General features: G+C 66.9%; 93 protein-coding genes and 3 pseudogenes (1 of these 96 running past the window's edge). 23 read left to right on the top strand and 73 right to left on the bottom strand.

Features of this window, described 5'->3' with window-relative positions:
* Positions 1 to 2,854 carry the 5' portion of an efflux RND transporter permease subunit gene (locus IB225_RS09280; RefSeq protein WP_192310991.1) on the bottom strand. Its footprint begins 317 nt before the window's first position, so the window shows 2,854 of its 3,171 coding nt (coding positions 1-2,854); its start codon is at positions 2,852 to 2,854; the stop codon falls past the left edge of the window.
* A gap of 4 nt (positions 2,855 to 2,858) precedes the next feature.
* A complete protein-coding gene (locus IB225_RS09275) occupies positions 2,859 to 3,998 on the bottom strand; it encodes an efflux RND transporter periplasmic adaptor subunit (protein ID WP_192310990.1) in 1,140 nt (379 codons plus the stop codon).
* Between the two features lie 78 nt (positions 3,999 to 4,076).
* On the opposite strand from IB225_RS09275, the gene IB225_RS09270 reads away from it, so the two are divergent.
* The 3 genes from IB225_RS09270 (at position 4,077) to IB225_RS09260 (ending at position 6,921) form a co-directional block, all read left to right on the top strand.
* Entirely contained in the window at positions 4,077 to 4,748 is a 672-nt protein-coding gene (locus tag IB225_RS09270; RefSeq protein ID WP_192310989.1) for a TetR/AcrR family transcriptional regulator, read from the top strand.
* A gap of 147 nt (positions 4,749 to 4,895) precedes the next feature.
* Entirely contained in the window at positions 4,896 to 5,552 is a 657-nt protein-coding gene (locus tag IB225_RS09265; RefSeq protein ID WP_192310988.1) for a protein-L-isoaspartate O-methyltransferase, read from the top strand.
* Between the two features lie 22 nt (positions 5,553 to 5,574).
* Complete coding sequence (locus tag IB225_RS09260) at positions 5,575 to 6,921, top strand: TolC family outer membrane protein (RefSeq protein WP_192310987.1); 1,347 nt, start codon at positions 5,575 to 5,577, stop codon at positions 6,919 to 6,921.
* A gap of 159 nt (positions 6,922 to 7,080) precedes the next feature.
* Here the strand turns inward: IB225_RS09260 and IB225_RS09255 are convergent, their stop codons facing one another.
* Positions 7,081 to 8,301, bottom strand: a complete 1,221-nt coding sequence (locus tag IB225_RS09255) for a CaiB/BaiF CoA-transferase family protein (protein WP_192310986.1) — start codon at positions 8,299 to 8,301, stop codon at positions 7,081 to 7,083.
* Complete coding sequence (gene waaA / locus IB225_RS09250; RefSeq protein ID WP_192310985.1) at positions 8,298 to 9,599, bottom strand: lipid IV(A) 3-deoxy-D-manno-octulosonic acid transferase; 1,302 nt, start codon at positions 9,597 to 9,599, stop codon at positions 8,298 to 8,300. Before waaA ends, IB225_RS09255 begins: the two co-directional genes overlap by 4 nt.
* Positions 9,600 to 9,638: 39 nt before the next feature.
* Here waaA and lpxL point away from each other — a divergent pair, with 39 nt between their 5' ends.
* Entirely contained in the window at positions 9,639 to 10,571 is a 933-nt protein-coding gene (gene lpxL / locus IB225_RS09245) for an LpxL/LpxP family Kdo(2)-lipid IV(A) lauroyl/palmitoleoyl acyltransferase (protein WP_192310984.1), read from the top strand.
* Here the strand turns inward: lpxL and IB225_RS09240 are convergent.
* The 6 genes from IB225_RS09240 to IB225_RS09215 all read right to left on the bottom strand — a co-directional run bounded on the left by IB225_RS09240 (position 10,562) and on the right by IB225_RS09215 (position 15,472).
* Positions 10,562 to 11,491: a lysophospholipid acyltransferase family protein gene (locus tag IB225_RS09240; protein ID WP_192310983.1), complete on the bottom strand. Its 930-nt coding sequence runs from the start codon at positions 11,489 to 11,491 to the stop codon at positions 10,562 to 10,564. The two genes, lpxL and IB225_RS09240, sit on opposite strands and share 10 nt — an antisense overlap.
* Positions 11,457 to 12,779 (bottom strand): O-antigen ligase family protein, encoded by a 1,323-nt coding sequence (locus tag IB225_RS09235; protein WP_192310982.1) that lies wholly within the window; start codon positions 12,777 to 12,779, stop codon positions 11,457 to 11,459. Before IB225_RS09235 ends, IB225_RS09240 begins: the two co-directional genes overlap by 35 nt.
* Positions 12,751 to 13,890 carry a glycosyltransferase gene (locus IB225_RS09230; protein WP_192310981.1) on the bottom strand — a complete coding sequence of 380 codons (1,140 nt, stop codon included), beginning with the start codon at positions 13,888 to 13,890 and terminating at the stop codon, positions 12,751 to 12,753. The genes IB225_RS09235 and IB225_RS09230 overlap by 29 nt, the downstream gene beginning before the upstream one ends.
* Before the next feature lie 36 nt (positions 13,891 to 13,926).
* A complete protein-coding gene (locus tag IB225_RS09225) occupies positions 13,927 to 14,124 on the bottom strand; it encodes a zinc-finger domain-containing protein (RefSeq protein ID WP_062357310.1) in 198 nt (65 codons plus the stop codon).
* Positions 14,125 to 14,284: 160 nt separating this feature from the next.
* Positions 14,285 to 14,857 carry a YceI family protein gene (locus tag IB225_RS09220; protein WP_192310980.1) on the bottom strand — a complete coding sequence of 191 codons (573 nt, stop codon included), beginning with the start codon at positions 14,855 to 14,857 and terminating at the stop codon, positions 14,285 to 14,287.
* A 27-nt stretch (positions 14,858 to 14,884) separates the two neighbouring features.
* The gene (locus tag IB225_RS09215) at positions 14,885 to 15,472 is read right to left on the bottom strand and encodes a malonic semialdehyde reductase (RefSeq protein WP_192310979.1); all 588 of its coding nucleotides are present in this window, start codon (positions 15,470 to 15,472) and stop codon (positions 14,885 to 14,887) included.
* A 123-nt stretch (positions 15,473 to 15,595) separates the two neighbouring features.
* On the opposite strand from IB225_RS09215, the gene IB225_RS09210 reads away from it, so the two are divergent.
* Positions 15,596 to 16,567: a mitochondrial fission ELM1 family protein gene (locus IB225_RS09210; protein WP_345776602.1), complete on the top strand. Its 972-nt coding sequence runs from the start codon at positions 15,596 to 15,598 to the stop codon at positions 16,565 to 16,567.
* A gap of 18 nt (positions 16,568 to 16,585) precedes the next feature.
* Here IB225_RS09210 and glnE read toward each other — a convergent pair whose 3' ends face one another.
* The 4 genes from glnE to IB225_RS09190 form a co-directional block, all read right to left on the bottom strand.
* Positions 16,586 to 19,402, bottom strand: a complete 2,817-nt coding sequence (gene glnE / locus IB225_RS09205; protein WP_192310978.1) for a bifunctional [glutamate--ammonia ligase]-adenylyl-L-tyrosine phosphorylase/[glutamate--ammonia-ligase] adenylyltransferase — start codon at positions 19,400 to 19,402, stop codon at positions 16,586 to 16,588.
* A 198-nt stretch (positions 19,403 to 19,600) separates the two neighbouring features.
* Positions 19,601 to 20,260: a lipoyl(octanoyl) transferase LipB gene (lipB, locus tag IB225_RS09200; RefSeq protein WP_345776601.1), complete on the bottom strand. Its 660-nt coding sequence runs from the start codon at positions 20,258 to 20,260 to the stop codon at positions 19,601 to 19,603.
* Positions 20,257 to 20,535, bottom strand: coding sequence for a DUF493 family protein (locus IB225_RS09195; protein WP_192310976.1), 279 nt, complete (start codon positions 20,533 to 20,535; stop codon positions 20,257 to 20,259). The genes lipB and IB225_RS09195 overlap by 4 nt, the downstream gene beginning before the upstream one ends.
* A 100-nt stretch (positions 20,536 to 20,635) precedes the next feature.
* The gene (locus tag IB225_RS09190) at positions 20,636 to 21,568 is read right to left on the bottom strand and encodes a CsgG/HfaB family protein (RefSeq protein WP_192311840.1); all 933 of its coding nucleotides are present in this window, start codon (positions 21,566 to 21,568) and stop codon (positions 20,636 to 20,638) included.
* A 244-nt stretch (positions 21,569 to 21,812) separates the two neighbouring features.
* On the opposite strand from IB225_RS09190, the gene IB225_RS09185 reads away from it, so the two are divergent.
* The 3 genes from IB225_RS09185 (at position 21,813) to IB225_RS09175 (ending at position 24,067) form a co-directional block, all read left to right on the top strand.
* The gene (locus IB225_RS09185) at positions 21,813 to 22,685 is read left to right on the top strand and encodes an EamA family transporter (RefSeq protein WP_192311839.1); all 873 of its coding nucleotides are present in this window, start codon (positions 21,813 to 21,815) and stop codon (positions 22,683 to 22,685) included.
* A gap of 159 nt (positions 22,686 to 22,844) precedes the next feature.
* Positions 22,845 to 23,375 (top strand): hypothetical protein, encoded by a 531-nt coding sequence (locus tag IB225_RS09180; RefSeq protein ID WP_192310975.1) that lies wholly within the window; start codon positions 22,845 to 22,847, stop codon positions 23,373 to 23,375.
* Positions 23,376 to 23,452: 77 nt separating this feature from the next.
* On the top strand, positions 23,453 to 24,067 hold the full coding sequence (locus tag IB225_RS09175; RefSeq protein ID WP_192310974.1) for a hypothetical protein: 615 nt from the start codon (positions 23,453 to 23,455) through the stop codon (positions 24,065 to 24,067).
* Between the two features lie 31 nt (positions 24,068 to 24,098).
* Here IB225_RS09175 and IB225_RS09170 read toward each other — a convergent pair whose 3' ends face one another.
* From IB225_RS09170 to IB225_RS09135, 8 genes and pseudogenes are all read right to left on the bottom strand, one after another.
* Positions 24,099 to 25,298 carry a D-alanyl-D-alanine carboxypeptidase family protein gene (locus tag IB225_RS09170; RefSeq protein ID WP_192310973.1) on the bottom strand — a complete coding sequence of 400 codons (1,200 nt, stop codon included), beginning with the start codon at positions 25,296 to 25,298 and terminating at the stop codon, positions 24,099 to 24,101.
* 116 nt (positions 25,299 to 25,414) lie between these two features.
* Entirely contained in the window at positions 25,415 to 26,590 is a 1,176-nt protein-coding gene (locus IB225_RS09165) for a septal ring lytic transglycosylase RlpA family protein (RefSeq protein ID WP_192310972.1), read from the bottom strand.
* A complete protein-coding gene (gene mltB, locus IB225_RS09160; protein ID WP_192310971.1) occupies positions 26,587 to 27,732 on the bottom strand; it encodes a lytic murein transglycosylase B in 1,146 nt (381 codons plus the stop codon). Before mltB ends, IB225_RS09165 begins: the two co-directional genes overlap by 4 nt.
* 75 nt (positions 27,733 to 27,807) lie before the next feature.
* Complete coding sequence (rodA, locus tag IB225_RS09155) at positions 27,808 to 28,944, bottom strand: rod shape-determining protein RodA (protein WP_192310970.1); 1,137 nt, start codon at positions 28,942 to 28,944, stop codon at positions 27,808 to 27,810.
* A 314-nt stretch (positions 28,945 to 29,258) separates the two neighbouring features.
* Positions 29,259 to 31,094: pseudogene (gene mrdA, locus IB225_RS09150) on the bottom strand (penicillin-binding protein 2); the annotation flags it as partial.
* Between the two features lie 3 nt (positions 31,095 to 31,097).
* Positions 31,098 to 31,583 (bottom strand): rod shape-determining protein MreD, encoded by a 486-nt coding sequence (mreD, locus tag IB225_RS09145; RefSeq protein WP_192310968.1) that lies wholly within the window; start codon positions 31,581 to 31,583, stop codon positions 31,098 to 31,100.
* A 104-nt stretch (positions 31,584 to 31,687) separates the two neighbouring features.
* A pseudogene (mreC, locus tag IB225_RS09140) lies at positions 31,688 to 32,740 on the bottom strand (rod shape-determining protein MreC); the annotation flags it as partial.
* Between the two features lie 138 nt (positions 32,741 to 32,878).
* A complete protein-coding gene (locus tag IB225_RS09135) occupies positions 32,879 to 33,925 on the bottom strand; it encodes a rod shape-determining protein (RefSeq protein WP_192270868.1) in 1,047 nt (348 codons plus the stop codon).
* Positions 33,926 to 34,243: 318 nt separating this feature from the next.
* Between IB225_RS09135 and IB225_RS09130 the strand changes: the two genes are divergently transcribed.
* Complete coding sequence (locus IB225_RS09130; RefSeq protein WP_192310966.1) at positions 34,244 to 35,176, top strand: carbohydrate kinase family protein; 933 nt, start codon at positions 34,244 to 34,246, stop codon at positions 35,174 to 35,176.
* Here the strand turns inward: IB225_RS09130 and IB225_RS09125 are convergent, their stop codons facing one another.
* The 9 genes from IB225_RS09125 to IB225_RS09085 form a co-directional block, all read right to left on the bottom strand.
* The gene (locus tag IB225_RS09125) at positions 35,177 to 35,803 is read right to left on the bottom strand and encodes an HAD family hydrolase (RefSeq protein WP_192310965.1); all 627 of its coding nucleotides are present in this window, start codon (positions 35,801 to 35,803) and stop codon (positions 35,177 to 35,179) included. It abuts the gene before it with no gap.
* 5 nt (positions 35,804 to 35,808) lie between these two features.
* Positions 35,809 to 36,549 (bottom strand): hypothetical protein, encoded by a 741-nt coding sequence (locus IB225_RS09120; RefSeq protein ID WP_192310964.1) that lies wholly within the window; start codon positions 36,547 to 36,549, stop codon positions 35,809 to 35,811.
* The gene (locus IB225_RS09115; protein ID WP_192310963.1) at positions 36,546 to 37,526 is read right to left on the bottom strand and encodes an alpha/beta hydrolase; all 981 of its coding nucleotides are present in this window, start codon (positions 37,524 to 37,526) and stop codon (positions 36,546 to 36,548) included. Before IB225_RS09115 ends, IB225_RS09120 begins: the two co-directional genes overlap by 4 nt.
* A gap of 3 nt (positions 37,527 to 37,529) precedes the next feature.
* Positions 37,530 to 39,443: a M1 family metallopeptidase gene (locus IB225_RS09110; RefSeq protein WP_192310962.1), complete on the bottom strand. Its 1,914-nt coding sequence runs from the start codon at positions 39,441 to 39,443 to the stop codon at positions 37,530 to 37,532.
* A 62-nt stretch (positions 39,444 to 39,505) separates the two neighbouring features.
* Positions 39,506 to 40,267 (bottom strand): bifunctional demethylmenaquinone methyltransferase/2-methoxy-6-polyprenyl-1,4-benzoquinol methylase UbiE, encoded by a 762-nt coding sequence (gene ubiE / locus IB225_RS09105; RefSeq protein WP_192310961.1) that lies wholly within the window; start codon positions 40,265 to 40,267, stop codon positions 39,506 to 39,508.
* A 37-nt stretch (positions 40,268 to 40,304) separates the two neighbouring features.
* Positions 40,305 to 41,939 (bottom strand): hypothetical protein, encoded by a 1,635-nt coding sequence (locus IB225_RS09100; RefSeq protein ID WP_192310960.1) that lies wholly within the window; start codon positions 41,937 to 41,939, stop codon positions 40,305 to 40,307.
* A gap of 168 nt (positions 41,940 to 42,107) precedes the next feature.
* Complete coding sequence (locus IB225_RS09095) at positions 42,108 to 43,730, bottom strand: hypothetical protein (protein WP_192310959.1); 1,623 nt, start codon at positions 43,728 to 43,730, stop codon at positions 42,108 to 42,110.
* Positions 43,731 to 44,036: 306 nt separating this feature from the next.
* Positions 44,037 to 45,737 (bottom strand): hypothetical protein, encoded by a 1,701-nt coding sequence (locus IB225_RS09090; protein WP_192310958.1) that lies wholly within the window; start codon positions 45,735 to 45,737, stop codon positions 44,037 to 44,039.
* 215 nt (positions 45,738 to 45,952) lie between these two features.
* Complete coding sequence (locus IB225_RS09085; RefSeq protein ID WP_192310957.1) at positions 45,953 to 47,401, bottom strand: hypothetical protein; 1,449 nt, start codon at positions 47,399 to 47,401, stop codon at positions 45,953 to 45,955.
* Positions 47,402 to 47,734: 333 nt separating this feature from the next.
* Between IB225_RS09085 and IB225_RS09080 the strand changes: the two genes are divergently transcribed.
* On the top strand, positions 47,735 to 48,190 hold the full coding sequence (locus IB225_RS09080; RefSeq protein ID WP_192310956.1) for a nucleoside deaminase: 456 nt from the start codon (positions 47,735 to 47,737) through the stop codon (positions 48,188 to 48,190).
* A 16-nt stretch (positions 48,191 to 48,206) separates the two neighbouring features.
* Here the strand turns inward: IB225_RS09080 and IB225_RS09075 are convergent, their stop codons facing one another.
* The 13 genes from IB225_RS09075 to IB225_RS09015 all read right to left on the bottom strand — a co-directional run bounded on the left by IB225_RS09075 (position 48,207) and on the right by IB225_RS09015 (position 60,803).
* Positions 48,207 to 48,671 (bottom strand): DUF2269 domain-containing protein, encoded by a 465-nt coding sequence (locus tag IB225_RS09075; protein ID WP_192310955.1) that lies wholly within the window; start codon positions 48,669 to 48,671, stop codon positions 48,207 to 48,209.
* Positions 48,671 to 49,882 (bottom strand): SDR family oxidoreductase, encoded by a 1,212-nt coding sequence (locus tag IB225_RS09070; protein ID WP_192310954.1) that lies wholly within the window; start codon positions 49,880 to 49,882, stop codon positions 48,671 to 48,673. Before IB225_RS09070 ends, IB225_RS09075 begins: the two co-directional genes overlap by 1 nt.
* Before the next feature lie 147 nt (positions 49,883 to 50,029).
* Positions 50,030 to 50,368, bottom strand: coding sequence for a zinc ribbon domain-containing protein YjdM (locus IB225_RS09065; RefSeq protein WP_192310953.1), 339 nt, complete (start codon positions 50,366 to 50,368; stop codon positions 50,030 to 50,032).
* Between the two features lie 100 nt (positions 50,369 to 50,468).
* On the bottom strand, positions 50,469 to 51,872 hold the full coding sequence (hslU, locus tag IB225_RS09060; RefSeq protein WP_192310952.1) for an ATP-dependent protease ATPase subunit HslU: 1,404 nt from the start codon (positions 51,870 to 51,872) through the stop codon (positions 50,469 to 50,471).
* 60 nt (positions 51,873 to 51,932) lie between these two features.
* Positions 51,933 to 52,484 carry an ATP-dependent protease subunit HslV gene (gene hslV, locus IB225_RS09055; RefSeq protein WP_192310951.1) on the bottom strand — a complete coding sequence of 184 codons (552 nt, stop codon included), beginning with the start codon at positions 52,482 to 52,484 and terminating at the stop codon, positions 51,933 to 51,935.
* 74 nt (positions 52,485 to 52,558) lie between these two features.
* On the bottom strand, positions 52,559 to 53,440 hold the full coding sequence (gene xerC, locus IB225_RS09050; RefSeq protein WP_225583660.1) for a tyrosine recombinase XerC: 882 nt from the start codon (positions 53,438 to 53,440) through the stop codon (positions 52,559 to 52,561).
* A gap of 122 nt (positions 53,441 to 53,562) precedes the next feature.
* Positions 53,563 to 54,237: a DUF484 family protein gene (locus IB225_RS09045; protein WP_192310949.1), complete on the bottom strand. Its 675-nt coding sequence runs from the start codon at positions 54,235 to 54,237 to the stop codon at positions 53,563 to 53,565.
* Entirely contained in the window at positions 54,234 to 55,097 is an 864-nt protein-coding gene (dapF, locus tag IB225_RS09040; protein WP_192310948.1) for a diaminopimelate epimerase, read from the bottom strand. The genes IB225_RS09045 and dapF overlap by 4 nt, the downstream gene beginning before the upstream one ends.
* A complete protein-coding gene (locus IB225_RS09035; protein WP_192310947.1) occupies positions 55,090 to 55,299 on the bottom strand; it encodes a lipoprotein in 210 nt (69 codons plus the stop codon). The genes dapF and IB225_RS09035 overlap by 8 nt, the downstream gene beginning before the upstream one ends.
* 40 nt (positions 55,300 to 55,339) lie before the next feature.
* Positions 55,340 to 55,801: a YbaN family protein gene (locus IB225_RS09030; protein WP_192310946.1), complete on the bottom strand. Its 462-nt coding sequence runs from the start codon at positions 55,799 to 55,801 to the stop codon at positions 55,340 to 55,342.
* 192 nt (positions 55,802 to 55,993) lie between these two features.
* Entirely contained in the window at positions 55,994 to 58,165 is a 2,172-nt protein-coding gene (locus tag IB225_RS09025; protein ID WP_192310945.1) for a S9 family peptidase, read from the bottom strand.
* Positions 58,166 to 58,321: 156 nt separating this feature from the next.
* Positions 58,322 to 60,427: a prolyl oligopeptidase family serine peptidase gene (locus tag IB225_RS09020; RefSeq protein WP_192310944.1), complete on the bottom strand. Its 2,106-nt coding sequence runs from the start codon at positions 60,425 to 60,427 to the stop codon at positions 58,322 to 58,324.
* A gap of 76 nt (positions 60,428 to 60,503) precedes the next feature.
* On the bottom strand, positions 60,504 to 60,803 hold the full coding sequence (locus IB225_RS09015) for a hypothetical protein (protein WP_192311838.1): 300 nt from the start codon (positions 60,801 to 60,803) through the stop codon (positions 60,504 to 60,506).
* A gap of 157 nt (positions 60,804 to 60,960) precedes the next feature.
* Here IB225_RS09015 and IB225_RS09010 point away from each other — a divergent pair, with 157 nt between their 5' ends.
* Positions 60,961 to 61,545, top strand: coding sequence for a lipocalin family protein (locus IB225_RS09010; protein WP_225583659.1), 585 nt, complete (start codon positions 60,961 to 60,963; stop codon positions 61,543 to 61,545).
* A complete protein-coding gene (locus tag IB225_RS09005) occupies positions 61,542 to 62,060 on the top strand; it encodes a hypothetical protein (protein WP_192310943.1) in 519 nt (172 codons plus the stop codon). Before IB225_RS09010 ends, IB225_RS09005 begins: the two co-directional genes overlap by 4 nt.
* A gap of 4 nt (positions 62,061 to 62,064) precedes the next feature.
* On the opposite strand, the gene IB225_RS09000 is transcribed toward IB225_RS09005, so the two are convergent.
* Complete coding sequence (locus IB225_RS09000) at positions 62,065 to 63,036, bottom strand: YafY family protein (protein ID WP_192310942.1); 972 nt, start codon at positions 63,034 to 63,036, stop codon at positions 62,065 to 62,067.
* A gap of 668 nt (positions 63,037 to 63,704) precedes the next feature.
* On the opposite strand from IB225_RS09000, the gene IB225_RS08995 reads away from it, so the two are divergent.
* Positions 63,705 to 64,451 carry a DUF481 domain-containing protein gene (locus IB225_RS08995; protein ID WP_192311836.1) on the top strand — a complete coding sequence of 249 codons (747 nt, stop codon included), beginning with the start codon at positions 63,705 to 63,707 and terminating at the stop codon, positions 64,449 to 64,451.
* Positions 64,452 to 64,481: 30 nt separating this feature from the next.
* Here the strand turns inward: IB225_RS08995 and hemC are convergent, their stop codons facing one another.
* The 4 genes from hemC to IB225_RS08975 all read right to left on the bottom strand — a co-directional run bounded on the left by hemC (position 64,482) and on the right by IB225_RS08975 (position 67,727).
* Positions 64,482 to 65,390, bottom strand: a complete 909-nt coding sequence (gene hemC, locus IB225_RS08990) for a hydroxymethylbilane synthase (RefSeq protein WP_192310941.1) — start codon at positions 65,388 to 65,390, stop codon at positions 64,482 to 64,484.
* 37 nt (positions 65,391 to 65,427) lie between these two features.
* Complete coding sequence (locus IB225_RS08985) at positions 65,428 to 66,159, bottom strand: LytTR family DNA-binding domain-containing protein (RefSeq protein WP_192310940.1); 732 nt, start codon at positions 66,157 to 66,159, stop codon at positions 65,428 to 65,430.
* 95 nt (positions 66,160 to 66,254) lie between these two features.
* Positions 66,255 to 66,941, bottom strand: a complete 687-nt coding sequence (locus IB225_RS08980; protein ID WP_192310939.1) for an alpha/beta hydrolase — start codon at positions 66,939 to 66,941, stop codon at positions 66,255 to 66,257.
* Between the two features lie 36 nt (positions 66,942 to 66,977).
* Positions 66,978 to 67,727, bottom strand: a complete 750-nt coding sequence (locus IB225_RS08975; RefSeq protein WP_192310938.1) for an energy transducer TonB — start codon at positions 67,725 to 67,727, stop codon at positions 66,978 to 66,980.
* Positions 67,728 to 68,249: 522 nt separating this feature from the next.
* On the opposite strand from IB225_RS08975, the gene IB225_RS08970 reads away from it, so the two are divergent.
* Positions 68,250 to 70,454 (top strand): EAL domain-containing protein, encoded by a 2,205-nt coding sequence (locus tag IB225_RS08970; RefSeq protein ID WP_345776600.1) that lies wholly within the window; start codon positions 68,250 to 68,252, stop codon positions 70,452 to 70,454.
* Here IB225_RS08970 and IB225_RS08965 read toward each other — a convergent pair.
* The 7 genes from IB225_RS08965 to IB225_RS08935 all read right to left on the bottom strand — a co-directional run bounded on the left by IB225_RS08965 (position 70,429) and on the right by IB225_RS08935 (position 80,650).
* Positions 70,429 to 71,280 (bottom strand): NAD-dependent protein deacetylase, encoded by an 852-nt coding sequence (locus IB225_RS08965; RefSeq protein WP_192310937.1) that lies wholly within the window; start codon positions 71,278 to 71,280, stop codon positions 70,429 to 70,431. The two genes, IB225_RS08970 and IB225_RS08965, sit on opposite strands and share 26 nt — an antisense overlap.
* Before the next feature lie 35 nt (positions 71,281 to 71,315).
* Positions 71,316 to 72,824, bottom strand: a complete 1,509-nt coding sequence (locus IB225_RS08960) for a tryptophan halogenase family protein (RefSeq protein WP_345776599.1) — start codon at positions 72,822 to 72,824, stop codon at positions 71,316 to 71,318.
* Positions 72,825 to 72,845: 21 nt separating this feature from the next.
* Complete coding sequence (locus IB225_RS08955) at positions 72,846 to 73,844, bottom strand: cupin-like domain-containing protein (protein ID WP_345776619.1); 999 nt, start codon at positions 73,842 to 73,844, stop codon at positions 72,846 to 72,848.
* A gap of 4 nt (positions 73,845 to 73,848) precedes the next feature.
* Positions 73,849 to 74,556 carry a SapC family protein gene (locus tag IB225_RS08950; protein WP_192310935.1) on the bottom strand — a complete coding sequence of 236 codons (708 nt, stop codon included), beginning with the start codon at positions 74,554 to 74,556 and terminating at the stop codon, positions 73,849 to 73,851.
* 12 nt (positions 74,557 to 74,568) lie between these two features.
* On the bottom strand, positions 74,569 to 76,122 hold the full coding sequence (locus tag IB225_RS08945; RefSeq protein WP_192310934.1) for a tryptophan halogenase family protein: 1,554 nt from the start codon (positions 76,120 to 76,122) through the stop codon (positions 74,569 to 74,571).
* Between the two features lie 129 nt (positions 76,123 to 76,251).
* Entirely contained in the window at positions 76,252 to 79,299 is a 3,048-nt protein-coding gene (locus IB225_RS08940; RefSeq protein WP_192310933.1) for a TonB-dependent receptor, read from the bottom strand.
* A gap of 340 nt (positions 79,300 to 79,639) precedes the next feature.
* Positions 79,640 to 80,650 (bottom strand): LacI family DNA-binding transcriptional regulator, encoded by a 1,011-nt coding sequence (locus IB225_RS08935; protein ID WP_192310932.1) that lies wholly within the window; start codon positions 80,648 to 80,650, stop codon positions 79,640 to 79,642.
* 355 nt (positions 80,651 to 81,005) lie between these two features.
* Here IB225_RS08935 and IB225_RS08930 point away from each other — a divergent pair, with 355 nt between their 5' ends.
* Together IB225_RS08930 and IB225_RS08925 are read left to right on the top strand one after the other, a co-directional pair.
* On the top strand, positions 81,006 to 82,406 hold the full coding sequence (locus IB225_RS08930; RefSeq protein ID WP_225583765.1) for a glycoside hydrolase family 30 protein: 1,401 nt from the start codon (positions 81,006 to 81,008) through the stop codon (positions 82,404 to 82,406).
* A 2-nt stretch (positions 82,407 to 82,408) separates the two neighbouring features.
* The gene (locus IB225_RS08925) at positions 82,409 to 83,227 is read left to right on the top strand and encodes a polysaccharide deacetylase family protein (protein ID WP_192310930.1); all 819 of its coding nucleotides are present in this window, start codon (positions 82,409 to 82,411) and stop codon (positions 83,225 to 83,227) included.
* 14 nt (positions 83,228 to 83,241) lie between these two features.
* On the opposite strand, the gene IB225_RS08920 is transcribed toward IB225_RS08925, so the two are convergent.
* The 9 genes from IB225_RS08920 to IB225_RS08880 all read right to left on the bottom strand — a co-directional run bounded on the left by IB225_RS08920 (position 83,242) and on the right by IB225_RS08880 (position 97,857).
* Positions 83,242 to 85,326, bottom strand: a complete 2,085-nt coding sequence (locus IB225_RS08920; protein WP_225583763.1) for a TonB-dependent receptor — start codon at positions 85,324 to 85,326, stop codon at positions 83,242 to 83,244.
* Positions 85,327 to 85,451: 125 nt separating this feature from the next.
* Positions 85,452 to 87,041, bottom strand: coding sequence for a serine hydrolase (locus IB225_RS08915; protein WP_225583652.1), 1,590 nt, complete (start codon positions 87,039 to 87,041; stop codon positions 85,452 to 85,454).
* A complete protein-coding gene (locus tag IB225_RS08910) occupies positions 87,038 to 88,171 on the bottom strand; it encodes a hypothetical protein (protein WP_345776598.1) in 1,134 nt (377 codons plus the stop codon). The genes IB225_RS08915 and IB225_RS08910 overlap by 4 nt, the downstream gene beginning before the upstream one ends.
* 10 nt (positions 88,172 to 88,181) lie before the next feature.
* The gene (locus IB225_RS08905) at positions 88,182 to 89,234 is read right to left on the bottom strand and encodes a DUF1611 domain-containing protein (protein ID WP_192310928.1); all 1,053 of its coding nucleotides are present in this window, start codon (positions 89,232 to 89,234) and stop codon (positions 88,182 to 88,184) included.
* Between the two features lie 58 nt (positions 89,235 to 89,292).
* Positions 89,293 to 91,629, bottom strand: coding sequence for a TonB-dependent receptor (locus IB225_RS08900; protein ID WP_192310927.1), 2,337 nt, complete (start codon positions 91,627 to 91,629; stop codon positions 89,293 to 89,295).
* A 145-nt stretch (positions 91,630 to 91,774) separates the two neighbouring features.
* A complete protein-coding gene (locus tag IB225_RS08895; protein ID WP_192310926.1) occupies positions 91,775 to 93,472 on the bottom strand; it encodes a D-aminoacylase in 1,698 nt (565 codons plus the stop codon).
* A gap of 18 nt (positions 93,473 to 93,490) precedes the next feature.
* Entirely contained in the window at positions 93,491 to 94,768 is a 1,278-nt protein-coding gene (locus IB225_RS08890) for a peptide MFS transporter (protein WP_192310925.1), read from the bottom strand.
* Positions 94,765 to 95,766: a dipeptide epimerase gene (locus IB225_RS08885; protein ID WP_192310924.1), complete on the bottom strand. Its 1,002-nt coding sequence runs from the start codon at positions 95,764 to 95,766 to the stop codon at positions 94,765 to 94,767. Before IB225_RS08885 ends, IB225_RS08890 begins: the two co-directional genes overlap by 4 nt.
* A 69-nt stretch (positions 95,767 to 95,835) precedes the next feature.
* The gene (locus IB225_RS08880; RefSeq protein WP_192310923.1) at positions 95,836 to 97,857 is read right to left on the bottom strand and encodes a serine hydrolase domain-containing protein; all 2,022 of its coding nucleotides are present in this window, start codon (positions 97,855 to 97,857) and stop codon (positions 95,836 to 95,838) included.
* 242 nt (positions 97,858 to 98,099) lie between these two features.
* Between IB225_RS08880 and IB225_RS08875 the strand changes: the two genes are divergently transcribed.
* Positions 98,100 to 98,819, top strand: a complete 720-nt coding sequence (locus tag IB225_RS08875; RefSeq protein WP_192310922.1) for an XRE family transcriptional regulator — start codon at positions 98,100 to 98,102, stop codon at positions 98,817 to 98,819.
* A 51-nt stretch (positions 98,820 to 98,870) separates the two neighbouring features.
* Here IB225_RS08875 and IB225_RS08870 read toward each other — a convergent pair whose 3' ends face one another.
* The gene (locus tag IB225_RS08870) at positions 98,871 to 101,765 is read right to left on the bottom strand and encodes a TonB-dependent receptor (protein WP_192310921.1); all 2,895 of its coding nucleotides are present in this window, start codon (positions 101,763 to 101,765) and stop codon (positions 98,871 to 98,873) included.
* 132 nt (positions 101,766 to 101,897) lie between these two features.
* On the opposite strand from IB225_RS08870, the gene IB225_RS08865 reads away from it, so the two are divergent.
* Entirely contained in the window at positions 101,898 to 102,692 is a 795-nt protein-coding gene (locus tag IB225_RS08865; RefSeq protein WP_192310920.1) for a DeoR/GlpR family DNA-binding transcription regulator, read from the top strand.
* On the opposite strand, the gene IB225_RS08860 is transcribed toward IB225_RS08865, so the two are convergent.
* Positions 102,689 to 103,828: an amidohydrolase family protein gene (locus tag IB225_RS08860; protein ID WP_225583651.1), complete on the bottom strand. Its 1,140-nt coding sequence runs from the start codon at positions 103,826 to 103,828 to the stop codon at positions 102,689 to 102,691. The two genes, IB225_RS08865 and IB225_RS08860, sit on opposite strands and share 4 nt — an antisense overlap.
* A 100-nt stretch (positions 103,829 to 103,928) precedes the next feature.
* On the opposite strand from IB225_RS08860, the gene IB225_RS08855 reads away from it, so the two are divergent.
* The 5 genes from IB225_RS08855 to IB225_RS08835 are packed head-to-tail and all read left to right on the top strand — an operon-like array spanning position 103,929 to position 110,273.
* On the top strand, positions 103,929 to 105,986 hold the full coding sequence (locus tag IB225_RS08855; RefSeq protein WP_225583650.1) for a glycoside hydrolase family 36 protein: 2,058 nt from the start codon (positions 103,929 to 103,931) through the stop codon (positions 105,984 to 105,986).
* Complete coding sequence (locus tag IB225_RS08850) at positions 105,983 to 106,891, top strand: DMT family transporter (protein ID WP_192310918.1); 909 nt, start codon at positions 105,983 to 105,985, stop codon at positions 106,889 to 106,891. Before IB225_RS08855 ends, IB225_RS08850 begins: the two co-directional genes overlap by 4 nt.
* A gap of 13 nt (positions 106,892 to 106,904) precedes the next feature.
* Entirely contained in the window at positions 106,905 to 108,194 is a 1,290-nt protein-coding gene (locus tag IB225_RS08845) for a D-tagatose-bisphosphate aldolase, class II, non-catalytic subunit (RefSeq protein ID WP_192310917.1), read from the top strand.
* On the top strand, positions 108,181 to 109,338 hold the full coding sequence (locus IB225_RS08840) for an SIS domain-containing protein (RefSeq protein ID WP_225583648.1): 1,158 nt from the start codon (positions 108,181 to 108,183) through the stop codon (positions 109,336 to 109,338). Before IB225_RS08845 ends, IB225_RS08840 begins: the two co-directional genes overlap by 14 nt.
* The gene (locus IB225_RS08835; RefSeq protein ID WP_192310915.1) at positions 109,335 to 110,273 is read left to right on the top strand and encodes a BadF/BadG/BcrA/BcrD ATPase family protein; all 939 of its coding nucleotides are present in this window, start codon (positions 109,335 to 109,337) and stop codon (positions 110,271 to 110,273) included. Before IB225_RS08840 ends, IB225_RS08835 begins: the two co-directional genes overlap by 4 nt.
* Positions 110,274 to 110,774: 501 nt before the next feature.
* Here the strand turns inward: IB225_RS08835 and IB225_RS08830 are convergent.
* From IB225_RS08830 to IB225_RS08805, 6 genes and pseudogenes are all read right to left on the bottom strand, one after another.
* Positions 110,775 to 112,058: a serine hydrolase domain-containing protein gene (locus IB225_RS08830; RefSeq protein WP_192310914.1), complete on the bottom strand. Its 1,284-nt coding sequence runs from the start codon at positions 112,056 to 112,058 to the stop codon at positions 110,775 to 110,777.
* 5 nt (positions 112,059 to 112,063) lie between these two features.
* A complete protein-coding gene (locus tag IB225_RS08825) occupies positions 112,064 to 112,411 on the bottom strand; it encodes a DUF6794 domain-containing protein (RefSeq protein ID WP_192310913.1) in 348 nt (115 codons plus the stop codon).
* Positions 112,412 to 112,475: 64 nt separating this feature from the next.
* Positions 112,476 to 112,877: a hypothetical protein gene (locus tag IB225_RS08820; RefSeq protein WP_192310912.1), complete on the bottom strand. Its 402-nt coding sequence runs from the start codon at positions 112,875 to 112,877 to the stop codon at positions 112,476 to 112,478.
* Between the two features lie 55 nt (positions 112,878 to 112,932).
* Positions 112,933 to 113,271, bottom strand: a complete 339-nt coding sequence (locus IB225_RS08815; RefSeq protein ID WP_192310911.1) for a hypothetical protein — start codon at positions 113,269 to 113,271, stop codon at positions 112,933 to 112,935.
* A 500-nt stretch (positions 113,272 to 113,771) separates the two neighbouring features.
* A complete protein-coding gene (locus tag IB225_RS08810; protein ID WP_192310910.1) occupies positions 113,772 to 114,464 on the bottom strand; it encodes a DUF4386 family protein in 693 nt (230 codons plus the stop codon).
* 763 nt (positions 114,465 to 115,227) lie between these two features.
* Positions 115,228 to 115,343, bottom strand: a pseudogene (locus tag IB225_RS08805) (IS30 family transposase); the annotation flags it as partial.

The raw sequence follows: 115,343 nt of genomic DNA, 5'->3' as shown, positions 1-115,343 counted from the left end.
CCAGCATGGCGACGAAACCGAACGGCACGCGGAACACCAGCAGCGCCAGCGTCACGCCGATCAGGCCCAGCGGCGCGGTCAGCAGCACCAGCGCCATCCGCGAGAAGCTGCGCAGCTGCAGCATCAGCAGCGTGGTCACCGCGAGCAGGAACAGCGGCATGCCGGCGGCGATCGACTTCTGCCCGCGCGCCGAATCCTCGACGGTACCGCCGGTCTCCAGCAGATAGCCCTGCGGCAGCGTGTCGCGGATGTCGTCGAGCGTGGGCGAGATCTGCGCCACGACCGTCGGCGCCGTCACGGCATCAGTGTTCAGGTCGGCGCGAACGGTGACGGTCGGCAGGCGGTCGCGATGCCAGATGATGCCGTCCTCGAACGCGTACTCAAGGTTGGCGATCTGCGACAGCGGCACGCTGCCACCATTGCTGGTCGGCACTGCCAGGCTGCCCAGCAGGTCAAGCCGCGTGCGCTCTTCTTCAGGCCCGCGCAACAGGATCTCCACCAGTTCGTTGCCTTCGCGGTAGGTACTGACGCTCAGCCCCGACAGCGAACCGGATAGGAAGTGCGATACCTGCGACGTGCTGACGCCCAGCGCGCGCGCGCGGTCCTGGTCGATCTGCAGGCGCACGATCTTGCTCGGCTCGCTCCAGTCCAGGTTGACGTTGGTGACGTGCGGGTTGGCGCGCACCTTCTCCGCCATCTGCTGCGCGATGGCCTGCACGCGATCGATGTGTTCGCCGGACACGCGGAACTGGATCGGATAACCCACCGGCGGACCGTTCTCCAGGCGCGTCACGCGGAACTGCAGCTCCGGGAACTGCGGCGCCACTTCGTCGATCAGCCAGCGGCGGGTCGATTCGCGCGCCTCGATGTCGTCGGTCAGCACCACGAACTGCGAGAAGTTGGACTGCGGCAACTGCTGGTCCAGCGGCAGGTAGAAGCGCGGCGAACCGGTGCCGACGTAGGCGACGTAGTTGAGAATGCCGTCGCGCTTGGCCAGCATCTTTTCCAGCTTCTGCGCCTGGGCGTCGGTGGACTTCAGCGAACTGCCTTCGGCCAGTTCCAGGTCCACCATCAGCTCGGGGCGCACGGAGTCCGGGAAGAACTGCTGCGGCACGAAGCGGAACAGCGCGATCGACGCCACGAACGCCGCCGCAGTCACGCCGATCACCAGCCAGCGATGGCGCAGGCAGAACGCCAGCCACGCACGGAACCTTCCGTAGAACGGCGTGTGGTACGGATTGTGGTCGTGCGCATCGTGCGACTTCGGCGCCAGCATGCCGGCGTACCGCGGCCAGCGATCCGCCAGCCCCGCGCGAAATCCGTGCCAGCGCGCGGCGAGCGATCCCGGCTTGGGCGGCTGCGGATTGCCGAGGTCGGGCAGCATCTTGTCGCCCAGGTACGGGATGAACAGCACCGCCGCCACCCACGACACCACCAGCGCGATGGTCACCACCTGGAACAGCGAGCGCGTGTACTCGCCCGTGCTGGACGCCGCGGTAGCGATCGGCAGGAAGCCCGCCGCCGTCACCAGCGTGCCGGTCAGCATCGGGAACGCCGTCGATTCATAGGCAAAGCTCGCCGCCTTCAACCGATCGAAGCCCTGCTCCATCTTGATGGCCATCATCTCGACCGCGATGATCGCGTCGTCGACCAGCAGGCCGAGCGCCAGCACCAGCGCGCCCAGCGATATCTTGTGCAGGCCGATGCCGAAGTAATGCATCACCGCGAACGTCATCGCCAGCACCAGCGGGATCGATACCGCCACCACCAAGCCGGTGCGCATGCCCAGCGAGAAGAAGCTGACCAGCAGCACGATGATCACGGCCTCGGCCAGCACGCGGACGAATTCTCCCACCGAGTCCTCGACCGCCGCCGGCTGGTCGGACACCTTGCGCAGTTCCATGCCCGTGGGCAGCGTCTTCTGCAGTCGCTTGAACTCGGACTCCAGCGTCGCGCCCAGCTTGAGGATGTCGCCGCCGTCCTTCATCGCCACCGCGATGCCGATGCCGGGCTGGCCCATGAAGCGCATGCGCGGTGCAGCCGGATCGGCGAAGCCGCGCTCGATCTCGGCGATGTCGCCCAGCTTGACCGTACGGTCGCCGGCGCGGATCGGGAATTCGCGGATCTCGTCGACCGAGCCGAACTCGCCGCTCACGCGCAACTGCACGCGATCGCTGGGCGTCTCGAAGAAGCCAGCCGGCGTCATCGCGTTCTGTTCCTCCAGCGCCTGCTGCACCGCGCTCAAGGGAATGCCCAGCGTGGCCAGCTTGGTGTTGGAGAGTTCGACCCAGATCTTCTCGTCCTGCAGGCCGACCAGTTCGACCTTGCCGACGTCGTCCACGCGCTGCAGTTCCAGCTGGATGCGGTCGGCGTAGTCCTTCATCACCGCGTAGTCGAAGCCCTCGCCGGTGAGCGCGTAGATGTTGCCGAAGGTATCGCCGAACTCGTCGTTGAAGAACGGGCCGATCACGCCGCTGGGCAGCGTGGCGCGGATGTCGCCGACTTTCTTGCGTACCTGGTACCAGAGTTCGGGCACGTCCTTGGACTTCATGGAATCGCGCGCCATGAAGATCACCTGCGACTCGCCCGGGCGCGAGTACGAGCGAATGAACTCGTATTCACCGGTCGTCATCAGCGCCTTCTCGACGCGCTCGGTGACCTGCTTCGAGACCTCTTCAGCGGTCGCGCCCGGCCACACCGTGCGCACCACCATCGCCTTGAAGGTGAAGGGCGGATCTTCGGACTGGCCCAGGTGCTTGTACGACCACGCACCGATGATGCCCAGCAGGATCATCATGAACAGCACGAGGCTGCGGTTGGTCAGCGCCCACTCGGAGAGATTGAAGCGGCGCATGCCATTACTCCGAGCGCGAGGCGACGTTGGCGGTGCCGCCGGCGGCGGGCGCCTTCAGCGGACGATTGTCGCGGTCGACGGGCGCGACGACCTGCCCCTCGCGCAACAGGTGGCCACCCGCCGCGACCACCCAGTCGCCGGCCTTCACGCCGCCCAGCACCGGCACCGACGCTTCGCCATAGGGACCGAGCTGCACGACCTGCGCGCGTACCTTGCCGTTCGCCGGATCCACGACCCAGACCGTGGTCTTGCCATCCTCACCGCGCTGGATGGCCGACAGCGGCAGCTTCAACGCCGCCTTGGTGCCGTTCTCCTGCACGTAGACGCGCGCGCTCTGCCCCAGCTCGACCTGCTGCTGTGCCTCGCCCACCAGACTGACGCGCGCCGCATAGGTCCGTGTCTGCGCGTCCGCGGCGGGCGCGATCTCGCGGATGGCGCCGGGCAGGCGTTGGCCGGGGGCGTTCCACAACTCGATCACCACCGGCTGGCCTACGCTGAAATCGCGGATGCGGTTTTCCGGCAGGCCAATAGCCACTTCGCGACCGCCATCGGCGGCCAGCGTGAAGACGGTCTGGCCGGCGGCCACCACCTGACCTGCTTCGGCCTGACGGCTGGCGATCACACCGTCGCGCGGTGCGCGCAGCTGCGAATAGCCTTCCTGGTTGCGCATCACGTCCATCTGCGCGCGCGCGGCACGCGCCTGGCCTTCGGCCGCCTTGTACGCCGCGACCTGCGCGTCGTACGCGGACTGGCTGATCAGCTTGTCGCCCACGAGCTTGGCGTAGCGGTCACGGTCGCCGCGCGCACGGACGAGGTCGGCTTCGGCCGCCGCAAGCTGCGCCTGCGCCGCCTGTGCCTGCAGGGCGAAATCGCCGGGATCGAGCAGCGCGAGCACTTCACCCTTCTGCACGCGGGCACCCGCATCCACGTTGCGGCGGACGAGGTTGCCGCCGACGCGGAACGACAGCGGACTCTCTTCCCGCGCACGCACCTCGCCGGCGTATGCCGACAGCGCAGCGTCGGCGCCACCGCCGGGCTGCACGACGAGCGCAGGCTGTGGCGTCTCCGCCGGCTGCTCCGCACTGCAGGCGGCCAGGCCGACCAGGACGATTCCGAACACTCCGTTCCAGCGCGACTGGCGCATGACCGCTCCGTTGAGGCTTCAATTAGTGGACTTGGCGGTATAGTATAAATATCGAACCGAGTAGTCTAGTATTACGACATGGTCAGCCCACGCCCCTCCGCCAGCCGCTCCAAGTCCCCCGCCAAGCCCGCCTCCAGCGGCCCAGGCCGCCCCAAGGACCTGGGCAAGCGCGCCGCCATCCTCGAAGCCGCCAAGCAATTGTTCGCGCGCGAGGGTTTCAACGGCGTCAGCATGGACCAGATCGCCGCCGAGGCAGGCGTCTCCAAGCTCACGGTGTACAGCCACTTCGGCGACAAGGACGCCCTGTTCGCGGCGGCCGTGCAGGCCAAGTGCGAGGAAATGCTGCCGGACGCCCTGTTCGAGATCGAACTGACCGGCAGCCTCCGCGACCAGCTCAAGGCCATCGCGCAGGCTTTCTTCGCGCTGATCACCAGCGAGGAGGCCATCAGCACGCACCGCATGATGATGGTCCCGGGCAACATCGACGACAAACTCAAGCAGACGTTCTGGGAAGCCGGTCCGCAGCGCACCCACGATGCCTTCGCGGCGATGCTGCAGGCCCTGGTGGCGAAGGGCGAGTTGGACGTGCCCGATGTCGGCACCGCGTCGGTGCAGTTCTTCACCCTGATCAAGGGCGAAGTGCATGCGCGCATGACCTGCGGCCTGTGCAGCCAGCCCGGCCCGCTGGACACCCGCCGACACATCGATGCGACGGTGGACATGTTCCTGAGGGCCTATGGCAAGCGCTGAAGCTGAAGCCCAACCCCGGGAGACGGAGGTTGCGGTGACTTCCGGCACTGCGTCCGTTGCGGCGGCTGCCCCGATCCTTGCCCAGCGCGGACGGAGCCAGCCCGGTAAAATGCCCGGCCCAGCCCTCCGCGTCGGATGACCACCCCCATGACGATCAACTACACCCAGGCCCGCGAAAACATGGTCGAGCAGCAGGTACGTCCGTGGGACGTGCTGGATGCGCGCGTGCTCGAGACGCTGGCCACGCTGCCGCGCGAAGCCTTCGTGGCCGAATCGCACCGCGCGCTGGCTTACGCGGACCTGGAACTGCCGCTCGGCCACGGCCAGACGATGGCCAAGCCCGTCATCGAAGGCCGTACCCTGCAGGCGCTGAAGCCGCAGGCCGACGAGGACGTACTGGAAATCGGCACCGGCAGCGGCTATCTGACCGCGTGCCTTGCACACCTCGCCCGCGAGGTCGTCAGCCTGGAGATCCAGCCCGAACTCGCCGACGCCGCGCGCGCGCGCCTCGACGCCACCGGCCTGGGCAACAACGTGCGCATCGAGTCCGTCGACGCCCTGACCTGGGAAACCGACCGTCGCTTCGACGTGGTCTGCGTGACCGGGGCCGTGTCCGCCGTGCCTTCCCGTTTCCTGCAATGGCTGCGTCCGGGTGGCCGCCTGTTCGTCGTGCAGGGCGTGTCGCCGGTGATGGAAGCCGTGCTGCACGTCAACGATGTCAACGGCACCCGCATCGAATCGTTGTTCGAAACCGACCTCCCCTATCTGGTCGGCGCCGCACCGGCGCCCCAGTTCGTCTTCTGAAGATACAAAAAGGAACCCCCGCATGAGCCGTCGCCCCCTCGTACTCGCGCTCGCACTGGCCTTGCCGGCCGCGGCCAACGCCACCGACCTGATGCAGACCTATGAGCTGGCGCGCACTGGCGACCCTCAGCTGTCCATCGCCGAATCCACCCGCCTGTTCGACAAGGAAGGCGCGGTGCAGGCACGCGCAGCGCTGCTGCCGCAGGTCAACGGCAGTGCGGGCTACACCCTCACGCACAGCAGCCGCCCGGGCCGTCCCACCGGCGACGCCAAGGGCCGTGACTACGGCGTGGAAGTCAGCCAGACCATCTTCGACTGGAGCCGCATCGCCAACCTGCGTGGCCAGCGCGCCATCAGCCAGGCTGCCGACTACGACCTGGCGTCGGCGAACAACCTGCTGATCACGCGGACCTCCGCCGCGTACTTCAACGTGCTGATCGGCATCGAGTCGCTGGCGGCCGCCGAGACCAACGAAGCCGCGTCGAAGAAGCAGTTCGACTACGCGCAGAAGCGCCTGGACGTGGGTCTGGCGCCGATCACCGACGTGCACGAAGCCCGTGCGCAGTACGACAGCGCGCGCGCCAACACCATCCTGGCCCGCAACGCGCTGGACGACAGCTACCGCGCCTTGGCCGAGATCACCGGCCAGCCGATCAGCGGCCTGAAGGGCCTGCCGGACGACTTCCGCCCGGAACTGCCGCCGGAGCAGAACGCACAGGCGTGGGTGGATCGCGCGCTCGAGCAGAACCCCGATTTGAAGTCGGCGCAGTATTCGCTGGAGTCCGCGCAGCATGGCGTGTCCAGTGCGCGTGCCGGCCACTACCCGACGCTGAACTTCCGCGGCGGTTACTCCAATGGCACTGATTGGGATTCCGTCGCCGGCACCCTGTCCTCGGATGTGGAAGGCTACAACTGGGGCATCACGCTGACCGTACCGATCTTCTCCGGCGGCGCCACCCAGTCGGGCGTGCGCCAGGCGTTGGCCCAGCGCGACCGCGCCGCCGATGGTCTTGAGCAGACCCGCCGCGCGCTGGTCCGCAATACCAGCAACGCCTACCAGGCGCTGGTCGCCGGCGTGACCGAAGTGGAAGCGCGCCGCCTGGCGGTCGTGTCCGCGCAGAGCGCACTGGATGCTTCGCAGGTCGGCCTGGAAGTCGGTACCCGCACCGTGCTGGACGTGCTGCAGAACCAGCGCACGCTGTTCCAGGCGCAGGTCGAGTACGCGCAGGCGCGCTACAACTTCCTGCAGAACCGCCTGCTGCTGGAACAGGCCGCCGGCACGCTGGACGGCGCCGACGTGCAGGACGTAAACCGCCTGTTGACCGCCGACGCCGAAGCGCGCCTGTCGTCGCAGCCGGTCACGCAGTAACTCCTCGCGTCCTTCGCGATCACGACGGCGGGCTTCGGCCCGCCGTTGTCGTTTGTGGCACCCGGATTCTTGTGGGAGCGACGACAGTCGCGAAGCAGGAATACATCAACTGTCAGGAAAGCTCGCGACTCACGTCGCTCCCACAGCACGCCTTGCGGATCAGATCACGCCGCAGCTCCGCATCGCTGCAATCTCGTCATCGATGTAGCCAACCTCACGTAACACCTCGTCGGTATGCTGCCCTAGCAACGGCGGTGCACGCGGCGTATCGACCGGTGTCACCGACAGTTTCAAGGGACTTCCGATCAGCGGAAGGCTCGCAGACTGCGGATGCGCGACGCGCGCGACCATGCCTCGCGCCTGCACCTGCGGGTCAGCGAACACGTCGGCGATGTCGTTGACTGGTCCACACGGAATGCCTGCAGCCTCCAGCAACGGCAGCCATACACTCCTGTCGCGCAGCCGCAACGCTTCCTGCAGCCGCGGCGCCAGCACGTCGCGATGGCGCACGCGTCCCGCATTCGTCGCAAAGCGCTCGTCGCTGGCCAGCGCGGATTCGTCCAACACACCACACAACCGCGCGAACTGCCGGTCGTTGCCCACCGCCACGATGATGTGCCCATCGGCCACGGCGAAGACCTGGTAGGGAACGATGTTGGCGTGCGCATTCCCCTGCCGTGGTGGCGCTTGCCCACCGACCAGGTAATGACTGCCGAGATTGGCCAGCATCGCGACCTGCGCATCCAGCAGCGCCATGTCGATGACCTGCCCTTCGCCCGTCGCATCGCGGTGGCGCAAGGCGGCAAGAATGGCCACCGAGGCGTACATGCCGGTGAACAGGTCGGCGACGGCGACGCCGACTTTCTGCGGTTCACCATCGGCCGCACCGGTGACGCTCATCAGGCCACCGAGCCCCTGTACGGCAAAGTCGTAGCCGCCGCGCTGCGCGTACGGACCATCCTGTCCGAAGCCGGTGATCGAGCAGTACACCAGGCGCGGATTGATCGCCCGCAGCGTCGCGGCGTCCAGCCCATGGCGCGCCATGTCGCCGACCTTGAAGTTCTCGACCAGCACATCGCTCTTCATGGCCAAGCGGCGGATGACGGCCCGTCCTTCGTCGGTCGCGATGTCGACCGTCAGCGACCGCTTGTTGCGGTTCGCGCACAGGTAGTACGCAGACTCCGACGTTTCGTTGCCATCGGCATCACGCAGGAACGGTGGACCCCAGCCGCGCGTGTCGTCGCCGCTGCCGGGACGCTCCACCTTGATGACCTCGGCCCCCAGGTCCGCCAGCACCTGCGTGCACCACGGACCGGCGAGCACGCGTGTCAGGTCCAGCACGCGCACACCCTCCAGCGCGCGCGGCATCGGCGTATTCATGCCTGTGGTGCCGGCAGATGCGGCGCGATCATCGTCAGCGTGCGGCCGAGTGCGCCACGGCCATGCTCCACCAAGGCGCGCCCGCGGTCCGCCATCTCGCGTCGACGCGCATCATCGGCGAGCAACGCCTCAAGCGCGTTACCCACGCCGGCCACATCCTGCGCGATCACCAGTGCGTCGGCTTCCTTGAGGCGCCGGGAGATCTCGCTGAAGTTGTGCAGATGCGGCCCCGTGACGGCAGGCGTGCCGACCGCGGCGGGCTCCAGCATGTTGTGCCCGCCGATCGCCTGCAGGCTGCCGCCGACGAAGGCCACGTCCGCACAGGCGTAGAACGCCATCAGCTCGCCCAGCGTGTCGAGCACGAAGACATCGTTGCCCGCAGAGGGCCAGCCATCGACGCGACGCGTGCCGACATTCCATCCCGCTGTGCGCGCCGCCTCGGCCACGCGCGGGAACCGCTCGGGGTGCCGCGGCGCCCACAGCAACAGCAGGTCAGGCCAGCGCTGGCGCAGGCGCGCGTGGAGCGCAAGCACCGGCGCTTCTTCGTCTTCGTGCGTACTGGCGGCAATCCAGACCGGGCGGCCACCGGACAGATGCTGGCGGAAACCGGCCACTACGTCGCCGACGTTGTCCGGCACCGGAATGTCGAACTTGAGATTGCCGACATCGCGTACCTGCTCCGGCAGCGCGCCCAGTTGGACGAAGCGCGATGCGTCGTCACGGGATTGCGCGGCCACCTTGCGCACCGTGCGCAACGTACGCGTGATCAACGGACGCAGCACGCTGTACCCGCGCAGCGAACGTGCGGACAGGCGCGCATTGAGGATGTACAGCGGCACCTGTCGATCGTGGCAGCCGAACAACAGGCTGGGCCACAACTCGGTCTCCATGATCAGCGCCAGACGCGGCTGGAACTGCCGCAGGAAGCGCGACACGGCACCCGGCAAGTCGTAGGGTGAGTAGACGTGCAGCACGCGCTCGCCCCAGAGCGCCTGCACCCGCTGCGAACCGGTCGGCGTGATCGTCGTAATGAGCAGGCGCAGGCCGGGGTGCCGTTGCAGCAACGCGTCGACCACGGGCGCGGCGGCGTTCACCTCGCCCACCGACACCGCGTGCAGCCAGACATCGACCGGAGTGACTGCCGTGTCGTAGCTGCCGTAGCGCTCGTTCCAGCGCTGGAAGTACTCGGGATAGCGGAAGCCGCGCCAGATCAGGTGGTAGACCGTGACCGGCGTCAGCACGTACAGCACCACCGAGTAGAGGGCGCGCAGCAGGCGTTCGGCGGTACGGTTCGACATTGGCGACAAGGATACCCGGGGGCGCCGCTACAATGGGTCATGGCCGAACCCGAGAAGCGATCCTCCGACGCCGGCGAGCGTGCACCGATGGGCCCGCGGCAATGGCCGTCCTGGCTGGGCATCGGCCTGGCCTGCCTGGCCGCCCGCATACCGTGGTCCCTGCAACGCCCGATCGGCCGCGCCGTGGGTGCGCTGCTCTACCGTGTGTTGCGCGACCGCAGGCATGTGGCCCAACGGAACATCGCCCTGTGCTTTCCCGAACTGGACGGTGCGCGCCAGGACGCGCTCGCCCGCGCCAGCTTTGGCGAGCTCGGCATCGGCCTGTTCGAATTCGCGCGCGCGTGGTGGGGCAGCGTCGACCCGATGCGGAAAGGCCTGCAGGTCGAAGGCCTGGAACACCTTGCGGCCGCGCGCGCCGGGGGCCGCGGGGTGATCGTAGTCTCCGGCCACTTCACCACGCTGGAAATCTCGGCGCGCCTGATGTGCGACTACGCGCCGCTGGCCGGCATGTACCGTCCGCACAACCAGGGCGCGATGGAATGGGCGGTCAAACGCGGCCGGCTGCGTTACGCCGCCGCGATGTTCACGCGCGAGGAACTGCGCCCCGCGCTGAAGCACCTCAAGCAGGGCGGCCTGCTGTGGTTCGCGCCCGACCAGGATACCCGCCGCGGCGACAGCGTGTTCGTGCCGTTCTTCGGCCACCCCGCCTACAGCCTGACCTCGACGCACCAGTTGGCGCGGCTCTCCGGTGCGGCGGTGATCGCGTTCTCGCATGTCCGTCGCGAAGACGGCGGCTACACGTTGCGGCTGTCGCCCGCGTTCGAGGAGTTCCCCTCGACCGATGCCACCGCCGACACCGCACGCGTGATCGCGTCGATCGAAGCGATGGTGCGGCAGGCGCCCACGCAGTACCTGTGGATCCATCGGCGCTTCAAACGCCAGCCCGACGGGCGCGGCGAACTCTACCGGTAGAGATCCGGCTCGCCGGGCGGGCGCGTCTTGAACCGGCGGTGCACCCACAGGTATTGCTCGGGATGCTGGCGGACAACGGCTTCCAGCTCGGCCATGTAGCGCGCCGCGTCCTGCGCCGGATCACCACTCGGCCAACCCTCCCAGGTCGGCTCCACGCGCAGCTGGTAGCGTCCGTCCGCATCGCGATGGAACCAGAACGGCAACACCACCGCATTGCCGCGTCGCGCAAGATCCGGGGTGGCCGTCAGGGTCGCCGCCGGCACGCCGAAGAACGGCACGAACGCATTCTGGTAGTTGAAGTCCTGGTCGGCCGAGTAGGCGACGATGCCCCCGCGCGAGAGCGTGCGCAGCAGGCCGCGCACGTCCTTCTTGCCGATCACGTCGGCGAACACGCGGCGACGCGCGCCATCCATCAGCCGCTCGATGCACGGATGGTTGTTGCGGCGCGCGACGATGTTGATGCGTTCGCCGAGCGCATCGCCCAACAGGCGCGCACAGAGTTCCGAATGCGGGATGTGCCCGCCGAACAGCAGCACGCCACGTCCCTGCGACCGCGCGGCATGGACGTGTTCCAGACCCTGCACGTCGGCGCATCCCCGCAGCGCGCGCGCAGGCGCATACCAGCCGCGGACAAGTTCCAGCGTACCGGTCACCGTGGCACGCACGGTGTCGCGTAACAGGCGCGCACGTGCAGGTTCATCCAGTTCGGGAAAGCAGAGCGCCAGGTTGGTCGCGGCATGACGCCTGCGCTTGGCCAGCAAGGGCCACAGCAGCGATGTGGCGACTTTCCCCATGGCCAGCAGCCAGGACTGTGGCAGCCGCGCGATACCCGAAGCCAGCAGGTTGGCGGGCGCTACGAACCAGCAGCGCACGCCCGAGGCGCGCTCACTCGCCATCGCGCGCCAGCAGGCTGCCCGCATACAGGGCCGCCAGCATCAGGGTAAGTCCGCCCCAGAAGGTGGAATAGAACGCGAGGTGCGTATTCAGCGGGAACACCGTGACGGCGAGCGCAAGCATCGCAGGGCGCGCACGGTCCTTCGCCTGAGGGGTGGCATAGCGCCATGCGCGCCAGGCCAGCGCAGCGCCTGCCAGCCACAGCAGCAGGCCGATGACGCCGGTCTCGCTGAGTATTTCCAGGACGATCTGGTGGGCGTGCAATGCAGGACCTTCGCCCCACGCCGGCCGCTGCTGCGGCGTCGCATCGCAGTCCGGATAGGCTTCGCGGAAGCCACGCGCGCCCACGCCATTGATCGGACGCTCCAGCACCATGCAGGTCGCGGCGGACCAGATCTGCGCGCGGCCCGAAAGCGCCGTATCCACACCCGATCCATCGGCCGTCAGCGCCTGCGTGGTACGCACGACGCGCTCGCGCACCTGCGGCGAGACGACGGCCAGCAACGCCAGCAACAACGCGCCGAAACCGAACACCGCCAGCAACCGCTTCCAGCCCAGCAGGCGCCAGCCCGAGAACACCAGCACCAGCGCATACGTGATCCAGGCCGCGCGTGCACCCGCCAGCAGGACCACGATGCCCACCAGGGTCGCCGCCAGCAGCCATCCTGCGACCTCCATGCGTCGTGCGGCCACGAACAGCAGGAACGGCGACAGGCTGGCCATGACCATGCCCAGCTTGAGGTTGCACGGCCCGAGGAAGCCGCTCAGACGATCCACCGCCAGCGTGGCGTCCTCCGTGCACATCGGCCGGCCGCTGATCAGCTGCTTCAGCTGGTCCAGTCCCCAGAACATCGGGCTGCTGCCGAACACCACCTGTGCCAGTGCATCCATCGTCCAGATCGCCACGATGATCGCCAGGCCGTTGAACGTGGTGCGCCTGGCCGACGCGTTCGCCACCGCGGCCGCCACCAGCCACAGGAACGGCAGGTAGCGCAGGTCGACCGCGGCCTCGCGCAGGGCGCGTGGCGTGTCGACCGCATCGATCGCGGAAATCGCCTCCGGCAGCCAATAGGCCGCGAACAGCGCGCTGGTCAGCGCCCATGCGCCTCCACTCAGCAGCTTGGTGCCACCGCGGAAGCGGTCCAGCAGCAGGCGCACGATGGCCGCCAGCGCGCCCAACACCATGATCGCTTCGGCATAGCCAGGCGCCGGCCACAACGCGACAAACGTCAGGACCCAGGCAGGCGCCCAGCGCCAGCCGTGCGGATCGCGTCGCGCGGAGGTGTCAGGGAGCGTGGGCGAGGGAACGTTCATCGGCGAGATCGTGGTAGAGGGCGAGCGTGGCGTCCTGCATCGCACGCAACGTGTAGGCATGCATCGTAGCCAATGGCGGCGATGGATGGGTGAGCATCGCCATCGCAGCATCGAACAACCGATCCTCATCGAAGGCAGGAACGGCGCCGCGCGGCTGCAGGTCCGCCAACAGCTCCCCGACGCCGCCGTGCGCCCAGCCCACCACCGGGCGTCCCACCGACAGGCTTTCGATGACGGTGCGGCCGAAGGCTTCCGGCTTGCGCGACAGCTGCAGCACCAGATCGCAGGCGGCGTAGGCGCGTGCGATCTCCGTGGTCGGCGGCGTGATGGCGAGCGCGTCGGCACAGCCCACACGGCGGGCCTCTGCTTCCAGGTCCAGCACGTACTGCTCGCGCCCCGCTTCGCGCGCACCCGGCATCCACAGGCGGGCATCGATGTCCGCTGTGCGCAGCCGCGCCAACAGCGCGATGGCGTCGCCATGCCCCTTCAGGCGCGTGCCGCGTCCGGGAAGCAGCAGCAACGGCCCGTCACCGGCCAGTGCGGGATGCTGCGCCGCCGCCCATGCGCGCGCTTCGCGATCGGGGTGCGGTGCGCGCGGAAACTGTGCCGGATCGATACCTCTCGGGATCACGGCCAGCTTGCCGGGATCGGCTTGCGGGTAGTGCTGCAGCAGATAACGGCGCACGCAGTCGGACACACAGATCACCCGCTCGCCGCGCGTCATCACCGCGCTGTAGCGACCGGGCGAATTGAGCCCGTGCATGGTGGTGACGAAGCGCGGACGCGAGGCAGCGGGCATGCCGCGCACGGCCCACAAGCCGATCCATGCAGGCAGCCGCGAGCGCGCATGCACGATGTCGGCGCCGATATCGGCGAACAGCCGCCGCAAGGCGCCGACATGGCGCAGCGTCAGCAATGACTTGCGCCCGATGTCGAGGGTGATGTGCTCGGCCCCGGCGGCACGCAACGCGGATTCGAGGCGACCTCCCGCCGACACGACCACGGCACGATGCCCGGCACGCACCAGCGCATCGGCGATCTCAAGCGTGGAACGTTCGACGCCACCGGACTCCAGCGCCGGCAGCAGCTGGACGACGGTCAGGCGGCGCATGGGCGGTGAGCCACGCGCGGGGCCCGCATCATCCGGTCAGTCGGCCAGGACGAAGTGCGAACCGCAATACGGGCACTGCACTTCCCCACCCGCCGCATCCTCGATGGCCAGGTACACGCGCGGGTGCGAATTCCACAGCGCCATCGACGGCAGCGGACAGCTCAGCGGCAGGTCGGCGCGCGACACGGTGTAGCGCTTCTCGGCGTTGGCGGGCGCGGTGGCGGTCTGGCTCATGGCGGTGCGAGGGGTGATGGAACGAGGCGGCCAGTCTACCAGCCAGCGCCCCGCGGGCGTGCCCACGGATACGGCATCCGCAACGCAAAACGCCGCCCCGCGCGAGCGGGACGGCGTTTGCGGGGTATCCGGCCGGGGGAGGAAGGCCGGATCGCGGGACTTACTTCGCGGCCGTGGCTTCGGTCGTGATCTTCAGCGTGACCTCGTCGCTGACCATCGGCGCGTACGCGCCCACGTCGAAATCGCTGCGCTTCACGGTGGCGGTGGCGTCGAAGCCGATCGCCGGCACCTTCTTCATCGGGTGCTCGCCGGCCTTGTTCAGGGTCACGTCCAGCACGACCGGCTTGGTGATGCCCTTGATGGTCAGGTCGCCGGTGACCTTCAGCTTGCCTTCGCCCGCGGCCTCGACCTTGGTGCTCTTGAAGGTGGCGGACGGGTACTTGGCGGCGTCGAACCACTTGTCGCTGGTCAGGTGGTCATAGAACTGGTCGGCCAGCGCGCTCAGGCCGGTCAGCGGCAGCGTGACCTGCACGCTCGACTTGGACACGTCGGCGGCGTCGTACACCAGGGTGCCATCGGCCTGGCCGAAGTTGGCGCTCGGGTTGGAGAAGCCGAAATGGTTCCAGCTGGCCAGCACGTTGGTGTGGCCGGGGTCGAGCTTGTAGGTCACCGGCGCTGCGAAGGCCGAACCGGCGAACGCGAACAGGACGGCAACGAGCAGGGTCTTGCGCATGGGGGAAGTCTCCGGGTGGTGGGGGTGTCAGAGGATGCGCGCGGCTTCGTCGAAGCCCAGGCGCGGGGAACGCGGGAAGATGCTGGCGGGATCGCCGTGGCCCAGGTTGACCAGGATGTCGGACTTGATGGCGGTGCCGGCGAAGAAGGCCTCGTCGACCTTGGCGGCGTTGAAGCCGGTCATCGGGCCGGCGTCGAGACCCAGCGCGCGCGCAGCGACGATCAGGTAGCCGGCCTGCAGGCTGGCGTTGCGCAGCGCGGGCTTGAAGCGGTTCTCGCGCGGGCCGTCGAACCAGGCCTTGGCATCGGTGTGCGGGAACAGGAACGGCAGCTTCTCGTGGAAGTCTTCATCGCGACCGATGATCACCGTGACCGGTGCCGCCATGGTCTTGGCGTAGTTGCCCTCGTCCAGCGCCGGACCCAGCTTCGCCTTGGCCTCGGCCGACTTCACGAACACGAAGCGCGCCGGCGTGGTGTTGGCCTGGGTGGGCCCGAACTTCAGCAGGTCGTACAGCTGGCGCAGGGTGTCGTCGCTCACTTCGCCGCTGAAGGCGTTGTAGCTGCGGGCGGTGCGGAACAGCTGGTCGAGCGAAGCGGCGTCGAGAGCGTGGGACATGGGTTACCTGTCGCAAGGAAGGGAATCACGTCGCGGCGGCACGGGCCGGCGCATCGGAGGGGCAGTGTAGAGTGTCCTGACTATGGCAACATCCAATCGACCCGGAACGGATTGTTTTAACCAGTGGAACAAAAACCGCCCGTCGATGCCGATTCGCACGACCTCTGCACGCTGACGGACGGCCGCGCCGGCAACGTACGCCAGGCGCAGTCGCTGGCGCGTGCACTCGGTGACGATGAGCGGGACGTGGTCCTTGAACCGCGTGCTCCGTGGCGCTGGATGGCACCGCGACGGCTGCCTGGTGCGACCCGGTCGTTCGGACCGGCCTTCGATGAGCTGCTGCAGCGTCCGCCCGCACTGGCGATCGGCTGCGGTCGCCAGGCGGCGCTCGCCACACGCCTGCTGCGTGCACGCGGCAGCCACGCGGTCCAGATTCTCGATCCGCGCCTCGACCCGTCGCACTGGGATCTTGTCATCGCGCCGGAGCACGACGGACTTGCCGGTCCGAACGTCCTGACCCTGCTCGGCAGCCTGAATCCGGTCGACGATGCCTGGCTGGCCGATGCCCGCACGGCGTTTCCCGCGTTCGCCGCCCTGCCCTCGCCCCGCACGGCGGTGCTGCTCGGCGGCGACAGTGCGCACTACCGCTTCGATGCCGACGCCTTCGCGCGGCTCGCGGCATTGATCGAGGACTCGACGGCGGAAGGCGGCAGCCTGATGGTCACCACCTCGCGGCGCACGCCTGCAGGAGTGATCGATGCCGTGCGCCGGCGATGGGCGAACCGTCCGCACGCCGTCCTGTGGTGTGGTCCCTCCGACGGTCCCAATCCTTATGCCGGGCTGCTGGCGTGGGCCGACCGCATCGTCTGCACGCCGGAGTCGGTGAACATGGTGTCGGAAGCCTGCGGCACGCGCGTGCCGGTACAGGTGTTCGAGCCGGATCGCGTCACCGGGCGTCCACGTCACTTCCTCGACGCGTTGCTGGGGCTAGGACGGATCCGCCCGCTCGCCGACGGACCCGCGCCGTTCGCTGGCGATCCCTTGCGCGAGACCGCACGCGTCGCGGCTGAAGTACGGGCCCGCCTGGGCCCCTGAGTCGAAGAAGGACGCCGCTCAGCCCGCTGCGTCGAAGTCGAGCCCATGCGCCGCCGTGGTCCGCATGACGACGGCGCGTGCCATGGCCAGCGCCGCGTTCTCGACAACCAGCCTGGGGCGCCGGTCCAGCGTGCAGGCCAGTCCCTCGGCGACAAAGGTCGCGTGCACCGCATCCAGCGCGCTGGCTTCCTCCATGGATACCGCACCTTCCTTCGTCAGTGCGGCGATCAATCCCGGCGTGTCGCGCGGCGACAACAGGGCGGGCTGCGCCGCCGCATCGCGCAGGATCAGGTACTGCAGCAGGAATTCCAGATCGACCAGTCCGCCCGCGCCCTGCTTCAGGTCGAAGCGCGCGACGTCGCTGCGGTCAAGTTCGCCCCGCATGCGCACACGCATCTTCACCACGTCGTCCCGCAGCACGTCGACCTCGCGTGGTCGCGCCAGCGTCGCCGTGCGGATGTCTTCGAACGCCTGCAGCAGCGTGGCATCGCCGGCCACGCCGCGCGCGCGCACCAGTGCCTGGTGCTCCCACGTCCACGCGCGGTCGCGCTGGTACTCGGTGAAGCTCGCCAGCGACGACACCAGCAGGCCCTTTGCGCCGTCCGGACGCAGACGCACGTCCACGTCGTAGAGCCGACCCGCGGCAGTCACCGCACCCAGCAGCGCGACGATCTTCTGCGCCAGGCGTGCATACCAGCGGCCGGCTTCCATCGGGCGTGCACCGTCCGACTCCGCCTCCGCCGGTGCATCGAACAGGAACACCAGGTCGAGATCCGAACCGAACCCCAGCTCCTCGCCCCCCAGGCTGCCATAGCCGATCACCGCGAACCGGCCTGCGGCGACGATCCCGTGTGACGTGGCGACGTCGCGCGTGGCGATCTGCACGACGACGCGGACCACCTCGTCCGCCAGCCACGCCAGCTGGCGCACACTGTCGCGCGCGGACTGACGGCCATCGAGCGCAGCCAGCGCAACGCGGAAGCTCAGCGCGAGCCGGCGTTCGTTCAACACGCGGAGACAGGTCTCCGGATCGTCCTCGACCAGGGCGGCTTCGCATTCGGTGCGCAGTTCGTCGCGGTCCGGCATCGGGCCGGAGACGCGCGTGTCGAGCAGTTCGTCCAGCAGCAGCGGGTATTGCGCCAGCCGCTCCGACAGCAGCGCACTGCGCGCCAGCACGTCGACCAGCCTGCCCAGCGCGCTGGGCTGCTCATCCAGCAGCGCCAGATAGCTCGCGCGGCGCAGGATGGCCTGCAACAGCGACAGCACGCGACGCAGCGCGGCATCAGGCTGCGACGAACGCGCGCAGGCGTCGAGCAATGCGGGAACCACGCGATCCAGCCGCGCGCGCGACGCATCCGACAACGCACGCACGCCACTGAACTGCGCGAACTCGCGCAGCGCACCATCGGCGCTGCCCGCATCCGCGAAGCCTGACGACGCCAGTGTCTCCGCCTCGCCACCATCCGGCAGCGCGCGCCAGTACATCGCCAATGCACCAGGCGCCGCATCGCGCTGGCGCGGCGCCAGCAGTTCGGCGAACTCGGCGGACACCCGCGCACGCTGCACGTCCAGCGCGGCACGCAGGCTGTCCCAGTCCGGATAATCAAGGCCGCGTGCGATGCGGTGACGGTCCAACGGATCCTCGGGCAGCGCATGCGTCTGCGCATCGCGCAGCATCTGCAACCGGTTTTCCAGCCGACGCAGGAACCGGTAGGCCTGCATCAGCGCCTCGCCCTCCTCGACCGACACCTGTCGCGTGGCGACCAGCGCCGGCAACGCCACGCGCAGGCGACGTTCGCGCAACGCGGCTTCGCGACCGCCGCGGATCAGTTGCAGCGCCTGCACCAGGAATTCGATCTCGCGGATGCCACCCGGCCCGCGCTTGATGTCGTCCGCCAGCTCGCGGCGCGCGACTTCGGCCGTGATCGCCGCCTTCATCTCGCGCAGGCCGTCGAGTGCGGTGTAGTCCAGGTAGCGGCGGTAGACGAAGGGGCGCAGCGATTCCAGCCAGCGTTCACCCGCCTCGATGTCGCCGGCCACGGCGCGGGCTTTCAACCAGGCATAGCGTTCCCAGTCGCGTCCTTCGCGCTGGAAATACTGGTCCATGCCCGCGAACGACAACGCGACGCGACCGGCGTTGCCGAACGGCCGCAGGCGCAGGTCGACGCGATGGCAGAACCCGTCGACGGTCGGCTCATCCAGCAGCTTCGCCAGCCGCTGGCCCAGCCGCATGAAATAGTCCTCGGCGGCGAGCGATCGCGCACCATCGGATTCGCCGCCTTGCGGATAGGCGTAGACCAGGTCGATGTCGGACGAGAAGTTCAGCTCGCCGCCGCCCAGCTTGCCCAGGCCGAACACCACCAGCCGCTGCACGCTGCCGTCGGCGGCCCGCACCACGCCATGACGCTGCGCGAACTCCGCTTCCAGCGCCTCCAGCGCGGTCTGCAGGCAGACCTCGGCCAGGCGCGTGGTGCCAGCCAGCGTATCGTCGACGGTATCCAGACCGTGCACGTCGCGCCAGACCAGCCGCGTCGATTCGGCGATGCGGTAGCGGCGCAACAGCTCGGGCCATTGCGCGGTGTTGTCGGTGGTCAGGTCGGGCACTGGCCACGGTGCCGCGCCATCGTCGCGAAACAGTGCGGTCAGCAGATCGGGCTGACGGCGCAGGGTTTCGAGCGCCAGGTCGCTCGTCGCGATGACACACGACACGCGGTCAACGTGGCCTGCATCGGCGAGCAGTGCCTCCACGTCGGCGGACACGGCACGCAGTCGCGCCAGGCCGCGTTCGGTCAATGCGCGGCGTTCGGTGTCGAGTGTCGTGGTCGCGTCATTCATGGCGACCGATTGTGGCACGCGGCCGGCTCGACGCACGCGGTCAGCTTCGATGTGGGAGCGACGTGAGTCGCGATGCGATCGCGTGCGAAGGCATCCGTTCGCGCTACACCTCGTCCCACGACGGACCCGTATCCCGTACGGTTGCGGAATCCCCGGGAAAGCCATCGCGACTTACGTCGCTCCCACAACCTGCCTGCGCTATGCAGCTTCGGAGAGATCCGGCAACGCAGTTTCGCGTTGCAGCGACAGGCCGAACTGGTCCGCCATGTGCTTCAGTAGCACCGGCTTCACCTCGTCCATGCCGGATGGGCCGCCGAGATCGGCCAGCGACACGACCTGCAGGCCCTGGTAGCCGCAGGGATTGATGCGATGGAACGGCTCCAGGTCCATCGCAATGTTGAACGCGAGGCCGTGGAACGTGCAGCCATGGCGCACGCGGATGCCAAGTGCGCCGATCTTGGCGCCAGCGACATAGACGCCGGGCGCCCCGTCCTTGCGTTCGGCGTGGACGTTCCATTCGGCCAGCGTGTCGATCATCGCCTGCTCGATCTTGCAGACGTACTCGCGCACGCCGACTTTCAGGCGCTTCAGGTCGAACAGCGGATACGCCACGATCTGGCCGGGGCCGTGGTACGTGACCTGGCCACCGCGATCGACATGGATCACCGGAATGTCGCCTGCCGCGAGCACGTGCTCCGGCTTGCCGGCCTGGCCGAGGGTGAACACCGGATCATGCTCGACCAGCCACAACTCGTCGGCCGTGGCATCGGTGCGGGCATCGGTGAAGCGCTGCATCGCGCGCCAGACCGGCTCATACGGCTGCCGGCCGAGTTCGCGGACGATGCAGGTCGCCGTCACAGGGTCCACTTCACTTCAGGATGGTCGCGCAAGGCTTCATGGGCGGCGTCGTACTGCGCGCGGTCATTGGCCTGGAAGCGGATGCGCACGGACACATACTTGCCGTTGGCCGAATGCTTCCAGCTGATGTCTTCGTGGACGACTTCCACGCCCTTCGATTCCAGCAGGCGCGGCAGTTCGGTTTCCAGGCCGGTACCGGCCGTACCCATGGCGCTGAGCTCGAAGGTGCCGGGGAACTGGAAGCCGTGTTCGGGGTTGTCGGATTTGATTTCCATGCCCGGATTATTGGGACGGCGGGGACGAAAGCCAAGCCACGTGGCTCCCGGAACGACGAAGGGCCGCTCGCGCGGCCCTTCGTTCATGCAACCGCGCGGTTCAGCGCGCCAGCTGCACCAGGCTGGACGAGACCCAACCCTTGTTGCCGAGTTCGTCCTCGACTTCCCACATCATGCCGTCCTTGTTGCCGGTCGGGTACAGCATCATGCCCGGGTCCAGGTCACGCACCGGCTTGCCAGTGCCCTTCGGATTGGCGAAGAGGCGGCCCGGCTTGGTCATTTCGACCGCCTGCTGCGCGTTGGAGGCCGACGCATTGCCGGACAGGCCACCCAGTTCGCTCACCAGGTTGGTGTACGCCTGCAGGTAGGCCAGCGTGATGACCTGGCCGATCTCGGTGTTCGCGTAACCGCTGGCACCGCCTCCGCCCCAATGGCTGCCGGTGAACAGGCTGCCGCCCGCGCCCCAGCCGATGTCGGTCTTCTTGGCGCTGCCCTCGGCCATCGCGACCTGCTCGGACGAACGCACATCGGTGACCGTCAGCACCACGTCGGCGGTCTTCTTCTTGAAGTCCAACCCGCCGACCATGCGGCCGACGTTGCCGCCGACCAGACCACCCAGCAGACCGCTGATCGCGTTGCCACCGGCGTTGCTGTTCTGCGAGATCAGGTCCGGCACCAGCACGTAGTCGGCGGCACGGATCTGGCCCTTGCCGATGTTGGAGCGGTTGCGCAGTTCGCCACTGGCGGCGAGGTCACGCTCGGCCATCGCTGCGCCCATGCCCACGCCGCGATCCACCAGCGTGAAGCAACGCGACTTGTTGACGAACACCTTGATCAGCTTGGACGGCGCAGGCAGCTGCTGGCCGCTCCACCAGTTCACGCCATCCTCCGGCTCGATCACCGAGATCGTACCCAGCGGCTTGGCGCAGACCGGAATCTCGGCAGTCTGCTGCTTGCGCTGGTCCTGCGCGCTCTGGCGCTGCGCCCACGCGGGCGCCGTTGCGGCAGCGGCCATCAGCACGCATGCCGTCATCGTTACCGTCTTGCCAATTCCCCTGTTCACTCGTGCATCTCCTTGAGAATGATGGTGCCCGCACCCCGCGGACCTTCCGTTGCGGGCGTGGCCTGCCTTCGCGTGCCGGATCACCCGGCCCCGATGATAGGCGAAGAATGCGGTGTCGATGGCTACATACGAAAAGAGTGACAGCCAAAGGCCATCCCATGGGAGCGGCTGCGCCGAAGCGGCGATAATGCCCGCCCCGTCCGTGAGGTCCACCGTGCCCTACCTGCTCTCCAGCGTCGTCTGCAGCGTGCTCGTCTCGGTCCTGCTGAAGCTCATGCAGCGGCGCGGTATCGACACCGCCCAGGGGATCACCTGGAACTATCTCGCGGCGTCGCTGCTGTGTTTCTCGCTGCTGGATCCGCCGCTGGCGTCGCTCGCCTCACCGCACGCGCCCTGGCCGGCACTCGCGCTGCTGGCGGTGCTGCTGCCCGGCATCTTCCTCGCGTTGTCGGCGTCGGTGCGGGCAGCGGGCATCGTGCGCACCGACATCGCGCAGCGCATGTCGCTGGTGCTGTCGCTGCTGGCCGCGTTCCTGTGGTTCGGCGAACAGGCCAATGCGCAGCGCCTGACCGGCCTCGCGCTGGGCCTGCTGGCGATCGTGCTGCTGGTGCTGCGTCCGCGTGACGCCTCTGCCAAGGCCGAACGCGGCTGGACCGGTTGGGCGCTGCCCCTGCTGGTGCTGATCGGCTATGCCAGCGTGGACGTGTTGTTGAAGCACATCGCTGCGGCCGGCACGCCGTTTGCCGCGTCGCTGCAGGTCGCCTTCGTCGCAGCATTCGTCGTGATGATGGGCGTACAACTCGTGCGACATGCGCGCGGCGGCCCGGCCCTCACGCTTCCGGCGCTCGGCACCGGTTTACTGCTCGGGGCACTGAACTTCTGCAACATCCTCTTCTATGTGAAGGCCCATCGCGCGTTGCCGGACAACCCGGCCGTGGTGTTCTCCACGATGAACATCGGCGTGGTGCTACTAGGTACGCTTGCCGGAACACTGCTGTTCCGCGAACGACTCAGCCGCATGAACATGCTGGCCATTCCGCTGGCGATCATGGCCATATCACTCATTGCAGGCGCCATGCCGCGATAGGTGATTCGCGCATACTTGCCACTCGGAACGTCCCACTCACATAAGTGAATGCCTGGATTCGGAAGATATCGTGGCCGGTCCTCCAATCATGCGGCGTTGGTATCGACAAGCCCACGGTGGCACCGTCGGCCGACATCCCTCGACTGGAGACACATGCAAATGAAATCGCCGTACGTTGGAATAACCACACTCGTCGCGATCGCCGCCGGCGTCTTACTGTCGCTCGTCCATGTTCCTGGCCATGCGACCGACGACAAGCGCTGGAGCGGTGCGCTCTGCACGCCTTATGGAGGAACCAAGCAGGAGGATTACATCATTCGTGGCGATGGCATCCAGAATGCATCGACGACCGCCAACAAGTCGGTCGTGTGCGCGATCACCAAGGATGCAGACGAGGCCTACAGCGACGCGAACGGCCATGCGGCCCTGTTCGTGTACGGAACGCGCACGATCAAGGGCAGCGTGCAGTGCGTGCTCAACAAGGGCAACGCATCCTTTGGGCCCGTCGTGACCGTCACCCGCGATATCGCGTCGGCCACGACCGATTGGACTGCCACCTTCGATGCCGCCGACTTTTCGGGCGCCGGCTCGACCGCGACGATCACGGTCGTCTGCAGGCTGCCTCCCCGCGCCAAGCTCGCGCACATCCTCTGGTACGAGAACAACACGACCAACACCGCGCCGCTCTGAAGGGCTCAACCGCCACGCTCCCTCACGGGGGCGTGGTTCCTGTTGCCGACGGATGACCTGGACTTCCGGAAAACCCTATGGATACACGCAAGCTTCTTGCCCTCGCGATCGCGGTGGCCGCCGCTGCTGGCTACTTCGCTGGCCACATCATGGACCGGCAGGCCGGCGACGCGATGCCCGGGCATGCAGACGAGGGCATCGCGACCAATGCGGACCTCCTCCGGCTCTCGCGCAAGGTCGATGAACTGAACGCACGACTCTCGGCCCTCCGCACGACGGAAGCAGGAGGAATGCGCAGTTCCACCGGCAGCGGTGCGCGGGTCGCCGATCGCGAAGGCCCCTCACGCGAAGATATCGCCGCCACGCACGCCAGGATCGAGCGAGTCTTCGCCGAGGAGAAGAACAATGCGCAATGGTCGCTCGCGTCGACACGGTTGATCGAGCAGGCGCTATCGGCGGAGAAGTTCCGCGAATTCGGGGCCTTGCCACCGCTCTCTTCTGACATCGAATGCCGCAGCCGTACCTGCCGCATCCGGATGACCTATACCGACAGCGGCGAAGCAACCGATGCCGGCACACTGCTCAACTTCGAGCTGGCCAAGCAGCTTCCGTACGCGGTCGCCATGTCGAGGACGCGCGCGGACGGTAGCATTGATCACTTCATCTACGCGACGCGCGACCGACCGTTGTGAGGATGCCTCCGGCCGGAACGATGCATCGAGATCACTCCGACTCCCACCACATCCAGAACGCGTCCCACAGGCGCTTGAAGAAGCCGGCCTCTTCGATCGGGCTGATCGCCACCAGCGGCGATTGCGCCACCACCTTGCCGTCCAGCGTGACCTTCACCATGCCGATTTCCTGGCCCGCGGTGATCGGCGCCACCAGCGTCTTCGGCACGTCCATGGTCGGCTTCAGGGCGTCGTAGCGGCCGCGCGGCACGCTGACCAGCATCGGCTGTGCCACGCCCAGCTGCACTTCCTTGGCCTGGCCCTTCCACACGCGCTGCGTGGCGATGGCCTTGCCCGGCTCGTACAGGCGGTGCGTCTCGTAGAAGCGGAAACCCCAGTTCAACAGCGCCAGGCTGTCGTCGGCGCGCTGCTTCTCGGAGGTCGAACCCATCACCACGGCGACCAGACGCTGGTCACCGCGCTTGGCCGAACTCATCAGGCAGTAGCCCGCAGCGGAGTGGTGGCCGGTCTTGATGCCGTCCACGCTCGCATCACGCCACAGCAGCAGGTTGCGGTTCGGCTGGGTGATCTGCCCGACCGTGAATTCCTTGATCTTGTTGAACGCGTACTGCTCGGGGTAGTCACGGATGAAAGCGCGGCCCAGCAGCGCCAGGTCGTACGCCGTCGAGTAGTGCTCCGGCGCCGACAGGCCGTGTGCGTTGACGAAGTGCGAGCCCTTCATGCCGATCTGCGCGGCGTAGTTGTTCATCAGCGAAGCGAAGGCTTCCTGGCTGCCGGCCGCATGTTCGGCCAGCGCGATGGCGGCGTCGTTGCCCGACTGCACCGCCATGCCCTTTTCCATGTCCAGCAACGGGGCGGTCTTGTTGACCGCGAAACCGCTGTAGCTGCCGTCGGTGGCGGCGCCACCTTCGCGCCAGGCGCGCTCGCTCATCATCACCTGGTCGTCGGGCTTGATCTTGCCGTTCTTCTGCTCGGCCGCCAGCACGTACGACGTCATGACCTTGGTGATGCTGGCCGGTTCGACGCGCTCGTTGTAGTTCTCGCCCGCCAGCACCTGGCCGGTGATGTAGTCCACCAGGACCCACGCGGTGGCGGTCGGCTTGGGCGGCGGCGGAATCTCGACCGCGGCGGCGGCCGGTGCAGCGGGGGCCGGCGTCGGCGCGGGGGTCTGGGCGATGGCCAGGCCCATGGCGGTGGTCGCGAGCGCGGCGAGGGCGAAACGGAACTTCATCGGCGGAAAACTCCTGGCAAGGCCGTGGGCCTGACGGTTCAAGGCGAATATTGTAGGGAGGCCGACCGCGGGTTGGGTTGGAAAGACGTAAAAATCCGACGAATCGGCGTGCGTCACTACTCGCGGACTATCTGCGGCCGACCGAATCCCAGGCTGGCGATCCTGCCGGCCAGCACCTCTGCCGATGCGGCATCCGCCGCGCCGACACGCAAGCGCCACAACGGACGGTCCGCCCCCGGCACGTCACTGAGCCGTGCGTCGGCGATACCGGCTGCGGTCAGGCGGGCGAGCGCGCGGTCGGCATTGTCGCGGCTGGAAAAGCTGGCGACCTGCAGTTGCAGGGCGGCCGGCAAGGTCGCCGCCGGTGCAACGACCGCTGCAGGCGGAGCGGCAGGCGTCACCGATGCAGAGGCAGCCGCCGTGGCCGCCACCGGCGCGCCCGGCTTGCCAGAGGCCACGCGCACGCCATTGGCCTTCATCCAGGCCTCGAAACCTGCGGCGCTGGGCGCGTCGCCCGGTTTGGCGGGTACGTGGTAGCGCGCGGCGTCCTTCGGCAACTGCCCGACCAGCTGGTCCATCGCCGACGACGAAGGCGCGGGCGCGGGCGCGGGCGCGGCGGCGAGCGTGCTGCCGTCCGGGGTCAGCGCGCGCACTTCGACGCGCCCTGTGCCGCGCTGGGTGATGCCCAGGCGGACCGCAGCGGCGTAGCTAAGGTCAATCACGCGCCCTTCGTGGAAGGGGCCGCGATCGTTCACGCGGACGACCACCGACTTGCCGTTGTCCAGGTTGGTAACCCGCGCGAAGCTCGGCAGCGGCAGCGACTTGTGCGCAGCGCTGTAGGCATACATGTCGTACACCTCCTGGTTGGAGGTGCGGCGGCCGTGGAACTTGTTGCCGTAGTACGACGCGGTGCCCTGCTCGACGTAGCCATCGACGCGGTCGAGCACCTTGTACTGCTTGCCCAGCACCGAATACGGCGACTTGTTGCCCACGCGTGAGCGCGGCTCGGCGGTGACCAGCGGTTCTCGGATGCAGTCCAGGTCGGGCACATGGTCCGGCGTGGTGTCCGACACCCCGGGCTTGTAAAGACCGCCAGCGGTGTAGTCGCCGCGCGTGGACAGGTCTTCCTGTGCGGGCGCGTAGCGCGAGCAGTCCTTGCCGGCGATGGTCGGCGACGGCGTGGCAGGCGATGGTCGCGATGCGCTGCCGCCCAACGGCGACGGCGACTTCTTCGGTGCCGTGCTGCACGCGGCCAGGGCCACCGCCAGCAGCGGCAGGGCCAGCCACTTCATGCCGGCGGGATCTCGCGACCGGCAATGGCCTGCGACAGCTGGTGCACGGCCATCGCGTACATCTTGGAGTTGTTGTAGCGGGTGATCGCGTAGTAGTTCTGGAAGCCCAGCCAGTACTGCTTGCCGTCGGCGCCATCCAACTGCACCAGCGTGGCGGTGGCATCGGGTGCGACGGGCTCGATCGGGCGGTAGCCCTTCTCGGCCAGCTGTGCCAGCGTGTAGTCCGGCGTCCACGTCTCGGGATTGAACTCGGCGAACCCATCCTGCAGCTGCGCGCGCGCCACCACCGCGCCACCCGGCACCCAGCCGCCGCGCTCGCCGCCCTTCTTGCGGAAGTAGTTGGCGATCGAGGCGAAGATGTCCGGGTAGGTGGTGAACAGGTCGCGTCGACCGTCGCCGTTGCCGTCCACGGCGAACTCGCGATAGCTGGACGGCATGAACTGGCCCAGCCCCATCGCGCCGGCATAGCTGCCGGTCAGCGACGCGATGTCGAGTTTCTCTTCGCGGCCCAGCGCGAACAGCTGCGCCAGTTCGTCGCGGAAGAACTGCTCCCGCCGGTGCTCGTAGGCGGCTCGCGCCGGATCACCGCTCCGCGGATAGCGGAACGCCAGCGTGTACAGCGCGTCCAGTACCTTGTGGCGACCAGTGAACCCGCCGTAATTGGTCTCCACGCCGATGATCGACACGATCACCTCGGCGGGCACGCCGTACTGCTGTTCGACACGGGTCAGTTCGTCACGGTGCGCCGCGATGAACTTGCGGCCGCCGTCGATGCGCGTCTGGGTCAGGAAGCCGACGCGGTACTCGCTCCAGGGCTTCACCCGTTCGGCCGGTCGCGACATCGCCGCAACCACGCTGTCGAGGAACTGCGCCTTGGCCAGCGTGGCTTCGATCTCGGCCGGCGCGATGCCGTATTTCGCCGCCGTGTCGCGCACGAAGTTCGCTCTCGCGGTCGCGAAGTCGACCGGCTTCAAGGCATCGGCGGAGACCTCGGCCACGCGTTCGACCGAGGTTTCGGCCGGCGTTGCCGCGGCGGGAGTTGAGGGAGCATCGGTCGCCGTGGAAGCCGGCGCCGGCGGTTGCGGTGTGGCGCAAGCCGCGAGGCCCAGCACCAGCAGACAGGGAAGAGCGCGTCGCATCATCGGCGCGAGCGTAGCACGCACCTTTCAGGACAGGGTGAACAGCGCACGCTGCACAGACGTGCACTGATGGCGTCGTCAGTACCCGTGCACCGGGCGATGCGCACGCACTGCCATCACCAGGCCCAGCCCCGCGAGCAGCGACACCGCCGAGGTACCGCCGTAACTGAGCAACGGCATCGGCACGCCGACCACGGGCAACAGGCCGGACACCATGCCGCCGTTGACGATGACGTACACGAACAACGCCATGCCCAGCGTGCCGGCGAGCAGGCGCGAATAGGTGTCGCGCGCGTCCATCGCGATCCACAGGCAACGGCCCACGACGAACAGATACAGCGACAGTGCCACCGCCACGCCGACCCAGCCGAATTCCTCCGACAGCACCGAGAAGATGAAGTCCGTGGTGTGCTCGGGCAGGTAATCCAGGTGCGACTGCGAGCCCTGCCCCCAGCCCTTGCCGGTCCAGCCGCCGCCGCCGATGGCGATCTTCGACTGCAGGATGTTCCAGCCGGCGCCCAGCGGATCGTTCTCCGGATCACGGAAGGTCAGGATGCGGTTCTGCTGGTACTCGCGCAGGAACGAGAACCACGAGATCGGCGCGAACATCACCAGACCCACCGCCGTACCGCCAAACACGCCGGCAGTGATGAACCACCACCACGACAGCCCGGCGAGGTACAGGCCGAACACGCCACTGGCCGCCACCAGCATCGCCGTGCCGAAGTCCGGCTGCAGCAGGATCAGTCCGGTCGGCAGGCCGATCAGCAGCGCCGACACGATCGTCGTGCGCCAGCCGGGCGGCAGCGGCTCGCGATGCAGGTACCACGCCAGCATCATCGGCAGCGCGATCTTCAGCAGCTCCGACGGCTGCAGGTAGAAGAACTTCAGGTCGATCCAGTGCGCGCCGTGCTTGCCGGTACCGATGAACAGCACCAGCACCAGCGGCACCAGCGCCACCGCGAACACGCCCGGCGTCCATGCGCGCAATCGCACCGGCGTGACACGCGACAGCGCCCACATCGCTACCAGACCCACGCCGAAGCGGACGCCCTGCGCGACTACGAGCCGCGAACCCAGTGCTTCACCGCCGGCGCTGTACAACACCGCCAGACCGATCGCCATCAGCGCCAGCAGGGCGCCCAGCAGCAGCCAGTCCAGCGTGCGCAGCAGATGGCGCAGCAGGTCGAAGCCCCAGCGCAGCAGGTCGGTCATGCCGATACCCTCCGCCCGGACGCCGCCTCAAGCCCCTCTCCCGCCGGGAGAGGGGTTGGGGAGAGGGTCGGGACAGGCGCGATGCTGGACAGACCTGAAGCAGTCGGTGCGAACGCGGCGACGCCATGCGCGCTTCCACCCACACGACCTTCGTTGCCCCTCACCCCAACCCCTCTACCGGGGGGAGAGGGGCTCGTGCCCTGGCTTGGATTCGTGCCCGGCGTCGGATTCGCGGGCGGTGCCGTTGTGGGCGATGCCGGCGGTGTCGCGGGCGCCGTCCCTGCGGGAACTGCTTCTTCGCCCTCCTTCTCCGGCATCTTGCCCAGCAGGTAGGCATCGAAGATCTTGCGTGCCATCGGGCCTGCGGTGCTGCCGCCGTAGCCGCCACCTTCCACCGCGATGGCGATGGCGATGGTCGGGTTGTCGGCCGGGGCGAAGCCGACGAACAGCGAGCGGTGGCGCAGGTGCATCGGCAGGCTGCGCGGATCGACGGCTGCGGTGCCGCGACGGCTGATCACCTGCGCGGTACCCGTCTTGCCCGCCATCAGATAGGGCGCGCCCAGCGCGGTGCGCCAGCCGGTGCCGCCTGGCTGCATGGTGTCCTGCATACCCAGCCGCACCACCTCGACATTCGCGGGGTTGGGACTGATCGCAACGGGCGCGGGTTGCGGCATCGGCTCCCAGGGACGATCGAAGCCTACGCGCGCCTCACTGACCAGGTGCGGACGACGCATCTGTCCGTTGGCGATGCCCGCCGTCGCACGCACGAGCTGGAGCGGCGTGACCTTCCAGTCGCCCTGGCCGATGGCGACGTTGACGGTGTCGCCGGGATACCAGCGCTCCTTGCGTGTCTTCAGCTTGGCTGCCGGCGACGGCAGGATGCCGCCGATCTCGCCCCGCAGGTCCACGCCGGTCGGCTGGCCGAAGCCGTAGTGCTCCATGTAGTCGTCGAACTGCGCGATGCCCAGATCCAGCGCCAGCCGGTAGTAGTACGTATTGACCGACTGCGAGATCGACTTGCGCAGGTTGGTGACGCCATGGCCGCGGCGGCTGGCATCGCCCCAGCCACGGCTGGTGCCGGGCAGGTAGAACATACCGGTGGAGACCACCGTGTCCTCGGGCTTGCGCTTGCCGCTGTCCAGCCCGGCCAGCGCGATCAGCGGCTTCAGCGTCGAGCCCGGCGCCACGCCGCCCAGCACCAGCCGGTTGAACTGCGGTCGCGACGGGTTGTCGTTGAGCAGCTTGAAGTCCTTGCTGGAAATGCCGTTGACGAACAGATTGGGGTCGTAGCTCGGCAGGCTGACCATCGCGAGGATTTCGCCGGTGCGCGGATCGACCGCGATCGCCGAGCCTTCGAGCTCACCAAACGAATCGACGATGGCCTGCTGCAGCTTCGCATCGACGCTCAACCGCAGGTCGGTACCCGCCTGTGCCGGCACGCGTCCGACCACGCGCAGCGCGCGGCCTTCCACGTTGGTCTCCACCTTCTCGTAGCCGATCCGGCCGCGCAGTTGCTCGTCGTAATAGCGCTCCAGGCCGGTCTTGCCGATATGGGTCAACGCCGAATTGATTTCGCCCAGCGTTTCCAAGTCCTTCTCGTCGACGCGGCCGACGTAGCCGACGATGTGCGCGAACAGCTCGCCATACGGGTAGCGGCGGGTGAGGTACGGCACCAGTTCGACACCAGGATAGCGCCAGCGGTCCACCGCGAAGCGCGCCATTTCCTCTTCGCTGACGCGCAGCTTCAGCGTGATCGGGCGGAACCCGCGCGTGGCCTTGCGCGTGGCTTCGAAACGCTCGATGTCCTCGGGCGAGAGGTCGATGATTTTCGCCAGGTCGCCTATCAGCTTCGCCGGCTCCTTGACCTTGTCGGGCGTGACGTCGAGGCGGAATGCCGGCACGTTTTCCGCCAGCAGCAGCCCGTTGCGGTCATAGATGGTGCCGCGCCCGGGCACGACCGGCCGCGGACGGATGCGGTTGGCTTCCGAGCGCGTGGCGTAGTCGTCGTGGTCGATGACCTGCAGCTTGAAGTACCACGCACCCAGGCCCAGCAGGCACAGCGCCACCACCACGAAACCCGTGACCGCGCGGCGGCGGAACTGGTCGGCTTCGGCATGCGGATTCTTGCCGCGCCGGCGTGGCCCGACCATCGCTCAACCCCGCCTGCGGCGACCGAGCCGCAACGCGTCCATCAGCACGAACAGCGGCGGCCAGAACAGCATGCCCAGCAGCGGCGCCCACCAGTACTGCCAGGGCAGCGTGGGCTCGCCGAGCGCCAGGTGCACGACCGTGGTGACGATGCGGTCGTTGAGCAGCAGGCCGCCGATGGCCAGCGCCTGCTGCGACATCGGGAAGAAGCGCAGCCGCGCGCGGAAGCGCTGCAGGATGAAGGCCATGATCAGCAGGCGCAGGGCCTGCTCGCCCAGCAACGTGCCGAACATCAGATCGGCGATCAGACCGATGATGACGGCGAATCCGAGGCCGGCACTGTCCGGCGCCTCGATCACCCAGTACGCCACTATCAGCGCCAGCCAGTACGGGCGCAGCGGTTGCAGCAGGTCCGGCAGCGGCAGCAGGCCCAGCAGCAGGGCGACAAGGATGCTCAGCGGCATCAGCCAGCCGGTACGCGCGCGACTCATCGCTGCGGCTCCTGCGGGGGCGAGGCCGGACGGGTCGAAGCCGGCGCTTTCTGCCCCTGTCCCGCCGGGAGAGGGGTTGGGGTGAGGGTCGGGGCGTTCGCGGTGCGGGGGGCTCGCGAAGAAGCCGTCCCCGGCGCGGAAACATTCTGGTCGCCCGCAGCATTCCCGGCTTCGTTGCCCCTCTCCCCTACCCCGCTCCCGCCGGGAGAGGGGCTTTGGGTCGTCGGCGCGGCAGGTGCTTGTACGCCGCCCGCCTGCGCGGGATCAGTCGCCTCCGGCAGGAACCGGCTCGGATCCGCCGGCGGCAACGGCAGCGGCGGGGCGGACTTCAGCAACAGCACGTCGCGGCCGCGGTCCAGGCGCGCCGCCGGCGTGACGTCGCCGACCAGGAAGGCATGGCTGTCGTCCGGGCGCAGCGCGGCGATCGTGCCGACCGGGAAGCCGGCCGGAAAACGCCCGCCCAGCCCCGAGGTCACCAGTACGTCGCCCACTTCCACGCCACTGTTGAGCGGCACGTCGGCCAGTTCCAGCAGATCGCTGCGGCCACGGCCGTAGACGATCAGGCGCACGCCGTTGCGTGCGACCACGACCGGCACCGCGTGGTCGGGATCGGTCAGCAGCAGCACCGTCGCGTGCGCCGAGGTGGTCTCGATGATCTGGCCCATCAGGCCGCCGGCATCGATGACCGACTGGCCGACGGTCGCACCGGCGCGGCTGCCGGCGTCCAGCACCAGCCGCTGGCGGCCAGGGGCGAGGTCGATGTCGAGGATCGGCGCCAACTGCACGTCCAGGCCACGCGAGGTCTTCACGCCCAGCAGGGCACGCAGCTGCGCGTTGTCGGCGGCGGCCGTCTGCAGCCGGGCGAGCCGGGCGTTGGCCACCAGCAGGTCGTTGCGCAGTCGGCCGTTCTCTTCGATCAGGCCGGTGCGGGTGGCCGCATCGTCCTGCACGCGGGTGGTCACGCGTCCGGGCAGGCCCGCCACCCACCACAACGGCTGGGTGACCACGTTGGCGTGCGCGCGCAGCTGCGAGAGCCAGCCGCCGCGGTGGTCCAGGATCACCAGGGCAATGGTCAGCGCCAGGTAGCCCAGCAGCCGCAGCGTGCTGGCGACATCACCGGGACGGGAAGCGACGGGAGGGCCGGCGTAGGAGGGCACGTCAGGGCCGAAGGGAGGGAGATCGGAGGGGGCCGCCCGGCAGATGCGCGGTGCGGAGGAACGTCAGCGTGCCCGGGGCGGCATCGGGGCGTCGGAGCGGCGTTGCCGCTCCCGTTCGCCGATGCCGTGTGACCGGCCTCATTCCGGCGCGAAGAACTCGTTGCCGTGCATGTCGACCAGTTCCAGCGCACGGCCACCGCCACGCGCCACGCAGGTCAGCGGATCGTCCGCCACCTGCACGTGCAGGCCGGTCTCCTCGCTGATCAGGCGATCCAGGTCGCGCAGCAGGGCGCCGCCACCGGTCAGCACGATGCCGCGCTCGGCGACGTCGGCACACAGTTCCGGCGGGGTCTGCTCCAGCGCCAGCTTGACCGCGCTGACGATGCCGGACAGCGGCTCGTGCAGCGCTTCCAGCACTTCGTTGGAGTTGATCTTGATCATCTTCGGCACGCCCTCGGCGAGGTTGCGGCCGGAAATCTCCATTTCCTGCACGTCCGCCTGCGGGTAGGCGCAGCCGATTTCCAGCTTGATGCGCTCGGCCGTGGCTTCACCGATCAGCATGCCGTGGTTGCGACGCACGTAGTTGGTGATGAACTCGTCGAAGCGGTCGCCACCGATGCGGACCGACTGCGAGTAGACGATGCCGTTCAGCGAGATGACGGCCACCTCGGTGGTACCGCCGCCGATGTCGATGACCATCGAGCCGCGCGCTTCGGTCACCGGCATGCCGGCACCGATCGCGGCCGCCATCGGCTCCTCGATCAGGTAGACGTCGCGCGCGCCGGCCTCTTCGGCCGATTCCTTGATCGCGCGGCGCTCGACCTGGGTGCTGCCGGCCGGCACGCAGACCAGCACGCGGGGGCTGGGGCGCAGGAAGCGCGACTTGTGCACCTTCTTGATGAAGTACTTCAGCATCGCCTCGGTGTAGGTGAAGTCGGCGATCACGCCGTCCTTCATCGGGCGGATGGTGGTGATGTGGCCCGGGGTACGGCCCAGCATCTGCTTGGCCTCGGCACCGACCGCCGCGACCGAACGCGAACCGCCGATGGCGCGGTCCTGGCGGACGGCCACGACCGAGGGTTCGTTGAGCACGATGCCCTGCCCGCGCACGTAGATCAGGGTGTTGGCCGTGCCCAGATCGATGGACAGGTCGTTGGAGAACATGCCGCGGAGCTTCTTGAACATCGGGGGACGGGTTCCTGCTGGGGGCTGGAAAATCGCGCGGGGCTGGCGATTTTTTGGGCAAAAAACAAGTCGGCTAGCCTAACAATCCGGCATGGAGCGGGCAAGGAAAAATCTCGTGAATCCGCGGGGAAAACCGTCGTTCGCACCTCGCGTACGTGTCGCTCGACAGTGCCGCCACGCGAGCCGGCGCCGCCGATCAAGACTGGCCGCAGGCCGGCCCAGCCGGTAACCTTCGCACCGGCGCGCCGGGAATGGGGCGCACGTCCCGCTTTTCCAGCGGCCCGGGACGGCCGCACCCGCTTCCAGTCGAGCCTGCCGATGTCCGCACTGATCTGTGGTTCCCTTGCCTACGACACCATCATGGTGTTCCCGGACCAGTTCAAGAACCACATCCTGCCGGACAAGGTGCACATCCTGAACGTGTCGTTCCTGGTGCCGCGCATGCGCCGCGAGTTCGGCGGCTGCGCCGGCAACATCGCCTACAACCTGAAGCTGTTGGGCGGCGATCCGATCCCGATGGCCACGGTGGGCCAGGACTTCGGCCCCTACCGCGCCCACATGGAAGCCTGTGGCATCCGCCTGGACTGCGTGCGCGTGTTCGAGGAACAGTTCACCCCGCAGTGCTTCATCACCACCGACCTGGACAACAACCAGATCACCGCGTTCCACCCGGGCGCGATGTCGGACTCGCACAGCAACCACGTGCGCGACGTCGCCGGCGTGAGCTTCGGCATCGTGGCGCCGGACGGCCGCGAAGGCATGATGCAGAACTCCAGGGAATTCAACGAGCTGGGCATCCCCTTCATCTTCGACCCGGGCCAGGCGATGCCGTTGTTCAACGGCGAGGAACTGCGCACGTTCATCGAACAGGCCGACTACGTCGTCGTCAACGATTACGAGTCCAATCTGCTGCAGACCCGCACCGGCTGGGACGAGAAGCAGATCGTCTCCCGCGTGAAGGCCTACATCACCACCCTCGGCCCGCGCGGCGCGGTGGTGCATACGCCGGAGAAGACCTACGAGATTCCGCCGGCGCACGAGCGCCGCGTGGTCGACCCGACCGGCTGCGGCGATGCCTTCCGCGCCGGCCTGATCTTCGGCATCGAGAAGGGCTTCGACTGGCTGACCATCGGCCGCATGGGCAACCTGATGGGCGCCCTGAAGGTCGAGCATCCCGGCACGCAGAACCAGCGCTTCGACTTCGACGAATTCAACGCGCAGTTCAAGCAGCAGTTCGGTTACGCGCTGTAATCAGCCGGCGTCGAGGCCGGCCAGGATCGCAGCGCAGTCGGGTGTCCGCCACGTTGCCAGCGCCGGCCAGCCCTCACCCGCGCAGTTGACCAGCAGCGTGTGCGTGCCAGCGGCACGGCCGCATTCCAGGTCGAACAGGTAGTCGCCAACCATCACCATCTGCGCTGGCGGCACGGCCCAGCGGTCCGCGAAGTACAGCAGGCCATCCGGCGCAGGCTTGGGCACCGTCTCGTCGCGTCCGATGATGTCCGCCTCGTCGAAGACGTCTCCCAGGCCGATCGCCTCCAGCGTCACCCTGGCCAGCGCGCGCGCGTTGCGGGTGAGGATGCCCAGGCGGCAACCCCTGCCCTGCAGGGCGCGCACCAGTGCGACCGCACCGGTCGCGGCCGTCGCTGCCTCGGCCAGCGCACGTTCGTGCTGCATCAGCCAGTCGCGCTTGCGCTGCGCCTCGTCCGCCGGCAGTACCGCCAGATGGCCCAGGATGTCGGCCGCGGGCGGGATGTCCAGCGCGCGCCGGATTAGCGCGAAATCGTGCACGGCCTCCGTCAGCGTGCCGTCCAGGTCGAACACCCAGTGGCGCAGCGCCGCGAGCGCGGGCGTCGTTGCCCCGCCCACTTCGACCGGCACCCGTGTCAGTCCCAGCCTGGCATCTGGCTTCCGTCCAGCCCACCGGTCTCGAACACGGCCTTGCGGGTGCTGCCGTCCTTTACCTGGAACTCGACTTCCAGTTCCTTCGTCTTGCGCACGAGGCGCCACAAGGCCTTGTTGTCGTCGATGAACATCGCCGTGGCTTCGTCGGTGTCCGGACGATGGGCGGCCATGCGCTTCGCTGCTGCGCCATCGGCCACCACGGTCACCTGGCACCGGCTGTAGCAGGCCTTGGCGAAGTCGCTGGCCTGCAGCACCAGATAGCTGCTGCGCTTCCATTCCGGATGGTCGCGGAACACCAGCTGCACCGGCTTGGCGCCGCTGCCGTCCACGTCCACGGGTTCCTTGCTGTAGATCATCGCGGAGCGCTGGGTGCCCTTGCCGGCCGGCACCTGTGCGTAGGCCCACAACGCTTCCATCCGGCGCTGGTCGCGCGCGGCCTCGGCCTTGCCCTTCACTTCGTCGAGCGACGGGCCGATGCGCGTGGCCGCCGTGCTCTGCGGGTACTGGTCGAGCAGCGCGACGCCGTGGATGCGCGCCATGTCCCAGTCATGGGAAGCGACGGCGCTGTCGTACTTCTTTGCCAGCTCATCGGCCTGCTGCTCGGTGGCCGCGGCCTGCGCCGCGGCAGCGGCGGCGCGTTCGGCCTCGCGGTCGCCACAGGCGGACAGTGCCATCGCGCAGGCGATCGCGAACAGGAGGGGTTTGATTGCGTGGTTCTTCATCGGGGTGTGCCTTGTTGGATCAACTGGGCGACCGCGGCCGCCACCTCGTCGGGTTTTTCCATGATGGACATGTGGCCGCAACCGTCCAGTGAAACCTGGATCGCCTGCGGCATCTTCGCGGCATACAGCGCCATCGCGCTGGCATCGATCACGCGGTCCTGCTTGCACCAGAGCAGCAAGGCCGGCTGGCGGATCGACGCGGCCAGCTCACCGGGCAGGAACCGCTCTTCACTGCGGCCGATGCGGTCCAGCACCTGCTGCTCGAACGGCGCCTGCGCGATGCGCCAGTCGATCACCGCCTTCGAGGCGGGCCACGGAATGGCCGGCTGCGCCGCACGGTCGTGGAAGACCGTGTCGAGGTAGCGCTGCAGCGATTCGACATCGTGGACGGCGAACGGATTCTCACCGGCCAGCACCGCGATGCCGAAGGCGTTGTCGTTGAAGCGTACGCCCGCCGCATCGATCAGGGCCACACGTGCGACCAGTTCGGGGTGCTCCGCGGCGGTGATCGCGGCGATGCCGCCGCCCATCGAATGCCCCAGCAGCACGATCGGACTGCCGTCGTGACGAATTGCGCGCAGGAACTCCGCCAGCCTCGCCGCCTGCGCCTTGAAACCATAGTCGGCGCCCGCGATGCGCTGGCTTTCACCCCAGCCGGGCAGGTCCGGGATCACCAGCCGATAGCGATCGCTCAGGCGCGCCGCCAGCGGATACCAGTTCTCCTTGCTGCCGGTGAAGCCGTGCACCATCACCACCGTCGGCGCCGCAGGATCCTGAGTCTCGCGTTCGTCATAGGCCCAGCGATGGTCGTCGATGACGATGCGCCGCTCCTCCAGCCCCGCCCACCATCCCTGCAGCGCCATGCCGTTGCGCAACGGCGCCATCGGATCGCGCCAGGCCCATACGGCCACGGCCGCGCAAACAAGAACGGCCGCCACCAGGGCGACCGTCCGTGTGCGGGTGAGGCGCAACGCCATCCCTTAAGGGCCTGCCGGCGCCTTCGCGAGCAGCGCTTCGACCGAACCGGTCGTGATCGGGTGATAGCCCGGCTTGGCACGCGCGAAGCTTTCCTTCGCCAGCGCCAGGCCTTCCGGCGTCTTCACCAGTTCCTCGTAGATCGGCATGATCAGCTTGCGACGGCCGACGCGCTCGATGAACTTGGCGATCTCCGGGCGCGCCTCCACGTAGCCGCTGCGGATGGTCAGCGGATACCAACGCATCGCGATCTCGCCGTTGGCGGTGCCGGTAAAGTGGTAGGCGTCATCCAGCTGCTTGAGCTGCTCGACCGTCAGCGTCTGGCCCATGCCTTCCAGGAAATGCACCCACTGCTGGGTCACCCAGGCGCTGGTCAGCTGCGGATTCGGCAGCTGGCCACTGCCCTGCCACGCGATGCGCGCGGTGTCGGTATTGGAGAAGCCACGCGACTGCACCTGCGGCGCGTTGGCCGGGATGCCCGTGCCATATACCCATGCCTGGATCTCGGCGTCGGTGACCAGGTTGGGATGCTTGTCGAACAGGTTCTTCTTCGCGTAGTCGAGGAACTGCTCGGTGGTGATGCTCTGGAACGCGAAGTGGTCGAAGTAGCCGCGCAGGAAGGCGTCGAACTCCTGCCGGCCGAAACGCTCTTCCAGGAACTGCAGGAACCACGCGCCCTTGTCGTACGACACTGCGCTCAGCGCGTCATCGGCATCCAGCTGCGTGCCCGGCTTGACCGCCAGCGACTGGGTCGCCTCCGGCATCGTGCCGATTTCCTTCTTCAGGCTGTTGCGGGCGATGGAGTACTCCATGCTGGAGGTCTCCTTGCCGTACAGCGCTTCGACGATGCGGTTCTCGACATAGCTGGTGAACCCCTCGTTCAACCAGCCGTGCTTGGCGCTGGAGAAGGTCACCAGGTTGCCCGACCAGCTGTGCGCCAGCTCGTGCGCGATCAGCGAGACCAGCGTCTTGTCGCCGACGATGACCGTGGGCGTGATGAAGCTCAGGCGCGGATTCTCCATGCCGCCGTACGGGAACGACGGCGGCAGCACCAGCATGTCGTAGCGGTCCCAGCGGTAGGGGCCGTATAGCTGCTCGGTGGCGGCGATCATCTTCTCGGTGTCTTCGAACTCCTTGGTGGCCCTATCGACCATCGCCGGCTCGGCCCACACGCCGCTGCGCGCGGAGATAGGCTTGAACACCAGGTCGCCGGCAGCAATCGCCATCAGGTACGACGGGATCTTCTGCGGCATCTTGAACGTGTAGTCGCCGTCGCGCGCGGCGGCCGGATCGTTGTCGGCGCTCATCAGCACCATCACGTCCGGACGCGAGGTCACGTGCGCGCTGTAGGTGTAGCGCACCTGCGGCGTGTCCTGCAGCGGCACCCAGCTGCGCGCATGGATCTGCTGCGACTGGCTGAACATGAAGGGCAGTTGCTTGCCTTCGGTCATCTCCGGCGTCAGCCACTGCAGGCCGGAGGCCTCCGGCGAGCTGGTGTAGGTGACCCTGACCTTGGCGTTGCGGGCAGGCGTCTCGATGGTCAGCTTGCTGCCCAGCACCGGGTCTTTGGCGGCCAGTGCGTACTGCAGCGGCGCCCAGGCGCCATTGGCCTCGCCCTCCACCTTCGAGATGGTCAGGTCGCGCGTGTCCAGTACCAGCTGGGTGGCGGCCTTGTCCTTCCAGTCGAGGGTGTAGGTGGCGGTGCCGCCGATGGTCTTGGCGTCGAAATCGACCGCGATGTCCAGCGCCAGGTCGTCGATGGCGACCTTCCGCGGTTCGGCGTAGGAATGCTCGTCCTGGTCGACGGGCGCTTCAACGGCGGGCTTGGGCGTGGCGGCCACGGGGGCGGGTTCGGGTTCCTTGGAACAACCGGCCGCCAGCACGGCGGCACAGGACAACAGCAAAGCCAGAGAACGCATCAGGGGACTTCCAGCGCTACGGGGGGAAGTGCCCAGTTTACCGCGCCGGGGCCCGGCCGCCCTCAGACCTTGTAGCCGGTATGGATCGCGACGATGCCGGCGGACAGGTTCTTGAAGCTGGTCCGCGCAAAGCCGGCCGCATCCATCATGCCCTGCAGCTCGGCCTGCGGCGGGTGTTTGCGGATGCTCTCGGCCAGGTACTGGTAGCTGCCGGCGTCCTGGGCGAACAGCTGGCCCAGCTTCGGCAGCACCTTGAAGGAGTGGAAGTCGTAGACCGGCTTGAACCAGTCCACGGTGACCTCGGAGAACTCCAGCACGCGCGCCTGGCCACCGACCTTCAACACGCGGTACATGTCGCGCAGCGCGGCTTCCTTGTCGGTGACATTGCGGAGGCCGAAGGCGATCGTCACCAGATCGAAACTCGCGTCCGGGAACGGCAGCGCCTCGGCGTTGCACTGCACGTATTCCAGGCCCTGCACCACGCCGCGGTCGGTCATGCGGTCGCGGCCCACCGACAGCATGCCGGCGTTGATGTCGCCCAGCACGATCTGGCCGGTGTCGCCCACGCGGTCCTTCAGCAGCGCGGCGATGTCGCCGGTGCCGCCCGCAAGGTCGAGCACACGGTCGCCGCGCTTCACCTGGCAGGTACCCACGAAATAGCGCTTCCAGACCCGATGGATGCCGAGGCTCATCAGGTCGTTCATCAGGTCGTATTTGCCGGCCACCGAGGTGAAGACCTCGCCGACCAGCTTCTGCTTGTCCTTGGCGGCGACGTCGCGGAAGCCGAAATGGGTGGTGCCGCGTTCGTAGGGGGATTCGCTCATGGCCGGATTATCGCACTACCCGCCGGCCGAGGTCCGCTCATCGCTCGAACAGCAGGCAGGCTGCGAAGGCCTGCCATCGACGCGTCAGCCTGCCGCAGGCGAGCGCGGCGCGCGGGCGCCTGTCCGTCGGCCCATCTCGATCTGTCGGACGCGCTTCTGCGGCACTCGCCGCCCGCGCAGGGGGACTGCCCTCGCGGGCGGGCACCGGGGCGCTCATCACGCGCGGCCGCGGCCCGACCCGTATCCGGAAGCCGCTGGATGTGGATGCGACGACCGAGACCCAGTGCCTGCCATCCGGCGTGCCCCACTGCTCGCCCACCTTCAACATCGAGCCTTCATTGCCGGACAGGTCGGCGGGCGGCAGATCGGTATCGAGACTGTAGGCAATGCCGTTCTCCGCCACCCGGTGCAGGATCACGGCATCGCCCGCCAGCCCTGCCTCGTAGGTGCCGCCGCGGCGCCGGGCTTCCACGGTGTAGGACACGGTCCGGTAAGGATCGGGCTGTGCCTCTCCCGCCAGCACCACCAGTTGGACATGGCGTGACTGCAGCACGCTGCCCGCGTCCAGCACGATCTCGTGAACCGCATTGTTGTCGGCGGGCACGACGACTTTGCGTGCCGGGGATATCCAGCCCAGGCGGTCGCGGTGATGCATGTTGAGGTGCTTGGGCAACAGTCCCAGCACCGGGTCGCTGCCCGCATGGCGCCAGGCATCGCTCATCAGGTCCCACGGATTGTCGTGGGGATCGGCATCGCCGTCCGAGTTGTCCGCATGCGGCAGTCCGTAGCCGTGCCCCATCTCGTGCGCCAGGCTGGCCACGTTGTCCGAGCCCCACGGCGGACTCCAGGTCGCGCGCGTGCAGGCATGGGCACCGTCCAGAACCGCGCAGGCACCACCGCCCCACGCGCGACCGTCGAGTTCGCCGTTGAACACCAGGTTGATGCCCTGCACGTTGCGGAAATCGACCTCCGCGTCGGCCTGCGCGGTGCAGTCGCTGAACAGTCGCGACAGATCCGCGCGCGGGCGTCCGCTGGCGCTCGTGATGTAGTCGGCGCGGGGTGCGGGCAGCGTGTACCACCCATGCGCGGTGCTGCCCGCCAGCGTGATGGCGCCGTAGGACACTTCCGACCAATAGTGACCCAACTGCCCCGGCGCCTCGCCGTACTGTGCCTGGAAGAAGGCGCGCGGCCTTGGCTCAGCCGTTACGTCAGCAAACTTGCACATCACCGTGACCCAGCGGGTGTTGCCGATCATCGGTGCCGCCATCGCGATGCGGCCACCAGCCTCCTGCGCGACAGCACGCGACGGCAGTCGACCGGCGGGAACAATGGTTTCGATTGATGGTCCCGCTCCCGCGTTCCTACGCGCGCCGTACGACACGGCGACACGCCGGTTCGACAAGGCGGAAAGATCACCGGCTGCCCGCATGGCCTCGGCCACGTCCAGCCGATGGCGCAGGCCCGGCCCCTGATCCAGCCACGCTTCCAGCAACGAGGGTGTCGGTGCGTGGCCGTTCGTTGCAGGGCGCGCATCTCCCCAACGGAGTTGCAACGTACCCTGCACCGGGCCATCCGCCCTTGCCTGCGGCAGCAGGCAAGCCCCGGCCAGCAGCACGGCGCACAGGCGTGCATGGCGGATGAATTTTCTTCCTGCTTCCCGTTGCGATTCCACGTCGGCCTCCCCGTCGTGACATCACGTGCACGACACACGACTCATCGCGGTAAGGGGCTTGAGGAGGAAACAGAGACGGGCGATCTCCACGGCTCTCCGCGCATTCCGTGGCGAAGCGCACACTCCGGGCGTCGCCTGTTGACCAAGCCACGCCCGCTCCCAGACCCGTCAACGCGACAGCAGTGCACACACAGCTGGCAGTCGCAGCACGCGCGGCATGGCCTCACACCCACGCGATCGCGGCGACGAGGGTCTCGCCCGATGCAACGTGGCGGACGAAGGCGGCGACGAGGGTGTCTTCGTCGCGGCCAACTGCATCTGCGTTGGCGCATCGCTTCGCAACAACGCGGGCGTCGGCGCACTCATCGCACGCGGACGCGATCCTACGCGTACCACGAAGCCCTCCGCTGTTTCCGAATGCACCTGGACCCAGTGGCGCCCGTCGGGCGTGCTCCACTGCTCGCCGACCTTCAACATCGAACCTTCGTTACCGGACAGTGTGGCCGGCGGTGCGTCGGCATCCACGCTGCGCGCGATCCCTCCGTCCTCGATCCGATGGATGATCACTGCATCGCCCGCCAACGCAGTCTCGTACACACCCTGGCGACGACGCGCCTCCAGGACGTAAATGGCGGTCCTGTACGGGTCGGGTTGCGCGGGCATGGCGAGCACAAGCATCTGTACGCCGCTGCCACCACGCAGGCTCGCGATGTCGAGCCTCACTTCATGCGTCTCGTGGTTGTCCGCGGTGACGACGCGCTTGCGGCCAGTGGCCACCCATCCCAGACGCTCGCGCTGATACATGTTCAAATGCTTCGGAAGCAAGCCATGACCGAGATCGGTCACGGCCCGGCGCCATGCATCGCTCATCAAGTCCCATGGATTGTCGTAGGTGTCGTCATCGCCATCCGAATTATCCGAGTGCGGCAGGCCATAGCCGTGGCCCATCTCGTGCGCGAGCGGCGCCAGATTGCTGAAGGACCAGGGCGGATTCCACGTCGCGCGCGTGCAGGTGTGACTGCCATCCAGCAAGGCGCAGGCGCCACCGCCCCATGCGCGACCATCGAGTTCGGCATTGAACATCAGGTTGATGCCCTGCACCCCACCGAAGTCGACGTCGGCTTCAGCCTGCGCCGTGCAGTCGGCGAACAGTCTGGACAGGTCGACTTTCTGTCGACCGTCCGTCATGGCGACGTAGGAAGACCTCGGCTTCGGCAGCGTGTACCAGCCATGCGCACTGCTTCCTTCCAGCGTGATGGCGCCGTAGGACACCTCGGACCAGTAGTGGCCGAGCTGTCCCGGTGCATTGCCGTACTGGGACTGGAAATAGGCGCGCGGCTTCTGTTCAGTAGTGACGTCGGAAAACTTGCACATCAACGTGATCCAACGGGTGCTGCCGATCATCGGTGCGGACGCCATCACACGGCCGTCCGTACCCACTGCCATCGCGCGCGTCGGGACGCGATCCGCCGCAACGATGGCAGTGATGACGGGCGTCGCCGCCGATGAGGACGCTGCCTTGCCTGACACGGCCTTCGCGCGCGTAGCGTAGGACACAGCTACGCGGCGGTTCGACAATGCATACAGGTCGCCCGCAGCGTTCCTGGCCTGTGCGACGTCCAGGCGGTGGCGCAGGCCGGGACCCACATCGAGCCATGCCTCGAACTGTACCTGCACGCGTTGATCATGCGTCCTAGGTGTGTCACCCCACCGCAGTTGCAGTACGCCCTGCACGATGTCGTCCGCGCGTGCGTCGAACGTCACCACGCAGCAAGCGATGCCCACCAGCAACACACATGACCGCGCAACCACGGAGGATGCGAACGACTTCCCTGAAACCATGAGGCGCTCCGAGCATGCGCAGATTCGCGCGACACCCGGGACATCGCCAAGTGACGCTCAACCCGGCAAGCGAATCAGAGCATCCGAGAACGACTTTTCGATTCTGGAATGCGTGTCCGCATTCGCTTGCGCCGCATTGCGCATTCCGCAACGGCGAACGAGGCTCCAGCCGAGCGCGGCCTTCGTCGCAACGTCACGCAGGAATGCGATTACATCTGCAGTTCCAGCTGTGCGGTCGTTCGCACTGGAGCGCGCTCACCGCTCCGGATCCAGCAGCGCACAAATGGAGGACAGCCTCAGCATCGACGGCAAGACGTCGCAGGTTCGTTTGCGCTCCACAGTGACGCTGGCAGTGGCTACCGGACGAGCCGGTGTCGATGGCCGCGGCGCGGGCGACGAAGACGCCACCACGTTCGCAGGCCGCTCCAGTGCCGGCGCGGGTGAACTCATGGAGCGAGGCCGCGGCCCGATCCGCACAACGAAGCCCTGCGCCGTCGCCGATACCACTTCGACCCAGTGCAGTTCATCGGGCGTATTCCACCGACCGCCAACTTTCAGCATCGAACCTTCGTTGCTCGAGAGCGTGGCCGGAGGTGTATCACGATCCACGCTGTAAGCGATCCCATAGTCCTCCAGCTTGTGGATGATCACCGCGTCACCAGCAAGATTGGCTTCGTAGGTGCCTGTCCGGCGGCGCGCCTCCAACGTATAGATGACGGTCTTGTAAGGGTCGGGTTGCGCAGGAAGGGCCAGCACCACCAGCTGTGTGTTGGCCGTTTTCAGAACGCTGCCGGCATCCAGCACGATCTCGTGCGTCGCGCGGTTGTCCGCCGCGATCACGCGCTTGCGTGAAGCGGGCAACCAGCCGAGTCGCTCGCGCTGATACATGTTCGGATGCTTCGGAAGCAGTCCGTAGGTTGCATCGCTGGTGGCGTTCCGCCACGCGTCGCTCATCACGTCCCACGGATTGTCGTACGTGTCGCTGTCTCCATCGGAGTTATTGGAGTGCGGCAGGCCGTAGCCATGCCCCATTTCGTGCGCGAGCGGGGCGAGATTGGCGAACGACCACGGCGGGCTCCACGTCACGCGCGTGCAGGTATAGATGCCATCGAGCGTGGTACATGCACCACCGCCCCAGGCATTGCCGTCCAACTCGCCGTTGAACATCAGGTTGACACCCTGGATACCGCTGAAGTCGACATCGGCATCGGCGGCCGCTGCACAATCGGAGAACAGCTCGGAAAGTTGCGCCTTCTGCTTTCCGTTCACGTCGGCCAGGTACGCCGCTCGCGGCTTGGGCAACGTGTACCAGCCATGCGCGGAACTGCCGGCCAGGTTGATCTGGCCGTAGGATACTTCGGACCAGTAGTGTCCCAGTTGACCCGGTGCATTGCCGTACTGCGCCTGGAAATAGCTGCGCGGCTTCTGTTCGGCAGCGATGTCCGCGAACTTGCACATCACGGTGACCCACCGCGTAGCGCCGAGTACAGGCGCCGAGGCCATCACACGTCCATCCGCCCCGGTCGCCTTCGCGCGCTGCGGCAGACGGTCGGTAGGCACGATCGCGCTGATCGTGGCGGTGGCGGCGGACGCGGACATGACCTTCGACGAGGCCGCGATGTTTGCGTGCGTCGCATAGGAAACCGCCACGCGTCGGTTCGCGAGCGCATACAGGTCGCCTGCCGCGCGCTTGGCCTGTGTCACGTCCAACGGCACGCGTTGTCCAGGCCCCATGTCCAGCCACGCATCCAGCTGTGGCGCTGCCTGCGCACGGCCGGACAACGAGCGCGGCGGATCCGCCCACTGCAGTTGCAAGGTTCCCTGCACCACCGTCTCCGCCCGTAGGGGAAGACTAAAGAAGATGCATGCCATGGCCGACATTCCCGTGGCGAAGAGCACCCGCATGCTCCCGCGACGCGTGTCGGCTGATCGGTGTTTGACCACGCGCGACCCCATTCACGACGGCGGGTCGGAATGACGCCGCCATGGTCGGGGTGTCGGCAGGGGAGGCGGTGTCTTGAGGGCGGAAATGCGAGGTTTGGTGCGTTTTCCGCGCGAGTGTCACGAACTGCGATGCGGGTCAGGATTTGCCTGCGAACGCGATCAGGTCGAGCCCCTACAGCGTGCGATTTTGCCCTGTAGGGGCCATACGGAGCATGTAGGAGAAACCCCTACCGGTCACCGCTGCGAACGGCGCAGATCGAGACCTTCGTACCCTGACTTCCGCCGCATCGCGATGGCGATGCATCGCGCGCAGCTGCGCCCGTTGCAACTGACGAAACTGGTGCGCCCACCGCACGTGTAGAGCCCGATGCGGATGCCATGCCCGCCAACGCCGGCAGCGGACTGCTCATCACGCGTCGCGGTCCGACCGTCAGCACGAAGCCCGTGGCTGTCTGCGACTTGATCGTCACGATATGCGACGCCTCCGGCGTGACCCAGCGTTCGCCCACCTTGAACATGGATCCTTCGTTGTTCGAGCGATCAGACGGCGGCACGTCGGTGTCGATGCTGTACGCCGTACCCGATCGCTCGACCTTGTGGATGATCACGGCATCGCCTGCAAGGTTGCCCTCGTACGTACCTTCGCGCTTGCGAGCCTCCAGCGTGTAAACGACGGTCGCATAGGGGTCGGCCTGGGGCGACAACGAAAGGACAAGCATCTGCACGTTCTGGGAGCTCGCCAGATGCGCGTAGTCGAGCGCGATATCGTGTGTCCCCAGATCGCCTTGCGCGATGATCCGTTGGCGCGGCACATCCATCCAGCTCAGCCGGTGACGCTGGAAGATGTTGATGTGCTTGGGACGCACGCCATAGGTCGCATCTCCCATTGCATTGGACCAGCTGTCGCTCATCACATCCCAGGGGTTGTCGTAGGTATCGTCGTCGCCATCGGAGTTGTCCGAATGGGGCAGTCCATAGCCATGCCCCATTTCGTGGGCCAGCGGCGCGAGGTTGCCGAACGACCACGGCGGGTTCCAGGTCACCCGCTTGCACAAACGCGCGCCACGCACAGTGGCACAGCTCTGGCCACCCCAGGCGTAGCCATCCAGGTTGCCGTTGAACATCATGTTGATGCCGACCGGTGCATTCAGGTCGACGGTCTCCGGGGCGGCCGAGGCACAGTCTGCAAACAGTTTGTTGAGGTCCGCCTTCTCCTTGCCATCCTCCGTCGTGACGTAAGCAGAACGTGGGCTCGGCAAGGAGTACCAACCGTGCGCCGTGCTGCCCGCCAGATTTATCTTGTTGTACGACACTTCGCGCCAGTAATGGCCGAGCTGCCCGACCGCTTCGCCATACTGGGACTGGAAGAACGCCTGGTTCTTCTGTTCCTCCATCGCATCGCTGAACTTGCACATCAGCGTCACCCAACGGGTGGTGCCGCTGATCGGTGCAGCCGCCATGACGCGCGCGTTGGCGGGATGCACCTGAGCTGGTTGTGCGGCGCGGTCGGCCGGCACGATGGCCTGGATCATTGGCGCAGATGATTTCACGCGTCCCCGTGGCGCGAACGCCACGGCGACACGACGGTTGGCCAAGACGTAAAGATCGCCGGCGGCGAGCTTGGCCTGGGCGGGATCGAGGGGGATGCGCTTTCCGTCGTCCTTCAGCAGCGACACGTGGAAGCGCGGCGCCAGGCGTGGTTGCCCTGCCAAGGCGCGCGGCGGATCGCCCCATTCCAACTGCAGCAGTCCCTGCTCGATGGTCTGCGGCTGCGCCGCCATTGCGGGCGACGGCACCCACGCGGCCAGCACCACCGCCCACCATGCGCCGCGCAGAGCGGCAGTGGTTCCCTTCATCATCACGATCTCCGACTCCCCATGGTTCGGGTGCAGTTTCTGCACCGCGTCTCGCGTTCTAACGGGTATGCGGCAGCAGCGCCGTGAGTGGCATCACACTCTCCAGTGTGTGATCCTGCTTGCCCGTTCATCAGACTTCGATTCCGATTCGCCATGAGCACCGCTCCCGACTACCGCGCCCTGCTTGAAACCGCCATCGCCGAGGCCCGCCAGGGTCTGGCGGAAGGCGGCATCCCGATCGGCGCGGCGCTGTACCACCAGGATGGACGCATGCTGGGTTGCGGCCACAATCGCCGCGTGCAGGAAGGCGATCCCTCCGTACATGGAGAAACGGATGCTTTCCGCAAAGCCGGCCGCCAGCGTCGCTACCGCGACACGATCATGGTCACCACGCTGGCGCCCTGCTGGTACTGCAGCGGGCTGGTGCGCCAGTTCAACATCGGCACCGTGGTGGTGGGCGAATCGGTGACCTTCCAGGGTGGCATCGATTGGCTGCGCGAGTCCGGCGTCAATGTCATCGACCTGCACGACCAGGAATGCATCGACATGCTCGGCAGCTATATCAGCGCCAATCCGGAGGTCTGGAACGAGGACATCGGCGAGGACTGAGTCCGCCCGACCGTTCTCATGACGGCTTCATCACCATCAGCCAGAAGATGGCGATCACGCTGATGAAGGCCGGCCAGCCCAGCCAGAACCACCAGCGCATGGCGCGGTGGTAGGCCGGCGGCAACGGTTGCGATGTCGCCACCGCCTGCACCGCGAGATCGCGGGCCCGCACCTGCAGCCACAGCACGGGCAACCAGCAGACGCCCACGACAAAGAACAGCACCAGTGCCGTCTTCACCCAGAACACGTCCAGCGGCAGTCCCAGCAGGTGCGTGAGCCAGAGGCCCGTGCCCAGTTGGACCACCACCGCCGGCGCGGTAAAGCAGGCATCGGCGATGACGACCGTACGCGCCGTCGCCGCGATCACGCGGGGATCGCCACGCAGGTGCGCCAGCCACATGAAGAAGGCGATGCCCAGGCCCGTGCCCATCAGCAGGGTGGAGGCCAGGATGTGGATCCACTTCACCCACAGGTACGTCATCAGCGTCGCTCCGTCAGCACCCACAGCATGGCAAGTGCAGGCAACAGCACCAGATTCTTGGCCAGCCCGCCCAGCGGATCCCACCACAGTGCAGGCACCAGACTACCGAGCAGCAGCGTATAGCCCAGCAGCATCAACAGCATCGCGGCTACCGCGGCGCGCGGACGCCAACCGGATGCCAGCCACAGGCCCAGCAGCAGATCCGCGATGCCACCGCCGCGTGCGAGCAGTACGGGATTGCATGCTTCCAGCGGCGTACTCGCCGACATCTCCAGAATGTCGGTCGCGGGCGTAACGAAGCCCGCGACCGCCGACAGCAGCCACAGCACCACCACCGACCATTTCAAGACAGGCGCGAGGAAATAGAGCTGCGCATGCCACCGGTCCTGCACCTGGCTGGGCGCCTGTCGCAGCGCTTCCGGCAGCGAGCGCGGCCTCAGGCCGAAGTCCGCTTGCAGGCGGTCGGCCGCATCCACCGTCGTGATGTTGCCGCGCTGGAGCATGCGCCACATCGTGCGACCCACCGGACCGCGCCCCAACCACTCCATCACCGATACGGCCAGTGACACGCAGGCCTCGGGCACAGCGGCGACGTGTCCGCCAGGGGCACGCAACCAGCGCCGCCATTGCGACTGGTAGTCGCGCAGCGACAGCGGTGCGGGGCCACCGACCTCGTACGTCCCCGTCATCGCGCCGCCCACTGCGCGCGCCACCAGTTCCCCCAGGTCTTCCGCCGCCAGTGGCTGCACCTGCCAACGGCCATCGCCGGGAAGCCACTGCATCCCGGGAAATCCCGCCAGCGCGCGCAACAACGAAGTGCCACCGTAGGAGCCGCTGACCGAATACACCACCGAGGGTCGAAGCACGACGGACGACAGTGGGAGATCACCGAGTTGCTCGTCGAAGCGGTGCTTGGACGCGATGAACGGGCCATCTTCGGGAAGACCGAGCGCCGACACCTGCACGAAGCGTCCGACGTCGCGCGCGACGCAGGCGTGCGCGAGCGCGAGCGGCGCGGCGACGTGGATCGCCTCGAATGTCTGTCCCTTTTCCTCACGCAGGATGCCGGCAGCGTTGACGACGGCATCCACGCCATCCAGCAGCGGCACCCAGTCTTCCGCGCGCAGCATCTTCCCCAGATCACAGGCGCGCTCGTCGTCCGCAAGCGGGCGTCCTTTCTGCCGCACGGCACGCAGCGTTGCGCCATCCATGACGCCGCAACGCTGCGACCAGATAGCCGCCGATGAAGCCCGCCCCACCCACTACAAGCACGGTCCGACCCGCATTGTTCGGAGATGCTTGCGGGACGTCATCCATGCGGTCGTTCCATGTCCGTTGAGGAGTAAAGAAACGCGGGATCAGGCTTTCCTGACGAACTCCGACTTCAGCTTCATCGCACCGATGCCATCGATCTTGCAATCGATGTCGTGGTCACCATCGACCAGGCGGATGTTCTTGACCTTGGTGCCGACCTTCACCACCAGCGACGAGCCCTTGACCTTCAGGTCCTTGATGACGGTGACGGTGTCGCCGTCTTGCAAAAGGTTGCCGTTGGCGTCCTTGATGACGCGTTCGTCATCGCCGACGGTCGCGGTATCGGCCGACCACTCATGGCCGCACTCCGGGCATGTCAGCTGCATGCCATCCTCGTAGGTGTACTCGGATCCGCATTGCGGACAGGGCGGCAGCGTGCTCATGGAGGAAAGTGGTGTCGTGCGAAGGGATGCGTGATTGTAACCGACGCTTCAGATGCGGCCTCCGGAAACGAAGAACCCGCCTTGCGGCGGGTCCTTGTCATCACAGGATGTAGCGGCTCAGGTCCGGATCCTGCACCAGCTCGCCCAGATGCCCATCGACGTAGGCACGGTCGATGATGATGCTCTGGCCATCGCGATCGGGCGCTTCGTAGCTCAACGTATCCAGCAGGCGCTCCAGCACCGTATGCAGGCGACGTGCGCCGATGTTCTCCTGGCGCTCGTTGACCAGCGCGGCGATCTCGGCGAGGCGGTCCACCGCGTCATCGGTGAAGCGCAGCGCCACGCCCTCGGTCTTCATCAGCTCCACGTACTGCCGGGTCAGCGCCGCCTTGGGCTCGGTGAGGATGCGGATGAAATCCTCCTTGCTCAGCGCCGACAGCTCCACGCGGATCGGGAATCGACCTTGCAGTTCCGGGATCAGGTCGCTGGGCTTGGCCAGGTGGAACGCACCCGACGCAATGAACAGGATGTGGTCGGTCTTCACCGTGCCGTACTTGGTCGACACGTTGCTGCCTTCGACCAGCGGCAGCAGGTCGCGCTGCACGCCCTCGCGACTGACGTCGGCGCCGCTCATGTTGCCGCTGCGCTTGGCGACCTTGTCGATCTCGTCGATGAAGACGATGCCGTGCTGTTCGCAGGCCTCGATGGCGGCGGCACGGATGTCGTCCTCGTTGACCAGCTTGGCGGCCTCTTCCTCGACCAGCTGCGGACGCGCGGCCTTGATGGTCACCGTGCGCTTGTGGGTCTTGGCGCCGCCCAGGTTCGAGAACATCTGCCGCAGCTGCTGGCCCATTTCCTCCATGCCCGGCGGCGTCATGATGTCGACGCCGACGTTGGCCGCCAGTTCCAGCTCGATCTCGCGATCGTCCAGGTCGCCATTGCGCAACTGGCGGCGCAGCTTCTGCCGCGTCTCTGATTCCCTGGACGACGGGTCAGCCCCGATATCCACGGTGGTCGTGTTGGCGGCGGCACCGAAACCGAAGCCGTTGCCACCGGCCGCGTCACGGCGCGGCAGCAGCGCATCCAGGATGCGGTCTTCGGCACGCTCTTCGGCCTGCGTACGCATGCGCGCCTTGGCCTGCTCGCGGTACATCTTCACTGCAGTGTCGGCCAGGTCGCGGACGATCTGTTCGACGTCCTTGCCCACGTAGCCGACTTCGGTGAAGCGCGTGGCTTCCACCTTCACGAACGGCGCGTTGGCCAGCGTGGCGAGGCGGCGCGCGATCTCGGTCTTGCCGACGCCGGTGGGGCCGATCAGCAGGATGTTCTTCGGCATCACCTCGTTGCGCAGCCCGTCGTCGAGCTGCATGCGGCGCCAGCGATTGCGCAGTGCAATGGCGACGGCACGCTTGGCCGCCTGCTGGCCGACGATGTGGCGGTCGAGTTCCTGCACGATCTCGCGCGGGGTCATGGTGGAGGACGTTGTATCAGTCATGGCGATCATTCTTGTAAGAGGGGCTTCAGCCCCGACCACAATGGCCGGAGCGAGGCAGCAGCCGGAGCATCAGAGCTCTTCGACCACCACGTTGCGGTTGGTGTAGATGCAGATATCGCCGGCGATGTTCAGCGACTCGACGGCGATGGACCTGGCATCCAGTTCGGTGTGCGCGAGCAGCGCGCGCGCGGCGGATAGCGCGTAGGAACCGCCGGAACCGATGGCGATGATGCCGTCCTCGGGCTCGATGACGTCGCCCGTGCCGCTGATGATCAGCGAGGTTTCCTTGTCGGCCACCGCGAGCAGCGCTTCGAGCTTGCCGAGGCGACGCTCGGTGCGCCAGTCCTTCGCGAGTTCGACGGCGGCACGCGTCAGCTGACCGTGCTTTTCCAGTTTTGCTTCGAACAGCTCGAACAGCGTGAACGCATCGGCAGCCGCGCCGGCGAAGCCCGCCAGCACCTGGCCATCACGGCCAAGGCGTCGCACCTTGCGCGCGTTGCCTTTCATCACGGTGTGGCCCAGCGTCACCTGGCCATCGCCGGCGACGGCGACATGGCCGTTGCGACGCACGGACAGGATGGTGGTGGCGTGGAACACGTTGGGATTCTGGCTGGGGTCCATGGAGGCCTCCGGGGTGTTCACCCAGAGGTGGGGACGGCCATTCCCGGTTCAAGCGTGACCTTCGGCGGGACGGTTCAGCCCTTCTTCCGCTTCGCCCGTGGGTGCGCCGCGTCGTACACCTTCGCCAGATGTTGGAAGTCCAGGTGCGTGTAGATCTGCGTGGTGGCGATGTCCGCATGGCCCAGCAGTTCCTGCACGCCGCGCAGGTCGCCGGACGATTCCAGGATATGGCTGGCGAAACTGTGCCGCAGCATGTGCGGATGCACGTGCTTGAACAGGCCCTGCCGCTGCGCAAGCTGCTTGATGCGGATCTGCACGGCGCGCTGCGAGATGGGTCCGTCGCCGCGACCAGGGAAGACGAAGGCTTCGTTCGCCGCCGGTCGCTCCTGGCGCCATTCCGTCAACGCATTGCGCGCATGCGAGCCGACCGGCACCTTGCGTTCCTTGCTGCCCTTGCCCAGCACCGTGACCATGCCGCCCGCCATGTCGAGGTCGCGCCAGCGCAGCGCGCACAGCTCGCTCAGGCGCAGGCCGGAGGAATAGAAAAGTTCGAGCAGCGCGCGATCGCGCTTGCCCAGCGGCGCGTCGGTCGGCACCTCGACCAGCCTGACGGCTTCATCGGCGTCGAGTACCTGCGGCAGCTTGCGTGGCGCCTTGGGAGCGCGCAACGCGGCCGCAGGACTTGCGGCCACACGTCCATGCTTGAGCAGCCACTGGTAGTAGCTACGGCACGCAGAGAGACGGCGCTGCAGGCTCTTCGGCGACAGTCCGCGACGGTGTTCGCTGGCGACGAAGCCGCGCAGCTGTTCCGCGTGCACATCCGCCAGATCGGCGATGCCCTCCGTCTCCGCCCAGCCAGTCAGCGCGGTGAGATCGCGACGATAGGCATCCAGCGTATGCGCGGATACTCGGCGTTCGACCTCGAGATGCGCAAGGAAGTCGGCGACTGCGTACATTCCGTCATTCCGGCGGAAACCGGATTCCATCCTGTTGCTGTCGTTGCCGCGACATCGAGCGGGCAAGGGCTACGTGGATTCCGGCTTTCGCCGGAATGACGAGAGGAGGCGCGAGCCTCCGCTCAGCCATCGAACCGCTTCAGCGCCGTCGCCAGCGTGTCGCCCATCATGCGCAGGAACAGCGTGCCCATACCGGGATAGAAGCGATTGCCATCGCGACTGCCAACCGCGACCAGACCGATGCCGGGAAGCGGCAACAGCGCGGACGACGCGACCTCCTCCGCGCGCGCGCCGTACAGCAGCACGTGCTTCTCGGGCTGCAGCCGACCGCAGATCGGTTCACCATCCCGCAGGCAGTCGCGGAACGGCGCCATGTGTGGATTATCGGCAGAGATGACCTGCAGCCACTCGTTCTCCTCCAGCCCAGCCACCGGCTGCAGCAGCACGATGCTGACGCGGTCGCCGTTGAAGTCCTCGGCCAGCGAAGCCGCCATCGCGCGGACGGTATCCGCGGCGGAATTCTGCTTCATCAGCGTCAGCGCCAGCTGGTGGGTGCGCACCGCCAGACGTTCATTTTCCTGCGCATTGGCGAACAGGTCGTTGAGGCGCCGGGACAGTTCACGGTTCTTGTCGCGCAGCACTTCCAGCTGGTAGCTGGCCAGCGATGCGGTGGGACCGTCGTCGCGCGGAACGACCATGCTCAGGGCCAGGTCCGGGAACTGCTTCAGGAAGGTCGGGTGCCGGCGCAGCCAAGCCGCGACATCGTGGGCGCCCAGTTTTTCCAGTGTCTCGCTCATGCTTTCCATTCCCCTTCGAATACGAATGCCGCCGGCCCCGACATGATGACCGGCGCGTCGTCGGACGGCCAGCGGATGCGCAGCTCGCCGCCGGGCAGCGCAATGACCACGTCGCGATCCACCCGGCCCCGGCGCATCAGCACCGCCGCCGCCGCGCAGGCGCCGCTGCCGCAGGCCAGCGTCTCGCCGACGCCGCGCTCGTAGACGCGCAGGCGCACGCGGTCGCGTGCGACCACCTCGGCGAAGCCGACGTTGACCGATTCCGGGAAATGCCGCGAACGCTGCAGCAGCGGGCCGTAGTGATGCACGGGGGCGTCGTCGACGGACGGCACTTCGATCACGGCATGCGGATTGCCCATCGACACTGCACCGAAGCGCAGGCGCAGGCCCTCGTCCACGTCGGCGTCGTACTCCGGTCGCGGCTGATCGAAGCCCTGCAGCGGAATGCGGGCGGGCACGAACTCCGGCACACCCATCGCGATGGCATAGCGGTCGTCGCCGATGCGCTCGACGGCATGCGTCGCCAGCGGGCTGTCGACATCGAACGTAGCGCCCCGGGCGGCACCGTCCCGCACCAGCCACGCCGCCACGCAGCGCGCGCCGTTGCCGCACTGCTGCGACGGTGAGCCGTCGGAATTCCAGATGCGGTACGCCGCCACCGAACCCGCGCTACGCGGCGGCTCGATGGTCAGGATCTGGTCGCAGCCCACGCCGCGATGACGGTCGGCCAGCGCGGCGGCCAGCCCCGCATCGGGTGGCGACAGGCCATCGCGCAGGTCCAGCACGACGAAATCGTTGCCGGCCCCGTGCATCTTGGTAAAACGCATTGCCCTGGACCGCGCGAGCGAGGGATCAGCCATTCCCGTCGGTGGCGGGCACCGTGGCGGGATCGATCGGCGGTTCCGTCGGCAGGGGTTCGGTGCTCGCCGGCGCGCTCTCGGCGGGTGCCACCGGCGCCTCTTCGATCGGCTTTTCCGGCATGAACAGCGGACCCTTGGCACCGCAGGCGGACAGGACCGCCATCAAGGCGGCAGCGAGGACAAGGCGGGCGTTCCGATTCATGCCGCGAGTATAGCCACAGCGCGATGAACGCGATGGTCGCTCACCCGGTGCGCGGCGGCTCGGGACGCAGCCACAGCCAAGTGGCGACCACCGCCATGCAGGCGATGGGCAGGGCGACCATCCACCAGCGGTGCGAGCCTGTCCACAGCATCACGGCCAGCAGAATCACGGCACATGCCAGCATCGTCCACGTGGCGGCCCATTTGGCCCGGCGCGACACGGCGCGGTGCCGCTGCCAGTCGTGGATCATCGGGCCGAAGCGCGGGTGCGTGAGCAGGTAGCGGTGCAGCCGCTCGGAACCCCGCGACGCCGCGTAGGCCGCGATCAGGATGAAGACCGTCGTCGGCAGCCCGGGCACGAACACGCCCAGGATGCCCATGCCCAGGCTGGCATAGGCCAGCAGCCACCAGGCCCAGCGGAAGCGCACCGGACGCGCATCGGGCAGGTCTCGCGGCGGCGGGGAGGAGTTCTCGTGCACGGCGACCTTGTACCCCAAATCCATGGCGGACGGCGCAAATACGATCCGCGCGGACCGGATGACCGTGCCCCACCCTGCCATGACCCACCACCCGACGACGAAGATTCCCCCGGGTTATCGGCGAAGCCGTGGCCGTCCTGAAGCCCTCCGAGCGGTGCGACCCGGAAACGGAAAGAGCCGGGTTTCCCCGGCCCTCTGTCTTCCAGCATTACGCGGTTACTTCGACGCCACGCCCAGCTGGTCCAGCATGAAGGCGTACATCTCCGCACGCTCGCGGTACTGGCGGAAGCGGCCCGACTTGCCGCCGTGGCCGGCTTCCATGTTGGTGCGGAACACGACGGTGTTCTTGCTCGTGTTCAGGTCACGCAGGCGGGCGACGTACTTGGCCGGCTCCCAGTACTGCACCTGCGAATCCCACAGGCCGGTGCCGACGAACATCGCCGGATAGGCCTTGGCCTGCAGGTTGTCGTACGGCGAGTACTTCAGGATGTAGTCGTAGTAGCCCTTCTCTTCCGGGTTGCCCCACTCGTCGTACTCGTTGGTGGTCAGCGGAATGCTGGGGTCCAGCATCGTGGTGACCACGTCGACGAACGGCACCAGGGTCAGGATGACCTTGTACTTCTCCGGCGCCATGTTCGACACCGCACCCATCAGCAGGCCGCCGGCACTGCCGCCCATCGCGGCGACACGGTCCTTCGCCGCGTAGCCTTCCTTCACCAGGTAGTCGGTGACGTCGATGAAGTCGGTGAAGGTGTTGATCTTGTTGTACAGCTTGCCGTCGTCGTACCAGGTACGGCCCATCTCCTGTCCGCCGCGGATGTGCGCCAGCGCATAGACCACGCCGCGGTCGAGCAGGCTGATGTTGGTGATGCTGAAGTTCGGATCCATCGACGAGCCGTAGCTGCCGTAGGCGTACTGCAGCATCGGTGCCTTGCCGTCGCGGGCCACGTCCTTGCGATACACCAGCGTGACCGGGATCTTCGTCTTGCCATCGCGGGCCGGCGCCCAGACGCGCTCGGTCACGTACTTCGACGCGTCGTAACCCGGCACCGGCTGCTGCTTCAGCGTGCGGCGCTCGCCCGTCTTGGTATTGATCTCGTAGGTCGTGGCCGGCGTGGTCATCGACGTGTAGCTGTAGCGCAGCCAGTCGGTGCCGGTCTCCGGATTGGCGGACAGGCCCATCGAGTAGGCGGATTCGTCGGCCTTGACGTAGTCGCTGCTGCCGTCGGCCTTGATCACGCGCAGGCTTTCCAGCGCATTGGCGCGCTCGGACACCACGCTGAAGCCGTCGAACAGCTCGATGCCTTCCACGAACACGTCGTCACGGTGCGCGATCCAGTCTTTCCAGTCCTTGCGTGAGGTCGAACCGGTCGGCGCGGTGACGACCTTGAAGTTGGTGGCGCCATCGGCATTGGTACGGATGACCCAGCGGCCACCCAGGTGATCAGCCTGGTATTCCACGTCGCGCTCGCGCGGTGCCAGTACGGTGAACACGCCCGGATTCGCGGCCGGGGTGCAGCGCATCTCCGAGGACACGGTGCTTTCCACGCCGATGCAGATGAACTGATCGTCGCGGGTGCGGCCGATGCCCATGTAGAAGCTGTCGTCCTCTTCCTCGTAGACCAGCTTGTCCTGGGCCGCTGGCGTGCCCAGCACGTGCGACTTCACCCGCTTGCTGAGCAGGGTTTCCGGGTCCTTGTCCACGTAGAACAACGTGCTGCCATCGTTGGACCAGACCAGGTTCGGTTCGGCATTGGTCACGGTGTCCGGCAGGATCTCGCCCGTCTCCAGGTTCTTGAAGCGGATCGTGTACTGGCGACGGCCGTTGGTGTCGTCGGCATAGGCGAGCAGCCGGTTGTCCTGGCTGACTTCGTAGTCGCCGACGCTGTAGTAGTCCTTGCCATCGCCGAGCGCATTGACGTCCAGCAGCACCTGCTCGCCGGCGAAGTCGCCGGCCGCATTCGCGGCCTGGATCGACACCGCATCCACGCCCGGACCGTCCTTGCGACGCGCGTGCACGGGATAGTCCTTGCCGGTAACGAAGCGCGCGTAGTACCACCAGCCGCGTTCGCGATACGGCACGCTGGCATCGTCCTGCTTGATGCGTGCGACGACCTCGTTATAAAGCTTGTCTTCCAGCGGCTTCAGCGGCGCCATCACCGTGTCGACGTAGGTGTTCTCGGCGTTGAGGTACGCCAGCATTTCCTTGTTCTCGCGCTTGTCGTCGCGCAGCCAGTAGTACTCGTCGTTGCGTTCGGCGCCGTGCGGCGCCTTCACCACGTGGGGCTTCTTGGCCACGTCGGGCGGGGTGGCGCTGGCGGCCAGGGCAGAGGTGATCGGGGTGCTCATCAGGACGGTCGCGGCAAGCAGGAAGGAGGTCGGCTTCATGGATGGGGTCCGGGAATGCGGGATGCAATGGAGAAGCGGTCTGCCCCCTCCTCCGCTTGCGGGGGAGGGTTGGGGTGGGGGCAGGCGGACGACATCACCGTCTAAGCGCCCCCATCCCAGCCTTCCCCCGCGAGCGGGGGAAGGGGCTGTGTGCCGTCACTTGGTCAGCTGTTGCCAGAGGAACGTGTACGCCAGCGCGCTCATGTGTGCCGCCTGCGCGTTGTTCGCCGCGCCGCCGTGGCCGCCTTCGATGTTCTCGTAGTAGCGCACGTCCTTGCCGGCATCCAGCATCATCGCGGCCATCTTGCGGGCGTGGCCGGGATGCACGCGGTCATCGCGCGTGGAGGTCATGAACAGGGTCGGCGGATAGTCTTTCTTCGCGTCGAACAGGTGGTACGGCGAGAAGGTCTTGATGAACTCCCAGTCGGCCGTGTCGGGATTGCCGTACTCGGCCATCCACGAGGCGCCGGCCAGCAGGTGGCTGTAACGCTTCATGTCCAGCAGCGGCACCTGCACGACGACCGCGCCGAACAGTTCCGGGTACTGCGTCAGCATGTTGCCGGTCAGCAGACCGCCGTTGCTGCCACCTTGGATGCCCAGGTGCTTGGGCGAGGTGATCTTGCGGGCGATCAGGTCCTGCGCGACCGCGGCGAAATCCTCATAGGCCTTGTGGCGATTGGCCTTCAGCGCGGCCTGGTGCCAGCGCGGACCGTACTCGCCGCCACCGCGGATGTTGGCCACGGCGTACACGCCGCCCTTCTCCAGCCAGCCCTTGCCCACGCCACCGGAGTAGCCCGGCGTCATCGAGATCTCGAAGCCACCGTAGCCGTACAGCAGCGTCGGCGTGCTGCCGTCGTACTTCAGGCCTTCCGGGCGGACCAGGAAGTACGGGATCTTGGTGCCGTCCTTCGATGTGGCGAAGTGCTGCTCGATCTTCTTGCCCGAGGCATCGAAGAACGCCGGCATCGACTTCAGCTGCTCCGGCTTCTGGCCCAGTTCGACCAACGACAGCGTGGTCGGGGTCAGGTAGTCGGTGACGGTCATCCACACCGCATCGCTGTCATCGCCATCCACGGCGCTGACGCTGATGGTGCCGAAGCCCGGCGCGCCGACGAACTCGCTGCGCTTCCAGCCCGTCGCGGACGGCGTCAGCACGCTGAGCTTGTTCTTGACGTCATCCAGCACGTTCAGCACCACATGGTTCTTGGTGACGGACATACCGGCAAGCGAGGTGGTCATGGTCGGCTCGAACAGCACGTCGAACGTGCGCTTGCCGGCCATGAAGTCATCGAACTTCGCCGCCAGCAGCGAACCGGCCGCGTAGGTCTTGCCCTCGACGGTCCACGGCTCGCGCAGTTCCAGCGTCAGCCATTCGCGGAACACGCCCTTGTTGGCCGAGTTCGGCGCGTCGATCTTGGCCAGCGTGCCGTCGGCGCGGCGCAGGTACAGCTCATCGTTGTAGAACGCCAGCGTGCGGCTGACGAAATCGCGCTGGAAGCCCGGCGTGTCATCGTGGTACGCCGCGATGTACATGTCGTCCGGCTTGCCCTCGTAGACGACGGCGGCGCTGGTCAGCGGCGTGCCGCGCTTCCATTCCTTGACGATGCGCGGATAGCCGGAGCTGGTCAGGGTGCCCGCGCCGAAATCGCTGTAGACATAGACGGTGTCGGCGTCTTTCCAGCCCAGGGCGCCTTTGGCCTCGGGACGGTAGAAGCCGTCGGTCAGGAACTTCTTGTTGACCAGGTCGAATTCGCGGGTCTCGTCGGCATCGGCACCGCCGCGCGACAGCGCGATCAGGCAGCGGGTGTAGTCGGGCTTGCGGCAGTCGGCGCCGTGCCAGACCCAGTTCTTGTCTTCAGCCTTGTTCAGGGCGTCTAGGTCCAGCACGGTTTCCCACTGCGGCTGCGGCTTGCGGTACTCGGCCAGCGTGGTGCGGCGCCACACGCCGCGCTCGTGCTGCTTGTCCTTCCAGAAGTTGTAGTAGTGGTCGCCGATCTTCTGCACGCCGGGGATCTTGGCGTCCGAGTCCAGGATGGCGCGGATGTCCGATTCCAGCCGCTTGAACGCCGGGGTGCTGGCGATCTCGGCCTCGGCCTTGGCATTGACGCCCTTCACCCAGTCCAGCGGCTTCTGGCCTTCGACCTCTTCCAGCCAGGCATACGGGTCGTTGGCCACGTCAGCCTCCTTGGCATGGGCGGGGACCGACAGCGCGCCGGCAACGGCGAAGCCTGCCGCCAGGCAGGCATGGGCGAGTTTTGACATCGGAAGGGGCTCCGGAGGTGCAGTTCATGAACATGTCACGCTAGCACAAGGCCCGGAGGCCACCCCCTGCCGAAGGTCAGGCGGCCCGCGCCAGGGCCGGCACGCGAACCCGGACCCGCCTTGCCTGGGGCGAACGACGACGCCGGGCCATCCGGGATCCCATCCAGCCGGCCGGCAGGCGGAACCGGTGCAGCGCCCACCACGCCATCGCCGGCATGCCCACCAGCCAGAGGGGCAACCAGCCGAGCGCCTCGGTGCTGGCCCGGGCCAACGGCACCAGCAGCACCAGCGCCAATCCCGTCAGCACGATCCGGCGCAGCACCCGGTCCAGTGCTGCGTCGGGCAGATCGCGGGAAGCGGTACGGGTCACGGACAAGGGCGCGATGGACATGGCGGAGAGTTCCTGTGAGGTGATGTCGGTACGACGTCACAGTCGCGCACGCGCATCTCACGGGTTGCGACTTCCCCGGTTAACATCGCCATCGCATCCTGATGACTAGCGTGTCCGTATGACGGGGAAGAAGGAGTTCCACATGCCCATGCTGCTGTTCACCCGTGTGGCCCGAATCGCCCTGTTCGCATGCGTGCTGGTCCTGCTAACTGGCTGTGCCAGCCGTGGTGGCGTGCAGGCACCCCCGGATGCCGTCGACCTGCCGCGTTTCATGGGCACGTGGCATGTGATCGCACACATCCCCTACTTCGCCGAACGCGGTCACGTGACTGCACGTTATGAGTACGCCCTGCGCGATACCGACAAGGTCAGCGTCGCCTATCACTACCGCGAGGGTTTTGCCGCCGCCGAGCAACTGCGCGAGGCGCGTGCGTCGGTGAAGAGCGACTCCGGCAATCGCGAATGGACGCTGTGGTTCGTCGGCGTGGTGCCGGCAAAGTGGCGCATCGTCGAGATCGCTCCCGACTATTCGTGGGCGCTGGTCGACTATCCCGGTCGCGACATGGGCTGGGTCCTTGCCCGCAACCCGGTGATGGACGATGCGCAGTATCAGGACCTGGTGAGGCGCGCCCGCGACCACGGCATCAACGCCCGCCAGCTGGTCCGCGTACCGCAGCTGCCGGAACAGGTCGGCAAGCCGGGATTCGGGGAGCCGAAAGGGCCGTGACGGCCCTGGCCGACGAGGGCCTCAGGAGAACAGCAACGATGAGGCGCTGCTTCGTCCGGATCGCGGCGATGGCAGTGTGCACGTGGCTGCCGTGCGCGCATGCAGCTGACGTGGCCGTTCCGGCCTTCGATGGCCATCTCCTTGGATCTGACGTCGGCGAATGGATCGGCAGACTCGAGTACGTGGCGCGTGATGGTGCGCGACAGACGGTCCTGGAGGAAAACATCCTAGGCATCGTCAAGGACGCTTCGGGCGTCTTCGCCATCGGTGGCCTGGCGCATATGTCGACCAACAGGGGTGCCATTTACCGAATCGATCGGCGCAATGACGGCACTCTGAGCGCCGGCGTGCTTCTCACGCTGGCGGGTGCACCCTCGCAGGTCAGGACCTACTCGGACGGCACCGCGGATTTCCTGGTATTCGAGGGATGGACTGGCAACCGCAAGCATTTCCGCTGCTACCGCCTGGCGAACGCCCTGGTCGAGCCTGCGAACACCTGCGAACCACCCCGATAGCCCGTTACTTCTTCTCGTAGTTCGACAGCGCCAGCTCCAGCAGCGCCTTCGCCTGCTCGCGCAGCACGGCGGGTTCAACGATCTCGGCGTCGGCCCCGTAGTGCAGGATGTCCATCAGCAGTTCGCGCGAGACGCTGTAGGGGATCTTCAGTTCATAGCGACCATCGGACAGGTGCCGCCCCTGCTGCTTGGAATGCCACTGCTCGTCGGCAACCCAACGCGCGGCCTTGGCGCTGAACAGGATCGTCGCCCAGCCTTTCGGTTCACCCGAGAAGATGCCGTAGCTCGACGCCAGGTGCTGATTCAACTCCTCGTTGGGCAGGTCGCGCGCGAGTTCCTCGCCCAGCCGCGCATTGCCCACGCGGTCCACGGCGAAGCTGCGCAGCGCGTTGCGCTCGTGATCCCACGCATCCAGGTACCAGTTGTCGCGGTAGTGGGTGATGCGCTGCGGCGAGACCGTGCGTTTGGTCCGCTCGTCCGTGGAGCGCGCGCGGTACTCGAACTGCAGCTGCTTCCGCTCCAATACGGCGGACGCGACGGTGCGGAAGCTGGCTTCGTCCAGCTTGCGGCCGCGGTGCGGGATGACGCGCACGCGGTCGACCGGCCACTGGTCAACGCCGGCATGATCGGCCAGCAGGCCCTCGATGCGTTTCTGCAGCGGTGCCAGCGCACCGGACAGCACGCCGCCGCCCGTGCGCACCAGCAGCTGCTGCGCCGCCAGCAGGGCATACAGCTCTTCCGAACTCAGCCACAGGCCGGGCAGTTCGAAGCGCTCGCTTTCGGCCGCGTGGTAACGGAAGCCCGCCTCGCCATCGCCCTCGATCGGCGCCATCAGCGCGTCGCGCAGGTAGGCCAGGTCGCGGTAGACCGTGGCGCGGGAACAGCCCAGTTCTTCCTGCAGGCGCTTCACGGTGACCGGATAGCGGGCCGCCTTCAGGATGCGGTGCAAGGCGGTAATGCGTTCGATCTTGTCCATGGGCGGCACGGCAGGGGGCGTGCACCGATTATCACCGACGGGTGGCCGTTTTCGTCGCTCGCCCGCCGTTCGAACAGATACAGGGGACCTGCGCCGACGGCGTCTTGGGCCCGTGCGGTGCCTGGTGTTGCGGCGTGTCCTCGCCGCCGCCGCGCCCTCAACGCACGGACCCAAGACGCTGCTGCTTTCCGTATCGCCGACGTCGCGCGTAGCGTGACTGCGTCGCGATACGGGAACCCCCCTGCCATGCATGTAGATGCGCCGACGCCGCACCCGCTGGGGTCGGTGCCGGTGGATGACATCGAATGCTTCCGCTCATGGGGATCTACCGCCCCCGCGGCGCCGTGACACATCGTGATGTGATGGCGATCCTTGTCCGGCCCCGTCGCCGTGGCAGAATGCATGTCGCAAACCTGAATCGGAACAAGCACTTGGGTTGTGACCCTGACGGCCGCCGCCTACCATGTAACCGATTACACCCCTCTCCCCAGAGACACGCCATGCCCCGCCGGATGCCCCCCTCCCTGCTCGCCCTTGCCCTGCTGGCCGGCGGCGCGACCCAGGCACAGGCCACCGAGGTCCTGCTGCCGCGCAACGACAAGGTCGACACCCCCGCGGCGGGCAAGGGATTCGGCAAACAGGACGGCTTGGTGGTTCCCGTAGTGGCCATGGCAGTGCGCCCGATTCCCGAAGCCCCCCCGGCACCGCCGCCGCCCGCACCGCCCGTACCGAAGTTGACTGGTGGCGGTGAGCTGGGATTCGCGGCAGCGAGCGGCAACAGCAACAACGAAAGCTTCAACGGACGGCTCGACCTCACCTATACCGATGGCGCCGCGTGGCGTCACAGCGCCAGCCTGTTCGGCCTGCATTCGCGCTCCGAGTACACGCGCACACAGGACGACGGTAGCGTGGTCCGCGATCGCCGGACGACGGCGAACCGCTACACGGTGACCGCCAACAGCGCCTATCTGATGGACGATCGCGGCACGCTCAACACCTCGGTCCGCCATGAGGAAGACGATTTCGGCACCTACAGCCGGCAGCAGTCGGTCAGCCTCAGCTACGGCAACCGCGTGGTCGAGAACGAACGCGCGCACCTCGACCTGCAGGTCGGTCCCGGTTTCCGCCGTGCCTACGACACGGTGGACGGCCGCAGCGAAGCCAGCTTCATCGGCCGCGGCCTGATCGACATGCGCTACGCGCTCAGCGAGAACACCGAGATTGTCAACAAGCTGCTGATCGAATCGGGCGAGTACAACACGTTCGCGCAGAACGACCTGGGCGTGTCGGTGACGATGAATTCGCACCTCGCGCTGAAGGCCGGCTGGCAGGCGCGCCACAACAGCGATGTCGCGCCCGACATCAAGAAGACCGACACCCTGACCACGATGAACGTGGTCTACCGGTTCAAGTAAGCGCGCTCGCGCAGGCTCGGCGCGCGGCACTCAGGCGAGGAACGCGCCCGCGCCCTGTTCCAGCAGCTGTGCGGCGACGCGACGGCCGAGCGCCTCGGGGTCCGCGCCCGGCCCACGGGCTTCGGCGCGCAGCACCTGTCCGTCCGCGGCCGATCCCACCAGTCCCGACAACACGAGATCATCGCCGGCACGCTGTGCGAACGCGGCCACGGGAACGTGGCAGCTGCCATGCAGCGCGCGGTTCATCGCCCGCTCGGCCTCCACGCAGACGCGCGTGGCGGCGTCATCCAGCACCACGAACAACGCATGCGTCGCCTGGTCCTCGGCACGACACTCGACCGCGACCGCGCCTTGGGCCGGGGCCGGCAGCCAGTCCGGCGCATCCAGCCGGGAACGGATGCGCGACTCGAAACCGAGCCGCTGCAACCCCGCACAGGCAAGGACGATGGCGTCGTATTCACCCGCATCCAGCTTCGCCAGGCGCGTGTTGACGTTGCCGCGCAGGTCGAGCAGTTCGAGGTCGGGCCTCAGCGCGCGCAGCTGTGCCTGACGACGCAACGAAGAGGTGCCCACGCGCGCGCCTTGCGGCAATGCCGCGACATCGGCGAACCGGTTGGACACGAACGCGTCGGCGGGATCGGCGCGCGTCAGGATGGCCGGCAGGGCGAACGGGCCTTCCAGTTCCATCGGCACGTCCTTCAGCGAATGCACCGCGCAATCGGCTTCGCCGCGCAGCATCGCCAGCTCGAGTTCCTTCAGGAACAGACCCTTGCCGCCGATCGCAGCCAGCGAACGGTCGAGCACTTCATCGCCTCGGGTGCTCATCGGCACCAGTTCGACGACCAGGCCCGGATGGGCGGCTCGCAGGCGGTCGGCGACATGTTCGCTCTGCCAGAGGGCGAGCGGGCTCTTGCGGGTGGCGATGCGCAGCGTGGTCATGCGGGCATTATCCCGCATGCCACCGCATCCGCGGCGATCAGAGCGCCTTGACGGTCTCGCGCAGGCCCGCCACGCAGCGTCGGCTGACTTCCAGGGGCACCTTGCCGTGGCGCAGGATGGCCTGCACGTGGCCGTCGCCGACGCGCTTGATCTCGACCAGTTCGTGCCGCGCCACCAGGCAGTTGCGATGGATGCGTACGAAGCGGCCGCCGAACTCCTCTTCCAGCGACTTCAGCGACTCCTCGATCAGGTCCTCGCCGCGCGCGTGGTGCACCACCACGTACTTCTCTTCCGCCTGCAGGTAGTGCACCTCGTCCACCGGAATCAGCCGCAGGCTGCCACGCAGGCGTGCGCACAGGTGGGTGCGCGGCTGGCTGCTCGATGTCGCGGGCGGATGGTTCTCGCGCCCGGCGATGAAGGTGCGCGCGCGTTCCAGCGCCGCCGCCAGGCGTTCGGGCCGGATCGGCTTCATCAGGTAATCGATGGCGGCCGCCTCGAAGGCGGACAGCGCGTGTTCGTCGTAGGCCGTGCAGAACACCACCGCCGGACGCGGATCGAACGCCGCCAGGTGGCGTGCCGCCTCCAGGCCGTCCACGCCGGGCATGGCGATGTCGAGCAACACCATGTCGGGGCGGTGTTGCGAACAGGCCTGCAGCGCATCGAGGCCGTTCTCGGCCTCGGCGACCACTTCGATGCCGGGATGCTCGGCGAGCAGCGCGCGCAGGCGCTCGCGGGCCAGGGATTCGTCGTCGGCGATGACCACTTTCACGGCAAAGGCGTCCTCGGTGAACGTTGGCGTGATCCCCCGTGGCCTAGGGTACCCATGGCGACGCCATGCGTCATCCACCGGGGGGCGCGTGGGGATTACAACGCAAATCGCCCCGCCATCCAGTCACCCAGGTCACGGATTTCCTCCGCACAGACCTGGTGCGCCATCGGATAGCGGTGCCACTGCACATCGAAGCCCAGGTCGCCCAGTACGCGTGCGCTCTGTTCGGCATGGACCAGCGGGATCACCGGATCGCCCATGCCATGCGCCATGAAGACCGGTTGCGCGGTCGCCACCTGTACCACCTGGCCCGCCGCCTGCGTGGCGCCCGGCAGGTAGGTCGACAACGCGATGAGCCCTGCCAGCGGTACCTCCCGACGCAGGCCGGCCGCCAGGGTAACCGCCCCGCCCTGCGAGAAGCCCGCCAGCAATAGGCGTTCCGGCGCGATGCCGCGCGCCTGCTCGCGTGCGATCAGCGCCTCCACCTGGACGATGGATTCCTCGATGCCCGCGCTGTCCGCACGGGTCGGGAAGTCCATGCCCACGATGTCGTACCACGCGCGCATGCGCACGCCGTTGTTGATGGTCACCGCACGAACGGGGGCATGCGGGAACACGAAGCGCAGCGCCGGCCAACCAGGCCGCACCAGTTCGGGCACGAGCGGCGCGAAGTCATGGCCATCGGCGCCCAGCCCGTGCAGCCACAACACGGACCACTGCGGCGCCGGGCCGGTTTCCTGTTCGACGGTGTCGAGGATGGTGGAAGCGAGGGAAGTCGTCATGCCGCCATTCTCGCCGCAGACGCCCGCAGACACCACTCAGCCGCCGCGTGCGTCTTCCGTCGGCAACCGGAACCGCACCGTGCGGCTCGATGCATGCGCCTGGCCGGTGGCTTCGAAGCGCCAGCGTTGTGCCACGGCGATCGCCGACGCATCGAACATGCCGCCCGCCGTCGAGGACACCAGACGTACGTCGCGCACGCTGCCATCCGGCTGGATGGTGAAGGCCACTTCCGCCTGTCCCTCGACGCGCGCACGCAGCGCCGGCAACGGGTAGCGAGGCTGGGCGTCCTGCAGCAACCGTGGGGTACGCGGACCCTGCACGACGCGGGACGCAACAGGGACGGCGGGCGGCCTCGCCTCTTCCTGCGCCACCATCGCAGGCGCCGATGGCGGCGCGGTCGTTTGTACGGATTCGTTCACGGCAGCCATCGTTGCTGCCGGCGCATTGGCGGGCGCCGCCACGGCCCGCACTGGCGCTGCCGCAGGAGCAGCGACGGATGGCGTGGCTTCCATGGCAGCCACGGCCTGTGCGGCCTGCGCGCGCACCAGGGCCGCCACCTCCGCACGCAGTCTCGGCAGCGCGGGCGTCTGCGCATCGATGCGCTCGATCAGGCCCTGCAGACGCGACGCTTCCTGCGCATCGCCTCGCGCGATCGCCTGCTCGGTGGCGATCAGCACGTAAGGCTGCAGTTCGGCCAACGCCGCCTGTGCACGTGCCTGCTCCGCCCCCTGGGCGCGGGCGGCGAGATAGTGCTCGACCGCGTTGTCGCCGGCAGGGGACAGCATCCGGTTATCGGACAGGGCCCGCGTCGCCCGTTCGTACGGCGTCGCGGACGCAGTTTCGGCGCCCTTTTCCACCGGCCCCGCGGGCAAGACGCCCTCTTGCACGCCAGCCGCAGGGGCCGATGCATCACCGCAGGCCGTCACGCACAGCGCGATCCCCATTCCCACCCACATCCACGTCGTTTTCATGAAGCCCCCTGTCTTGCGGCCGGCAAGCCTAGGCGGCGTTCATGACGGGGGTGCGTCAGCCCTCGGCCCGCACCGTGTCGGTGCGCCCCTGTCCGGCGGAACCCGGGAGACGGAGGGCGCGGCCGAACCCCATGCCACGCAAGGCATTTCCCGCGAAAAGGCAGGAATCGTTTACACACCTGCTCATCACCCGCGCAGCGGAAAACTTCAGGTAAAGTGCGGGAATAACAGGGCGATGCCACGATGCATCGCCACGCTTCGGGGGCGGCTTAGCAGGGAATGCCGTAGCGAACCCGGTCCATCTGGCGGCAACCGTTCTTTGGGGAAGAACCGACCGTGAGGCCCACTGCTATCGCCATGCCCTCGTACATCGCCGATGGCGAACACGACGTGTCCTGGGTCATCGACCACAGCGACAACGCCATCGTCGTCTGCGACGATGCCGCGCGCATCACCTGGATCAACCAGGGCTTCACGCGCATGTTCGGTTACACGCAGGAAGACGCCGTCGGGCATCGGCCCAGCGACTTCCTGGCAGGCCCGCATACGGATCCCGAAACAGTGGAATGGGTGCGCGGGCAGTTGCACACGCAGCAGGGCTACCGCACCGAGCTGCTCGTGTACGCCAAGAATGGCGTGCCGCTGTGGATCTCCGCCGTGGTCAACCCGGTCTTCGATCCCGAGCGCAACGTCCGCTATCTGCTTGGCGTCTATACGGACATCACCCACAGCAAGCTGCACGAAGAGATGCACCGCAAGGTGCTGAGCGCGATCGTCCGCGAGCAACCGCTGCAGGAAGTGCTGACCCTGATCTGCCGCGAGGTCGAGAAGGTCATGCCGGAGGCGGTGGCCTCGGTGATCGGCGTCGACGACTACGGCCGCCTGCGCGCACTCGCATCGCCCAGCCTGCCCGACCACATCGCCTCCGTGATCGACGGCGAGCTGGCCGGCCCGATGGTGGGCGCCTGCGGCTCGGCCGCGTGGAGCGGGCAGCCGGTCGAGTGCCGCGACATCGAACGCGATCCGCGCTGGCAATCGCACAACGCGCCGTTCCTCGCACTCGGCATCCGCGCGTGCTGGTCCAGCCCGGTCAAGGGCAACGACGGGCGCGTGCTGGGTACGTTCGCGCTGTATTACTGGGAAAACCGCGCACCGGACGAATTCCACCTGCGCGTGGTCGACGTCTGCCTGCATCTGTGCGCACTGGCGATGGAACGCGAGCGCGCCCGCGCGCGGATGCACCAGCTGTCATTCTTCGACACGCTCACCGGCCTGCCCAACCGTGCGCTGTTCAACAGCAAGGTCGAGCAGATGCTGCTGGGCGCTGCACGCCGCGACAGCCATGTGGCATTGCTGTTCGTCGACATCGACCGGTTCAAGATCGTCAACGATACCCAGGGCCATACCGCAGGCGACATGCTGCTGCGCGAACTCGCCAAACGGTTGGGCAACGAGTTGCGCGAGGGCGATGTGGTGGCGCGGCTGGCCGGCGACGAGTTCGTGCTCGCGATTCCGGACCGCACGGCGGAGGAAGCCGCCAACCTCGCCGATCGCCTGATGGCGCGCCTGTCGGAGCCGGTCAACGCCGGCCGGATGATGCTGACGCCGCAGGCCAGCGTCGGCGTGGCCATGTTCCCGGCCGATGGCTGGGATGTCGATTCGCTGGTGCGTCACGCCGATATCGCCATGTACCGCGCCAAGTCGGAAGGTGGCGGTCGCATCGTGTTCTACAGCCTGGAAATGAACCAGGCGATGCAGGAGCGCCTGGCGCTGGAGAACGCGCTGCGCGAGGCCGTTCGCAGCGGCCAGTTGCGGCTGCACTACCAGCCGCAGGTCGGGCTGGAAGACGGCGCCCCGCTGCATGGCGTCGAGGCGCTGCTGCGCTGGCGGCATCCGGAAATCGGCGAGATATCGCCGGCGACCTTCGTGCCGATGGCCGAGGAATGCGGCCTGATCGATGAACTCGGCCGCTGGACGCTGGAAGAGGCCTGCACCCAGATGGCGGACTGGCGTCGCCGCGGCGTTCCGGTGCCTCGCGTATCGGTCAACCTGTCGGCGATCAACTTCGAACAGCAGGACCTGCCGACCTTCATCGGCAACGTGCTTGGCAAGTGCGGGCTGTCGCCGGACGAACTGATGGTGGAAGTGACCGAGAGCGTCATGCTGGCGGAGAAACCGGAAGTGCTCGCCAACATCGATGCGATCCACCGGATGGGCGTGAGTCTGTCGATCGACGACTTCGGTACCGGCTACTCGAGCCTCAGCCATTTGCACCGGTTGCCGATCAGCGAACTGAAGCTGGACATGAGCTTCGTGCGCGATCTGGAACACAGCGAATCCGCACGGGCACTGACCACCTCGATCCTGCGCATCGGCGAAAGCCTGGCGCTGAAGGTGGTGGCGGAAGGCGTGGAGAACGCCGCACAGCGGGCTGTCCTCGCTTCGCTCAAGTGCGATGTGCTGCAGGGCTATTACGTGTCGCGCCCCTTGTCGCCGCACTCGCTGGAGCGCTGGGTCAACCTGCAACGACCGGTGGAGTGACCGACGGGCAACGGCTGCCTTCCAGCAGGAAGGCGAGCGCTTCGCCACACGGCGCCGCCACCCGGAACGCCAGCAGATCGTCGGCACGCGTTCGCCCCAGGCTGACTGCGGCTACCGAAACGCCGCGACGCACGGCGGCATGCACGAAACGCAGGCCCGAATAGACCATCAGCGACGAGCCGACCACCAGCATCGCATCGGCACGATTGAGATGATCCATCGCGGTATCGACGCGCGCGCGCGGCACGTTCTCGCCGAAGAACACCACGTCGGGTTTCAGCCGCCCACCACATATCTCGCAGGTGGGGATGTGGAATCCGCTGAAGTCCCTGCCATCCAGGTCGGCATCGCCATCCGGCGCAGCGCCAGCGTCCAGCGATACCCATGCCGGGTTCGCCTGCTCCAGGCGCACCTGCAACGCCGCGCGCGAGGACCGCGTTCCGCACTCCAGGCAGATGACCCCGTCGAGTCTGCCGTGCAGGTCGATCACCGACTCGCTGCCCGCGACCTGGTGCAGGCCGTCGACGTTCTGCGTCAGCAGCAGTTCGCAACGGCCCTGGCTCTCCAGCGCCGCGAGTGCACGGTGCGCCGCATTCGGTTGCGCAGCGGCTACGCGTGGCCAGCCGAGCAGGCTGCGTGCCCAGTAGCGTTGGCGCGTGAGGAGATCACCGACGAAGGCCTGATAGGTCACGGGCGGCGTGCGCTTCCACGCGCCCTCTTCGTCACGATAGTCGGGAATGCCCGACGCGGTACTGCAACCCGCCCCGGTCAGCACGAACAGGCGGCCATGCGCCGCCATGAAATCCTCGAGTCTCGTATCGCTCATGCGGGCAGCATAAGCCATGCCGCCCGTCGCGTGACTCAGGGCCGGGGAGCCGGACAGTAGCCGCGCAGGTAATCCATGTGCGCCGGCATGCGCTGCACAGTGGCCAGCACGTTGCTACGGATCTCGTCGAGAAAGTGCTGCAGTTCCGCTGGCGACACGGCGTCGGCAGTCGGGTGATAGCGCTTCGGCATGATGCCCTGACCCATCATCACCTGGATCCAGGAGTTCTCGCCGAACAGTTCGCCCGGCACGTGGAACACGGTGCCGGTTTCGCGGAACAGTTCAATGCGATGGCGCAGCGTGGCGGGAATCTCCATCTCCGCGATCTCACGCCAGTACGGCGAGTCCCGCCGGTCGCTGAGGTGGTAGTGCATCACCACGAAGTCGCGCACGTGCTGCAGTTCCTCATCCAGGCGCGCGTTGTACTCATCGATGGCGGGCTGCGTGATCACCTGCGGGAAGTTCTGCAGCAGGTGCACAATGCCGCGCTGGATCAGGTGGATCGTGGTCGACTCCAACGGCTCGATGAAGCTGCCGGCCAGGCCCAGCGCCACACAGTTCTTCGCCCAGCACTGCTGTCGCTGGCCAGGTTTGAACCGGATCGGCCAAGGCTGCTTGATGACCTCGCCTTCCACGCTCGACAGAAACTGCTCGCGCGCTTCGTCATCGCTGATGTGCCGGCTGGAGTAGACGATGCCGTTGCCGACCCGGTGCTGCAGTGGAATGCGCCACTGCCAGCCGGCCGTACCGGCGATCGCGCGCGTGTACGGAACCGCGTCGCGCACGGCGGTGGTCTGGGTCGCCAGCGCGCTGTCGTTGAACAGCCAGTGCGACCAGTCGGTAAAACCCACGCCCAGCGTCTTGCCGATCAACAGCGCACGGAAGCCGGTGCAGTCGATGAAGAAATCGGCCTCGAGCGTGTCGCCGTTCTCCATCTTCAGCGCGGTGATGTAGCCTGACTCCGCGTCGGCCAGTACATCCACGATCTTGCCCTCCACACGCCGGGTACCGTGGCGCCCGCTGAATTCCCGTAGGAACTTCGCATAGAGGCTGGCATCCATGTGGTACGCGTAGTTCGTGCCGCTGCGCGGCAGGTGCGCGAAGCGGTCCTGCAGTGCCGCCTTCAGTTCGAGGCAATAGTCTTCGTAACCACTGGCATAGCCTTCGTTCCGCCCCCTGAGCCAGAAGTGCTGGAAGCCGGTCGCTCCACGATCCCTGCCACTGAATCCAAAGGAATGGATGTAGCGATGGCCCGTCTCCAGCCAGTTCTCGAACGAAATGCCGAGCTTGATCGTGCCCTGCACCGCCGACATGAACGCCTGCTCGTTGATGTCGATCATCCGGTGGAAGCTGATCAGGGTGGGAATGGTGGCTTCGCCCACGCCCACGGTCCCGATTTCCTCGGACTCCACCAGGGTGATATCCAGTACTCCGCCAAGCACCTTGGAGATCGCCGCCGCCGCCATCCAGCCCGCGGTACCGCCACCCGCGATGATCACGCGCTTGATCGGCCGGCTGCGGATATCGCGGGTGTCATTGCTCACGGACGGATTCCTAGGTCTGGTTCAGCGGTTGATGCGTTTGAGCAGGCGGGCGCGCAGGTCGCGCGCACGGGCATCGTCAAGCGGTGACAGCACGCGGCGAGCAGGCGCCGGGATATGCGCCGCAGTGTCTTCGTCGGCGTCGAACACGTAGTGCCGGAATACTTCCTTCCAGGTCTCGCGCTCGTGCGGTGGCAGGTCGCGGATGGTCATCAGTGCGTACATCAGCACGTTCATCGGCGTATCCATCCAGCCGGGTGCGTCGCGCCACCAGTAATTGACCAGGACGTTGAACGGTTCAAGTCCCTCCATGTGGTGCCACCACATGCTGGGGATGAACACCGCGTCGCCGGGTTCCAGCTCGGCGACCTGTGCGTGCCGCATGGCATCGGCGAAGCGCGGGAAACGTTCGAGATCCGGCGATGCGAAGTCGACCAGGCTGATTGCCTGGCCCGCAGGCGTGAAATCCAGGGGGCCGATGTACAGGTTGCGCAACTGATCCGGCGGGAACAGCGTTACGCGTCGCCGCCCGGCCACCACGCACGCGATGTTGTCGGGGACGTCCTGGTGGGCGGCAACACGGGTGCGGTTGCCGATCCAGATGCTCGCCAGGGGATCGCGCCCTTCCAGCGGAAGTCCGTTGTCGTCACTGAAGCCCGGCAGCCAGGTATCGAGCGTGGTCGACGCCACGTAGATCATCGGTGCGGATTCGCGCTCCGCGTACTTGAGCAGCGTGTCCAGCACGGTCCGCAGCGGAACCTGTTCCTGACGGACGTTCAGCCCGCTCAGGTCGTCGTTGTAGAACACGCGGCCACCGACCTCGGGCGCGCCGACCGTGGCGACCACCGGCGGTGCATCCACGCGTTCGAAGCCGTGGAGATAGGCCACAGCGGCCTGCATCGATTCGCGAGCAGCCGCGACCATGGGCCAATGCGCCACCAGACCCCGCAGCACCGTCGGTTCGGACGGCGCCTGCAGTGCATGGGTCAGCGCGCCCGGTACATCACCGCGCTGCTCACGGATTGGCCTAGCGTCCGCCAGCACGGCTCCGGTTCATCCTGTCGATCAGGGCACGGAAGTTCGAGATCGAGGCCACGGCCATGAAGATAGGCTCCAGGTGGCCTGCGGCATGCAGCTGACCCAGGGCCACCGCATCGAGACCACGTAGCCGGTCTTCATTGATGGTGTAGTAGCCCGCCAACCGGTTCTGCGACCCATCGTCCAGCTCCACATCGAGCGCGAAGGACTCCAGCAGATCGAGCTCAAGCAGGGCATTGACGAACACCGGCACGCGCTCGAGCCCGTTGTGCAGCGTGAGAAGTACCGACGCGATCCGATCCAGGAATTCGGTATTGCCGCCATGCTCACGGAACAGCGGTTCGCCGGTGGCGCCCCCCACCCTGGGATTGTCCAGGTCGATATGCACGGTCATCTCGTCGCCCCCGCGCCCGATCAGGAACGGTTGCCGTTCGATCGCCAGCGGCAGGTAGTGCGCATCCCAGCGCTCGCCGTCGAGGAACAGGTTCCGTCCCTCCTCGAACCCGAGCAGTGCGACGGGCGACAACACGCCGTGCATGTCCTTGCGGAACACGATGGGATAGTAAGCCTGCAGGTCGCGGAACTCGGCAGGGAACGTGGCGGCGAATCCGACATCGTCACCCAGCTGCGCACTGCGCCGGGTGTCGATCCGCAGATCCTTGTGATCGATGTTGTTGACCTGGGCGTGTCGGGGCATCGTTGGGCTGTCCTAGATGCGCGGCATTCCGCGCGTCATCACATGATCGAGCATCTCGCGATGCCCAGGCAATGCCGACAGCATCTTCCGCGCGATGTCTGCGGATTCCTGGAAGTACGCTTCGGAGCGCCGGACATCATCCATGCGCCGCGTGGTCGGCCTGGCTTCCGGCGCGAACCCCATGCCATAGAGGATGAACTGGTAGCTCGCCGAGGGGAACACTTCCTCGACCCGGTTGAGGTCGTACCGCGAAGGCGGCTGGTGACGCCAGAACTCAAGCAGGTCGCGCAGACGGTCGGGGATCGTTTCGAGCCTGCGGTTGTCGCGCCAGTACGCGCTGTCGTCCCGTTTGCTCAGGACGTAGTGCAACTTCAGGAAATCGACGATGCGGTCCCAGCGATAGCTGAAGGTGTCGTTGTAGCGCCTGGCGACGATGTCCACGGCGGCTCGCGTGGCGGGCATCTGGTCGGCAAGCATGCCCGCCGCGAGTTCCACCATGACCAGTGAAGACGCCTCGAGCGGCTCCATGAAGCCACTGGAGAGCCCGATCGCCACGCAGTTCCGGTGCCAGGCACCGCGCCTGAAGCCGGGTCGGATCACGATCTTCGGCAGCGATTCGATGTCCTGCTCGCGGCCGCCCGTCGCCACGATGTAGCGGCGCAATGCGGCCTCGGCAGCGTCGTCGCTGGTGTGGGTGCTGGAGTAGACATGACCGATGCCGCGCCGGCTCTGCAGCCCGATGTCCCAGATCCAGCCGGCTTCCTGCGCCGTGGAGATGGTCTGACACGCGATTTCCACGCTGCGATCTACATACGGCACGCGCGTCGCAATGGCGCGGTCGTTGAACAGCACATCCTTCTGCGATTCGATCTCGACGCCGTAGTGCTGGCCGATCAGCAGCGCGCGCATGCCGCTGCAATCCACGAACAGATCGCCGTCGATCGCACCGTGTTCCCGCGTGCGTAGCGCGGCGATATCGCCGTTCTCATGGGTGTCCACGCCCACCATGTGGTCGGACACATGGCGCACGCCGAGCTTCTCGACGCAATGCCGGCGCATGAACACGCCCAGCTTCGCCGCATCCAGGTGGTAAGCGTAGTTGGCGACGGATGCCCATTCCGGCGTGGCGAACTGCTTGGGTGATTTCCCCGCCTCGCACAGATGCGCCTGGAAACATGTCAGCATGCTGAAAGGCACCTCGCGATGCGCCATCCAGCCGGTCGCAAGATGGGTCTCCAGGAATCCCGGCGGCAGCACGAACGGATGATGGTAGTAGTCGCCATCGACCTCTTCGCGCCAGCGGACGAACTTGGATCCCTGCTTGAAGGCCGCATCGCATTCGCGGATGAAGGCCGTCTCGCTGACGCCGGTTCTGCGCAAGGTATCGCGCATCGTCGGCCACGTGCCTTCGCCCACACCGACGGTCGCCACCTCCGGCGACTCGATCAGCGTGATCTTCAGTCCGGTTTCAAGCGCGGACTGATGCTCGGCCGCCAGCACGGCAGCGGTGAGCCAGCCTGCCGAACCGCCTCCGAGGATGACTACATGCCTGACAGGAACATCCACGCCGCCACCTCTTCGTTGCAGTCGCCTGGCCGGACCTGCGAGGTCCGCCCCAAAACCAAAGCCGCTGGAGACCAGCGGCTTTGGCGATGCCGCCCAGATCCGGCTCGGACCTGGGCATGCCGTCAAACGTCAGCGGAAGTTGTAGCGGAAACCGAGCATGTAGCGTGGGCCGGTCTGAGTGCCATAGAACAGGGTGTTCTTGTTGCGCTCGCTGAGCCGCATGGTTTCATCCGTGAGGTTGACGCCCTCGAACTGCACCGTGAAGTTGTCGCTGAACTTGTACCCGACGCTCAGGTCCCACTGACCGTACTCTTCGACATACACAGGATTCCGCTTGGCGATATCCGCCGCGTCACCGTCGTACTGGGAGTTCAGGAACTTGTCGCGCCAGTTGTACGCCAGGCGTACCTGCCACGGCCCCTTGTCGTAGAAGCCCACCAGGTTCGCCGAGTCGCTCAGGCCGACGAGCACCTGCTGCGGTCCCTTGGCATTGTTGTTGTACGACAGGCTGTCGCTGTCGACGATGGTGTAGTTGGCCGCCAAACCGAAGCCGCTGTCGCCGAACATGTGCTGCACGCTGAGCTCATAGCCGTTGAGCTTGTGCGAACCCGCGTTGCCGGGGATGGTGACGTTGTAGACCACCAGCGGATCGCCGGCGATACCGGTGATCTCGCCATTCGAACCCGCCGTGCTGTCCACGCCCGGTTGGCCATCGAAGTTGTCGAAGATGTACTGGCGGATGCAGCCTACGTCCGCGCTGCCGCAGCCACCGGCGCCGATGGCGGCGTTCCAGTACGCGCCACCCACCGGCGTGGGCAGGCTGAACAACGTGTCCTGGAAGGAGTCGGCACCGGGATCGATGTAGTTGGAGATGTCCTTGCGGTAGTACCCGATCGAGAAGTAGCTGGCCTCGCTGTAGTACCACTCGTATGACAGGTCGATGTTCTTGGACAGCAGCGGCTTCAAGTTCGGGTTGCCCGAGTTGCCACTGCCGCCGTTGATGCGCAGCAACGGACTGACGGTCTGTCCACCCTGGATGTCCTGCCAACCGGGACGGCCCAGCGAGTGACCATAGCTGGCACGCAGCACCATGTCCTCGGTCAGTTCGAAGCTGGCGTCGATGTTCGGCAGCCAGTAATCGTATTCACCGGTCATGGTGGTGAACGACTTGGCACCCATGTCGGTGAAGAACTCATTGTCCGCCACCCAGCGCACGAGGACCGGGGTATCCACCTGGGCCCCGGATTCGATCTCGGTCTTCTCGTAGCGCACGCCTACGGCCAGGTTGATCGGAATCCGCGTTTCCCAGCTGGTGCTGTACTGCAGGTAGGCGCTGCGGGTCTTCTCGGTGGTGCGCAGGTCGGCGCGGTTGTAATCGTCCGGCCGACGAGCGAGGTCCGGCCTGCCCGTGAACGCGCCGACCGCCTGGCGCATACGCTCATAGTCGAAGACCAGGAACTGGCTGCTGAAGCGCGGATCCCTGTAGCCCGGGAAGGCATCGAAGTACCGCGCCATGTCGTCGATCTGCCAGAGGCTGTCGTCGAAATCGGACGCGGATCCGATGCCGCCCCAGTCCGCGTTCTCGTTGATGCCCCATGCCGTCCGGTTCTTGACCTCGGTGTTGGCCACGCCGAACTTCAGGTCGGAGTAGTCGCCGAACTTGAAGGTACCGCTCAGCTGGCCCTGGTCGACCTCGCCGCGCGAATAACCGTTCACGAACTGGCGTCCGGTCGGGCGGGCTTGCGACGGATGGATGCCGGTGACGCCTGGCGCCAACTCGTAGCTGAGGATCGGCAGTTCGCCGTCGAAGTAGACCGTCGTGTCGCCACGGACCCACGATGCGGTGCCGATGTTGCCCTGCGAACCCCACTCGCTGTCCGGCATCAGCTCGGCCGTGGAGCGGTGGTAGTCGAACGCCAGGTCGAGCGCATCCGACACTTCCCATTCCACGTTGAAGCCGACCGACTCGTTCTCGGCCTTGGTCGCGCTGATACCGCCCGCCATCGCCAGATCGCTGCAGCCCTCGTAAGTGCCGTTCGGGTTCTGCGTGCCGGTGCAGGGGATGTTTTCACGGTAGAAGATCGGGCCGGCGGCGGGACCATCGGTCCATTCGCTTTCCACACCGACGAAGTTGAACCACACCGACATTTCGTTGCGGCGCGTCTGGATCTTGTTCTCGGAGTACGTGTAGTCCAGCGTCGTGGTGATCCGGTCCGTCGGGGCCCACTGCAGGGTCACCTGGCCGTTGGTGCGCTGGCGCGAGATGCCGTTGACACTGTAGTTGAGGTTCTGCGGCACCGAGTACAGATCGTTCGGGCCAGGCAAGTTGGTATTGCCTGGCGTACCCGGCGCGATCGCACCCCAGCCACCCTCGCCACCGAAGTGGGTGCGCCAGCCGGCGGTCACACCGACCTGGCTGAAGCCGCTGTCGCGTTCCTGGTAACTGCCGTTGACGGCGATACCGAACTTTCCGTCTGCAAAAGTCTGGCTGAAGATGCCCGACATTTCGCCGGTCCAGTCATCGCCCTGCATGATCTTGGGCAGATTGCCGTTGGACGTATCGTGGACCGTCTTCACGCCCACGTTCGCCAGCGGCCCGCTTTCCAGCGGCCGGGCCGTCTTGATGTTGATGGTCGCGCCGATGCCGCCGGTCGGGTTGGAGGCCAGGCCGGTCTTGTAGACCTCGATGGCCGACACTGCTTCCGACGCGAGGTTGGCGAAATCGAACGCACGCGAATTGGAGGCGGAGAAGCCGTTCAGCAGCGCGCCTGGCATCTGGCGGCCGTTGAGCAGCACGAGGTTGTGGTCGGGGCCGATGCCGCGCACCGTGACCTTCGAGCCTTCACCGCTGGGCGTGCGATCGATCGACACGCCGCTGATGCGCTGCAGCGATTCGGCGAGATTGGTGTCGGGGAACTTGCCGATGTCCTCGGCAACGATGCCATCGACAACACCCTGCGCATCGCGCTTGAGGTTCATCGACGACTCGAGACTGGCCCGGATGCCGGTGACGACAATGGTGTCGAGCTCCGTGGGATCCGTCTCACTGGCGGTGGTGGATGCGGGACTGGCGGTGCCCTGCGGCTCGGCCTGCTGCGCCCACGCGGGGCCGGCGAGCGCCAGCAACAATGCGGATGACAGCACCCGCTTCCTTGGAACGGACTGCACTTGCTTCATGGACTTTCCCCTCTCCGGAAATTCACGAATGGCGTTGGTGTACGTGCTCGAGGCCCCCATCGCCTCTCACATTGGGCCGCATTGGACGCGCGATTGACAGCGTTGTCAACTTTTTGTGATTTTCGTAGCAATAGCAGAAAAACCCCTTGTTTTAAGGGATATTCTGCATGTTGCGGCGCAGCTGAAATCGTTTTCGCCAACTACGCCGAAGCGCAGCTTCGACAGAAATTTTTTGCGGGACCACACCTAAGGTTTTCTATTGGTATGGAACGTCAGGGGTGGCGCAGGGGCGTGCGGACGCGGACGGGTCACACGTCGTTGGACTCGAACGACAGCGGGATCAGCGACGCGTCGGCGGCTGGGTCGACTCGCGGAACAGCACTTCGTGCTCGACGTGCACCATGCCGCCCGCCTCCGCCGTGCGGATACGCGACAGCAGTTGCAGGGTCGCGAGCTTGCCCATCTCGGACGTGGGCTGGCGCACCGTGGTGAGCGCAGGGTAGATGTGCCGCGCGATCGGCGTGTCGTCGAAGCCGCAGACCGAAATGTCGCGCGGCACCACAAGGCCACGCTCGCACGCGGCGCGGATCACCCCGGCCGCCATGTCGTCGTTGGCCGCGAAGATCGCGGTAGGCGGCTTCTTGAGATCGAGCAACGCGTTGCCGGCTTCGATGCCGGATTCGAACGAGAAGGCCCCCTGCACCACCAGGTCGGCTTCGTACTCCAAGCCGGCCTTCTTGAGCGCATCGCGATAACCCTTGTAGCGCCATTGGCATGCGCCATGCGCCGGGGGACCCTTGATGTGTGCGATGCGACGGTGGCCCTGTTCTACCAGCCAAGCCATCAGCTCAAGCACTGCGGCGGTCTCGTCCATCATCACGCCGATCCTGCCATCCGGATGCTTCGGCGCGATGCAGGCGTACGGCACGTCATGCTGCTCAAGGAACTCGAGCACGGCAGGATCGTCCGTCAGGGGCGGAATAAGCACCACACCATCCGGCGCAAAATGCTCGAACACGACCTTGAGGTCCTCGGCCTTGCGCTGCTTGGGAGACCCCACCGGTGCCAGCACCAGGTTGTAGTGGTGGTCGCGGCACGCGTCCAGCATGCCGCTCTGGATTTCCATCAGGTAGTTGCGCGACGGGTTGTTGTAGACCAGCGCGATGACATACGAGCGCTGACCCGCCAGGCTGCGCGCCGACAGGTTCGGCCGGTACTGGAGTTTCTCGACGGCCGCCATGACGCGCTCGCGCATCGCGTCGCGCACGTTGGGCTCGTTGTTGAGCACGCGCGACACGGTCTTCATCGAAACACCCGCAGCCGCGGCGACATCCTCGATCCGACTACGCATAAGACGGTTCCCGCTCCACTTCGTCCATCCCTTCCGGCAACGAGGCCGGATTCTGACAGCGCCACGCATCGCTGGGTACCGTGTCCGTCGTCCGCGATGACGTTGCGACACCGCAACGTTCATGTTGCACGGCAACACACCACGCGCTGCACATCACGGAAAATCCAGCCGTTCGACACGACCGCGCGACACCCCTCCGCGGTTGGTTGACAGCATGGTGTAGCAACTGTATGACAGCGCTGTCAACCACTCTGCAACGACATCACCCGCAGCCTGCGCGGGATGCCATGTCGCGCCCACGAGGATCATGCCGATGCGCCACACCCCCCTTTTCGCCGCCTTGCTGGGCCTGTCGATGATGACCGGCGCGCCCGATGCCATCGCCGCCGATGCGCCCGCCTCCGTCACCATCTACACCACCGCGCAGGACAGCACGCAACGCCTGGCACGCAGCGGCACCGCTACGCTGAAGACCGGTCACAAGCTGACCGAAGTCGAGAACTCCGTCTTCGTCGACCCGTCGAAGAAGCACCAGGCACTGCTCGGCATCGGTGGCGCGATCACCGACTCCACGGCCGAGGTCTACGCCACGCTGTCGCCGGAGAAGCGCGCCGAGTTCATGCGCGCGTACTACGACAAGCGAGACGGCATTGGCTATTCGCTCGCGCGCACCACCATTCACAGCTCCGACTTCAGCTCGGCGAGCTACACCTACATCGAGGAAGGCGACAAGGACCTCGCCACGTTTTCCATCGAGCACGACCGCCAGGCGCGCATTCCGATGATCAAGCAGGCCATCGCCGCCGCTGGAGGCAACCTGCTGACGTACGCCAGCCCATGGAGTGCCCCGGCCTTCATGAAGACGAACAAGCACATGCTTCGCGGCGGTGTGCTGCTGCCGGAGTACCGCGACGCGTGGGCGAACTATTTCGTGAAGTTCATCCAGGCCTACGAAAAGGAAGGCATCCCGATCTGGGGCATCACCGTGCAGAACGAGCCGATGGCCACCCAGACGTGGGAGTCGATGCTGTATACGGCCGAAGAGGAACGCGACTTCCTGAAGCTGCATCTCGGCCCGACGATGCATGCGGCCGGCTACGCCGACAAGAAGATCATCGTGTGGGACCACAACCGCGACATGATGCTGTACCGCGCGCAGGTGATCCTGGGCGATCCCGAAGCCGCCAAGTACGCCTGGGGCCTCGGCTTCCACTGGTACGAGACGTGGGCCGGCTTCGATCCGATGTTCCGCAACGTGGCAGCGGTGACCGAGGCCTTCCCCGACAAGCCCGTGCTGCTCACCGAAGCGGCGGTGGAGAAGTTCGACCCGGCGCGCTACCAGCACTGGCCGAACGCCGAACGCTACGGCACCTCGATGATCAACGACTTCAACAACGGCGCGGTGGGCTGGACCGACTGGAACATGCTGCTGGACCAGACCGGCGGGCCCAACCACGTTGGCAACTTCTGTTTCGCGCCATTGCACGCCGACACGCGTACCGGTGAGTTGATCTATACGCCCAGCTATTACTACATCGGGCACTTCTCCAAGTTCATCCGGCCGGAGGCGCGTCGCGTCAGTACCGCGACCAGCCGCAGCACGCTGCTGGCCACCGCCTTCGTCAATCCGGACGGCCGCCTGGCCACCGTGGTGATGAACCCCACCGACAAGGAGATCGCCTACAACTTCTATGTCGGGCAGGCTTCGGCGGTGGTGACGATTCCGGCGCGCGCTATCCAGACGCTGGTGCAGTAAGCATGTCCGGCGCGCTGCGCTTCGTCCTGGTGGCGCTGGCGGCGGTCGCCGGGACGGCCCAGGCCGCCGATCCGTTTCCATGGCCCGGCGGCAGGAAGGCCGCCGTCAGCCTCGCGTACGACGATGCGCCACCGTCGCAGCTCGACAATGCGATTCCGGCGCTCGACCGCCATGGCCTGAAAGGCAGCTTCTACCTGACGCTGGCCTCTGACACGCTGCGCACACGCCAGAGGGAGTGGGTCGCAGCCGCACGCAACGGCCACGAACTCGGCAACCACACCCTGTTCCATCAGTGCTCGGCATCACTGCCAGACCGTAGCTGGGTGGCACCGCAACGCAACCTCGACACCACCACCGTCGCGCAGATGGCCGACCAGGTCCGCATGGCCAACGTCATGCTCACTGCGCTCGATGGCCGGACCGTGCGCACGATGACCGTTCCCTGCGGCGACACGCAGGCGGCCGACGGCAACTATGTCGATGCGATCGCATCGGAGTTTGTCGCGATCAAGCGCGGCAGCGGCGGCGTGATCGCCGACATGGCGACCCTCGATCCGGCGGCCGTGCCCGTCGACGTGCCGGTGGACGTCACCGGCGAACAGCTGATCGCACGCGTGGAGGAAGCGGCCCGTCGCGGCACGATGGTGGGCTTCACCTTCCACGGCATCGGCGGCGATCACCTGGCCGTCTCGCGCGAGGCGCATGAGCAACTGCTGCAGCATCTGGCCGCACACCCCGATGTGTACTGGGTGGCGCCCTTCGTCGACATCATGCAGTACGTCGCCACACAGCGGTCGCAGGCCGCCGCTTCCAGGCCCTGAAGAAGGACGCGGCGTCAGCCCTCGGCCCAGTGCCAGCGCAGACCCACGGTGACGGTCCGGTCCGGTCCGGGCTCGTAGAAGCGGCCATTGCCTTCGTTGACGATGACGGAGCCGATATGGAACCGGTCGAGCGCGTTGTCGACGCGCGCGAATCCCTGCAGGCGGCCGCGTCCCGGGGCCCAGTCGCGCACCACTTCAAGATTCAGCAGGCCGCAACCGGGCGCACGCTCACTGCCCGTGTCGTTCACGGTGACATCGCCGACCGCCAGCCACTGCGCCGCGGCGGCCCATCGGTGGCCTTGCCAGCGCAGCCGCATCGAAGCCTGCTGCCGCGCCACGCCCGGAATGCGCGTTCCCGCGTCCACCTGCACGCCGGGTGAGGTGCAGCCGGTCGTCGTGCAGATCGGGAAGCTGTCGCGGAACGTCGCATCCAGCCATGTGTAGGCCACCTGCAGTTGCCACGCGTCGTGCAGCGGCAGGTCCGCCTGGATCTCGACGCCCTGCCGGCGCGCGGCGCCGACGTTGCGGAAGCTGCTGCGGCCTCCGACATTGCGCGCGACAGCAAGTTCATCGTCGGTGTCGGCGCGGAAGAACGCCGCTTCCACGCGCGCGCCGTGGCCACTCCGCCACTTCATGCCCACCTCGGCATTGCGGGAGGTCGCCGGCCGCAGATCGAAGGCCAGTCCGGCGCCGCCATCGGCGCGGTAGCCGATCTCGTTGAAGGTGGGCGTCTCGAAACCACGCCCCAGCGATGCGTACAAGCGCAGCGTCTCCGCGGGCGAGAACATCACACCCGCCACCGGCGTCGTGCGCTCGAAGACCACGCGACCGCTGTCGTCAGGGTTACCCGCGGTGATGTAGTCATCCTCCGAGCGGAAGCCCACGCGGCTGTGCCGTGCACCTACCAGCAGCGACCAGCGCTCCGCCAGCTGCCACCAGGCTTGCACATACTGATCGGCGTTCCATACCTCGTTGCGTTCGTCACGGCGCAGTGCGCCACGAACGCCCAGCGCGGTGCCGACAAAGTTCTCGTAACCGCGCCGGTGCTGGCGCTGCCGGTCGCCATTGGCACCGATGCTCAGTTCGAATGGCCGTCCCGCCAGATCGCCCGTCCACGACCAGCGCAGATCCGCACCGCCGTACTCGTTATCCAGGTCGATCACGCCACCGGCGTTGAGCGGATTCGCCTGGGCCACCATCGGCAGCGCCAGGTATTGCTCGACCTCGCGTCGCCCGCCGTAAGCCATCGCGCGCAGCCGGTGCCCGCCGTCGAACGGCCGGTCGTACACCAGGCCCAGCTGGTCCTGTCGAACGGACTTGCGCGTGTCGTACTGCTTCGCGACAGGGGATGCCTGGCTCGGATCCTGCCAGGCCTGCGCGCGTGTCAGCCCCAACGGATCCTGCGCGTCGGGCGCATTGAAATGATTGAGCAGCAGGTCCAGCGTGCCGGCCCCGGGCGTCAGTCGCAGCTTGGCGTTGAGCGATTCGCGCCGCGCCGCGCTGTGATCGCGGTAGCCGCCAACGTCGAGCACGGATGCCGCCACGCTGTAGCCCAGCCCAGCGCTGGCACCGCGCAGCCGCGCGCCCACGATCGTGCTGTCGTGGCTGCCGACGCTGCCCTGCATACGCGCCTCGTGCCCTGATCCGGGAACGTCGCTCCACAGCTGGATCACCCCCCCGGAGGAATTGCCGTGCAGCGCAGAGAACGGGCCGCGCAGGACTTCGACGCGATCCGCGCCCAGCATGTTGAAGTGCGAAACCTGCCCTTGCCCGTCCGGCATGGTCGCCGGCACACCATCGGCATACAGGCGCAGGCCACGAACCCCGAAGGTCGACCGCGCACCGAAGCCGCGGATCGACAGCTGCGTGTCCTGCGCGAGGTTCTGCCGTTCGCGCGCCAGCAGGCCCGGAACACCGTCGAGCGCTTCCGACAATGCGGCCTGCGAACGGGCGCCGCCGTCTTCCAGCGCCAGCATGTCGACCGATGCCGGCACATCGAACGCACTCACGCCTTCGAGGCGGGTGGCGATGACCACGACGCGATCCAGCGTCGCCGCGGATTGCGCGTACGCGGGAGTAAACGCGGGGGAGACCAGCAGGACACTGCCCAGCGTCCAGCAGAGGGGCGACTTCACGTGCAGGCATCGGAACGGCGGAGGGCACGATGGTACAGGGTGCGGCACCTCCGCCGACACGACGCTCCGCCGGCACGCCGGCCATCCGGCTACTTTGCGGGTTCGAACAGCAGGTCGGGATAGTCGTAGCTGAAGTCCGCCAGCGGCGACACGGCCTTCATCGTGATGCGTGCCACGCGGCCTTCGGCGTCGAGCGCGAACGTCATGTACGCGGGCTCGATCGATGCATCGTCCCAGTCCACCCGGAACGTGTCGTACTGCCAATGACTCAGGGTACCGGCCATGTCCGGCGTCTGCCTGAAGTCGACACGCAGGCTGCCTCCGCGTTCCGCAACGGTGATCGATCCATACCATGCGTCCGTGTAGGCGCCGGCATAACCGGCCAGCTTCAATGAGGGCCGCGAGGACGCGTTGCGCGCGTCGGCCTTCGCACCGTCCAGGGCTTTCAGGCCACCGGCGAGCCGCTCGCGGTTCCAGGTGGAGAAGGCACCCACCCAGTCGCGCGCTTCTAAGCCGAGATAGTGGTCGAGCAGTTCGTAGCCGAGTCCGCGCATCACCTCGACGTCCTCGGCATTGATCTGCAGCGCGATGCCCAGGTTGCGCTCCGGCACCAGCACGACGAAGGCGAGTACACCGAACACCGCGCCGCCGTGCTGCACGACCTTGACGCCGCGATAGTCCTGCACGTTCCAGCCATAGCCATAGCCGGAGAACTGCGGCGTCATGTCCGTGATCGGCTCCGGATAAGGGCGGATCGGGATCGGGATCTGCGGCGTCCACATCGCGCGCGCGGAGGCTTCACTGTAGATCCGGCCCTTGCCATCAGGAAGCGCACCCAACGCGAGCTGCAGCTGCATCCAGCGCGCGAAGTCCTTCGCGCTCCACGACAGTCCGCCGGCAGGCGCGCCGACCTGGCCCAGCCCTTCGCGCTCGGGCAGCAGCTGCTGCGGTCCCAGGCCACGCAGTCGCGCGTCCAGGCGCGCATGCGGCTGGACGCGGTTCGGATTGGCGAAGCGGTCCTGCTCATCGCTGACTGCGGTGGTCATGCCCAGGGGCTGGAAGATCCGCGTGCGCACGAAGTCTTCCCAAGGCTGCCCGCTGACCTGGGTCACCAGTTCGCCGGCAACGATGTACAGGATGTTGTCGTAGGCATAGCCACTGCGGAAGCTGGTGGCGGGTTTGATGTGCCGCAGTGCACGCACGATGTCGGCGCGGCTGCGCGAGGTGCGCGGAATGAACAGCAGGTCGCCCGCCCCCAGGCCCAGGCCGCTGCGATGGAGCAGCAGGTCGGCGACCGTCATCTCGCGCGTGACCCAGGCGTCGTACATGCGGAAGTCCGGCAGGTGGTCGGCCACCCGGTCGTCCCACGACAGCTTGCCGTCGTCGACGAGGATCGCGATCGCCGCCGCGGTCACCGCCTTGCCGGTCGAACCGGTCGGGAAGATCGTGTCCGCATCGACCGGTTCGCTACCTCCGAGCCGACGCACGCCATAGCCTTTCGCGTGCACGACCTGTCCATCCTTGACGATCGAGATCGCCATGCCGGGAACTTCGCGCGAGCCCATTGCCTGTTCGACTCGCGCGTCGAATCCGGCAGGCACCTGCGCATGCGCCTGCATCACCGCGCACAGCAGCAACGCCAGCATGAGCGGGCAGCGGATCTTGAGGGCAACCATCATCGACGATCTCCGGACAGGGCGGGCGCAGGCGAACCCGCAGGGGCGGAGCGGCGCCACAGTCGCCACACGCCGACAGTCAGCAGCGGCAGTACGTAGACCGCCAGGAACAGATAGGCCAGCCCGCGATAGCCCTGAGCGATCAGCGCCACCAGGCCGACCCGGTCGGCGATGAAGATCGAACCGACCAGCAGCACGGCAGCGATCGCCAGGCGCAGGCGCTTGCCCAGATTTACGCGGCGACGGCTGCGCCACGCATGCGCGATCCGTTCGTTGGAGGCGTGCACGACGGCAGTCCCGCTCTCCAGCAGGGCGCTGAAGATCATCAACTGGAACATCACGTGGAAGACGGGCATGTCGAGCTGTCGCAGGATGAAGTCCGACGGCAGCGCCTCGTCACCGATCTGCGGATACCACGCCAGCATGCACAGGAAGAACAGCAGCCCCGGCAGCATTGCCAGGGGGCCCGACAGCACGCCGGCCACCACGGCATCGCGGCGGCTGAGGAAGTGCCGCACCAGCGGCAGCACGATCACCGCGCCGACGATGTTGTAGCCGGCGTAGGTCAGGCCACCTTGCAACCAGCCGGTGGTCGGCTGTGGCATGGACAGCGTGGTCAGCGCGCGGTCGCCGAACCCCGCCAGCACCAGCAGCACGAACAGGGCGTAGACGCCATACAGGAAGACCGAGACCCACTTGAACAGCGCTTCGACCACGGTGTTGCCGAACGCAGTGAAGGCACCGATACCGACCATCAGCAATAGCGTGCCCACCAGTTTCGGCCAGCCCAGCAAGGCCGCGAAGATTTCGCCGGCGGCTGCACCGAACACGGCCAGGATCAGCACCATGAACACCAGGTAGGCCAGTTCGAACAGGAAGGCGAAGCGGCCGAGCAGCACCGCAAAGAAGCTGCGGTAGTCGACACTGCGGACCGCATACGCGAGCGCGAAGGTCAATGCACAGACCAGGCTCCAGCAGGCCATCGCCGTCAGGATGGCGAGCATGCCGCCTTGTGGCCCGCTGGGGATGAAGTACTCCGCGAGTTCGCGCCCGGTCGCATAGCCGCCCCCGATGACCGCGGCCTTGAACGCGAGCCCCGGCAACACCCAGCGCTGGAAGCGGGTCGACGTCACGTGCATCGGCTCAGCGTGCGCCACGCGCGAGGCAGGCGTCGACCAGCGACGTGAACGCGTCGCCGCCACGGATCGGATCGGCGACCGGCAATCCCAGACGTTCGCTCATGGCCGCCAACACGTGCTGCGCGGCCTCGGGTTCCAGCTTCGCGGTATTGACGCTGACGCCGGCGCACCGGATGGCGGGATTGGTGCGCGCGCCCAGCATCAACGCGAGCGTGATCGTGTCCTCGATCGAGGGCAGCGGATAGTGCGGATACCCGAGCACGCGCTCGCGGCCGTACTCATGGCAGACCACGATCACGTCCGGCTGGCTGCCATGCAGCAGCGCCAGCGACACGCCCGCGTAGGCCGGGTGCGACAGCGAGCCCTGCCCTTCGATGACATCCCAATGCGCGGCATCGGCATCCGGCGAAAGCGTCTCGGCGGCGCCGGCGGCGAAGTCGGCCACCACCGCATCCATCGGTATGCCAGTGCCGGCGATCAGGATGCCGGTCTGGCCGGTGGCGCGGAAATCCGCGTCCACGCCGCGCGCGCGGAGCGCGCGAGTGAGCGCCAGCGCGGTGTACTTCTTGCCGAGCGCGCAATCCGTGCCGACGGTCAGCAGGCGATTCCCCGTGCGTTTCGCGCCGCTGGCAACGGGAAGGTTCGCGGGCGGTTCGCGTACATCGATCAGGCGGCGCCCGAGCGCGCGCGCGGCATTGCGCAACGGTTCGATGCCCGCCAGCCGCATGTGCATGCCACCGACCAGGTCCAGTCCCGCCTCAAGCGCCTGTACCAGCAACGGGATCCATGACGGCGGAATCCGCCCGCCCGGATTGGCGACGCCGATGACCATCGCGCGTGCGCCCGCTTGCCGCGCCTGGGCGGGCGAGAGGAAAGGCAGTCCGGCGGTGACCTGGACCGTATCGCAGGCGAATTCACCCACGCAGCGGTCGCGCGCCCAGTCGCGCAGGCCGAACGCGGTCTTGGCGTAGCTGGGTTCGACGGTATCGCCGAGGAACAACAGGTAGGGCTGCGGAAGCCTGTCGGCCTCGAACGGCGACGGAGCGGCGGTCTGCATGCGCGGTGCCCGGGTCCGGGGGAAGACGACGCCACCCGCGCATGCGGGCGGCGCACGGTCAGAAGCGGAAGTCGATTTCGACGCCGAAGGTGCGCGGCTGGATCGGCACTGCCGCCAGGTGCGAACGGGCACCGGACAGCGCGCCATCCATCGGTGCCAGCGTCGACCATGCCTTCTCGCCGGTAACGTTGTTGACGTAGGCACGCAGCTCCCAGCTCCGTGTACCGATGCCGGCGTACAGGTCGAGCGCCCGGTAACTGTCGAGTTCCAGCGGCACCGTGATCTCGTCCGGCACAAGCAGCGTATCCGGATCGCCTGGCGCGGTGACGCGCTGCCGTTCGGTGGTGTCGTTCAGACGCTTGCCTGTCCAGCGCAGCGCGGCGCCGACCTGGCCGTCGAGGCCGCCTGCGGTGGAAAAGGCGTACTCGGCCGTCGCGGTCCACGACACTTTCGGCGAGTACGGCATGCGGTCGCCGGCCAGGCCGGTCCACAGGATGACGTCGAAGGCTCCCTGAGGAATGATCGTCGGATCGAAGTCGTTCTTCAGCGTGGCATCCGTGTAGGCGCCGTTGAGACCCAGCGTCAGCGCATCGGTAACGCGGAACTGCGATGACAGTTCCAGGCCTTCGCTGGTGGCCTCGCCGCCGTTGACCAGGCCGCCGACGCCGTTGAACGACGACGCCACCTGGATGTCTTCCCAGTCGATCCGGAACGCCGACACGTCGAGCGTGACGCGGCGGTCGGCGAACTGCGACTTCAGGCCGATCTCGTAACTGTCGAGCATCGACGAATCGACCTGCGGCGGCATGCCCGCCAGCGCGACGTTCGGGCCGCCGGGCTGGTAGCCGGTGGCCGCGCGCGCATAGACCATGACACTGTCGGAGAACCGGTACTGCGGACTGAGGCTCCAGGTGAACACGTCCTCGCTGGAGTCGCCGGGCGTTTCGCCGATTGGCGCCAGGATGCCCGTGGGCACGTTCTGGCTGAACCACTGGTCGTTGCGCGCCTGGCGCAGGCCGGCATCGATCTTGAAGCGGTCGCCGAACCGCCACGACGCGTTGGCGAACAGCGCGTATTCCTTGTATTCGCTGGGCAGGTTGATGATCGCCAGCGTGCCGAACATGTCGTCGTACGGCGCCGGCAACGACGAGCCGTCGCGCTGGCCCAGCCAGGCGAACTGGCTCTGCAGCGCGTCTTCCTTGGTGTAGAACGCGCCCACCATCCATTCAAACGTGCCGCCGCCCTTCGATTGCAGGCGGAACTCCTGCGTGACCTTGTCCAGGTCGAAGCTGTAGCGCACGAACGAGCTGCCGGGCTCCGGCAGGCCGAGCAGCAGATCGGCGACTTCGCCGAACTGCACGGTGGAATCGATCTGGTCGACGGTGTCGGTCTGCGACCAACCGGTCGCGGAGACGAAATCGCCCCACCCCAGGTCCCAGTCGACGCTCAGCGACACCAGCGTCAGTTCTTTCGAAAACGGCCGCGGCTGCCAGGCGAGATCGTCATCGTCGCCGAACAGGGGTTGCTGCGTGTCGGGATCGAGCGCCACGCCCGCGCGATCATCGCTGCGGATGCGCTGGTGCAGCACGCCCAGGTCCAGATCAACCTTGTCGCCATCCCACGACAGCGCCGTCCGCGCGCCGAGCTGGCTGCCGCCATTGATGTCCTCGCGACCGTCCACCGCGTTGTCAGTGAAACCGGCAATCTCGTTGCGCGCGAAGCTCATCCGCAGGCCCAGCCGTTCGTCCTTCAGCGGCAGGCTGGCGCCGAAGCGCAGGTTCAGCGCCTGGTCGCCGCTCTGCACGCTGCGCATGCCGACGCCCACGCGGGCTTCCGGCGTCGACAGGTCGGGTTCGCGCGTCACGTACTTGAGCAGGCCGCCGATCGCACCCGCGCCGTACAGCGTGCCCTGCGGCCCGCGCAGCACTTCGACACGGCCGATGTCGTACGGAAGCAGGTCGAGCATCAGCGTGCTTGCGCCCTGGTAGATGCCGCTGGATCCCACCGGCACCTCGTCGATGTAGGTGGATACCGTGGCGCCTGACGACAGTGCCGCGATGCCGCGCAGCGACACGCGGGTCAGGCCGGGGCTGCCGTCGTTCTGCACCTGAAGGCCCGGGATGAAGGCGGCGTAGTCGGACAGCGACACGGCGCCGAGATTCTCCAGCTGGCGCTCGTCGATCACGCTGATCGACGCGGCGACATCGCGCAGATTCTCGACGCGCTTGTTGGCGGTGACGATGACCGTATCCAGGTTCGTCGCGGCGGACGCGTCATCCGGCTGCTCGACCACGTCCTGCGCCAGTGCGGGCGCCGTGCAACAGGCCAGTGCGCCTGCGATCGCCAGGGAGAGTTGCTTGCGGTACCACGGCCGTGCGGACTGGAACTGGGTCATGCCTGTTCTCCGGGCGACAGAAGGGTCTGCGATGGTCTGGACGCTGCCCCGGCCCCCGGCCGGATCCTGCAGTGACATCCTGATCAGGGATAATGATCCTAATCAGAGAATTGTCAACACAAACAGAGAATCGGCGACGAGCGGCCTACTTGGCCTTCCCGACCCAGCCCGGCCCGCGGACAACGCGGCCCGGCGTGGCGCCGGTGTGTTCGCCCTGGCGCAGCACCTGCACGCCATTGACGAAGACCTCGCTCACGCCCGTGGCGTACTGCTGCGGCTTGTCGAAGGTGGCACGGTCGGCGATCGCCGCCGGATCAAAGACGACGATGTCGGCAAAGCAGCCGGCATGCAGGCAGCCACGATCCGTCAGCTTCCAGTTGGCGGCCGGCAGGCCGGTGAGGCGATGGATGCCCTCTTCCAGCGGCATCAGCTTGCGGTCGCGCACGTAGTGGCCGAGGAAGCGCGCGACGTTGCCGTAGGCGCGCGGATGCGTGCTCGACTTCAGGAAGACGCCTTCCGGGGCGGAGGACTCCGCATCGGAGCCCAGGCTGACCCAGGGCTGCTTCAGGCCGAGCTCGATGTTCTCCTCGCTCATCAGGAAATACGCGGTACCGATGCGGTGGTTGTCCTCGATGATCAGGTCGATCGCGGTGTCTTCCACCGGCGTGCCGCGTTCGCGCGCGATCGCCGCCAGTGTCTTGCCACCCAGCGGCTTCAGCGCGTCGCTCTTGAACTCGATCAGCAGCAGCCGCTCGTCCGACCCCGCCAGCAGGCGCAGGTTCTCCCACGGCACGTCCGGGTCGCGCATCTCGGCGATCACGCGCGCTCGGATGGCGGGATCCTTGAGGCGCTGGATCATCGCGTCGTGGCCACCCGCCTGCACCCACGGCGGCAGGCTGGCCGTCAGTCCGGTGGCGCCGGCGGTATAGACGTACATGTCGGCGCTGACCTGCAGGCCCTCGCCACGCGCGGCGTTGATCCGGTCGATCGCCTGCTGCATCTTCGGCCAGTTCTTCTCGCCCGCGGCTTTCAAGTGATACGCCTCGGCCCGCTGGCCGGTGGCGCGGGCGATGGAAATTGTCTCGTCGACTGCTTCCAGGAAGCGGTCCGCTTCGCTGCGCATGTGCGAGATGTAGCCGCCGCCGGACTCGCCGGCCGCCTTCGCCAGCGCGATCAGTTCGTTGGTGTCGGCGAACGCGGCCGGCGGATAGATCAGCGAGCTGCCGACGCCCAGCGCACCCTCGCGCATCGCCTGCCGCACCACGTCCTGCATGCGTGCGAGCTGCCCGGGCGTGGGATCGACGTCGTCCTCGCCGAGTTCATGGATGCGCACCGTCGTCGCGCCGACGAATGAGGCGATGTTCGGCGTGACGCCGCGCTGTTCCAGGTGTTCCAGATAGCCACCCAGCGTGGTCCATGGAATGTCGTAGCGGATGTCGACCTGCTGCTTCAGCGCGTCCGCCTTCATGCGTGGATTGACCGGCCCCATCGACCAGCCTTCCCCGAAGATCTCCAGCGTCACGCCCTGCTTGGTGTCGCTGACGCCACGCCCATCGGCGATCAGCGATTCGGTCGCCCAGCTCAATACGTTGATGAAGCCCGGTGCGACCACCATGCCCTTCGCATCAAGCACCTGCGCCGCATCGGCCTGCTGCCCCGCTGGCAGCAGCGCCACGACACGGTCGCCCTTCACCGCGACGTCGACGCGTTGTGGCGCACCACCACTGCCGTCGTAGACCACGCCATTGCGGATCAGCAGGTCGTAGCGCTCGGCAGGTGCGGCCGCGAGCGGGCCGCAGGCGGACAAGGCAAGGAACAGCAGAGCGGGCTTGAGTCGCGACATGGCGGGATCTCCGTCGGATCAGGGCAGTGAGCGGATCGGGCGGTCCAGCCGCCACAGCAGCGCGGCGGCGGCGATGGCCAGTCCGGCGAGCAACAGGAAGAAGGTGGCATGACCGGTCTTCGACCACAGCGTGCCGACCAGGCCGGCGAGCAGGCTGCCACTGAAGACCGCCAGGAACCACGACGCGACCGTCGTTGCGCCCAGGCGCGGCGGTGCCAGCTTCGCGAACAGGCCCAGGCCGGTCGGCAGGATGTACAGCTCGCCCAGCGTCAGCACGACGAAGAACACCACCAGCCATCCCCAGCCGATGCGCGCCTCGCCGGTCCATGCACTCAACGCCGCGAGCATGACGTAGGCGGCGGCGACGATCAGCGCACCGATCGCCATCTTCCGCGCGGGCGATGTCTCATGGCCGGCGTCGGCGCGCCGGCGCCAGTGCAGCAGCAACAGCGGCGTCATGCTGATCACCAGCAGCGGATTGAGCGACTGGAACCACGTCATCGGAATCGTGAAGCCGGCGACGACGCGATCGACGCCGGTGTCGATCAGCAACGGCAGCGTGTTACCGACCTGCTCGTAGGCGCCGCGGAAGATCGTCGCCGCCATGCCCACGCCGAGCAGCAGCCACCACACCGTGTAGGCGCGCGGCGCACGCGCGACGTCAGTCACGCTGCTGACGGCAACCGCATGCCGCGCCGGTTCCGGCGGCAGGTAGTGGCGACCGAAGACGTAGATCATCAGCCCGAGGAACATGCCGATGCCTGCCGCTCCGAAGCCGTAGTGCCAACCGTACAGTTCGCCCAGCGTGCCGCACACCAGGGGCGCGAGGAAGCCGCCGATGTTCAGTCCGACGTAGTAGACGTTGTAGGCACGGCCTCGTCGCGGATCGTCGGCGGCGTAGAGGTCGTTGATCTGGCTGGGCAGGCTGGGCAGGAACAGGCCGTTGCCGAGCGCGATGGTGGCGAGCGCGACGTAGAACATCGGTTCGAACGCCATCACGAAATGCCCGAACGCCATGATGGTGCCGCCGAGGATCACCGCATTGCGCTTGCCGAGCCAGCGGTCGGCGATCGCACCGCCGATGATCGGCGTGAAGTACGCCATCGCGGTGTAGAGGCCATAGATGAAGGATGCCTTCTCCTGCGCGAACAGCAGTTGCTTGGTCATGTAGTAGACCAGCAGCGTGCGCATGCCGTAGTAGGAGAACAGCTCCCACATGTTGGTCAGGAACAGGATGGTCAGCCCGCGTGGCTGGCCGAACCAGGTCTTCTCCTGCGCGCCAGCCGGTGTATTCATGCGTGGGTCGTCGGCCCCCAGACCTCGTCGCCGCAATGGATCAGCCCGTCTTCGTAGCGCACCGACGGTGTGCGGTCGCGGACCAGGAAGACAGGGCCGTCGAGATCGACGACATCGCAGTACTGCCCCAGTACGAACGCAGGCGCCGCGGCGAGGCTGGTGCCCGCCATGTTGCCGACCATGACGCGCTTGCCGAGTTCGCGGGCGCGCTTCGCCATCAGCAGGCCCTCGGTCAGGCCGCCGCATTTGTCGAGCTTGATGTTGATGACGTCGAAGCGGTGATGCCGTTCTTCCAGTTCGGCCAGATCGAGGATGCTCTCGTCCGCGGCGAACGGCAGCGGTCGCGCGATGCCGTCGAGTTCATGCTCGCTGCCGCGCGCGCATGGCTGTTCCAGCAGCGACACCCGCGCTTCGACCAGCACGGGCAGCAGCGATGGCAGCGTGGCGCCGGTATAGCCCTGGTTGGCATCCACGCCGATCCACGGGTCCGGGCAGCGCGCGCGCACCGCACGTACGCGCGCCGCGTCGAGATTCGCCTCGCCGGTCAGTTTCAGCTTCAACGCACGGGCGCCGGTGTACGCGGCCGCGCGGTCGGCCATCACGCCCGGATCATCGGCACCGACGGTGAACGTGGTCAGCAGCGGTGTGGTCCGCGCCAGTCCCGCCAGCTTCCAGACGGGCTGGCCGGCGCGCTGCGACTCCAGTTCCCACAGCGCGCAATCCAGCGCGTTGCGTGCGCCGCCGGGCGGCAGCAGCGCGCGCAGCGCGTCCCGATCAATCCCGGCCTCGATCCGCGGACGCAGCACTTCCAGCGTCGCCAGCATCGTCTCGGGATGATCGTTGTTGTAGTAGACGCCGGCGGCTTCGCCGCGACCGACATGCCGTCCATCACGCAGCGTCACCACCGTCGCCGGCATCGCCTCGAACACGTGCCCCGAGATGCGGAACGGCGCAGACAGCGGCAGGGGTTCGTTGTGCAGCTGGAGTTCGACGGGCACGTCAGCCTCGCGCGCGGTGGACGGAGCAGGAAAGACGGCCGGCGGAGGACACCGCCGGCCGCCTCACGATCAGTAGTTGGCGCCGAACCCGATCACGTGGTGGGCGAAGCCGATCCACAGCAGGAACAGACAGGCCAGCGCCAGCAGAAGCGCCCACAGCTTGGCCAGCCACTTGCGGCGGGCACGCAGCACGTGCCACGCATTCCAGGCCGCGATGCCCGCGCCGAGCGGCAGCGCGACGGTGGCGAACAGGCGCATCGCGATGATCAGGCCATCGGTGTTCGGGCTGGTCATTTCCAGCTTGCTCAGCATGCCGACCACCAGCCCCAGCGCCGCCGCCGTGGCCAGCAGCGAGAGCAACGCACCGATCCGCACCAGACGGTGCGCGCGCGCATCCAGGCCGGTCAAGGCATAACGCACGCCGTAGTAGCGACGCACCAGCGCCGACACCGGCCACGCGATCACCGTCAGCAGCAGCACCGCGAGGCTGGCGACCAGCAGCGGCATCGACAGCGCGCGCCACGTCGACAGCCGTTCGAACACCATGATCGGCGCGTACGGCTCCATGCTGAAACGGGTGACCTTGCCGTCGACGACATCGGCCGCCAGGCGGTCGGTGCTGTTCGTGTCCTGCCACAGGTAGGGCGCGACTTCGCGCCACTTCTTCGGCGCGCCGCCCACGCCCATGGCGGCGGTGACGCTGATGGTGCCGTCTTCGTTGGCGACGATCTTGACCGGGCCGAGCAGGTTTGCCAGCGACACGAATTTGCTGTCGGGACGGCGACTGCTGGTGTAGGTGCCGGCCAGCTGCGCGGCATGCAGTTTGGCGTCTTCCTTCGACACACCCGCCGACTTGGCCGGCGTGCCGGGCAGGTAGCGGTCGGCGAAGCCCCGCGACAGCGCGTAGCGGATATGGCCGGTGGCGCCGTCGCGGCCGGAACTGTTCATCGAGACGAACAGGCCGATGCCGTCATCCAGGAACAGCTGCAGGTCGCTGTGGAACCACTGCGTGTCGCCGCCGTGCGAGATCGCGCGGTGACCGTTCACCGTGGTCTCGTAGAAGCCGAGCATCATCCGGTTCAGCGGACCGACCGAAGCCTGTCCGGTCGAGTGCATCTTCTCCGCCGTGGCGGCATCCAGAATGCGCGCATCGCCGAAGGCGCCATCCTGCAGGTGCGCGATCATGAAGCGCGCCATGTCCGAGCCGGTCGCCGCCAGGCTGCCCGCGGGCGCCAGGCTGATGAACTCGTAGTCCTTGGGCTCGCCTTCCGACGCTTTCGCATAGCCCTTCGACATCGCCTGCAGCAGCGCCGGTGCCAGCGGCTGGCGGAAGCTGGAATGGTTCATGCCCAGCGGCTTGAACAGGTGGGCGTCGACGTAGTCGTCGAACGACTGCCCCGCGACGCGCTCGACGATGTAGCCGGCCAGCGCGGTGGCGTAGTTCGAATATGCCGGCGTGGCACCCGGCACGTGGATGCGTTCGGGCGTCCAGTGCTTCAACGCATCGCCGAGCGGCGTGATCTCATCCTGCTTCGCCGTGATCAGGCCGCGGATCTGTTCTTCCATGCCCGTGGTGTGCGTCATCACCTGGCGCAGCGTCACCGGCTTGCCGTCGCGGGCGGGGATCGTGAAGTCGAGGTACTGGTTGACGTCGGCGTCGAGGTCCAGCTTGCCGGCCTGCACCAGCTGCATGACCGCCGTCCAGGTGAACAGCTTGGAGACGGAGCCCGGGCGGAACAGCGTGGCGTCCGGATCGACCGGCGAGCGCGTGGCCAGGTCGGCGTAACCGTAGCCCTTCTGCACCAGCACCTGCCCGTCCTTGACCACCACGACCACGGCACCGGCGATGTCGCCGTTGGCCAGCGCATAGGGCATGAAGCCATCCAGCCACGCACCGACGTCTTCGCGGGTGACGGCAGGTGCTCCGGTCGAGGTGTCCGTCGCGGACGGCACGGCGGCGGCCTGCGTCGCAGGCGCGGCGGACGCAGGCGGGATGGCCGTGGGCGGCGCCGCCGCGTCCTGGGCCAGCAACGGCAGGGCTGCCAGCGCGGTCAGCACGGCGCCGCACAGGATCTGATGAATCGCACGCATCGAACGATCTCCCGACTGGAACGATGGAACGGAGGGCCGGTCCGCGCCGGAAGGCGCGCTGGCGGATATATCCTGATTCGGCGATAATGATCCTAATCAGAGAATTGTCAACCCGTGCCGAAAGTCGGGGGCGGGCATCGCTTGTACCGGCCGTCCTTTCCAGTGACCCTGCCGGAAGGCGATCATGCCGCCGTGCTGGATACGCCAGCAGAAGCGCACGGGTCCCAGGAGATCCCGCAAGGATGACGTCACAACACCCCACCATCGGCGGTCTGCTGCGCTCGCTGCGCGCGCGCAAGGGATGGACGCTCAAGCAGATGAGCGAACACGCCGGCATTCCGCTCTCGACCCTGTCCAAGGTCGAGCACGACCGCCTGACGCTCACCTACGACAAGCTGCTGCAACTGGCGCAGCGCCTGCAGCTGCGCATGTCGGAACTGTTCGCCGAGGACGTGGAGACCGTGGAGCCGCCGGTGACGGCGCGTCGCAGCATCGGCCGGATCGAGGACGCGATCCGCGTCACCACGCCCAACTACGACTACTTCTACCTGTGCCCGGAACTGCGCCGCAAGCGCATGATCCCGGTGCTGACCCGCGTACGCGCCAAGACCATCGAAGAGTTCGGCGAATTGGTCCACCACTCCGGCGAGGAATACATCCACGTCCTCGAAGGCCGGATGGAAGTCCACACCGAGTTCTACGACCCGATCGTGCTGGAGACCGGCCAGTCGGTCTACATCGATTCCAACATGGGCCACGCCTACATTGCCGCCGAAGGCTGCGACGAAGTCCTGCTGCTCGGCGTCTGCTCAAGCTCTGACGAGCAGCTGCTGGAATCGCTGATGACGCTCCACGGCGAAGAGAGCGCCGCACAGCAGCGCACGGCGACACGGCTGTCGCCGCCCGCCGCCACGCCGGCGAAGACGCCGCGCAAGAAGGCCGCGGCGAAATCGAAATCCTGAAAGAAGAAGGGCTCCCGATGGGAGCCCTTCTTCGTTACGGCGCGTGCGTGATCAGAAGCGGTAGCTCAGCCCCAGGTTCACCGAGCGGCCGTAGCGGTAGTAGCCCTGCGACAGCAACGGGTTGCCGTTGATGCTGTAGGTCTGCTCGTCGTCCAGCAGGTTCTGGCCTTCCAGCGACACGCTGAAGCGGTCGTTGAACCGGTAGGACACGTGCGCGGTGAGCCAGGTGATGGCATCGGCCTGCTCGTTGTAGCCCTCGCCCAGCACATTGATGGCGGTGACGAAGCCATCGGTGCGGTCGGCGGTGGCGCCAAGCGACCACGGACCCTTCTCGTACATCAGGCCGAGCGAATACACCGACGGTGCGATGCCTTCCAGCGGACGCTCCTGATCGCCGACAAAACTCTTCGACCAGTTGCGCGTGTACTGCGCGCGGAAGCCGAAGCCGTTCTCCCAGAAGTGCTGCAGACCGGCTTCGATGCCACGGACCTTGGCGTAATCGCCGTTGATGGGGCGCTGCACGTTGAACAGGGTCGGGCCGACCGGCTGGCCATCCGGGCCGAGGATCGGGTTGCCATCCGCGTCGACGATGGGACCCACGCCGATGTCCTGCCCTGGCTCCCAGCTGGTGGTGATCTGGTTCTCGATGCGCTTGTAGAACACGGCCACGTTGAAGATCGAGTTCTCGCTGAAGTACCACTCCAGCGATGCGTCGCCCTGCTTGGCCGTGTACGGCTTCAGGTCGACGTTGCCGCCGTAGATCTGCGTGAACTCGCCCCACGACACGCTCGCCGTGGTGTTGGTCGGCGCCAGCTTGTCGACCGGCGGCCGCGCCATCGTCTTCGCTGCGCCCAGGCGCAGCTGCAGATCGTCGGTGAAGCGCCAGGTGAAGTTGCCCGATGGCAGCGCGTAGGTGTAGTCGCCGTCCTGGCGGATCGCGGTCGGTTCGGCGTAGTTGGCGGTGTAGTTGAACGCACCGTTCTCGGTGATGCTCAGGATCGGCGCATCCCACGCTTCGGACGTCGTCTTGGTCTTGACGAAGCGCACGCCCACATCGGCCGACCAGCGCTCGCCCGACAGATCCGCCTGCACGTAGAAGGCCGTGGTCTTCTCGCTGACGCGGTAGCTTTCCAGCGGATTCCACTGCGGCGCGGCATTGCTGAAGTCGTAGGTGCCGCCGCCCGGACGCGCGTTGCCGTTGTACGCGGCGAGCGCACGCAGGTAGTTGGGCACATCGAAGGCGAGGAAGGTGCGCGGGAAGTTCGAATTCACGCCATCCATGAAGTTCGGCAGCGTGAACGAGTGCGAGATCACGTTGCCGCCCAGGTCACCCACGTTGATCGCGTTGTCGCCGGAGTAGTAGTCAGCACCGCCGTTGAGCGTGTTGTTGACCAGGTCGCGCGACTTCTTGCGGTCCGTGCCGGTGACGCCGAAATGCAGGCGGTCGACGCCGAACCGGCCGACGAACAGGTTGCCGCCCAGCGTGCCGCCGGTGATCTCGTCCTTGATGTTGTCGCCGCGCAATTCCATGTAGTGCGTATTGAAGTCCGAACCGCCGAACTGGCCGTTGGCCAGGCCGCTCGCCAGTTCACGGCCGTCGTCGAACACCGCGGTGACGTTGGGTACGCCGGCGGTCAGCGTGATGCGCGCGGTGTTGGGCTGGTTCATGCGCAACACCACGTAGGTGTCCTGGCCACCCGAGTAACGCTTGGAGGTGGAGCGGTACACGTCGCCGGTCAGGGTCAGGTCGTCGTTGACCTTCCACTCGGCGTTCGCACCGTACAAGTCGGTGTCGACCACGCGGTGCTCGGTCATGTTCAGCAGTTCCGGATTCAGGCGCATCTCCGGATCCGGGTTGTCCATCGTGAAGCCGGTGACGATGCCGTTCTCGATGGTCATGTCGGACCAGCGGCCCGGCGCGAACAGCGGGTAGTACGACTGCTGGAAGCCGACCTGCGGCGAGTCCAGGCGCGTCTTCAGGCCGTCGACGGTCAGCTTGAAGCTGTCGTTCGGGCGCCACTCGATCTTGCCCGACAGCGCGCGGCGCTTCTTCTCTTCCAGGATCGAGCCCACGCGGAACTGGCCGGGACCGATCAGGCCGTATTCCTCTTCGTCCAGAGTGCCATTGCCATTCGGATCGATGTGGCCACCCCAGGTATTGCCCCACAGCCAGCTCGGGTCGTTCGGGTCGGCGTTACGGCTCCAGCCGCCATCGTTGCCGGCCACGTCGGTGCGGTCCTTGCGCTTGGCGTAGACCAGGCCGAACAGCACGCCAATGGTGTCGTTGGCGAACGTGTTGCTGTAGGTCGCCGACAGCTTCTGCCCGTTGAGCTTGGACATCAGGTTGCGGTCGCCTTCCAGCCGCACGATGCCCTGCTGGCCCTCCTGGTCGAACGGACTGGCCGAACGCAGGTTGATCAGGCCGCCGATGGCGCCTTCCGACAACGACGCCTGCGCGCCCTTGACCACGTCGGCCCCGCTGATCACGTCCGCCGGCAGCACGTCGTAGGCGAAATCGCGGCCCGCACCGTCGGTGGCGAGGATGCGGCCGTTGAACGTGGTCAGCGTGTACTCCGGCCCGAGGCCGCGCACGCTGACCCGCTGCCCTTCGCCGCCGGCGGTGCGCGAGATCGACACGCCAGTGATGTGGCTGAGCGAATCGGCCACGTTGTCGTCCGGGAACTTGCCCAGCTCCAGCGCGCTGATCGAATCCTGGACGGTGCCGGCCTCGCGTTTCAGCTCGATAGCGCGCGCCAGGCTGCCGCGCACGCCGGTGACGATGACGGTGTCCAGGGTGGACGGTTCGCCCTGGCTCTCCGGTCCCGGCTGCGCCGGGGCCGGGGTGTCGGCCTCCTGCGTCTGCTGGGCCAGCGCGCCGACCGGCGCGCTCAGGGCCAGGGCAACACTACAAAAGAGCAAATTCCGGTGCAGCTGCGCGATCTTCATGGGTCTCTCCTCACAAGAAGGTGGCAATTGTGTTACGCAACCAAACGAAACCGAGCCTATAACATGTTTCGTTTTGTATCAATAGCGAAATGTAACGAAATAATCCATACTGATCGCGCTACAGGAGGTCCCATGTCCGCCACCCGTGATACCAGCCAACGCCGCCTGCAGATCAGCGAGCTCGTGCGCCAGCACGGGAGCGTCCAGGTGGCCACGCTCGCCCGCCGGTTCGGGGTCAGCATGCAGACCGTACGCAAGGACCTGCGCTACCTGACCGAACGCGGCGTGATGGCCCGGGCCTACGGCGGTGCGATCGACAGCGGCGTGGTCGGCACCGGTACCGGCAATGGCGCGTCCGCCGAGCCGCACTACGAGGCCAAGCGCACCTCCCACCTGGACGAAAAGCGCCGCATCGGCCAGCGCGCCGCGGCGCTGGTCAAGGCCGGCGACACCATCGCCATCGATTCCGGCACCACCGCCATCCAGCTCGCCGAATCGCTGCCGAACATCGAGGTGACCGTGGTCACCAACGACTTCGGCGTGCTGGGCGCGCTGGCGCCGAAGAACAACATCAACATCGTCATGCTCGGCGGCGAACTGCGCCGCAAGAACATGGCCTTCTACGGCGGCCTGACCGTCGAGGCGCTGGACGCCCTGCACGTGGACATGCTGTTCCTCGGCGTGGATGGCCTCGACCTGGAGCGCGGCATCACCACGCACTACGAGCCCGAGGCCATGCTCAACCGCAAGATGGTCGAAGCGGCGCGCGTGGTGGTGGCGATCACCGACAGCTCCAAGTTCGGCAAGATCTGCCTGCACCGCATCGTGCCGGTGGCCGACCTCAACGTGCTGATCACCGACCGCGGCGCGCCTGGCGACATCGTTCAGGCGGCCGAACAGCTCGGCTTCGAACTGATCCTCGCCTAGTCGCGCGACGCGGTGCCGAACACGCGCACCGCATTGCGGTAATACACCTTGTCGATCACCTCGCGCGGCAGCGACAGGCCGGGCACGTCGGCATTGAGCGTGTCCACGCGCTGCGTTTCACCGGTCGCCAGATAGCGCCAATCGGCGGTCCACACCGCGTGCGCGGATTCCCGGAACTCAACTGGGTCGGCCTCCGGATTGACGGTCAGGTCGGTGCCGTACAGCAGCCGGTCCTGGTAGCGGATGAAGAACGCGCGAACCTTTTCGCGATCCTGCAGCGACTGGTACTGCACCTGGCTCATGCGCGCGGCGAGGTCGACGGTGGCATCCGGGAAACGGTCGAGGAACGCACCCAGCCGATCGACGTCGTACTCCAGGCTGCCCATGTGCGCACCGACGAAGCGCAGCCCCGGATGCGCGGCGACGAAGCGGTCGCGCGTGGCGATCTGGTCGTCGTAGCTGGGCTGATCCGGATGCAGGTACATGTGGTACTGCGGATGGTTGCGGAAGTACTCGCGATCGTTGTCGGTCGTCATCTGCTCCAGCGGCAGCCAGCAGTTGTGCGGTTCGCCCTGGTGGCCGATCAGCACCAGCCCGAGTGCGCGCACCTGCTCCGCGACCGGCGACAGGCCGGGATGGTCGAGCATGATCAGGCGCCCCTCGGCATCCTTCTCGATCATGCCGACGTTCTTCCAGATCTTCACCGCGCGCGCGCCTTCCGCTTTCGCCTCGGCCAGGCCGGCGTTGACGCGATCGGCCCAGCCGGGCTGGCCGAAGCCGTCCATCGAGAACGTCGTTGCCCAGTGCAGGCGCGCAGGATCGGCCTTGGCCAGCGCGATCGCCGCGGCATGCTGGTCGGCGATGCTGGGGAAGTCCGGATAGTCGACGTTGATCGACATCAGCTCGAAGCCGTCTTCGCGCGCCTGCTGCAGGAACGCCGGATGGTCGACGTTGGCGTGCACGTGTGCGTCGAACTTGGGGACGCGCCTGAAGTCGTCCATTCCATAGGACGCCGCCGTCGACGCCGGTTGCGCCAGACCGGCGGCCGTCCAGCCCACCAGCGCCGCCAACAGCACCCCTCGCCATGCCTTGCCCATCACGCCACCCGCACCGTAACGAAACCTGAAACGAAACATATCGCAACAAAAGTGTTGCATCAACCGTCCGGCCTCGCGCACAATCGGTCGCACCTCAACCGGAAAGCCGCCCATGCCACCTCTTGGTCGCCGCGCCGTCTTGAAGCTTGCCGTTGGCAGCGCCGCCCTGGCCGCCCTGCCCTGGACGCCGGGCCGTGCCCTGGCCGCCGGCAGCGCCGCCATGACGGCCCAGGATGCCCTGCTGTCGCTGCAGTTCGATCGTGCACTGCGCACCCGTGTCTCCTACAAGGGCAAGGCCCTCACCCCGTTCCAGGCCAGCGAAGTGCTACTGCTGGAAGACGGCGGTGTCATCGACAGCTTCGCCTTCGGTAGCGAGGACCGCCAGCCGGTGACCGACGCGCGCCACGGCGCGGGCCTGCGCCATGTCTTTACCGGTGTATCGAAGCAGGGCATCGAGAAGCAGGTGGCGGTGACGTTCTTCGAACACTCCCCCGGCCTGGCGCTGATGCAGGTGCGTTACCGCAACGCCGGCACGCAGCCGGTGAAGGTCGCGGGCTGGCGCTCGGCCGCGCACGAACTGGGCGACGCGCCGGGCGGCTTCTGGAGTTTTTCCGGCACCACGCATGAAGACCGCCGCGACTGGGTGCAGCCGCTCGGCGCCGACTTCGACCAACGCAACACGCTGGGCATGGACGCGTCGGACTACGGCGGCGGCACGCCGGTCGCCAATATCTGGCGCCGCGATGTCGGCCTGGCGGTCGGCCATGTCGAACCCGTGCCGCGCGCGCTCGACCTGCCCGTGCGCAAGACCGCCAAGGGCGCGAGCATCGCCGTGGAAGGCGCGCAGGCCATCACCCTCGCGCCCGGCCAGGCGCTGTCCACCGAGCGCACGTTCCTCACCGCGCACACCGGCGACCACTTCGCACCGCTGGTGCTCTACCGCGACTTCATGAAGGCCGAAGGCATCGCCGCGCCGCAGGCGCCGGCGTCCGCGTTCGAGTCGACGTGGTGCGCATGGGGCTACGAGCGCGACTTCACCGTCGCGCAGATCCTGGCCACGTTGCCGAAGGTGCGCGAGGTCGGCTTCCAGTGGGCCGTGCTCGACGACGGCTGGCAGACCAACGAAGGCGACTGGCAGATCGACCGCAGGAAGTTCCCGCGCGGCGACGAGGACATGCGCGCCTTCGTGAAGGCCGTGCGTGCCGAAGGCCTGCGTCCGCGCCTGTGGCTGGCACCGCTGGCCGCCGATCCGGGCAGCGAAGTGCTCTACAAGCACAGCGACATGCTGCTGCTGGACGAATACGGTTCGTTCCAGAAGGTCAGCTGGTGGAATGCGCTCACCCAGTGCCCGGCCTACCAGCCCACCATCGATTACTACGTCGCGCTGGTGAAGAAGGCGATCGGCGACTGGGGCTTCGAAGGCATCAAGCTCGACGGCCAGCACCTCAACGCCGTCGCGCCCTGCCACAACCCCGCGCACAAGCACGCCAAGCCCACCGACTCCACCGAAAAGCTCGCCGACTTCTGGAACGCGATCTACAAGGCCGCGCACGACGCCAACCCGGACGCCGTGGTCGAACTGTGCCCGTGCGGCACCGCGTTCGCCTTCCACAACCTGCCGGCGACGGACCAGTTCCCCTCGTCCGACCCGCTGTCGTCCTGGCAGGTGCGCAGCAAGGGCAAGAGCGTCAAGGCGCTGATGGGGCGCGGCAGCAGCTATGCCGGTGACCATGTGGAACTGGCCGATGGCCGCGACGATTTCGCTTCCAGCGTCGGCATCGGTGCGGTGATCTCGTCCAAGTTCACCTGGCCGCGCGACACCGACAACCCGACCGCACCACTGCCCGAAGGCGGCTACGTGCTGACGCCCGAGAAGGAAGCGCTGTGGAAGAAGTGGGTCGCGCTGTACCGCGAACACATGCTGCCGCTCGGCGACTACCGCGGCGAGCTGTACGACATCGGCTTCGATGCACCGGAGACGCACGCCATCGCCAAGGATGGGGCGATGTACTACGCCTTCTACGCGAAAGACTGGAACGGCACGCTGGAACTGCGCGGGCTGGGCGAAGGCCGTTACCGCGTGCGCGACCTGTTCAACGGTACCGACCTCGGCAGTGTCGATGCGAAGGCGAACACGCTGCGCGCCGGCGTCACCCGCTTCCTGCTGCTGCAGGCCACGCCGGAGGCCACCGCATGAGCGCCGTCGATACCGCACCGCGCCGCCGCTGGCTGGCCTACGCGCTGACCACAGTCGCGCTGTGGGGCGTGTGGGGTTCGCTGGCCGGGTTGTCCGCTCAGCGCGGCTTTCCCGACACGCTGGTCTACTGCGTGTGGGCGCTGACGATGGTGCCGCCCGCGCTGTTCATCCTGTGGCGCGCGAACTGGCGGCTCGACCGCACGCCGCGCGCCATCGCCTACGGCATGGCGATCGGCCTGCTCGGTGCAGGCGGCCAGATGCTGCTGTTCAAGGCGCTGACGATCGGACCGGCCTACTTCATCTTCCCCATCATCTCGCTGTCGCCGGTGATCACCATCGTGCTGTCGTTCGCGCTGCTGCGCGAACGCACCGGCTGGATGGGCGCGGCCGGCATCGTGCTGGCGCTGGTCGCGCTGCCGCTGCTCGACCTGTCGTTCGGCGGCAACACGCAGGGCGTGGGCTGGTTCGCACTGGCGCTGATCATCATGGCGGCGTGGGGCGTGCAGGCCTACTTCATGAAGCTGGCCAACCACACGGTGAGTGCGGAAAGCATCTTCTTCTACATGATGGTCGGCGCACTGCTGCTCGCGCCCGTCGCGTGGCTGATGACCGACTTCAGCCAGCCGATCAACACCGGCCTGGACGGCCCGTGGATGACCGCCGCCATCCAGATCCTCAACGCCGTCGGCGCACTGACGCTGGTCTACGCGTTCCGCCACGGCAAGGCGATCGTCGTCGCGCCGCTCACCAATGCCGGCGCGCCGCTGGTCACCGCGGTGCTGTCGCTGATCTTCGCCAGCGTGGTGCCGGGGCCGCTGAAGATGGTCGGGCTGGTGCTGGCGCTGGTGGCCTCGCTGCTGCTGGTGCTGGAACCCGAACGCGACCCCGCCCCGCACGACGCCTGACCGGAACCACCGCATGCACGCCCTGCTCGACCTCATCGCACGCCACAAGCAAGGCCAGGCCATCGGCGTGGCGTCCATCTGTTCCGCGCATCCGATCGTCATCGAAGCCACGCTGCGGCACGCGATGGAAAACGCATCGCCGCTGGTGCTGTTCGAAGCCACCTGCAACCAGGTCAACCAGGACGGCGGCTACACCGGCATGACGCCGGGGGATTTCGTCGCCTTCGTGCACGGCATCGCCGACCGCGTCGGTTTCGATACCGCACGCATCGCGCTGGGTGGCGACCACCTGGGTCCGAATCCGTGGACCGCGCTCGATGCCGACGCGGCGATGGACAAGGCCGAGGTGATGGTCGCCGCGTATGTCGCCGCCGGCTTCCGCAAGATCCATCTCGACTGTTCGATGGCGTGCGAGGGTGATCCCTCGCCGCTGCCGGAAAGCGAAATCGTCCGCCGCGCCGTGCGCATGTGCCGCGCCGCGGAGACCGCGCACGCGAGCGCCGGTGGCGAAGCGCCGGTGTACGTGATCGGTACCGAAGTGCCGGTGCCCGGTGGCGCCACCGAAGCCATCGAAGGCCTGGAGACCACTACGCCGGCCGCGGCGCGCGCGACCATCGAAGCGCATCGTGAGGCCTTCCATGCGGCTGGCCTGGCCGCCGCGTGGGAACGCGTCATCGCCTCGGTCGTGCAACCGGGCGTGGAGTTCGACCATCACACGGTGGTCGACTACGTACCGGAGAAAGCGCGCACGCTGAGCGAGGCCATCGTGCCGCTGCCGGGCATGGTGTACGAGGCGCACTCCACCGATTACCAGACGCGCGAAGCATTGCAGGCGCTGGTGCGCGACCACTTCGCCATCCTCAAGGTCGGCCCCGGCCTGACGTTCGCACTGCGCGAGGCGCTGTGGGCGCTCGATGCGATCGAACGCGACTGGATCGCTGAAGACCAGCGCGCCAGCCTTCGCGACGTCGCACTGCGGCGCATGCGCGAGCAACCGCAGCACTGGCGCCGCTACTACCACGGCGACGGCCACGCGCTGGGCGTCGACCTGCAGTACAGCCTGAGCGACCGCATCCGCTACTACTGGCCCGATCCGGTGATCGACGCCGCGCGCGAGCGCCTGTTCGCCAACCTGCGCGACACCCCGCCGCCGCTCCCGCTGGTCAGCCAATACCTCCCCCATGCACTGCATGCCCTCCGCCACGGCCGCGCGACGCTCGATCCGCAGTCGCTGGCCATGGCGCATGTCAGTGCCGTTCTGGACGACTACCATCATGCAAGCCATCCCCATGAAGACGCCTGACCTGCTAGGCATTCCCGAATCCGACCTGCTGGCCGGCGGCGCGCTGTGGACCGCGCGCGAGATCGAACAGCAGCCCGAGATGCTGGCGCGCACGCACACCCTGCTGGCCGGCCTGCAGGCGCAGATCGACGCGTTCGCCGGTCCCATCGCGCAGGACCCGCGCGCACGCATCATCCTGACCGGCGCCGGCACCTCGGCCTACATCGGCCAGTGCCTCGCCCCGCTGCTCGACCGTCGCCTGCCGGCACGCGTGGACGCGGTGCCCACCACCGACATCGTCAGCGCACCGCACCTGTACCTGGATCCGGCGCAGCCGTTGCTGCTGGTCTCGTTCGGCCGCTCGGGCAACAGCCCGGAAAGCCTGGCGACCGTCGCGCTGGTGGAGTCCATCGTCGCCGACGTACGCCACCTGGTGGTCACCTGCAATCCCGAAGGCGCGCTCGGCCGCGTGCAGGCGCGCCATCTACTGACGCTGCAGCTGCCGGAGGAAACGCACGACGCCAGCTTCGCCATGACCTCCAGCTTCAGCTGCATGATGTACGCCACGCTGGCCGCCTTCGTGGGTGCGCCGCAGCTGGAACCGCGCATCCCCGCGATCAGCCGCGCCACCGCGCAGATCATCGACAGCGCAGGCGCGACCACGCAGGCGCTGGCGCTGGCCGGCTACGAGCGCGTGGTCTACCTGGGCAGCGGCGTGATGCAGGGCCTGGCCCGTGAAGCGGCATTGAAGCTGGGCGAACTCAGCAACGGCGCCGTCGCCACCTGCTACGACTCGCCGCTCGGTTTCCGCCACGGCCCCAAGACCTTCCTGCAGGCGCGGACGCTGGTGGTGGTATTCGTGTCCAACGATCCGCTGACGCGCCAGTACGACCACGACCTGATCGACGAGCTGCGCCAGGACAGCGTGGCCGGCCGCGTGATCGAAGTCAGCGCGCAGCCGCGCGTCGACGCCGCCAGCGACACCATCGCCGTGCCGCTGCTCGCCGGCGCCGACGACGTCGACCTGCTGTGGCCCTACGTGGCCGTCGCCCAGATGTTCGCCTTCCACGTGTCCCGCGCACTCGGCCTGTCGCCCGACAATCCGAACAAGCAGGGCACGGTGAATCGCGTCGTGCAGGGCGTGCGCCTGCATTCGGTGCCATGACCCAGCGCCTGTACCTCGGCGTCGACGGCGGCGGAACCAAGACCCGGTTCGCGCTGATGGATGACGATGGCCAGCTGCTGGCGCAGGCGCAGACCGGTACGACCTACCACCCGGAAGTCGGCCTGGACGGCGTGCAGCGGATCCTGGCGGAAGGCATCGCCTCGGTGCTGCAGCAGGTCGGCGCGGCCGATGCCGGGAGTCTCGCCTACGCCTTCTTCGGCCTGCCCGCGCACGGCGAAGACACGCGCGCCACCGCGCGGCTGGATGCGATTCCCGCGCAGGTGCTTGGCCACGACCGCTATCGCTGCGACAACGACATGGTGTGCGGCTGGGCCGGCTCGCTGGCCTGCGGCGACGGCATCAACATCGTCGCCGGCACCGGCTCGATCGGCTACGGCCAGCGCCAGGGCACGGGCGCACGCGGCGGCGGCTGGGGCGAAGCGTTCTCGGACGAAGGCTCCGCCTACTGGATCGCCGTGCAGGGCCTCAACGCGTATTCCCGGATGAGCGACGGGCGCCTGCCCACAGGGCCGCTGCATGCGCTGGTCAACCAGCGCCTGGCGCTGGCCACCGACTTGGACCTGTGCGCGCGCATCTATGGCCCCGACGTGGGCACGCGCGCCGAGATCGCACAGATCTCCCGCATCGTGGCCGACGCTGCGCGCGCAGGCGACGCCGCAGCGCGGGCGATCTATGCCCGTGCAGGCGACGAACTGGCGTGCATCGTCATCGCCATCCGCGACCGCCTGGGCTTCACCGACGGCGAGACCGTCCCGGTGTCGTACTCGGGCGGCGCCTTCAGTGCCGGCGACCTGCTGATGCAGCCGTTCGCCGACGCCCTGCACGCGGCCTCGCCCGCGTTCGCACTGCGCACCCCGCTGCACGAGCCGCACTACGGCGCCGCGCTGTACGCCCGGCTGATCGCCACTGGCTGACGCTGCCGGGCGCGGCCTCCTTGCGTTTCCGTCCCATCATCGCCTGCCGTGCGATGGGCCATTGGATGGGAAAGGGTGTCGCGACACCCGAAAACTTCCAACGTTGGCCCTAAAAGGGTCAACCGTGGCCCTTAGTGAGAGACGAAACACCGAAAGACGTCCAACATTGGATCAAAAAGGGTCAACGTTGACCGTTAGTGTTAGAAGAAACACCGAAAAAGGGTCAGCGTTGGGTCTTAGTGAGAGACGAAACACCGAAAAACATCCAACACTGGATCAAGAAGGGTCAGCGTTGACCCTTAGTGTTAGAAGAGACACCGGAACAGGGTCAATGTTCGAGTCCAACGGCCCACTGTTGGGCCGACGACCTCAGCGCGATGCCGTGAGTGTGAGAAAAGGCAGGTAGACAGACCTGTTCTTGGGTCTTTGTGTGAGAAGAATCCTGCGCCGGTCCGTCGTTCGCGGAACGGCGGGCACGTTCCCGCGCGCCCTTGCCCGACATCAGGGCGCGGGTGTGTCACGCCAGGCGCGGTAGCGCGCCAGGAAGGGTGACGAAGCGTCGATCACCGCGAGCACGTCGGGCATGGCGTGCCGCGTGCGGGCATGGGGCGCATTCAAGAAGACGATCACGCCGTCACCCGACGGCGCATAGGTGTAGGCGACGGACTGTTCCGACCAGTCGCTGCCGCCATGGCCGCGCACCCTATAAGCACCAAAATCCGCGACCTCGAAGCCCAGGCCATACCCCTGCGCGCGCGGGCAGGTCACGCGAGGATCGGTGTCGGCGGCGCAGTCGACCATCCGCTCATCGCCGCGGTCGGTATGGACACGGTCGCGCTCGCGCGCCATGGCCGCGCGGTAACCCGACCCACGATGCACGGCCGCCAGGAGGCGCGCATAGTCGGGCACGGTCGTCAGCAGATCGTCCGCTGCCGAGAAGCTTCCCTCCGGGCGGCACCATCCTCCGGGGCGGCAGTAGACGCCGTGCAGCGCGCCGGCTTCGTCCACGGGACGGACGGCATGCTGCAGCCGATGGTGATCGACGGCGACGGCGGTGTCGTGCATGCCGACCGGCTCCAGCACGGTGCGTCGCACGATGTCGGGAAACGGCTCGCCCAGCTTGATGGCCAACGCCCGTGCGAGATACTCGAACCCCTCGCCCGAGTATCCGTAGTGGCTGCCCGGCGCATGTTCGAAGGCGAGCTTGCGGTCGGGGCGGAAGAAGCGCCAGTTGGGAAAGCCGGTGGTGTGATCGAGCACCTGCCGCGCCGTCAGCGCATCACGCCGCGGATCACCGGCGACATCGGGATCGACCCAGTACCGCGCCAGGGACTCGTCCAGATCCAGCCGTCCCTCATCGGCGAGCCGCAGCACGGTCTCGGCCACCACGGTCTTGGTGATGGACGCAACGTTGAAGCGCGTCGCCGCGCTTGCCGGCAGGCCGGGCGCCTCTTCGCCGGAGTAATGGGACCAGACCAGTTCCCCGTTGCGGATGACGCCGAATCCACCGGTGGTGATCCGGTGCTCACGCAGGAGGGCATCCAGACGCTCTGCGACCGCGGCATCAGGAACAGGCACACGTCCCGCGCGCCCCTCCCGTGGTTCACGCGCATCACCGGTCGCGCACGCCGCCAGCGCCAACACCGCCACCATCAGTCCACGCCGCATGTCCCGCTCCAGGTAGGGCTCGCGCCTCACGGGGGATCTGATGCGCACGGACGCGCGGGGGTTTAAGCGGCGTGATGGCTCGATCGCGCCGATCCGCAACGCGGAGCCGGCACGCATGCGGGCTAGCCCTCTTCCTGCAATGCAGCCCAGACCGCTTCAATGATGATCATGGAGGCATCGTCAGGGTGGCAGGCCTGGCCGCAGGCCGCCTTGATGAGTTCGGTATTGCCGCGCCAGAGGCCGTAGTCGTTGCGGATTCCCGTGCCCCATCCGTGGTGGAACATGATCAGGTCTTCCTTCTCCGTGCCGCGCACCTCGGCCTTGTCCTCATCCGACATCACGGACAGGATGTCCGCGACGGCAGCCTCTACGGTGGTTGGCCACGTGTCCGGACCCATTAGCTCGTCCTCCTGCGCTGCCACGGGAAGCGCGGCCGCAAGCAGGATCAGGAGCAGGAGAATCTGTCTCATGAGGAACGACTCCCAGGTTGGGCCGCGCCGCGAAACGGGCCCGGCTTGAATGAACGGTCGGCGCTCACTCGCGTGGGCACGTGCACCCACCCACGCGGGTCGTCCGTGATGACAACGACCAGGTCTGGTACATCGGACTGAACCACAGGCACATGTCCGGGTGCTGGCTGTCGGGATACCGCGTGGAGAAGGACGCGAACGGCGTCCCGCCATTGCGGATCTCGATCGTCCTGGTCTTTCCGAGATCCAGGAAACCTACGTGGAGGGATTGCGACGTGCTGGGCGTCACCTCGCCATGGCCGGAAATCCTGATCGTGAACCGGTACGGCTCCCGATTGCTTACCTGCCCAAGTTCAAGCGCCTTCCCGACCGGGCGACTTGCCACGGGTGCGACGCAGATGCTTCCTGCCTCGGCCGTGCTGGCCGCAGCGGCGAGAAGCAACAGGGCTGCCAAGAGCTTATGCATGAGTGCCAACTCCTTAGCCAGGAAACGCGAGCGCGGGTTCGCTGTGAACTATCTATCAAGAATCTTTGCCGCTGCCGAGTCCAACCCCGTAAGTCTCAAACTCCCACGTGATGAAGCCCGAGAACGATCCGACATATTCCACGATTGGATGGTTGGCGCGTTCTTCACGACCGATCCACGAGAGATGCACAACAGCAACGCGATCCTGCCCGTCCAGCCAGCGTACGAGGATGTCGTCATTGCCTTTCCGATGTGCAATGACGTGTACGGACGTGTTGGCCAACGGATGTACCGATGGAAGCTCTCGCGCGTACTCTGCAAACAGCCTCTCCTGATCGCCAGGGTTCGACCAGAACCAGCCTTCCGGTAGTAGAGGGGTGGAAGATGCCGACATGGGTCTGGTGTCTGGACTAAGTCCCACCCCGAAACGGGGGCACGCTGAAGGAACCATCAGGCTTCGGCCCCGGGGCCTGGCCGTCGCCCGACTCGTTATGCCAGACGATGAAAGATAGCGGCAAGCCGTTGGCCCGGAAATCCTCCAAGGCCTGCATCACCACTGCGGCGGGATAGCTCCAAGACGCAGGATACGCATCTATCTGACCGTTGGAGAGCATGTAGTCGAGGGTCCTGCCAGGCGGGCCATCATAATCGGGATTGCGGGAGCCGAAACCCGCATCTCCCGGCTCGCGGAGATTCATCAGCCAACCGGAATTTCCGTTGATAAGCGCACAGAGCGATTGCGCAGACGCCCCAGGTGCGCATGGCAGGGGTTCAAGCTGACGATTGCGCCTGATCGCCCGCTTCACCCAGCCACACAAGGCTGTCGACTGATAGCGGCCATCCAAGCTGGCGAGCCCGCTTCCGACCAGAAGCGGACATGGGCCAATGCCTGGGTTAGTCCGCGCCGCGAAGCGGCGTCGGCTTGAACGCATTGTCAGCGGCGGGCCGACGAAGCAGGAAAAAGCCAATCCCCATGAACCACAGAATCTGGCCGAGCCCGAACACCATTCCAAACTCTGCAAGGGGAGGTGCGATCGTCAGGAGTCCTGCAACGCCCACCAGAACGCCAAGATAGTTCAACACCCTTGAGAAGTTGTTGGAGCGCAGCGCTGCAATGCTGATCAAGAGCACCCACAGTCCGCCGACGATCTCAACGCCACCTCCCAAGCCAAGCTGTATTGCGTTGACAGCCAGCCAAAGCGATGTGGCTTGCTCGACATCGCTGGCATGAAGCGCCGATACACTTTCCAGGCCCACGCTCGCGATCATGCCGCTTGCGATCACAAGCCCCGCCCAGATAAGCCCAAACGGCGTGGCGACCTGCATCAGTCCAGGCTTGTCTTCCTTGAGCCTCTCGTGAAGTGCGACAGCCAGGACAACCAACGCGATGCCGAAGACTACGTAGATGAAGAGCATCCAGGCTTGGAACCAATGTTTTCTTTCAAGAACGAAGTCCAGCTTCTGTGCCGTGCTCCAGCCCTCTGTGTCTCCCGCATTCAGCAGGGTGGCGAGAACACAGAATCCGACGATGTATGCGAGTGCCTGGATGAGTGCGGCAATGCCACCCATTCCCTGTAGATCCTTCATGCGGTACTCCCCACGGCCCGAGAAGTGGACGTATATGCCTTCTGCCGTGCGCGTTGAGCGTGCCGTTGGTCAGGATGCCTCAAGACTGACCGGAAGCCCTGGGGACGACATCGTTCGTTTGGAACCTAACGCCTGAGTTAAGCCATGCCGTGAAGCGGGTTCCGCTTTAACGGACTGTTGGGCCTCAGCCGGGACGCCAAGTAACCGGCGCAGACGGCAGCCCACGAAATAAGAAGAGCAAACGGGAGCCAGGATCCGCTACCAGGGCCGTAGAGCCTGACAAGGCTGATGAACTCCCAGGCCTCAATCAAGCTCAGTGCTATGAGCGCCGAGACGAGCACGTGACCAAACCGTCGTCCGCGGGTGATGCATAGCACTGCGATCCCTATTAGCAGTCCAAGAACGGCCACAACCGTTGAAGTTACTACTACACGAACGGGCCACTCATACGATGCGCCCGTAAGAACCTCAACTCGAAAGCCCCCAAGTACCCACGCAGCAGCCAAGAGGTACCAACCCGCCACACCAAGGTTGACCATTGAAAACAGCAGGCGCGACAGGATTTTCATGAGGCCTAACTACCTAGTAGCCGGATCCCCGGGTCCGGTTATACGACTCATCCACAGCGCACCGTAGGGTGGGCTATCCCCTTGATACGACTCGATCTTAGGGCGGCTAGGGCCGGCCAACAAGCCGACGTATAACCGGACACTACAGTGTGCGGAGCGTGCGCTTCGGTGGATGTCTGCTTCGGGTCTTGGATTCAACCGATCGACGCAACAGTTTTCCGATATCGCTGTGCCGGTGTTTCGTAGCCCAGCGTCTTGCGTGGCCGCTCGTTGAGTTGGCGTGCCACGGCATCCAGCTTGGCCTGCGAGA

It is taken from the genome of Pseudoxanthomonas sp. PXM02 (assembly GCF_014851805.1).
In the GTDB taxonomy this organism is placed as follows: domain Bacteria; phylum Pseudomonadota; class Gammaproteobacteria; order Xanthomonadales; family Xanthomonadaceae; genus Pseudoxanthomonas_A.
The sequence above is the reverse complement of the archived record's forward strand: the minus strand, read 5'-3'. Positions and strand labels throughout refer to the sequence as shown.

Coding starts and splice junctions, on each gene's coding strand:
- xerC (WP_225583660.1), bottom strand. CDS start 53,440: ATGTACGCAGTCGCCGACTTCCTTGCGCATCTCGAGGTCGAACGCCGA.
- IB225_RS08845 (WP_192310917.1), top strand. CDS start 106,905: ATGCACGCCCTGCTCGACCTCATCGCACGCCACAAGCAAGGCCAGGCC.
- IB225_RS09265 (WP_192310988.1), top strand. CDS start 4,896: ATGACGATCAACTACACCCAGGCCCGCGAAAACATGGTCGAGCAGCAG.
- IB225_RS08835 (WP_192310915.1), top strand. CDS start 109,335: ATGACCCAGCGCCTGTACCTCGGCGTCGACGGCGGCGGAACCAAGACC.
- IB225_RS08840 (WP_225583648.1), top strand. CDS start 108,181: ATGAAGACGCCTGACCTGCTAGGCATTCCCGAATCCGACCTGCTGGCC.
- IB225_RS08865 (WP_192310920.1), top strand. CDS start 101,898: ATGTCCGCCACCCGTGATACCAGCCAACGCCGCCTGCAGATCAGCGAG.
- IB225_RS08820 (WP_192310912.1), bottom strand. CDS start 112,877: ATGCATAAGCTCTTGGCAGCCCTGTTGCTTCTCGCCGCTGCGGCCAGC.
- IB225_RS08830 (WP_192310914.1), bottom strand. CDS start 112,058: ATGCGTGCCGGCTCCGCGTTGCGGATCGGCGCGATCGAGCCATCACGC.
- IB225_RS09235 (WP_192310982.1), bottom strand. CDS start 12,779: ATGAACGTTCCCTCGCCCACGCTCCCTGACACCTCCGCGCGACGCGAT.
- IB225_RS08870 (WP_192310921.1), bottom strand. CDS start 101,765: ATGAAGATCGCGCAGCTGCACCGGAATTTGCTCTTTTGTAGTGTTGCC.
- IB225_RS08935 (WP_192310932.1), bottom strand. CDS start 80,650: ATGCGTAGTCGGATCGAGGATGTCGCCGCGGCTGCGGGTGTTTCGATG.
- IB225_RS09075 (WP_192310955.1), bottom strand. CDS start 48,671: ATGACGTACCTGTGGGTGAAGTGGATCCACATCCTGGCCTCCACCCTG.
- IB225_RS08950 (WP_192310935.1), bottom strand. CDS start 74,556: ATGCCCCGACACGCCCAGGTCAACAACATCGATCACAAGGATCTGCGG.
- IB225_RS09170 (WP_192310973.1), bottom strand. CDS start 25,298: ATGAAGTTCCGTTTCGCCCTCGCCGCGCTCGCGACCACCGCCATGGGC.
- IB225_RS08880 (WP_192310923.1), bottom strand. CDS start 97,857: ATGCGTGCGATTCATCAGATCCTGTGCGGCGCCGTGCTGACCGCGCTG.
- IB225_RS09010 (WP_225583659.1), top strand. CDS start 60,961: ATGCCCATGCTGCTGTTCACCCGTGTGGCCCGAATCGCCCTGTTCGCA.
- IB225_RS08890 (WP_192310925.1), bottom strand. CDS start 94,768: ATGAATACACCGGCTGGCGCGCAGGAGAAGACCTGGTTCGGCCAGCCA.
- IB225_RS09035 (WP_192310947.1), bottom strand. CDS start 55,299: ATGAATCGGAACGCCCGCCTTGTCCTCGCTGCCGCCTTGATGGCGGTC.
- hslV (WP_192310951.1), bottom strand. CDS start 52,484: ATGGACCCCAGCCAGAATCCCAACGTGTTCCACGCCACCACCATCCTG.
- IB225_RS09025 (WP_192310945.1), bottom strand. CDS start 58,165: ATGAAGCCGACCTCCTTCCTGCTTGCCGCGACCGTCCTGATGAGCACC.
- IB225_RS09130 (WP_192310966.1), top strand. CDS start 34,244: ATGTCCGCACTGATCTGTGGTTCCCTTGCCTACGACACCATCATGGTG.
- IB225_RS09255 (WP_192310986.1), bottom strand. CDS start 8,301: ATGAATACGCCGATGCCGCGCGCGCTGGAGGGTGTGCGCGTGCTGGAC.
- IB225_RS09110 (WP_192310962.1), bottom strand. CDS start 39,443: ATGCGTTCTCTGGCTTTGCTGTTGTCCTGTGCCGCCGTGCTGGCGGCC.
- IB225_RS08965 (WP_192310937.1), bottom strand. CDS start 71,280: ATGAGCGATACGAGACTCGAGGATTTCATGGCGGCGCATGGCCGCCTG.
- IB225_RS09000 (WP_192310942.1), bottom strand. CDS start 63,036: ATGGACAAGATCGAACGCATTACCGCCTTGCACCGCATCCTGAAGGCG.
- IB225_RS09225 (WP_062357310.1), bottom strand. CDS start 14,124: ATGAGCCAGACCGCCACCGCGCCCGCCAACGCCGAGAAGCGCTACACC.
- dapF (WP_192310948.1), bottom strand. CDS start 55,097: ATGGCTGATCCCTCGCTCGCGCGGTCCAGGGCAATGCGTTTTACCAAG.
- IB225_RS09020 (WP_192310944.1), bottom strand. CDS start 60,427: ATGTCAAAACTCGCCCATGCCTGCCTGGCGGCAGGCTTCGCCGTTGCC.
- IB225_RS08895 (WP_192310926.1), bottom strand. CDS start 93,472: ATGTCGCGACTCAAGCCCGCTCTGCTGTTCCTTGCCTTGTCCGCCTGC.
- lpxL (WP_192310984.1), top strand. CDS start 9,639: ATGGCCGAACCCGAGAAGCGATCCTCCGACGCCGGCGAGCGTGCACCG.
- IB225_RS09240 (WP_192310983.1), bottom strand. CDS start 11,491: ATGCGGGCAGCCTGCTGGCGCGCGATGGCGAGTGAGCGCGCCTCGGGC.
- IB225_RS09220 (WP_192310980.1), bottom strand. CDS start 14,857: ATGCGCAAGACCCTGCTCGTTGCCGTCCTGTTCGCGTTCGCCGGTTCG.
- IB225_RS09120 (WP_192310964.1), bottom strand. CDS start 36,549: ATGAAGAACCACGCAATCAAACCCCTCCTGTTCGCGATCGCCTGCGCG.
- IB225_RS09090 (WP_192310958.1), bottom strand. CDS start 45,737: ATGGGGTCGCGCGTGGTCAAACACCGATCAGCCGACACGCGTCGCGGG.
- IB225_RS09065 (WP_192310953.1), bottom strand. CDS start 50,368: ATGAGCACGCTGCCGCCCTGTCCGCAATGCGGATCCGAGTACACCTAC.
- hslU (WP_192310952.1), bottom strand. CDS start 51,872: ATGATCGCCATGACTGATACAACGTCCTCCACCATGACCCCGCGCGAG.
- IB225_RS09080 (WP_192310956.1), top strand. CDS start 47,735: ATGAGCACCGCTCCCGACTACCGCGCCCTGCTTGAAACCGCCATCGCC.
- IB225_RS08825 (WP_192310913.1), bottom strand. CDS start 112,411: ATGAGACAGATTCTCCTGCTCCTGATCCTGCTTGCGGCCGCGCTTCCC.
- IB225_RS08995 (WP_192311836.1), top strand. CDS start 63,705: ATGGCAGTGCGCCCGATTCCCGAAGCCCCCCCGGCACCGCCGCCGCCC.
- IB225_RS09260 (WP_192310987.1), top strand. CDS start 5,575: ATGAGCCGTCGCCCCCTCGTACTCGCGCTCGCACTGGCCTTGCCGGCC.
- IB225_RS09230 (WP_192310981.1), bottom strand. CDS start 13,890: ATGCGCCGCCTGACCGTCGTCCAGCTGCTGCCGGCGCTGGAGTCCGGT.
- IB225_RS09045 (WP_192310949.1), bottom strand. CDS start 54,237: ATGAGCGAGACACTGGAAAAACTGGGCGCCCACGATGTCGCGGCTTGG.
- IB225_RS08875 (WP_192310922.1), top strand. CDS start 98,100: ATGACGTCACAACACCCCACCATCGGCGGTCTGCTGCGCTCGCTGCGC.
- IB225_RS09165 (WP_192310972.1), bottom strand. CDS start 26,590: ATGAAGTGGCTGGCCCTGCCGCTGCTGGCGGTGGCCCTGGCCGCGTGC.
- IB225_RS09190 (WP_192311840.1), bottom strand. CDS start 21,568: ATGACGGCATGCGTGCTGATGGCCGCTGCCGCAACGGCGCCCGCGTGG.
- IB225_RS09070 (WP_192310954.1), bottom strand. CDS start 49,882: ATGGATGGCGCAACGCTGCGTGCCGTGCGGCAGAAAGGACGCCCGCTT.
- mreD (WP_192310968.1), bottom strand. CDS start 31,583: ATGAGTCGCGCGCGTACCGGCTGGCTGATGCCGCTGAGCATCCTTGTC.
- IB225_RS08905 (WP_192310928.1), bottom strand. CDS start 89,234: ATGCAGACCGCCGCTCCGTCGCCGTTCGAGGCCGACAGGCTTCCGCAG.
- IB225_RS09215 (WP_192310979.1), bottom strand. CDS start 15,472: ATGTCCCACGCTCTCGACGCCGCTTCGCTCGACCAGCTGTTCCGCACC.
- IB225_RS08900 (WP_192310927.1), bottom strand. CDS start 91,629: ATGACCCAGTTCCAGTCCGCACGGCCGTGGTACCGCAAGCAACTCTCC.
- IB225_RS08810 (WP_192310910.1), bottom strand. CDS start 114,464: ATGAAGGATCTACAGGGAATGGGTGGCATTGCCGCACTCATCCAGGCA.
- IB225_RS08925 (WP_192310930.1), top strand. CDS start 82,409: ATGTCCGGCGCGCTGCGCTTCGTCCTGGTGGCGCTGGCGGCGGTCGCC.
- IB225_RS09195 (WP_192310976.1), bottom strand. CDS start 20,535: ATGGAAATCAAATCCGACAACCCCGAACACGGCTTCCAGTTCCCCGGC.
- IB225_RS09135 (WP_192270868.1), bottom strand. CDS start 33,925: ATGTTCAAGAAGCTCCGCGGCATGTTCTCCAACGACCTGTCCATCGAT.
- ubiE (WP_192310961.1), bottom strand. CDS start 40,267: ATGAGCGAATCCCCCTACGAACGCGGCACCACCCATTTCGGCTTCCGC.
- rodA (WP_192310970.1), bottom strand. CDS start 28,944: ATGACCGACCTGCTGCGCTGGGGCTTCGACCTGCTGCGCCATCTGCTG.
- IB225_RS09030 (WP_192310946.1), bottom strand. CDS start 55,801: ATGGATTTGGGGTACAAGGTCGCCGTGCACGAGAACTCCTCCCCGCCG.
- IB225_RS08975 (WP_192310938.1), bottom strand. CDS start 67,727: ATGCTGTCCCCTGCCGGCGACAACGCGGTCGAGCACTATCTCGCCGCC.
- IB225_RS09180 (WP_192310975.1), top strand. CDS start 22,845: ATGAAATCGCCGTACGTTGGAATAACCACACTCGTCGCGATCGCCGCC.
- waaA (WP_192310985.1), bottom strand. CDS start 9,599: ATGTCGAACCGTACCGCCGAACGCCTGCTGCGCGCCCTCTACTCGGTG.
- IB225_RS08860 (WP_225583651.1), bottom strand. CDS start 103,828: ATGTTTCGTTTCAGGTTTCGTTACGGTGCGGGTGGCGTGATGGGCAAG.
- glnE (WP_192310978.1), bottom strand. CDS start 19,402: ATGAATGACGCGACCACGACACTCGACACCGAACGCCGCGCATTGACC.
- IB225_RS09270 (WP_192310989.1), top strand. CDS start 4,077: ATGGTCAGCCCACGCCCCTCCGCCAGCCGCTCCAAGTCCCCCGCCAAG.
- IB225_RS09175 (WP_192310974.1), top strand. CDS start 23,453: ATGGATACACGCAAGCTTCTTGCCCTCGCGATCGCGGTGGCCGCCGCT.
- IB225_RS08930 (WP_225583765.1), top strand. CDS start 81,006: ATGATGACCGGCGCGCCCGATGCCATCGCCGCCGATGCGCCCGCCTCC.
- IB225_RS08815 (WP_192310911.1), bottom strand. CDS start 113,271: ATGTCGGCATCTTCCACCCCTCTACTACCGGAAGGCTGGTTCTGGTCG.
- IB225_RS08850 (WP_192310918.1), top strand. CDS start 105,983: ATGAGCGCCGTCGATACCGCACCGCGCCGCCGCTGGCTGGCCTACGCG.
- IB225_RS08980 (WP_192310939.1), bottom strand. CDS start 66,941: ATGACGACTTCCCTCGCTTCCACCATCCTCGACACCGTCGAACAGGAA.
- IB225_RS08915 (WP_225583652.1), bottom strand. CDS start 87,041: ATGATGGTTGCCCTCAAGATCCGCTGCCCGCTCATGCTGGCGTTGCTG.
- mltB (WP_192310971.1), bottom strand. CDS start 27,732: ATGATGCGACGCGCTCTTCCCTGTCTGCTGGTGCTGGGCCTCGCGGCT.
- hemC (WP_192310941.1), bottom strand. CDS start 65,390: ATGACCACGCTGCGCATCGCCACCCGCAAGAGCCCGCTCGCCCTCTGG.
- IB225_RS09115 (WP_192310963.1), bottom strand. CDS start 37,526: ATGGCGTTGCGCCTCACCCGCACACGGACGGTCGCCCTGGTGGCGGCC.
- IB225_RS08940 (WP_192310933.1), bottom strand. CDS start 79,299: ATGAAGCAAGTGCAGTCCGTTCCAAGGAAGCGGGTGCTGTCATCCGCA.
- IB225_RS09275 (WP_192310990.1), bottom strand. CDS start 3,998: ATGCGCCAGTCGCGCTGGAACGGAGTGTTCGGAATCGTCCTGGTCGGC.